The organism is Vibrio sp. Isolate23, assembly GCF_022398095.1.
Lineage (GTDB): Bacteria > Pseudomonadota > Gammaproteobacteria > Enterobacterales > Vibrionaceae > Vibrio > Vibrio coralliilyticus_A.
Genome location: NZ_JAKEUV010000004.1, coordinates 57,672 through 173,014, shown reverse-complemented (window position 1 = coordinate 173,014; position 115,343 = coordinate 57,672). Strand labels below are relative to the sequence as shown.

97 protein-coding genes, 1 other RNA gene and 1 pseudogene (2 of these 99 cut by a window edge) are annotated in these 115,343 nt (G+C 44.9%); 33 read left to right on the top strand and 66 right to left on the bottom strand.

Annotated elements, in window-relative coordinates; genetic code table 11:
* The 3 genes from dnaK to grpE all read right to left on the bottom strand — a co-directional run.
* Nucleotides 1-244, bottom strand: partial view of a molecular chaperone DnaK gene (gene dnaK / locus L1D31_RS12915; RefSeq protein ID WP_239837514.1) — the start only. Its footprint begins 1,670 nt before the window's first position; 244 of the gene's 1,914 nt are visible here — the first part of the coding sequence; its start codon is at nt 242-244; its stop codon lies beyond the left edge, outside the window.
* A gap of 239 nt (nt 245-483) precedes the next feature.
* Nucleotides 484-1,761, bottom strand: a complete 1,278-nt coding sequence (locus tag L1D31_RS12910) for a dicarboxylate/amino acid:cation symporter (RefSeq protein ID WP_239837646.1) — start codon at nt 1,759-1,761, stop codon at nt 484-486.
* 285 nt (nt 1,762-2,046) lie between these two features.
* Nucleotides 2,047-2,643 carry a nucleotide exchange factor GrpE gene (grpE, locus tag L1D31_RS12905; protein WP_239837513.1) on the bottom strand — a complete coding sequence of 199 codons (597 nt, stop codon included), beginning with the start codon at nt 2,641-2,643 and terminating at the stop codon, nt 2,047-2,049.
* A gap of 144 nt (nt 2,644-2,787) precedes the next feature.
* Here grpE and nadK point away from each other — a divergent pair, with 144 nt between their 5' ends.
* The 3 genes from nadK to bamE all read left to right on the top strand — a co-directional run bounded on the left by nadK (nt 2,788) and on the right by bamE (nt 6,126).
* Entirely contained in the window at nt 2,788-3,672 is an 885-nt protein-coding gene (nadK, locus tag L1D31_RS12900; protein ID WP_239837512.1) for an NAD(+) kinase, read from the top strand.
* A gap of 240 nt (nt 3,673-3,912) precedes the next feature.
* Complete coding sequence (gene recN, locus L1D31_RS12895; protein ID WP_239837511.1) at nt 3,913-5,577, top strand: DNA repair protein RecN; 1,665 nt, start codon at nt 3,913-3,915, stop codon at nt 5,575-5,577.
* A 189-nt stretch (nt 5,578-5,766) separates the two neighbouring features.
* On the top strand, nt 5,767-6,126 hold the full coding sequence (bamE, locus tag L1D31_RS12890; RefSeq protein WP_239837510.1) for an outer membrane protein assembly factor BamE: 360 nt from the start codon (nt 5,767-5,769) through the stop codon (nt 6,124-6,126).
* Between the two features lie 110 nt (nt 6,127-6,236).
* On the opposite strand, the gene L1D31_RS12885 is transcribed toward bamE, so the two are convergent.
* Together L1D31_RS12885 and L1D31_RS12880 are read right to left on the bottom strand one after the other, a co-directional pair.
* On the bottom strand, nt 6,237-6,590 hold the full coding sequence (locus L1D31_RS12885) for an RnfH family protein (RefSeq protein WP_239837509.1): 354 nt from the start codon (nt 6,588-6,590) through the stop codon (nt 6,237-6,239).
* Nucleotides 6,580-7,023, bottom strand: coding sequence for an SRPBCC family protein (locus L1D31_RS12880; RefSeq protein ID WP_239837508.1), 444 nt, complete (start codon nt 7,021-7,023; stop codon nt 6,580-6,582). Before L1D31_RS12880 ends, L1D31_RS12885 begins: the two co-directional genes overlap by 11 nt.
* A gap of 118 nt (nt 7,024-7,141) precedes the next feature.
* Between L1D31_RS12880 and smpB the strand changes: the two genes are divergently transcribed.
* The 3 genes from smpB to L1D31_RS12865 all read left to right on the top strand — a co-directional run bounded on the left by smpB (nt 7,142) and on the right by L1D31_RS12865 (nt 9,468).
* A complete protein-coding gene (gene smpB, locus L1D31_RS12875) occupies nt 7,142-7,627 on the top strand; it encodes an SsrA-binding protein SmpB (protein WP_008081122.1) in 486 nt (161 codons plus the stop codon).
* Between the two features lie 66 nt (nt 7,628-7,693).
* Nucleotides 7,694-8,060, top strand: a transfer-messenger RNA (tmRNA) gene (ssrA, locus tag L1D31_RS12870).
* A gap of 166 nt (nt 8,061-8,226) precedes the next feature.
* Nucleotides 8,227-9,468 (top strand): integrase domain-containing protein, encoded by a 1,242-nt coding sequence (locus L1D31_RS12865; protein WP_239837645.1) that lies wholly within the window; start codon nt 8,227-8,229, stop codon nt 9,466-9,468.
* Between the two features lie 26 nt (nt 9,469-9,494).
* On the opposite strand, the gene L1D31_RS12860 is transcribed toward L1D31_RS12865, so the two are convergent.
* The 8 genes from L1D31_RS12860 to L1D31_RS12825 form a co-directional block, all read right to left on the bottom strand.
* Complete coding sequence (locus L1D31_RS12860) at nt 9,495-10,352, bottom strand: HNH endonuclease (RefSeq protein WP_239837507.1); 858 nt, start codon at nt 10,350-10,352, stop codon at nt 9,495-9,497.
* Nucleotides 10,349-11,872, bottom strand: a complete 1,524-nt coding sequence (locus L1D31_RS12855; RefSeq protein WP_239837506.1) for an AAA family ATPase — start codon at nt 11,870-11,872, stop codon at nt 10,349-10,351. The genes L1D31_RS12860 and L1D31_RS12855 overlap by 4 nt, the downstream gene beginning before the upstream one ends.
* Entirely contained in the window at nt 11,872-14,934 is a 3,063-nt protein-coding gene (locus tag L1D31_RS12850; protein ID WP_239837505.1) for an HsdR family type I site-specific deoxyribonuclease, read from the bottom strand. The genes L1D31_RS12855 and L1D31_RS12850 overlap by 1 nt, the downstream gene beginning before the upstream one ends.
* Before the next feature lie 4 nt (nt 14,935-14,938).
* Nucleotides 14,939-16,141, bottom strand: a complete 1,203-nt coding sequence (locus L1D31_RS12845; RefSeq protein WP_239837504.1) for a restriction endonuclease subunit S — start codon at nt 16,139-16,141, stop codon at nt 14,939-14,941.
* Nucleotides 16,142-17,632, bottom strand: a complete 1,491-nt coding sequence (locus L1D31_RS12840; protein WP_239837503.1) for a class I SAM-dependent DNA methyltransferase — start codon at nt 17,630-17,632, stop codon at nt 16,142-16,144.
* Nucleotides 17,629-19,128: a class I SAM-dependent DNA methyltransferase gene (locus L1D31_RS12835; protein WP_239837502.1), complete on the bottom strand. Its 1,500-nt coding sequence runs from the start codon at nt 19,126-19,128 to the stop codon at nt 17,629-17,631. The genes L1D31_RS12840 and L1D31_RS12835 overlap by 4 nt, the downstream gene beginning before the upstream one ends.
* Entirely contained in the window at nt 19,125-19,301 is a 177-nt protein-coding gene (locus L1D31_RS12830; protein WP_009842282.1) for a helix-turn-helix domain-containing protein, read from the bottom strand. Before L1D31_RS12830 ends, L1D31_RS12835 begins: the two co-directional genes overlap by 4 nt.
* Nucleotides 19,302-19,454: 153 nt before the next feature.
* Nucleotides 19,455-21,068 carry a TIGR04141 family sporadically distributed protein gene (locus L1D31_RS12825; protein ID WP_239837501.1) on the bottom strand — a complete coding sequence of 538 codons (1,614 nt, stop codon included), beginning with the start codon at nt 21,066-21,068 and terminating at the stop codon, nt 19,455-19,457.
* Nucleotides 21,069-21,379: 311 nt separating this feature from the next.
* On the opposite strand from L1D31_RS12825, the gene radC reads away from it, so the two are divergent.
* The 7 genes from radC (at nt 21,380) to L1D31_RS12790 (ending at nt 24,497) form a co-directional block, all read left to right on the top strand.
* Entirely contained in the window at nt 21,380-21,853 is a 474-nt protein-coding gene (gene radC, locus L1D31_RS12820; RefSeq protein WP_239837500.1) for a DNA repair protein RadC, read from the top strand.
* Nucleotides 21,850-22,287, top strand: a complete 438-nt coding sequence (locus L1D31_RS12815) for a DUF2787 domain-containing protein (protein WP_239837499.1) — start codon at nt 21,850-21,852, stop codon at nt 22,285-22,287. Before radC ends, L1D31_RS12815 begins: the two co-directional genes overlap by 4 nt.
* Nucleotides 22,288-22,335: 48 nt before the next feature.
* Complete coding sequence (locus L1D31_RS12810; RefSeq protein WP_239837498.1) at nt 22,336-22,779, top strand: DUF2787 domain-containing protein; 444 nt, start codon at nt 22,336-22,338, stop codon at nt 22,777-22,779.
* A 3-nt stretch (nt 22,780-22,782) separates the two neighbouring features.
* On the top strand, nt 22,783-22,959 hold the full coding sequence (locus L1D31_RS12805) for a hypothetical protein (RefSeq protein ID WP_171354857.1): 177 nt from the start codon (nt 22,783-22,785) through the stop codon (nt 22,957-22,959).
* 139 nt (nt 22,960-23,098) lie between these two features.
* Nucleotides 23,099-23,839, top strand: a complete 741-nt coding sequence (locus L1D31_RS12800) for a WYL domain-containing protein (RefSeq protein WP_239837497.1) — start codon at nt 23,099-23,101, stop codon at nt 23,837-23,839.
* A gap of 23 nt (nt 23,840-23,862) precedes the next feature.
* A complete protein-coding gene (locus L1D31_RS12795; protein WP_239837496.1) occupies nt 23,863-24,222 on the top strand; it encodes a hypothetical protein in 360 nt (119 codons plus the stop codon).
* A 38-nt stretch (nt 24,223-24,260) separates the two neighbouring features.
* Nucleotides 24,261-24,497, top strand: coding sequence for a hypothetical protein (locus L1D31_RS12790; protein ID WP_239837495.1), 237 nt, complete (start codon nt 24,261-24,263; stop codon nt 24,495-24,497).
* Nucleotides 24,498-24,593: 96 nt separating this feature from the next.
* On the opposite strand, the gene L1D31_RS12785 is transcribed toward L1D31_RS12790, so the two are convergent.
* The 7 genes and pseudogenes from L1D31_RS12785 to L1D31_RS12755 form a co-directional block, all read right to left on the bottom strand.
* Entirely contained in the window at nt 24,594-25,214 is a 621-nt protein-coding gene (locus L1D31_RS12785; RefSeq protein ID WP_239837494.1) for a hypothetical protein, read from the bottom strand.
* Nucleotides 25,211-25,954: an AHH domain-containing protein gene (locus L1D31_RS12780; protein WP_239837493.1), complete on the bottom strand. Its 744-nt coding sequence runs from the start codon at nt 25,952-25,954 to the stop codon at nt 25,211-25,213. The genes L1D31_RS12785 and L1D31_RS12780 overlap by 4 nt, the downstream gene beginning before the upstream one ends.
* A 12-nt stretch (nt 25,955-25,966) precedes the next feature.
* Nucleotides 25,967-28,789 (bottom strand): PAAR-like domain-containing protein, encoded by a 2,823-nt coding sequence (locus L1D31_RS12775; protein ID WP_239837492.1) that lies wholly within the window; start codon nt 28,787-28,789, stop codon nt 25,967-25,969.
* A gap of 22 nt (nt 28,790-28,811) precedes the next feature.
* Nucleotides 28,812-29,270 (bottom strand): hypothetical protein, encoded by a 459-nt coding sequence (locus tag L1D31_RS12770; protein WP_239837491.1) that lies wholly within the window; start codon nt 29,268-29,270, stop codon nt 28,812-28,814.
* A gap of 365 nt (nt 29,271-29,635) precedes the next feature.
* Nucleotides 29,636-30,077 (bottom strand): annotated as a pseudogene (locus L1D31_RS12765) (RNase H family protein).
* Between the two features lie 80 nt (nt 30,078-30,157).
* Complete coding sequence (locus L1D31_RS12760; protein WP_038156507.1) at nt 30,158-30,355, bottom strand: AlpA family transcriptional regulator; 198 nt, start codon at nt 30,353-30,355, stop codon at nt 30,158-30,160.
* A gap of 355 nt (nt 30,356-30,710) precedes the next feature.
* Entirely contained in the window at nt 30,711-31,364 is a 654-nt protein-coding gene (locus L1D31_RS12755; protein WP_172854557.1) for an inovirus Gp2 family protein, read from the bottom strand.
* A gap of 653 nt (nt 31,365-32,017) precedes the next feature.
* Here L1D31_RS12755 and L1D31_RS12750 point away from each other — a divergent pair.
* Nucleotides 32,018-33,046, top strand: a complete 1,029-nt coding sequence (locus tag L1D31_RS12750; RefSeq protein ID WP_239837490.1) for a hypothetical protein — start codon at nt 32,018-32,020, stop codon at nt 33,044-33,046.
* Between the two features lie 281 nt (nt 33,047-33,327).
* Here L1D31_RS12750 and L1D31_RS12745 read toward each other — a convergent pair whose 3' ends face one another.
* From L1D31_RS12745 to L1D31_RS12730, 4 genes are all read right to left on the bottom strand, one after another.
* A complete protein-coding gene (locus tag L1D31_RS12745) occupies nt 33,328-34,338 on the bottom strand; it encodes a succinylglutamate desuccinylase/aspartoacylase family protein (RefSeq protein ID WP_239837644.1) in 1,011 nt (336 codons plus the stop codon).
* A gap of 37 nt (nt 34,339-34,375) precedes the next feature.
* Nucleotides 34,376-35,281, bottom strand: coding sequence for a 30S ribosomal protein S6--L-glutamate ligase (rimK, locus tag L1D31_RS12740; RefSeq protein WP_239837489.1), 906 nt, complete (start codon nt 35,279-35,281; stop codon nt 34,376-34,378).
* Nucleotides 35,282-35,287: 6 nt separating this feature from the next.
* A complete protein-coding gene (locus L1D31_RS12735; protein WP_239837488.1) occupies nt 35,288-35,725 on the bottom strand; it encodes an ATP-dependent zinc protease in 438 nt (145 codons plus the stop codon).
* Nucleotides 35,726-35,874: 149 nt separating this feature from the next.
* On the bottom strand, nt 35,875-37,218 hold the full coding sequence (locus L1D31_RS12730; RefSeq protein WP_239837487.1) for a magnesium transporter: 1,344 nt from the start codon (nt 37,216-37,218) through the stop codon (nt 35,875-35,877).
* A gap of 96 nt (nt 37,219-37,314) precedes the next feature.
* Here L1D31_RS12730 and L1D31_RS12725 point away from each other — a divergent pair, with 96 nt between their 5' ends.
* Entirely contained in the window at nt 37,315-38,181 is an 867-nt protein-coding gene (locus tag L1D31_RS12725; protein ID WP_239837486.1) for a universal stress protein, read from the top strand.
* A gap of 331 nt (nt 38,182-38,512) precedes the next feature.
* On the opposite strand, the gene L1D31_RS12720 is transcribed toward L1D31_RS12725, so the two are convergent.
* A complete protein-coding gene (locus L1D31_RS12720) occupies nt 38,513-39,616 on the bottom strand; it encodes a GGDEF domain-containing protein (protein WP_239837485.1) in 1,104 nt (367 codons plus the stop codon).
* A 289-nt stretch (nt 39,617-39,905) separates the two neighbouring features.
* Between L1D31_RS12720 and L1D31_RS12715 the strand changes: the two genes are divergently transcribed.
* On the top strand, nt 39,906-41,627 hold the full coding sequence (locus L1D31_RS12715; protein WP_239837484.1) for a diguanylate cyclase: 1,722 nt from the start codon (nt 39,906-39,908) through the stop codon (nt 41,625-41,627).
* Nucleotides 41,628-41,648: 21 nt separating this feature from the next.
* Here L1D31_RS12715 and L1D31_RS12710 read toward each other — a convergent pair whose 3' ends face one another.
* From L1D31_RS12710 to L1D31_RS12700, 3 genes are all read right to left on the bottom strand, one after another.
* The gene (locus L1D31_RS12710; RefSeq protein WP_239837483.1) at nt 41,649-43,058 is read right to left on the bottom strand and encodes an aspartate kinase; all 1,410 of its coding nucleotides are present in this window, start codon (nt 43,056-43,058) and stop codon (nt 41,649-41,651) included.
* A gap of 381 nt (nt 43,059-43,439) precedes the next feature.
* Nucleotides 43,440-43,784, bottom strand: coding sequence for an ATPase (locus L1D31_RS12705; RefSeq protein ID WP_239837482.1), 345 nt, complete (start codon nt 43,782-43,784; stop codon nt 43,440-43,442).
* A gap of 9 nt (nt 43,785-43,793) precedes the next feature.
* Nucleotides 43,794-46,145, bottom strand: a complete 2,352-nt coding sequence (locus tag L1D31_RS12700) for a S8 family serine peptidase (protein WP_239837481.1) — start codon at nt 46,143-46,145, stop codon at nt 43,794-43,796.
* Nucleotides 46,146-46,694: 549 nt separating this feature from the next.
* Between L1D31_RS12700 and L1D31_RS12695 the strand changes: the two genes are divergently transcribed.
* Nucleotides 46,695-47,459 carry a 1-acylglycerol-3-phosphate O-acyltransferase gene (locus tag L1D31_RS12695; RefSeq protein WP_239837480.1) on the top strand — a complete coding sequence of 255 codons (765 nt, stop codon included), beginning with the start codon at nt 46,695-46,697 and terminating at the stop codon, nt 47,457-47,459.
* Here L1D31_RS12695 and L1D31_RS12690 read toward each other — a convergent pair.
* On the bottom strand, nt 47,456-48,427 hold the full coding sequence (locus L1D31_RS12690) for a chemotaxis protein (protein ID WP_239837479.1): 972 nt from the start codon (nt 48,425-48,427) through the stop codon (nt 47,456-47,458). The two genes, L1D31_RS12695 and L1D31_RS12690, sit on opposite strands and share 4 nt — an antisense overlap.
* 595 nt (nt 48,428-49,022) lie before the next feature.
* On the opposite strand from L1D31_RS12690, the gene L1D31_RS12685 reads away from it, so the two are divergent.
* Nucleotides 49,023-49,574 carry a hypothetical protein gene (locus tag L1D31_RS12685; protein ID WP_239837478.1) on the top strand — a complete coding sequence of 184 codons (552 nt, stop codon included), beginning with the start codon at nt 49,023-49,025 and terminating at the stop codon, nt 49,572-49,574.
* On the opposite strand, the gene L1D31_RS12680 is transcribed toward L1D31_RS12685, so the two are convergent.
* Both L1D31_RS12680 and L1D31_RS12675 read right to left on the bottom strand, forming a co-directional pair.
* Entirely contained in the window at nt 49,571-50,548 is a 978-nt protein-coding gene (locus L1D31_RS12680; RefSeq protein WP_239837477.1) for an ion channel, read from the bottom strand. The two genes, L1D31_RS12685 and L1D31_RS12680, sit on opposite strands and share 4 nt — an antisense overlap.
* A gap of 93 nt (nt 50,549-50,641) precedes the next feature.
* Entirely contained in the window at nt 50,642-51,538 is an 897-nt protein-coding gene (locus L1D31_RS12675; protein ID WP_239837476.1) for a LysR substrate-binding domain-containing protein, read from the bottom strand.
* On the opposite strand from L1D31_RS12675, the gene L1D31_RS12670 reads away from it, so the two are divergent.
* Both L1D31_RS12670 and L1D31_RS12665 read left to right on the top strand, forming a co-directional pair.
* A complete protein-coding gene (locus L1D31_RS12670; RefSeq protein WP_345772840.1) occupies nt 51,498-52,895 on the top strand; it encodes a D-amino acid dehydrogenase in 1,398 nt (465 codons plus the stop codon). The two genes, L1D31_RS12675 and L1D31_RS12670, sit on opposite strands and share 41 nt — an antisense overlap.
* 282 nt (nt 52,896-53,177) lie before the next feature.
* Nucleotides 53,178-54,716, top strand: coding sequence for an alanine/glycine:cation symporter family protein (locus L1D31_RS12665; RefSeq protein WP_239837474.1), 1,539 nt, complete (start codon nt 53,178-53,180; stop codon nt 54,714-54,716).
* A 120-nt stretch (nt 54,717-54,836) separates the two neighbouring features.
* Here the strand turns inward: L1D31_RS12665 and L1D31_RS12660 are convergent, their stop codons facing one another.
* From L1D31_RS12660 to guaB, 4 genes are all read right to left on the bottom strand, one after another.
* The gene (locus tag L1D31_RS12660; RefSeq protein WP_239837473.1) at nt 54,837-55,427 is read right to left on the bottom strand and encodes an acetate uptake transporter; all 591 of its coding nucleotides are present in this window, start codon (nt 55,425-55,427) and stop codon (nt 54,837-54,839) included.
* Between the two features lie 251 nt (nt 55,428-55,678).
* Nucleotides 55,679-57,334, bottom strand: a complete 1,656-nt coding sequence (locus L1D31_RS12655) for a chitinase (RefSeq protein ID WP_239837472.1) — start codon at nt 57,332-57,334, stop codon at nt 55,679-55,681.
* A 189-nt stretch (nt 57,335-57,523) separates the two neighbouring features.
* Nucleotides 57,524-59,077, bottom strand: a complete 1,554-nt coding sequence (gene guaA / locus L1D31_RS12650; RefSeq protein WP_038513204.1) for a glutamine-hydrolyzing GMP synthase — start codon at nt 59,075-59,077, stop codon at nt 57,524-57,526.
* A gap of 125 nt (nt 59,078-59,202) precedes the next feature.
* Complete coding sequence (gene guaB, locus L1D31_RS12645; RefSeq protein ID WP_006959688.1) at nt 59,203-60,666, bottom strand: IMP dehydrogenase; 1,464 nt, start codon at nt 60,664-60,666, stop codon at nt 59,203-59,205.
* Nucleotides 60,667-60,896: 230 nt separating this feature from the next.
* On the opposite strand from guaB, the gene xseA reads away from it, so the two are divergent.
* On the top strand, nt 60,897-62,228 hold the full coding sequence (gene xseA / locus L1D31_RS12640) for an exodeoxyribonuclease VII large subunit (protein WP_239837471.1): 1,332 nt from the start codon (nt 60,897-60,899) through the stop codon (nt 62,226-62,228).
* 1 nt (nt 62,229) lies between these two features.
* Here the strand turns inward: xseA and L1D31_RS12635 are convergent, their stop codons facing one another.
* The 14 genes from L1D31_RS12635 to L1D31_RS12570 form a co-directional block, all read right to left on the bottom strand.
* Nucleotides 62,230-62,418 (bottom strand): zinc ribbon domain-containing protein, encoded by a 189-nt coding sequence (locus L1D31_RS12635; protein ID WP_239837643.1) that lies wholly within the window; start codon nt 62,416-62,418, stop codon nt 62,230-62,232.
* Nucleotides 62,331-62,594, bottom strand: a complete 264-nt coding sequence (locus tag L1D31_RS12630; RefSeq protein ID WP_239837652.1) for a hypothetical protein — start codon at nt 62,592-62,594, stop codon at nt 62,331-62,333. The genes L1D31_RS12635 and L1D31_RS12630 overlap by 88 nt, the downstream gene beginning before the upstream one ends.
* A gap of 156 nt (nt 62,595-62,750) precedes the next feature.
* Nucleotides 62,751-63,617: an alanyl-tRNA editing protein gene (locus L1D31_RS12625; RefSeq protein WP_239837470.1), complete on the bottom strand. Its 867-nt coding sequence runs from the start codon at nt 63,615-63,617 to the stop codon at nt 62,751-62,753.
* A 58-nt stretch (nt 63,618-63,675) separates the two neighbouring features.
* Complete coding sequence (gene der / locus L1D31_RS12620; RefSeq protein WP_239837469.1) at nt 63,676-65,160, bottom strand: ribosome biogenesis GTPase Der; 1,485 nt, start codon at nt 65,158-65,160, stop codon at nt 63,676-63,678.
* 165 nt (nt 65,161-65,325) lie between these two features.
* Nucleotides 65,326-66,486 (bottom strand): outer membrane protein assembly factor BamB, encoded by a 1,161-nt coding sequence (bamB, locus tag L1D31_RS12615; protein WP_239837468.1) that lies wholly within the window; start codon nt 66,484-66,486, stop codon nt 65,326-65,328.
* A gap of 11 nt (nt 66,487-66,497) precedes the next feature.
* Nucleotides 66,498-67,112, bottom strand: coding sequence for a YfgM family protein (locus L1D31_RS12610; RefSeq protein ID WP_239837467.1), 615 nt, complete (start codon nt 67,110-67,112; stop codon nt 66,498-66,500).
* Nucleotides 67,113-67,173: 61 nt separating this feature from the next.
* Nucleotides 67,174-68,442 (bottom strand): histidine--tRNA ligase, encoded by a 1,269-nt coding sequence (gene hisS / locus L1D31_RS12605; RefSeq protein ID WP_239837466.1) that lies wholly within the window; start codon nt 68,440-68,442, stop codon nt 67,174-67,176.
* A gap of 47 nt (nt 68,443-68,489) precedes the next feature.
* Nucleotides 68,490-69,608, bottom strand: coding sequence for a flavodoxin-dependent (E)-4-hydroxy-3-methylbut-2-enyl-diphosphate synthase (gene ispG, locus L1D31_RS12600; protein WP_239837465.1), 1,119 nt, complete (start codon nt 69,606-69,608; stop codon nt 68,490-68,492).
* 8 nt (nt 69,609-69,616) lie between these two features.
* Nucleotides 69,617-70,603 carry a cytoskeleton protein RodZ gene (gene rodZ / locus L1D31_RS12595; protein WP_239837464.1) on the bottom strand — a complete coding sequence of 329 codons (987 nt, stop codon included), beginning with the start codon at nt 70,601-70,603 and terminating at the stop codon, nt 69,617-69,619.
* Nucleotides 70,604-70,925: 322 nt separating this feature from the next.
* Complete coding sequence (locus L1D31_RS12590) at nt 70,926-72,050, bottom strand: bifunctional tRNA (adenosine(37)-C2)-methyltransferase TrmG/ribosomal RNA large subunit methyltransferase RlmN (protein ID WP_239837463.1); 1,125 nt, start codon at nt 72,048-72,050, stop codon at nt 70,926-70,928.
* Between the two features lie 165 nt (nt 72,051-72,215).
* Nucleotides 72,216-72,641: a cysteine desulfurase sulfur acceptor subunit CsdE gene (gene csdE, locus L1D31_RS12585; protein ID WP_239837462.1), complete on the bottom strand. Its 426-nt coding sequence runs from the start codon at nt 72,639-72,641 to the stop codon at nt 72,216-72,218.
* Nucleotides 72,642-72,658: 17 nt separating this feature from the next.
* Nucleotides 72,659-73,468 carry a tRNA cyclic N6-threonylcarbamoyladenosine(37) synthase TcdA gene (gene tcdA / locus L1D31_RS12580; RefSeq protein ID WP_239837461.1) on the bottom strand — a complete coding sequence of 270 codons (810 nt, stop codon included), beginning with the start codon at nt 73,466-73,468 and terminating at the stop codon, nt 72,659-72,661.
* Between the two features lie 93 nt (nt 73,469-73,561).
* A complete protein-coding gene (gene mltA / locus L1D31_RS12575) occupies nt 73,562-74,665 on the bottom strand; it encodes a murein transglycosylase A (RefSeq protein ID WP_239837460.1) in 1,104 nt (367 codons plus the stop codon).
* Between the two features lie 79 nt (nt 74,666-74,744).
* Nucleotides 74,745-75,125, bottom strand: a complete 381-nt coding sequence (locus tag L1D31_RS12570) for a DUF2850 domain-containing protein (RefSeq protein WP_239837459.1) — start codon at nt 75,123-75,125, stop codon at nt 74,745-74,747.
* A gap of 244 nt (nt 75,126-75,369) precedes the next feature.
* Here L1D31_RS12570 and argA point away from each other — a divergent pair, with 244 nt between their 5' ends.
* Nucleotides 75,370-76,707 carry an amino-acid N-acetyltransferase gene (gene argA, locus L1D31_RS12565; protein WP_239837458.1) on the top strand — a complete coding sequence of 446 codons (1,338 nt, stop codon included), beginning with the start codon at nt 75,370-75,372 and terminating at the stop codon, nt 76,705-76,707.
* Between the two features lie 250 nt (nt 76,708-76,957).
* Nucleotides 76,958-77,137 carry a hypothetical protein gene (locus L1D31_RS12560; RefSeq protein WP_239837457.1) on the top strand — a complete coding sequence of 60 codons (180 nt, stop codon included), beginning with the start codon at nt 76,958-76,960 and terminating at the stop codon, nt 77,135-77,137.
* A 23-nt stretch (nt 77,138-77,160) separates the two neighbouring features.
* On the opposite strand, the gene recD is transcribed toward L1D31_RS12560, so the two are convergent.
* The 4 genes from recD to L1D31_RS12540 form a co-directional block, all read right to left on the bottom strand.
* The gene (gene recD, locus L1D31_RS12555) at nt 77,161-79,266 is read right to left on the bottom strand and encodes an exodeoxyribonuclease V subunit alpha (RefSeq protein ID WP_239837456.1); all 2,106 of its coding nucleotides are present in this window, start codon (nt 79,264-79,266) and stop codon (nt 77,161-77,163) included.
* Between the two features lie 2 nt (nt 79,267-79,268).
* Nucleotides 79,269-82,889, bottom strand: coding sequence for an exodeoxyribonuclease V subunit beta (gene recB, locus L1D31_RS12550; protein ID WP_239837455.1), 3,621 nt, complete (start codon nt 82,887-82,889; stop codon nt 79,269-79,271).
* Between the two features lie 255 nt (nt 82,890-83,144).
* Nucleotides 83,145-86,606 (bottom strand): exodeoxyribonuclease V subunit gamma, encoded by a 3,462-nt coding sequence (gene recC / locus L1D31_RS12545; RefSeq protein WP_239837454.1) that lies wholly within the window; start codon nt 86,604-86,606, stop codon nt 83,145-83,147.
* 94 nt (nt 86,607-86,700) lie between these two features.
* Complete coding sequence (locus tag L1D31_RS12540; RefSeq protein WP_239837453.1) at nt 86,701-87,669, bottom strand: TDT family transporter; 969 nt, start codon at nt 87,667-87,669, stop codon at nt 86,701-86,703.
* Nucleotides 87,670-87,776: 107 nt separating this feature from the next.
* Between L1D31_RS12540 and L1D31_RS12535 the strand changes: the two genes are divergently transcribed.
* Entirely contained in the window at nt 87,777-88,664 is an 888-nt protein-coding gene (locus L1D31_RS12535) for a LysR substrate-binding domain-containing protein (RefSeq protein ID WP_239837452.1), read from the top strand.
* A gap of 56 nt (nt 88,665-88,720) precedes the next feature.
* On the opposite strand, the gene L1D31_RS12530 is transcribed toward L1D31_RS12535, so the two are convergent.
* Both L1D31_RS12530 and L1D31_RS12525 read right to left on the bottom strand, forming a co-directional pair.
* Nucleotides 88,721-91,903: a multidrug efflux RND transporter permease subunit gene (locus L1D31_RS12530; protein WP_239837451.1), complete on the bottom strand. Its 3,183-nt coding sequence runs from the start codon at nt 91,901-91,903 to the stop codon at nt 88,721-88,723.
* Between the two features lie 15 nt (nt 91,904-91,918).
* Nucleotides 91,919-93,142, bottom strand: a complete 1,224-nt coding sequence (locus L1D31_RS12525; protein WP_239837450.1) for an efflux RND transporter periplasmic adaptor subunit — start codon at nt 93,140-93,142, stop codon at nt 91,919-91,921.
* A gap of 147 nt (nt 93,143-93,289) precedes the next feature.
* Here L1D31_RS12525 and L1D31_RS12520 point away from each other — a divergent pair, with 147 nt between their 5' ends.
* The 4 genes from L1D31_RS12520 (at nt 93,290) to ppk2 (ending at nt 96,153) form a co-directional block, all read left to right on the top strand.
* The gene (locus L1D31_RS12520) at nt 93,290-93,919 is read left to right on the top strand and encodes a TetR/AcrR family transcriptional regulator (RefSeq protein WP_234425282.1); all 630 of its coding nucleotides are present in this window, start codon (nt 93,290-93,292) and stop codon (nt 93,917-93,919) included.
* 194 nt (nt 93,920-94,113) lie between these two features.
* A complete protein-coding gene (locus L1D31_RS12515; RefSeq protein WP_239837449.1) occupies nt 94,114-94,419 on the top strand; it encodes a YebG family protein in 306 nt (101 codons plus the stop codon).
* A 144-nt stretch (nt 94,420-94,563) separates the two neighbouring features.
* Nucleotides 94,564-95,313 carry a copper homeostasis protein CutC gene (locus L1D31_RS12510; RefSeq protein WP_239837448.1) on the top strand — a complete coding sequence of 250 codons (750 nt, stop codon included), beginning with the start codon at nt 94,564-94,566 and terminating at the stop codon, nt 95,311-95,313.
* 57 nt (nt 95,314-95,370) lie between these two features.
* Complete coding sequence (gene ppk2, locus L1D31_RS12505) at nt 95,371-96,153, top strand: polyphosphate kinase 2 (protein ID WP_239837447.1); 783 nt, start codon at nt 95,371-95,373, stop codon at nt 96,151-96,153.
* Nucleotides 96,154-96,186: 33 nt separating this feature from the next.
* Here ppk2 and phoU read toward each other — a convergent pair whose 3' ends face one another.
* From phoU to L1D31_RS12485, 4 genes are read right to left on the bottom strand one after another with little or no spacing between them, the layout of a single operon-like run.
* Nucleotides 96,187-96,885 carry a phosphate signaling complex protein PhoU gene (gene phoU, locus L1D31_RS12500; protein WP_045976565.1) on the bottom strand — a complete coding sequence of 233 codons (699 nt, stop codon included), beginning with the start codon at nt 96,883-96,885 and terminating at the stop codon, nt 96,187-96,189.
* 21 nt (nt 96,886-96,906) lie between these two features.
* A complete protein-coding gene (pstB, locus tag L1D31_RS12495) occupies nt 96,907-97,725 on the bottom strand; it encodes a phosphate ABC transporter ATP-binding protein PstB (RefSeq protein ID WP_239837446.1) in 819 nt (272 codons plus the stop codon).
* A gap of 3 nt (nt 97,726-97,728) precedes the next feature.
* On the bottom strand, nt 97,729-99,375 hold the full coding sequence (pstA, locus tag L1D31_RS12490; RefSeq protein ID WP_239837445.1) for a phosphate ABC transporter permease PstA: 1,647 nt from the start codon (nt 99,373-99,375) through the stop codon (nt 97,729-97,731).
* A gap of 26 nt (nt 99,376-99,401) precedes the next feature.
* A complete protein-coding gene (locus tag L1D31_RS12485; RefSeq protein ID WP_239837444.1) occupies nt 99,402-101,591 on the bottom strand; it encodes an ABC transporter permease subunit in 2,190 nt (729 codons plus the stop codon).
* Nucleotides 101,592-101,786: 195 nt separating this feature from the next.
* Between L1D31_RS12485 and ppk1 the strand changes: the two genes are divergently transcribed.
* Nucleotides 101,787-103,898, top strand: coding sequence for a polyphosphate kinase 1 (gene ppk1, locus L1D31_RS12480; RefSeq protein ID WP_239837443.1), 2,112 nt, complete (start codon nt 101,787-101,789; stop codon nt 103,896-103,898).
* On the top strand, nt 103,873-105,372 hold the full coding sequence (ppx, locus tag L1D31_RS12475; RefSeq protein WP_239837442.1) for an exopolyphosphatase: 1,500 nt from the start codon (nt 103,873-103,875) through the stop codon (nt 105,370-105,372). Before ppk1 ends, ppx begins: the two co-directional genes overlap by 26 nt.
* Nucleotides 105,373-105,431: 59 nt before the next feature.
* Here ppx and L1D31_RS12470 read toward each other — a convergent pair whose 3' ends face one another.
* Genes L1D31_RS12470 through phoB form a run of 3 tightly spaced genes read right to left on the bottom strand, consistent with a single transcriptional unit; the run spans nt 105,432 to nt 108,405 of the window.
* Complete coding sequence (locus tag L1D31_RS12470) at nt 105,432-106,391, bottom strand: phosphate ABC transporter substrate-binding protein PstS family protein (protein ID WP_239837441.1); 960 nt, start codon at nt 106,389-106,391, stop codon at nt 105,432-105,434.
* Entirely contained in the window at nt 106,391-107,689 is a 1,299-nt protein-coding gene (gene phoR / locus L1D31_RS12465; RefSeq protein ID WP_006959747.1) for a phosphate regulon sensor histidine kinase PhoR, read from the bottom strand. The genes L1D31_RS12470 and phoR overlap by 1 nt, the downstream gene beginning before the upstream one ends.
* Nucleotides 107,690-107,715: 26 nt before the next feature.
* Nucleotides 107,716-108,405, bottom strand: a complete 690-nt coding sequence (gene phoB / locus L1D31_RS12460) for a phosphate regulon transcriptional regulator PhoB (protein ID WP_006959748.1) — start codon at nt 108,403-108,405, stop codon at nt 107,716-107,718.
* A 207-nt stretch (nt 108,406-108,612) separates the two neighbouring features.
* On the opposite strand from phoB, the gene rdgC reads away from it, so the two are divergent.
* From rdgC to L1D31_RS12445, 3 genes are all read left to right on the top strand, one after another.
* The gene (rdgC, locus tag L1D31_RS12455) at nt 108,613-109,527 is read left to right on the top strand and encodes a recombination-associated protein RdgC (protein ID WP_239837440.1); all 915 of its coding nucleotides are present in this window, start codon (nt 108,613-108,615) and stop codon (nt 109,525-109,527) included.
* 163 nt (nt 109,528-109,690) lie between these two features.
* Nucleotides 109,691-111,091: a tRNA 5-hydroxyuridine modification protein YegQ gene (gene yegQ, locus L1D31_RS12450; RefSeq protein ID WP_239837439.1), complete on the top strand. Its 1,401-nt coding sequence runs from the start codon at nt 109,691-109,693 to the stop codon at nt 111,089-111,091.
* A 2-nt stretch (nt 111,092-111,093) separates the two neighbouring features.
* On the top strand, nt 111,094-111,348 hold the full coding sequence (locus L1D31_RS12445; protein ID WP_006959752.1) for a YfhL family 4Fe-4S dicluster ferredoxin: 255 nt from the start codon (nt 111,094-111,096) through the stop codon (nt 111,346-111,348).
* Nucleotides 111,349-111,401: 53 nt separating this feature from the next.
* Here L1D31_RS12445 and mepA read toward each other — a convergent pair whose 3' ends face one another.
* The 4 genes from mepA to secD all read right to left on the bottom strand — a co-directional run.
* Complete coding sequence (mepA, locus tag L1D31_RS12440; RefSeq protein WP_239837438.1) at nt 111,402-112,256, bottom strand: penicillin-insensitive murein endopeptidase; 855 nt, start codon at nt 112,254-112,256, stop codon at nt 111,402-111,404.
* Between the two features lie 23 nt (nt 112,257-112,279).
* Entirely contained in the window at nt 112,280-112,612 is a 333-nt protein-coding gene (locus L1D31_RS12435; protein WP_239837437.1) for a DUF1904 domain-containing protein, read from the bottom strand.
* A 141-nt stretch (nt 112,613-112,753) separates the two neighbouring features.
* The gene (gene secF, locus L1D31_RS12430) at nt 112,754-113,701 is read right to left on the bottom strand and encodes a protein translocase subunit SecF (protein WP_239837436.1); all 948 of its coding nucleotides are present in this window, start codon (nt 113,699-113,701) and stop codon (nt 112,754-112,756) included.
* A 14-nt stretch (nt 113,702-113,715) separates the two neighbouring features.
* Nucleotides 113,716-115,343 carry the 3' portion of a protein translocase subunit SecD gene (gene secD, locus L1D31_RS12425; RefSeq protein ID WP_345772839.1) on the bottom strand. Its footprint extends 229 nt past the window's final position, so only the last 1,628 of its 1,857 coding nucleotides appear in the window; its start codon lies off the right edge, out of view; its stop codon occupies nt 113,716-113,718.

Sequence of the window (115,343 nt, the reverse complement as noted above, 5' to 3'; positions counted from 1 at the left end):
GTACTTCTTCGTCTTCGAAACGACGACCAATAAGACGCTTAATTGCAAATAGCGTGTTTTCTGGGTTTGTAACTGCTTGACGTTTTGCTGGTTGACCTACTAGTGTCTCACCGTCTGTGTAAGCAATTACCGATGCAGTAGTACGCTCACCCTCTGCGTTTTCAATTACACGTGGTTTGTCGCCGTCTAGTACCGCAACACATGAGTTAGTAGTACCTAAGTCAATACCAATGATTTTACCCATCAGGCTATCTCCGAATAAATTTCTATTTTCGTTTTGCTATATCCCCTATGTGGGGATGGAGAGTCGGGTTTCAACCCTTGCTCACAAACAAAAATAATGATGTTTGCTTCTCTATGCCCAATAAATAAGGGCGTCAAATGACTTTTCAAGGGAAAGAGTAAAAAAAAGTGAAAAAAATTTAGGTCTTTAACAAGAAAGCGAGCCGTATGGCTCGCTTTTAATTTTCAATGCGTTAAAGATTAAGCATTTGCTTGAGCAGGTTTGCCTTCAACTTGTGCTTCTTCTTTACCGATTTCACCTTCAGTTTTTGCAACAATAGTGTTTACCGCGGTATCACCCACTACGTTAGAGGAAGTACAGAACATATCATTAATACGGTCAACCGCTGCGATGATTGCCAGACCTTCTGGTGGAAGACCTAGTTGGTGAAGAAGAACACCAACCATAACAACACCACCACCAGGAACACCACCAGCACCAATAGATAGAAGCAGGATAGTAAGACCTAGAGTGAACACGTCAGCCGTGTTGATTGGTTGACCAAATGCGTTTGCAACGAAGATAGTTGCCAGTGCGATGTAGATAGACACACCAGACATGTTCATGGTTGCACCCAGTGGTACACCGAAACCTGCAACTGACTTTGAAACTTGTAGTTTCTCCGTCAAAGTACGCATAGTTACAGGAATAGTCGCATTCGAGCTTGCTGTCGATAGAGAGAATAGGATTTGCTCACGAGTAGCACGTAAGAACGTCTTTGGAGAAGTACCTGTCGCAATACCTACTGCCATTGGGTAGAAGAAGAAGATCCAGAACACGAGCATAGCCACAACAAGCGCTACATAGCCTGCTACTGACATGAGCGTGTTAGCATCTAGTGTCGCGCCTAGTTGAATCATCAGCGCAAACACACCATATGGAGCAAGGCTCATAACAAGACCAACAAGCTTCATCATGATTTCGTTCGCCATCTTGAATGTGCGGATAGCCGGCCCACCGCGTGAATCAAGTGCCTGAATCGCTAGACCTGTTAGGATTGCCATAAAGATGATTTGTAGCATATCGCCATTAGCAAATGCCTGAACAGGGTTACTTGGTACGATGTTTACCACTAGGGAGAAGATATCAGGCGTTTCCGTTGTCGTTAGTTTTACTGTTTCTGAAATCGTACCCGCTAGGTTCGCGTCAGCACCTGGCTGGAAAATCATACCCACAGTCAGTGCCGCTGTAATCGCGATGATGGTATTAATAATGTATAGGGCGAAGGTTTTACCACCAAGACGACCAAACGCAGTGATGTCTTTCAAATCAACAATGCCACACACGATTGAAACGTATACCAAAGGAACAACAAGTAACTTGATCAGTGATACGAACATACCACCAGCACCTTCCGCAGCGCCTAGAAGGTAAGTATCAAAAATTGCAATCCCGCTAAATAAGTACTGGATCGCAGTACCGATCAGTAGACCAGCAAACAAGCCTACAAAAATCTTGCTTGAAAGCGATTTATCCATCATCCATCTCCAGAATGTTGTGTTTTTAATTTATGGTTTTATAGTTTATTCCGCCAGTTTTCCCGACAGAGTTCGCACATAATACACACAAAGGTTACAAAATAAAGACTTTGTTTACGATAATGTTACAAGTTTCAAATCAGAAATTAATTTTTTGGTTAAATTTAACACCAAGAATAATTCACCAAATCAACCATTTATTAGAAACAAACACAACCAATCTAATAAGATAAAAAAAGAGAGGCCTAAGCCTCTCTTCCGTTTAAAACACGTTCTGTATCAAGATTATTTAGCAACCATTACCATAGCGGGGCGAATCACACGGCCATTAAGCTCGTAACCTTTCTGCATGACAAACATCACTGTATTTGATTCATGGTCAGGGCTCTCTTGAATAGACATCGCTTGATGCATTTCAGGGTTAAACGCTTCGCCTTCAGGGTTAATCTCTTTTAGACCAAACTTAGCCACCGTGTCTACAAACGTTTTATGCGTCAACTCTACGCCTTCAAGCAGTGGTTTAACTACTTCCGCTTCAGTATCTGCCGCTTGAATCGCTCGCTCTAGGTTATCGATAACCGGCAGTAACTCTTCGGCAAACTTATTTAACGCGTATTTACGTGCTTTATCGATTTCTTGCTCAGTACGACGACGCATGTTTTCGACTTCGGCTTTTGCACGAAGTACGCTATCTTGCTGTTCTTGAACTTTCGCTTCGCTAGTCAGTAACGCAGCTTCTAGTTGAGCAATCTTAGCGTCTTTCTCATCACCAATGTCTTCTAGCTCAGCTTCAGCCTCTTGCGCTGCGGCTTCCACTTTCTCTGCTTCTTCGATGATTTGATCTAGCTCTTCTTCTGTAACTTTGTTTTCTTCGTTGCTCATGATATCTCCAGAATACATACCCATTGGTACCTAACGCTTCACGTTTATTGCGTTTAGATACACAAAAACTCGCATAAATAGCTAACTTGCCATTATTATGGGGATGAAGATTGTCGAATCAAGCCTATTTAGTGCGGAAAACCTATGAAAAAGCCTTTTGAAGTGATCGCCATCATTGGTAAACCTCGGGATCAGCAAGCTATTCAGACTCACAGAGAGCTTTACCTCTGGCTTCAGACGGAAGGGTATCAGGTTTTTATTGACGATAGACTAGCGGAAATTTTAGACGATGTCCCGAATGAACATTTTGCGAGCCTAATTCAGCTTGGTAAAACGGCTGACTTGGCAATTGTCGTAGGTGGTGATGGCAACATGTTGGGGGCCGCCAGAGTGCTTTCACGCTTTAATACCTCAGTGATTGGAGTGAACCGAGGAAACCTTGGGTTTCTGACCGATCTCAACCCAGAAGATTTTCAGTCGGCACTTAAAAAAGTGCTTGAAGGTGAGTTCATCGAAGAAGAACGCTTTTTGCTGGAAGCTGAAGTCCACCGCCATGGACAAGTAAAAAGTCATAATGCCGCACTCAATGAAGCCGTACTTCACCCTGGGCAAGTCGCCCATATGATTGAATTCGAAGTGTATATTGATGACAGCTTCGCCTTTTCTCTACGCGCAGACGGGCTAATTATCTCTACGCCCACGGGCTCTACAGCCTATTCATTGTCCGGTGGCGGCCCTATCCTATCGCCAAGTCTTAATGCTATTTCGCTTGTGCCTATGTTCCCACATACTTTATCCAGCCGTCCGTTAGTCGTAGACAGTAAGCGTCGTATTAAACTGGTGGTATCTCCGGATAACAGAGGGACTCAAGAAGTCGGCTGTGATGGCCAAGTCTCTCTGCCCGTTTCCCCTAGTGACGAAATCCATATTTATCAAAGCCCTAATGTACTCAAACTGATCCACCCCAAGGACTACAGCTACTATCATGTACTGCGCAATAAACTTGGTTGGTCGAGTAAACTGTTCTAGCAAATCAACTGGGGTATCGAAGGGTTGGCGTAATATGCCAACCCTTTTCTTTATCAAATCAAGGCGAAGCTTTAGCAATATAACCTTAACCCATTCACCAAGACAAAATTCCCCCTCCCGACTGACGTAAATGAAATTCGCGTTCGGTCACAAAAATTTTTACACTCTCCTTTACTGTATAAAAAAACAGTATATACTGTTTTCTTATACAGTATTGTTCATTAAAACAGGTACAACAAAATGCTGGCTCATCTAAGTGTTAATAATTTCGCTATTGTTAAATCTCTACAGCTGGAGCTATCTCATGGCATGACAACAATCACTGGGGAAACAGGGGCAGGTAAGTCTATTGCCATCGATGCCTTAGGCCTTTGCCTCGGTGGGCGCGCAGAAGCCAGCATGGTACGACAAGGAGAAGAAAAGACAGAAGTCAGTGCTGCTTTTTCTCTTGAGAACAATCTTCACGCAACGCGTTGGCTAGAAGATAATGATCTTCTCGAAGGCAGCGACTGTATATTACGTCGCATAATCAACAAAGAAGGCCGTTCAAGAGCCTTTATCAATGGCAGTCCAGTCCCCCTTTCGCAACTGAAAGCACTTGGACAACTTCTGATTAATATCCATGGTCAGCATGCACATCACCAATTGATGAAAAGTGACTATCAGATGGCTATGCTGGACCAATATGCTGGCCATACAAACCTTTTAAAAAGCACTCGTAATGCCTATCAAAATTGGCGTCAAGCCGATAACAACCTCAAGCAGTTAAAAGAAAATAGCGCTGCAAATCTCGCGCAAAAACAACTTCTTGAATATCAAATAAAAGAGCTTAATGAGCTTTCTCTTGGCGAGGATGAATATGAAGAACTCGAACAGGAACACAAAAGATTGTCTAACAGCGGAGAACTTGCAGCCACCTGCCAACAAGCCATCGAGCTTATTTACGAAGGTGAAGAAGTTAATGCGCTTGGTATTCTCCAATCAGCCAGTAGCACCTTAACCCAGCTCGCTGAACTGGATGAAATTCTCTCTGAGTTACCTAACATGTTATCAGAGGCGATTATTCAGATCGAAGAAGCTAATAATGAACTGCGTAGTTATCTTGATAATATCGATGTTGATCCTGCGCGTATGGCTTTTGTCGAGGAACGCTTTTCAAAAGTTATGTCGATGGCGCGTAAACATCATGTCCTTCCGGATGAGCTATATCAGCACCACCAAGATCTTCTCACACAGATCGAAGCTCTCGACTGCTCCGATGAAAAGTTGGAAGAATTAGAGCAAGCGGTTGAAGTAAAATATCAATCTTTCTTAACGTCCTCAGAAAAACTACATAAATCTCGTAGCCGCTATGCCAAAGAACTCAATAAATTGATTACCGCCAGCATGCATGAGCTGAGTATGGAAAAGGCCCAATTCAGTATTGAAATAGACAAACAATGCACACACCCATCACCACTCGGCATGGATAATGTCTGCTTTATGGTATCAACCAACCCTGGCCAGCCCATGCAGCCTATTGCAAAAGTCGCCTCAGGTGGTGAGCTTTCTCGTATATCGTTAGCAATACAAGTGATCACAGCACAGAAAGTCGATACTCCTAGCTTAATCTTCGACGAAGTAGATGTGGGAATCAGCGGGCCAACGGCAGCTGTTGTAGGTAAAATGCTTCGCACGCTTGGCGAGTCGACACAAGTTCTCTGTGTTACTCACTTACCTCAAGTGGCGGGTTGTGGACATCAACAGCTCTTCGTTGCTAAGCAAACCAAAGCCGGCAAAACAGAAACTCAGATGCATTTATTGAATAACGAGCAGCGCGTATCCGAGTTGGCTCGATTGCTTGGTGGAAGTGAAATTACAGAGTCGACCTTGGCGAATGCAAAAGAGTTACTGATTGCGGCTTGATAGACTCTATGGCTGATTTTCAACTTAAAAACAAAGTTCCGACTTAGGGGAATTTTGGTATGAGTTTGCAACTAAATTCAAAAATCGTGGTCTGAAACAGTTCAAAACAAGATGAGTTTTTTACATTAGCGCTCAGCTTGTTTATTATCAGCCCAATTTGAGACATATCCGTTACAAGAATTTATCCGTATGCAATTGAAAAAGTGGCTTATCGCTGTACCACTCTCTATGACACTGTTGACAGGCTGCTCTCTGGTAGAAAAGCTCGTTTACCGAATCGACATCAACCAAGGGAACTATGTTGAGCAGCAAGCCGTCGATCAGCTTAAGTTTGGTATGACAAAAGAACAGGTACGTTTTGTAATGGGCTCACCCATGCTTATTGAAAATGGTTATCCCGATACTTGGTACTACATTTATCACCACACAGAGGGTCACCAAGACTCGATTCAGAAGAACTTGATCGTGAACTTCAATGATAAAGGTCAATTGGTTGATATTAATGGTGACTTCCCGCCAAGTTCGGACTTCTTTGAAGGTATCAACTAAAGCAAAGCGTGCATTTGAGGGTTGGCGTTGTACGTCAACCCTTTTGTTTGTCCGCAGTCACAGCCCTACGCTTATCTTCAGATGACAGGCACAACCTAAGACGATTGAGTTTACTCTTCCTTCCTTAACGGATTCTTTTTACCGCCAGTGACTGGGTCAGCAGCCCCTGATTCTTTTGCTTGCTCAGCACGTTTACGACGAATTTCTTTCGGATCAGCTAAAAGTGGACGATAAATTTCGATACGGTCTTTATCTCGAACTGTGGCCTCAAGCTTGACGTTACGGCTAAAGACACCAACTTTGTTCTTTGCTAGGTCAATTTCAGGGTACTGTTCTAGAACACCAGATTGTTTAATAATCTCTTCGACTGTCATCGATTTATTCACGACTAGCGTGTAAACACGTTGCTCCTGAGGTAATGCATATACTACCTCAACGTGGATCATATCAGACTCAATACTCATAACACGGATACACCTGCTTAGCGCGCTGAGTGAACGCATTCACCATATTACTGGTCAACTCATTGAAAACTTTGCCGAAGGCCATTTCAATCATCTTGCTAGAAAACTCAAATTCTAGTTTGAGTTCAACCTTGCAAGCTTTCTCATCTAATGCGGTAAAGAACCACCCTCCTTTAAGCGTTTTGAAAGGGCCATCCACTAGATTCATGAGAATCGCTTCACCACTCACCAATTCATTCGATGTAGTGAACGTTTTACTGATCCCAGCCTTTGAGACATCAACGGAAGCTACCATTGCAGAATGACTGGACTCAATCACTCTCGATCCGGAACAACCTGGCAAAAACTCAGGATAACTGGCCACGTCATTTACCAGATCAAACATCTGTTCTGCACTGAATGATACCAACGCAGAACGGCTGACTTGCTTCATATAGACTCCTCAAAACACACGCCTAAACGACAGGCACGCACTATTTTTACTTTTATTTGCATTAAGCGCAAATAAAGGGATTTCATAACTAGATTCCTAACCGTATAATGCAACCATTATGGCAAAGAAAAAATCGAAACAAAAAGCGGGTAGCAATACCATCGCTGTCAATAAGAAAGCTCGCCACGAATATTTCATCGATGATGAAATCGAAGCAGGAATGGAGCTTCAAGGCTGGGAAGTTAAAGCCCTACGTCAAGGCAAAGCCAATATCGCAGAAAGCTACGTATTTATGCGAGATGGAGAAGCTTTTGTAAGTGGCATGACCATTACCCCTCTAAACCAAGCATCGACACACGTAGTGGCGAACCCTACTCGTGTGCGTAAACTACTTATGAGCCGCCGTGAGCTTGATAACCTATTAGGTCGAATCAATCGCGAAGGTATGACACTCGCAGCCCTTTCACTCTACTGGTCTCGTTCTTGGGTGAAAATGAAAATTGGCGTCGCGAAAGGTAAGAAACTGCACGATAAACGTACTGATCTTAAAGAAAAAGATTGGGCTCGAGAAAAAGCACGCGTAATGAAGAGTTCACTGCGCTAATATTGAGCACTTAAACGCACAAGTCTAGACAGGTTATGCTTTTCTGGTACTATGCAAAGAACACTTGGGGCTGATTTAGGATTCGACAGGAATTTTGCAGTCTAAGGTGCATGCCGTGGGGCGGTTGGCCACGTAAAAAGCCGCAAAAAAATAGTCGCAAACGACGAAAACTACGCACTAGCAGCTTAATAACCTGCTCAGAGCTCTCTCGCCCTAGCTTCCGCACGTAAGACGGGGACCAACGAGAGATCAAACCCAAACGCGCTAGCCCGGATTCTCCCGCCTGAGAGATGAACGGCGAATTTTAATTCAGGATAGTCATTTACTGGCGTGTCGGTTCGCAGGTACTTGGTGAATTTAAAGATCGACTAAGCATGTAGTACCAAAGATGAATGGTTTTTGGACGCGGGTTCAACTCCCGCCAGCTCCACCAATTCAACATCTAAAGACGTCTCAGGACGTCTTTTTTTGTATCCAAGATAACGTAAAATCAATAACTTAGCGTCTAAAAACATCCCAAGAGGTTCCAATGAATCTTTGACATTTAGGAACCAATGTAGGAACCTTTGTTTCGTGTTCCTAAAAACTGGTTCCTACACATGCCTAGACAGACTAAACCACTTACTGCTACAGAAGTTAAGAATGCTAAGCCTAAAGAGAAAGAGTACTACCTTGCAGATGGTCAAGGCCTAAAGCTACGGGTACTACCCAGTGGTTCTAAGAATTGGCTGTTAAACTATTACAGGCCAATAAGCGGTAAAAGGGCTAACTTGAGTTTAGGAAGATTTCCTGATGTTTCTCTAGTTCAGGCAAGAAAAAGTTCTATGGAAGCAAAAGAGCTGATCGCACAAGGTATCGACCCTCAGGAAGAAAAAAAAAGAAAAAAAGAAGAATCCCTAGCTGTTTATGAGCACACTCTCATCAACGTATCCAAAAACTGGTTTGAAATAAAAAAAGATTCTGTTACTCCAGGTTATGCTGTTGATATCTGGCGCTCTCTAGAGCTATATGTTTTCCCCTCTTTGAGCAATGTGCCAGTTCGCGAAATAAATGCACCGATGGTTATAGATCTTCTAAAGCCAATTGAAGCAAAGGGTAGTTTAGAAACCGTTAAGCGTTTATCTCAACGTCTGAATGAGATTATGAATTACGCTTCTAATTGTGGCTTAATCCAAGCAAATCCATTAACGGGAATAAAAGCAGCATTTAAAAAACCGAAAAAAGTAAATATGCCCGCACTTTCCCCTACAGAGTTACCAGAACTTATGGGAGCAATTGCAAATGCAAGTATCAAGAAAACCACTCGATGCTTGTTAGAATGGCAGCTACACACTATGACAAGGCCTAGTGAAGCATCCGGAGCTAGATGGGAAGAGATCGATTGGGAGAACAACCTTTGGGTAATCCCTCCAGAGAGAATGAAAAAAAGAAGAGAGCACCGCATCCCTCTCACTGAGCAAATGCTAGCGCTACTTGAAGTTATAAAGCCAATTAGTGGGTATCGAGAGTTTATCTTCCCTTCAGACAGAGATCCTAAGAAGCCCTGCAACAGCCAAACGGCTAATATGGCGTTAAAGAGAATGGGCTTTAGAGAAAGACTAGTTAGTCATGGTCTTCGCTCTCTCGCTAGTACCACGCTTAACGAGCAGGGCTTTGAATCAGATCTTATTGAAGCGGCCCTAGCCCATGTAGACGACAACCAAGTACGAAGTGCTTATAACCGTACCGACTATATAGATCGTCGCCGTCCTATGATGGTCTGGTGGAGCGGGCATATAGAAGAGGCCGCCAAAGGCAGCCTTTCTGTGACAGGAACAAAGCAGTTGAAAGTAATTAGCTAAATGTATGAATTTCTTACTAACTCAAACTATAGGTGCCCTTCTGTACAGAACCAATCACTATTCGCAAGAGCTTGACATGAAACAACTTGCCAATGATTAATGAATAGAGGTGAGTCTATATAAGATGAGAGAAATGCTTTAAATTCCTCTGCCGTACTATCCTTCATAATTGTACTTCGTATTGTCACTATAAAAGTAACCAGATTGGCAGCTTGAATACTGTACCGTTTGGATAAATCAAAGTCTATAAAGTGCTGTTCAGCTCTAAGCTTATCATTGGCTTCCCATTCTTCAGGGGGAGATACATAAAAATCCAACGCACACGGCGACCCTGGCAATACTTGTGCGAAAACCCACTGTTCCTGAAAAAAACACTCTTTGTCTAAATAAGGGTGGATTATCTGTTCATGATAAGCAGTAGCATAGTGCTCTCCCTTACCGTCCATATTACAGTCCCGGCAAGAAGGGAGAAGATTGAATGGTAAAATAGAAAACTGAGGAAAATGAGCTTTAGGTAGATAATGGTCTAGATTCTTAGGCCGTCCGATTCCGCCACAAAAAGGACAACTCTCATCGGCAGAGAGCATTAGAGCGTCATAGATCTCCCTTCCAGGCTTTTTGGTATTTCTAAAATAATACTCATATAGATTTACAAATTCCCTCTTTGAAACACCAGAATTAACAACTGACTCTTCATCGCCTTCAATAGGATCAATGGTAAAAAGTTCCCCACCCTCAGCTTTAACGCAGTAGTCTGCCGCAGACTCTCGTATTTCATCACTCCCCTGATAAATTCTGTCTTTCAGGTCCTCCTTTGACATCCCGTCAGTACATAGTTGAATCGCATCATTTATGTTGTGTTTCGGTGGTGAGAGTTTAATCATTTAATATCTGCCTTCTCTTTATGCAAGAGAAGCGCCTTCAAAATAGCTCTTGCCTCAAAACCAAGCTGATTATTGTACTGATTCAGAATCTCTTCATAGGTAAAACCGTCATCAACAGATTCAGCTAAAAGCTTGTGAAAACCTGATTTCGTCACCTCTAAGCCAAAAACTTCTTTTGTCAAAATTCCTACATTCTCACCAAAGGTTTCGATCTCAGGACGAAGTGCTTTTGTAGCTTCTCCAGATTTCAATACCTTCCATACACAAGACTTAGGAACTTCTTGCAAGACTACAGGAGAATGAGTTGCGATGACGGCGACTCCGTTCCTATCATGAAGTAGCTCGCTCAAAGCTCGAATAAATGCAGATAGCAGCGGCGGGTGTAAGTGACTTTCAGGCTCGTCTATGAGTACTAACGTCTTTTCTTCGACAGATGCCACTAGACGCGTCAATGTTTGCAAAACAACAGCATGACCAGAGCTCATTGATGACATTTCTTTCCAAATACCCTTCTTCGCAGATGAAATAGGTTCTAATTCAAACCTACGAATATTCATTTCAGCAAAATTCTCATCTGACTCCAATGTCTTTATTGCCTTGAATAATCTAGCCTTCTTGTCTTTCTCAGCTAAACACAAAGCAAATGACCTGCCAAAATCAAGGTCCATTTCATTCCGGGTTTTAAGCCTCTGCTCACCCTGTTTCTGGCTTTTTAGGCCAATATAATAATACCTAACCCCTTTACTTGGGTCTTGTTGCTCTTCTGGTGGTATAAATGTGTCAAATGCACTGAACGACACCGACACTATGCTTGAAAAGTAGTCCTGAGCAAGAAACTCGCCTGTATTTGGATCTATAAAACAACCCAAATTTTGTTCTAATCCAAGTCCTCCTTGTACCATCCCATTTAACAGCGTCGTTTTTCCAACTCCATTTCTTCCAATAACCGCATGGATATTAGTACTGGGTACAGAGCCAGCTTTAACCTCAAAGTCCAAGCTAATTTCTGAAAAAAGATCATCAATTGAACGAGAAAACTGAAAGCTATAATCAGTAAGAAGCACACCACCTTTAAGAACCCGAGTAAACTGCCCTTTAATACTCGATAAACTTACACTTGCCAAAAAATCAGATTTAAAAACTTTTTCTTGCTGCACCAACGCTAACTTGTCTGAAGAGTACACAACATCATTTAAGCTTTTTAATAGACTAAAACGAAGTGAGCTAGGTAATTGTGCCAACTTTGAGTAGTAATCAACATCTACTCCCAATGAAAAGTAGCTACCACCTAATCGTTCAAAAACAGGCGAAAGGCGCTCTGATAGATTATCTTTGACTGACTGATTTACAAACCCAATTTTGACGAGACCTATCTCTCTATATAACCCTTTATCATCATGAAGGCTTAAATTAAACATCGTACTAAAAGAAGAGCTCTCATTGTTAACTGACGTTAAATATACTGCGCTAACTCCACTAAGCGGAACGGTCTCTTGTTCGTATAAAATGTTATATTTCATCAATAATGCTCTTCTATATAACTATAAGCCTTAGCAAACAGATCTTTGTCTTTACCCAAGCCAAACTGAGCCAGTGTTAACAACAGCGCCTTTTGAATCTCTCTTGGACCACTGTTGGAGCTTTGCCAGCCTTTAAAGCGTTTGGCTTTTACAATCTTGTCTATCTGCTCTACTACATCACCGATAAGCTTCGGTGTGCTTTCAGGGCGAGTTTCTAGGAACAGTTTGGTTAGTGCTTGTTTGTTATCTTCTTGGGTTACTGGTGAGTCACCTGTTTCACGCTCGGCTTGCACAGTATCTTTTGCGGTATCGAGTAGGCCTTTTAACCAATCAATAGCTTTAATTACACCTGCTTCATAATCTTGGCGTAATTTCTCTAAGCGCTCACCGAGAGCAATGAACTTCGGATTACCGCTGCCACGCAGACGGCCCATTAGATCAATTTCAATCTGGTTTGCGCGCTTCTCTTGCTCTTTCTCAGTCAACGTGAAGATAGCGTGCTCATCCATAACCAACTCATCAATATCATCACGAATACGATTAATATCGGTATGCTCGTGAATCATCTTGATAGTTTCTGGACCTAACGCAGCCCACACGAGAGAACCTGTTTGCCCTACAGGGCGGACTGATTCATAGATTTGTACCAACCACTTATAATCAGCTCTGTAAGGCGTAAGAAACGCATCTGGGTTAATCGCAGACCATAACTTAGCTAATACACCGAAAGAGGCTGCAAATTCATCACGCTTTTCATTGGTAGGTAAACAAGATTGCGCAGCCATAATACCTTCAAAGCCATCGATAGTTCTGTCGACGTTAGGGAAGAAGCTTAAACACTTATCTAGCTGAGCTGGCAGGAGCTCTTTAAAGGCCTCAATGCCCTCCACCACACCGTCGATTTCTTCAGGATCGTATGCCAGTGCGGTACGCAAGTTCTCAAACACGCCAAGGTAATCAATGATAAGGCCCATTTGCTTGCTAACATTGTCAGTCTCGTATAAACGGTTAGTACGGCACATCGCCTGCAACAAGGTATGGTCACGTAATGGCTTATCTAAGTACATGCAGTAACAGATAGGTGCATCAAATCCTGTTAACAGTTTTGCGGTAACAATCAACAGTTGAAGTGGTTGTTTTGGATCTTTGTAATCCTCAATTAGGCTCTTCTGTTTTTGATCATTGCCGTCTATCTCTTGCCAGCGTTCAAAGTCAGACTCGATGATAGGCAGCTCAAGTTCTTGCTTCCACTTACGCCAGTCTTTATTGACCTTACCCTTTTTACTCTCATCGTCGTCTTTGATCGGTGCCTGCTCAACATTCATGACCACTTCTACCGCATCAAAGCCCAGTTTCTTACCGAGTAAATAATACATCTGAACACAGGCATCTCGGTCATAGACCACAACCATGCCTTTCATCTGCTTCGGCTTTACATGGCTTACAAAGTGATTGGCAATATCTTCGCTTACTGCCGCCATGCGTTTTGGCGCCTTCAACATAATCGCTAAGCGGCCAGCACGTTTAGACAATGCCATTTTCTCATCATCGTCCAGGTCGTTGTCTTTGACCATTTGCTCAAAGGCTTCATCAATCGCTGCACGATCTACACGAAGCTCAGCCAAACGAGGTTCGAACTTGACCGCATTGGTCGCTTTATCTCGTATGGATTGCTTATAGCTGTAGCGGTTCATATAACGCCCTTCATCCTCTTCAGCACCAAAGAGTTTGAAAGTATTGCGGTCGATACCAGAAATCGGCGTACCTGTTAAGCCATAGAAGTGAGCATGAGGCAGCGCCCAGCGCATTTTATCGCCGAGGGAGCCCTCTTGAGTTCGGTGCGCTTCATCCACCAGCACGATAATGTTGTCTCGACTGTTTAGGCCGTTTTCATTTTTTTCATCGATTTCGACATCTTTAAACTTAAAGACTGTGGTGATCAAAATGCCACGACTATCTTTTTCTATATGCTCGCCAAGCTTTTTACCGCTTTGTACTTTGATGAGGTTTTTAACATCGGCCCCACCGAAGGTTTCATTAATTTGGCTATCGAGGTCTCGACGGTCTACCACAATCAAGACGGTTGGATTTTTCAATTTGTTATCAGCACGAATCATGCGAGCCGCATAGAGCATAAGCAAGGACTTGCCTGAACCTTGGAAGTGCCAGATAAGTCCTTTTTTCGGATAACCATTTTTTACACGCTCAACAATTTGCTTTGCGGCTTCAAATTGCGGGTAACGAGGCAGGATTTTAATGCGTTTAGGTGGTGTGTCTTTACCTGTTTTCACTGTTGAGAACAGCGCAAAAGACTCTAGCATTTGCAGCAAAGTTTCTGGGTTCAATAAGCCTTCACAGCTATCAAGTACTGTGGCTAAGCTTGCTGGAATTTCATCTCGCTGATCGGTTTTATGCCATGGCCCCCAATCTTTTACTCGAGCATTAATTGCACCGTAAGCAAAGGTGCGGCCTTCAGAAGCAAAACACAAAAGGTTTGGCACAAAGAAAGGCTCAACATTTTTCCAATAGTGCTTTTGGTCCCCCATAAAATCAGCGGCACCATCTTGCCAAGTTACACTCGGGCGAGTGAGCGATTTTACTTCCCCCACCACCAGCGGGATGCCGTTTACATACAGAACGATATCGAAGAACACCTCTGTCGCGGCAATGAAGTGAACCTGCTGCGCAACAACAAAGTGGTTGTTTTTGGGTGTATCAAAGTCAATGAGTTTGATGGTGATATGATCACCATTTTCACCGAATGGCAGACTTTTCTCCGCCATCAACCATTCATGGAAATTTTCGTTGGCTTTGACCAAACCGGTATGTTTGGCTTCCAACATCAAACCACGAAGTTTGTAGATCACCTCATCAGCATAATCAGGATAGTTGCCAATATCAGGGTTTAACGAACAAAGCGCGTCTTTTAGCCAGGTATCAACGAAGATATCGTGAGTTTGCTTGGGTAAGCTCTCACCATGGCAATACTTCCACTTTACTCCGCTTAAGCCTTTTAAACGGTCAATAACTCCATTTTCTGTAACGGTTTGTTCGTTAAACATATTGCTAGTTCCTTAATAGCTTTTCTCTTACCGTAAACAGGAGTTCTTTGTTGATTGAACTTTCTAACTCTAACTTTTCTAAAGTAGTTTCAATCTCGGCCAAAACCCTATCGGCTTTTTTAACATCCTTTAAAGGCGGTAAAATAAATGGTAGTGACTTTAAACTATCGGGATTAATATTGGCCTGGCTAACACCTGGTGTAGCAAAAGCTTTTAACCGATACTGCACAACGGCAAGGTTTAAGAATCTGTTCACAAAATCCGGTGTTACAATATCCGTGTCCACGTTCAGCCTTAACATGTATGATGCAAATACATAATTCCCATCCAAGTTAAAAAGCCCTGTTTTTCCTACCCACTCCATGCTATTGGTTCTATTGAAAAGCAGATCTCCAGGATACAATTTAATAGGCTCCAATTCCTCAACCGTTAACTTTGAGTATTTCAGCTCATTATTTGTAATGCGGCCATTTTCTATGTTCATCATACGAAGAACTGGTACGCTCCCCTCCTCATGAACGGCATCAGAAGTACCGTATTGAACTCTAGTTAACACATCACCTAATTTAACCAACTTCCAGCCTTCAGGAAGAAGCGTTTTCTCCTTCCCAAATAACGTTCGGTAGTTATTACCACCCAACACAACCTCTTTAGCAATGGTTTCATATACTTGTGATACAGAGTCATATACCTGACTTGAAATACCTGAACTACGTTGTAAAGACAGCCCTATATCAATGACCTTTTTCTGTTCATGTTTCGGTGGGATACAAAATTTTTGTTCAGCTAGAACCTTCCACTTAATTGTTGGAGACAGGGAGCCTTCAGATATTTGAATAGCTCGGTCCATGAACGCTTTTGATTGCATAAAAAATGGTAAAAAATCAGGAAGAACTTTATCAGAGTTTCCTTCTAATACCATTGCATGAGCTGAACAAATACAGTCCCAATTAGCTACTGCTACTTTACGCTGATAAGCCCTGCGTTTACCGAAAATTATCTGACCTTTTTTTACCAATAGCTTTTGGCCTTTGACATCAGCTGGTACACCGTGGCGATTTATTTTTAAACAGTCTGGATCTAAATGCTCTAATCCAACATAGATATTAAGATCAGTTTGACTAGGTTCGATACGCTTGGAGATCTGCTTAGCGATATCACCAAACCTAATCACTTGCCAGCCTTCAGGTAACTCTTGTTCGCTCATTTAGTTCTCCACCTCAGTGTCAATGGTGTATCCAGTTTCAGCAAGGCTTTGGAACAATTTATTGGTTTGCATTTTCAGTTGAACTCGACTGACTTTCCAGGCTTCGATGACATGCTCTATGTCATACACTCCTTCGCTATTATTAGCCTGCACGTAAAGTGGAATAGAAAGGTTAAATTGATTTTCAACAACCGTAGCCAAATCCACCATCGCTGTAATCTCACTTCGACTATCCGGCTTGGAATATGCTTCACAAAGCACATCTAAATCATCATCAGATAAACGGCTGTGGGCACGTTCTCGGGTTACATGTTCTATTCCATTGATAAACAGAATCTTGTTTTTGCGCTCAGCAGGCTTATTACAGTTGAGCACGACCACACACGATTCCATAGGCGAGTTGTAGAACAGATTTGGTCCGAGACCTATCACCGCTTCAATGATGTCAGATTCAATCACCTGTTTACGGATCGCTTGCTCTGAGTCACGGAACAGCACCCCATGAGGCCAAAGCATCGCCGCACGGCCAGTATCCGGTTTTAAGCTTTTGATGATATGGGTATAAAAACCGTAATCAGCACAACCTTGTGGTGGCACCCCGTACATATTGCGCCCATACGGGTCAGCCGCGAACTTTTCACGGTTCCACTTTTTGATGGAGTACGGCGGGTTAGCAAAGATGACATCGAACTGTTTTAGTTGATCGTTCTCGATAAACTTTGGGTCGCCTAAGGTATCGCCGCGCATGACATCGAACTCTTCAATGTCGTGCAGGAACATGTTCATGCGTGCAATTGCAGATGTTAGCAAGTTTACTTCTTGGCCATACAAATGAACACCACGCCACTCTTCCCCTTGAGAACGCAGATCCATCACCGCATTTAGCAGCATACCGCCTGTACCACAGGTCGGATCGTACGCACTCTCACCCGGTTTAAGCTTCATGATACGGGTCATCAAATGCACAACGGTACGATTTGTGTAGAACTCTGCGGCCGTATGCCCTGAATCGTCAGCGAACTTTTTGATCAGGTACTCGTAAGCCTCACCCAAGTCATCTTGAGCAACAGACTTAATGCCTAGTGGGATTTTGCTGAAATGCTGAATAAGGTCTGACAGCAAGTGATCCGGTAGGCGTTCCTTGTTGGTCCACTGCGCATCACCAAATACACCGTGCAAACGCTCGTTCTTTGCTTCAATCAAACGCAGTGCATTTTGAATCGCTTCACCAATGTCTTTACTGGTATTACGAACTTTCTCCCAGCTTGCTTCCTCAGGAATATCGAAACGGTGGTACATCGACATCGCGGCGTATTCAGCATCACCTTCGTGCAACTCTAGCGCTTCGTTATACTCTTCCAGGTATACATCCGATAGACGCTTAAAAAACAGCAGTGGGAATACGTACTGCTTGTAATCAGACGCATCAATTTGGCCACGCAGGAACTCGGCAGCGCCCCACAGTAGGTCTTCTAGTTTGTTTTTGTTCATAGCTCAAAGCCCTCTTTGATTAATAAGGCTTCTAACTCTTGTTCAGCGACTTCTAAAGCGGCTAATTTTTGCTGGAAATCTTTCAATGCTTCTTCAACGGTAATGGTTTCTTCTTCTAGCGGCTTTTGTACATAACGAGCGATGTTCAAGTTGAAATCGTTATCTTCAATCTCGCTATGTGGCACCCAACGTGCAACACCCTCAATGTCGTCTGCCTTAGGGCCTTTGGTACGCATCTTCTGATAGATGTCGTAAATCTCATCAGCTTGAGGCTCTGACAAGGTGTTTTGCGCTCGGCCTTTAGTAAAGATCTCTTCCGCATTCACAATCAGAACATGGTCTTTATGCTCTTCTGGTCTTGCTTTACGCAATACGAGAACACAAGCAGGAATGCTTGTACCGTAGAACAGGTTCGAAGCTACGCCGATAACCGCCACGATACGGTTTTCTTTCAATAGTTTGGTTCTAATTTTACCTTCTGCACCACCACGGAAAAGCACACCATGTGGTAGCACTACCGCCATTCGCCCTTCATCATTCAATGAAGCAAACATATGCTGAACCCAAGCAAAATCCCCGTTAGTTTTTGGTGCTAGGCCAAAGCTTGCACGGCCATAAGGATCACTTGTCCAATAGTCATGGCCCCACTCCTTTAAGCTAAATGGTGGGTTTGCGATTACGCAGTCAAAGTTTTCTAGTTGGTCATTTTTCAAAAACTTAGGATCACGAAGTGTATCACCACGAATGATTTCAAAATCTTCTTGTCCGTGTAGGAACAAGTTCATTCGAGCAATCGCTTCAGTAGTCAGGTTTTTCTCTTGACCTTTGATTTTTAGAAGACGTGGTTCACCACCGTTCTCTTTAACATGGTGGATGGTTTCAAGCAGCATACCGCCTGTACCACAAGCCGGGTCATATACACTCTCGTTGGCTTGTGGGTCTAGAATATTGACCATAAGACGAACAATGGTACGCGGTGTATAGAACTCACCTGCTTTCTTGTTTGCTTTATCAGCAAAGCGCTTGATGAGGTATTCATAAGCACGGCCCATATCATCATTACGCACACTCGACACGCCAAGGTTAACCTTGTTGAAGTGATTGAGTAGTGTCGATAACAACTCGTCTGATAGGCGCTCTTTGTTGGTCCAGCTCGCGTCACCAAAAATACCATGTAGCTGTGGGTTTTCTAGCTCAATACCACGGAATGAATCTTTTAGGGCTTGGCCGATATCCTTGGTTTCTGCAAACACGTCTTTCCAGTGGCATGTAACTGGAATTTGGATTGGATGAAACATATCACCTTTTGCAAGCTCTTCGTCACCCAATTTCTTCATCGCCTCTTCGAACTCTTCATCGTAAACATCACAGATACGCTTAAAGAATAGGATTGGGAAGATGTAGGTTTTGTAGTCTGAAGCGTCGATAGGACCGGTGATTATGTGGGCCGCATGCCAGAGGTGCGCTTCTAAGTCTTTGAGATTTATTAATGTCATTGCTTGCTCTTATTCTCTTCTATCCACGCTTCAAGGTCTTCACGTTTGAAACGCCAAGAACCGCCGACTTTGAAACCAGGAAGCTTTCCTTCGCTTGCTAATCTATATGCTGTTTTTTCGGCCAACTTTAGGTAAGCAGCCACCTCTTTCAAGGTTAAAATTTGGTCTACCATTCAGAGTGTTATCTCATGTTGGTTTTATTCATCAGAATTGATGGTGAGAGAATATGGGAAAATTGGGGAATGAACAATGATAAACGTCGCATCATTCACTAGTTCGAACGTCTAATGTGCAATTACGTGGTTCTAGTATTAGAAGATTGCTCTTTACAGCTTAGGCTTGCACTTCTTCTTCACTAATAACTGCGGATTTACATCAATCTTTGCTAACGAGATCTGGTAATCAAGAGCGACTAGTGTTTTGAGCGCATTTTTCAACGTTACTTTGGAAAAAAATGGAAGTTCATCAGGAATGTTTTTTGTTGTCGCAATAGCATAGACCACATGATAGTTGCTAGGATCAGGTCTATCTTTTGGCTCTTGAAGCTTGATTGATGCTGGCAACTTAGGATTCAACCTTTCTCGATACCATTCGTCTTTGATAAACGCTTCTGCCGCAACAAAGCCTTGAGAGAAAAGATGACTCAATGTGCTTGAGCTCCTATACAGCTTCACATGAATAAACTCGTTACCATTTCTAATCAGATCACAATGTTCTAATTTGTCGTAAATACCTCCAATCTTGATATTTTTCTTGTCCATAAGACAGAAACTAGAATCATTGGCAGCCACATGCTGGTTGTAATCCTCCTCCCTATCATGATTATAAATAGGGAACTGGTAAGGATGAACATTCAAACTCGCAAGGTAATCATCTACCCTAGTAACGAAATCTTGATTAACCTTGTACCAAATGCCGTTTCGCAAAATGTACTGGCCTGAACCATAGCTAATTTCTGCGTATAAGCAACGATATACAGGCCAACTCTTCACTGACTTATATTCACTATTGTTAACATGAACAACATGTTGTTTCATTGCTTCTACGCTGGGTGAAGCTCCTTCCAAGTGAGCAAGATAATCGTTTAAAGAAAGCACTACATGGCGATCTGCTCTTTGGGACATATGGAAGGAGTAACCAATTTGAGACTCCCAATCAACCACTTCAGGTTCACCTAACCAAAACCCATCGTATTGCCCTAGCTCAAAGTGACTATCGAGTTCCATATCGAGAACTTCTACCTCATCGAGATCTCGAACTCTGTTTATGTCTTCAACCCAACTAAACTTAGCCGGTAGTTTTGCTCGATAACGCTGCATAGACTCCAACAAAATCTTAGGAAGATTAGCTAAATCGGTTTTGACAGCAATGGTTAACGCATCACGGCCAGTTACATGACTTCCAAATAGCTCGACTTTAGAAGTTCCAGTAATGGCGTAAAGCATCTCACTTTCTGAATCGAGATGAAGATTAAATATATCCACATCTCTAGTACTCTGAGTTCTAGAATTCAAAGGGTTGTGGTCATAACTTGCTTTGTCCAGGCTTCTGAGTTTGTCTGGTTCGACTGAGTTCAAGGTCACCTTCAGCCCAAAATCTCGTTCAATAGCCTCTTGTTTAATTAGGTGAAATCCCATACCAAATGACAAAACGAAAGTAGAGCCAGCGACTCTCACCACCAGTACGGCTCCGACGTTGGAAGAGGTACCAAATTCTTGAGATTCAACTTGCTTGCTATCAGTAAAGATTTTTGTCCAAGGTGGCACAGTTTTAGGAGGCTGAATTTTAATGTACAGCTCGGCCAACTCTGTATCAGGCAAATCTAGCTGAATTGGCTTTTTCACATTATCCAATCTGATGAGTTCTGATATCGGTTTATGGCTATCTCGCGCGAGATAAATTGATAGCTTTTCCTTGCGAATTTTTGTGATTCGAGCCATATCCCTAAAGCCTTATCATTAATTAGTTTTAGAACATAAAAACAATAGAGTTCAAAGGCAGTATGAAATCAAGCTCACAAATCACAGTATTAAAACTTAAGTATTAGATTTTCTCTCTCCCATCGACTCAGTAAAGGATTTATCTTTTCCTCAACATGTGTAAACAACCAATTTTCTCTCATGGTATTAAGCTCTAACGTTAAAAATAATGTGCATAATTGAGCTTATCCCCCTCCAGAGCTCAATCCAAAAATCTTCAGGTATATGTCATCACAATGAAACCCCATCATTGATTCTGACAGGAGCCTGAAATGAATCCAAAAACATCCGATTACCAAAAGCAGCAACGCTATCAAGAAAATGAAATCCTAGAGCACGCCGCTGAGATACTAGCTAACCGCTACGTGCGTGGCGATGCCCTAACCAAACCTGAAGCCACCAAAGAGTATGTGCGCTGTAAGCTAGGTAGCTATGAGCGTGAAGTGTTTGCCTTATTGTTACTGGATAACCAAAATCGACTGATTGAATTTAAAGAGCTGTTTCATGGCACCGTAGATGCGGCCAGCGTCTATCCACGAGAAGTGGTGAAAGCAGTGTTAGAAGTGAATGCCTCAGCGGTGATATTTGCGCATAACCATCCATCCGGTGACTCAACGCCGTCTCAAGCCGATAGACGCATAACAGAAAGACTCAAAGATGCTTTAGCGCTGGTGGATGTCCGTGTCCTTGACCATATCGTGACAGGCAATACTTGCACCTCATTTGCTGAAAGGGGGTGGTTATGATTGAACAACATTATGGAGAGCTTTCTATTAATGATGCTTTACATGTGTCACTGGTAGCACTTCTTAATCGGTACATTCTCCCAGAGAACGCAGAGCGACTCGTACTGAACTGCCGCCAAATGAGTTACTACCGACATCGACAAGGTTTACATCCGATAGAGGTACAACTTAAACGAGAGTCAGCCTTTAGCCCTTGGCTGGTGGTGTTCTTTGCCAGCTTCTCTTATCCCGATGACAACAGTGTATCTGTTGAGCCTGAGTTGTACTTTCACCTGGCTAATTACTGGTGCTATCAGCCTGATGTAGGGAGCACGGATTTATCCCACCCTGAAGTCCAAGAGCTGCTCTCGGTATGGATGAAAGCCTTTGCTCGTCACCTTTCCAGAAACGTCTTTGATGACGTGCAGCTGACGATGGTCGGTACGTTCGACTAAATCCTAATCTCATTTCTTATTTGAATCCTGAAACAAGGAGGACTCACTATGTCCAAATTAACCTTCACTGCATCATCACTGCCAGTATCGAAACAACTGCACACCCTGCTAAGTGAGCAACTCACCGCTTATTTACTGAGTAATGAAACACTAACCACCAGCCGTTATCTGGTATTTAACTTTCGCGATAAAAGTTACAGCGCGGATGAAGGCGGTTTTCATCCGGTTGAAATTGCGATTTGCCAAACCTCAACAGGGGAATGGGGTATTGAGTACATCACCGACTTTGCTTACATGGGGAACCATTACCCTGAACTAGAGCGCAACTTGGATTTTGATTTTCGGGCTGGGCAGTTCTTTGTGGCCTATCGTGGCTGGCTACCGATACAAGGTAGCCGTGATGCTAAAGCGCTCTATCGATTGTGGGAGTGTAACTTTCTAGCTTATGTCGACATGGACTCTTACAACGAGATAGCCGTCACCCCGCAATAGCTCATGACTTCCCTTCTCCTTAATACCATTAAGCTTGTCACTGCTCTTATTACTTTGTTTACCTTCTCTCCTTTCTTTGGCGCTATTGGAACTCTAACGACGTTAGGGTTTCTGGTGGTGCTGTTGATTGGATTATTGGCAGTAATTGCAGAGCTCAGTGATAAGCATAAGCCTCGTTAATGTTAATCGGCTCACGCTTTAGTATTACCGATTGATGCAGTTTTCACCGTTGGACATTATGTGTCTGACTCACCTCTACTCTCCCGACATTAAATGTCCACCTCCGGTCTTGGAGCTTTGATGTATTGAGAGTGTAGTCATGAGCAATAAAACCAGCATTGAAGGGTTATCCGCTTTGCTGCACACGCTGATGCTTATTCCTCAACATCGTTGGATTACCGTTAGGGAGTTGCAGCAGCAGTTAGCCCTACTCGATATCCACCGCACCACGCGCAGCATTAAACGCTACCTTGATGAAGTCATTGTGGAGGTGTTTAACGTGGAGTGTGATTCGATGAGCATGCCCCATGTCTATCGGAAAACCTCTGAGCAATTATGGAAGCTCAACAAACAGGAAATGCTCTATTGGCAACTGACCAACAAGTACTTACTGCCGCTTGTTCCTGATGCACTGAATTATGGGCAAGGCCACTCCTCGGAGAGAGACAAACCCTTACTACACAAGGGTTCAGCTCATTCAAAAGAGCAAGCATGGTTAGCCAAAGTCCATGTGGCATTGCCCACTATTCGTGAGTGGAGTCATGAGCAGCGGCAAGTATTGAATGCAGTACACACTGCATTACTCAACAACCGTATGCTCAAGATATCGAGTCAAGTTTTGCAGCAAGAGAAAGCGCTCATCGAACCACTGGGACTCTCGGTTCAATGTGACGCGCTCTTGCTGCTTTTTCGATTATCCGGTCAACCCACGATACGCACCCTAGCTTTACCTTTGATTAATGAGGCCAGTGTATCGACGTTTTCTTTTATCTATCCCACTGATTTCGACTTAGAGCAGTTCATGCGTGAACACGCTGAAATCCGTGCATCCCAAATTTAACTCACCACTACGGAGAGATACCTATGAATACCTTAACTCGAACCATCATGATGTGCATGCTGATTCTCGGAGTCACCGCTTGTAGCGAACAGGAAGAAGCGAAAACCCTCACCGTCGACATCGAAGTGTCAACATCCACTAATCCACATTGGGGAACACTGACCTTTGATATTCAAGCTATCACTGACAGCACAGTAATAAGCAATGTCGTTATCAATCGAGGCAATTGCCGTCTACCCGCTGGTACAGCCTCAGAGCTCTCTAGAAACGTTTCATTGAAATTCGGTGAAACCTACACCGGATACAGCAACAACTGCACCGTAGACAGCTTGAAAGAAATCGAAGTCACCTCAAGTGCAGGCACCTTTGTTTACACCTTCTAACTCTCAACAAATCCGACTTTACCCAATAAGGAAACACTATGAGTCACACTACAACGAACATTCTCGTTCTACTCGCAACCCTAATCACACCTTTTGTTTTCGCTCAGGGAGGAGGAGCATTAGGAGGCAATCCATCCATAGAAACAGGTGCAGTCAACGTCAGCGTTGGAAAATGCACTCAATACAAGATGGAGGTCATAGCGGCACAGCAAGCAGGTAAAGACACATCGACCATTACGATTCCTGAAGGGTGTGAAGCTATCACTAAAAAGTAATACCACTAACAACGGCAAAAAAGACAATGGGGAGCAGTTACGCTCCCCACTATTTTTTTGATACTTAGAGTCAAGAGAACACCCTCAACTGTATAATCAAGACTCTACAAACTGAAGGCCCATAACCCAATCAGACACTTTGACAAAATTAAGCGTATCCACGTCGTGTTTCTTGAATGCTTTCACCACTTTCTCATGAACAATAATATGAGGGTAATCGCTGAATTTTGGCATAAAGACCAAACGCTCTTTCTCTGGTATCGCTGACAGCTTGTCATCATCCAAGCAATATTGGTCAATTGTGTGTCTGGTATCTTCCGGGTCATAATCATCAATCTGACACTTTTCTAAATTCAAAACATCCATCTTTTGGAATAAGTTAAATGCCCAATAACTGTCATGATACTTACCGTGGTCATCAACAATGATAGCTGGATACAGCTGAAAACAATCATTGCTAATATCACCTAAAGACTGTTTAACTTCATCCGCAATCACTGGGTAAGTAGAATCCAAGTGTGCTTTTGTAATCGGCCTAGATATTCCTCTCGCCAAGTCTTCCTCACGATAACCATTTTCAAAAAACATAGGTTCATTACCACTTAGCTTCGTAAACTCATAGTCACGATGGTCGGACCTATCATGTGTCGTGAGGTACAAAGTATTTTCATCATAGCTTTTAAAAACAATATAGTATTGGTCGTTATATTGGCTCATTGTCCTACCTTTGGTTTCCATCTGGTGCTTTGGTACGTGATCGTTTTGGTATTCCATGGAGAACTACTGGTTTGATAGCGCTTGTCTTTGCCATCTCTATTGGCCCCTTTATAGTGGAGTCGATCATTTGCGCAGTAAGTATCTTGTTGGCTCTCCGCTTCGTTGATATCGAATTGACAGGCACACCCTGGGCCCCCTGGAATAAAGTAATGGGAAATTTTGGTCAACGGCAGTGAAAAAAATTGCCCTTTTTCAATTTTATTAATTTTCTTTAGCACTTTACGGCTAATCGGGTCTAGCAGCTTATGTATTTCTGACTCGGTTTCTGTTTCTTTAGTCTTACCGTAACACTTTTTTATACTTTTTCTTATTTCTGGGTCTTTTAGCTCTCCAGAAACATAATCATGGTATGGTTCTTCCCTAGGACGACTAAAGGTATGATCGCCACGATGCAGTTGGCAATGAAGCTGACACGCCCCCGGCAGTGTGGCAGGAAGCCCAACCAAGTTTGAAAGCTGATTGATATCATAGCCCTTATTGACTAGATTTTTTCCCAATTTGCTTATCTTCACCGCTTCTGCCGAAATCAGATGATGGGTATCCATATGGATACCATTGTTAAAAGGGTGCTCAGATAACTTTTTTACGTTGTTTACCCAGCGCTTACGATAGCCTTTTTTTTCAATTATGCCGTTAACAAAATCGGACTCGGCCGCTTCCTGACTCATCAGTGTGCCCATAGATAACTCATCCTATACGTAATCAATTTCACCCCGGTACAGCCGAGGTGTGTTATGTTCTTCACTCTTACACAGTCGACATTTACCGTTTCTAGGCTCATGCTCCTCTTCCACTTGAGCGGTATCATTAACCCGTTTGTCTGGTATGGCTGATTTACGGCGCAATGCCAAATGGCCCGCTAACTTGTCGTAATCTGGTAAGATATCGACTAAGCCATCGACGGTGCTGGTAAAGGTTTTTAGTGCTTGTGCGGCGTGAGAGACTGCCCCAACCTTTTTAACACCCATGGTAAATTTCGCTGTGACCGTCGCAATTCTGGCGGCTGCCCCTGCTGGCCCCGTTAGTAAGCCAATCACTATGGTTAACACCACTTCAATGGCAATGTACGCTGCCGCTTTACCCACGTAGTAGAAATAGAAGTTAGGTGGGATAGCTTCAATAATGAGATTGAGGTAAGTAAAGAAAGGCAAGATGCTGTTGTCATCATTAATCAACGCCAAAGCTTTAGGGAAAAACTCACTCTCCTTGATTTCCATTGCCCACTCAGGGTCAAACTCCATCACGACAGTGTCAACGAACTTTTCTACGCCTTTTACATCGTTGTTGGTAAAGAGCGTAGGCAAATTCCAAATCGCTTCTCTGTGTCTTGCAATACACTTAATCTTGCGTGCAATATCATCTGAGCCTTCATTCCACCAAAGCTGCACATCATCAATAGCCTCATCAATGCTCTCGTACGCATCCACACTGGCTGCAATGAGCAGGTTAGGCGCTATACTGGAAATATAAGCCGCCTGTTTTACCCAGCTTGGTAAATCGCTTTGAGCTAACTGAGCCTCCGTTCCTTTCATCGCATCGGCGGTGTACTTTTCCAATGCACTGTATTTTTGATTGGCGTAAATATAGAGCTTATCAAAACCATCGGTGGTGGCATTGGCTAGAGTATGGCCCATCTCGCCCCAGACTTGGGGAGAGAAAAGTTCCACCACATCAGCTCCCCAAGCTTTCGCCCCTTCAAGCACACCATCACCCAAACAGAGTACGCCTTCTTCGTCCCATTGTTTCTGGAAACCTGACATATCCTGAGCAACGGTGTTTAAAAGGCCATCCAAATAGGTCTCTATCGCTTCTTGTTGCTTTGCAATCTTATCTTCAATGCCCGGCTCACCTTCATACTCGATAGTGACAGAATTAGTGTTAGGCTTGAGGTCGTCGACCACCACCACTCCTCCTTCTGTCTTCTGAGTCTCCAACGCCAGACCCATCGTTTCTGATACTGTACTTCTTTGTGGCGATGGGTTGAGCTCTAACTTGTCTTTATGGGGAACGGAGCCATTGGCTATCACTTTGAGGTTTTGGGCGTAAACAGGCGTTCCCCACAGGTCATCGTGAACGGCACGGATCTTAATCCACTTCTGCTCCTCTAAATCTATCTTCGGTATCGCATTCACCACCACTTCAATCGTTCCTGCTTCGGCAGAATAAACATGGTCAGGCGCTTGAATGACCGAGACATCCGACACATCTCTCATAAGTTGGCTAGCTTTCTTCTCCATACGCTTGAAAGCTTGGCTGAGGTTATCAGACAGCTTTTTAGCATAAGTATCAATGGTACTGACATGCTTCTCATAGATATCAGAAGACAAGTAAACGTAATTCAACCGACTGGCTTCTGACTTCAGGGATTCGACACGCCCCTTTATCTTACTAAGCAGACCTTCAAGCTCAGAGTTAAGTGTCTTCTTCGCCTTATCCCAAGGGTAGCTGTTGATGAAAACCTGTGGATTACCTTTGCCACGAGCGCGCATGTAAGCCAGCATACGGTCAGCCGTTTCATGCTTAGGTAAACGAAATAAGACAGAGAGTATTTCCCCTTCTTCCATCACCATAGGTAGGCCGTTCGCCAGTACACTGTCAAAACTGGTATCAGAGAGACTATCAATTCCCGCGATTAGCGATTCTGCCAATACGCTGAACTGAAAATCAGGGTGTCTAAATTCAAAGTGGGCTTTCGTTTCTGCTTTCACAATATCGGCAAAATACCGGTCAGCGGTGAGGCTAGGCCCCATGGTTCCCCAGCCTTCTACTGGCGGGGCAATACGGTTCGGGTGCCAGAAGGTTTGCTGTCCCTGAGCAGACCTATCAAAAAAGTCATAGTCATTGTAATCCGGCAAGTAGTGCGGGTTGGTGATACGAACAGGGGTCGTGACAAACTCATCCGTACTTTCTTTAGCCAGAATTTTGATTTGACCGGGCTTTAAGCCTGATACTTTGCTTTTGCCAGAGTCATCAAAATGACCGGGAGACAGAGCTCCACCAGAGACATCGGTAATATCAAAGTCGGCGTTCATGAGAAGCACGCCATCCGGGTATCTGGCCTTAACGTAGACGGTGTAAGTCCCTTCTTCATCTTCATTGACCGTTACGGCTGGGTTTTGAACCCCGCCGAGGCACATGGTGTTGGCCTTATTCATGGTCATTTGGTCAGAAAGCCTTGCCACACCTTTCCCTTCGATAATGACATTCGGTGACGCGGATATAAATTCAGCCTCGGATTCAATCGTGCCCGATGCCACGCCTTTTTTGTCCCCGCCCGCATCGCCTGTGCTCTTAGCAAACTTACTGCCCTTTAAGGCAATACTGTTGCCGCCATCTGCGGTGACGGTCGTCGTGCCTTCCACTAGATCCGCTGACTTGGCGTTGTTTCCATAAGGGATAGGGACTACTGCGTTGCCGACGGTTGTAAGACACACATCAGGTAAAGTGGCATTAGCCTCGCCGCCAGAGCCTTTGTGAACGATGCTCAAGCCGTTCGCATTGATGGTGACTGACATATTTACTCCTTATTAAGCTCGGTCAGTTCAGTGTGATTTTTGAACCTTGGATTTTGTGGACTTTTTCAGCACGACTTGAGATGTGTGTAGCCTTCGTCGTAATGCGACCATCATTGCCACTGAACTTAGTTGCGACCTCGCCAGATCTAATCGTGACTTCTTCTTTGCCTTCCAGAACCACACGTTTGGCTTTGATGACGAGCTCTTGTTGTTCCGCTAACGAAAGGTAAATGTCCGTGAGAATAGGCACATCCAAATCCTCACCAACGAACTCAATACGGCAATCAAGCTGGTTGTCTATTGCCAAATAAATCTCTGAACGAGTGAAACCACGACCTAAAGCAGCCCAGACGGGTTGCCCGTAGGCATTCCCATAAAAATCCACTTTCACACGATGGTTTTCAGGGTGGATTTCTTTTACCCATCCGATACGGGCTTGTTTTTTTGAAGTCTGTTCAGCAGAGTTAGACAAGGTGTTCAATATAGAGCGCTCCCAGTACATTTGGAGAGGAAATATAACATCGCATTGGCATGCGCCCCACTGACGGAATTGCTGCGATATCAGGGGAATCAACGGTAAATACCCACCAATAAGCCTGACCATTTACTAAAGAATTAGTGATTACACATTAAACACCTTTACTTTCGTCAGCCCACTCTCTTGGGCGGTGTGTTTCTAACGTGATAAGACTCACATTAAATTTGCAGTGCTCCAACTGTACTCATTCTCTTCTCAGGTCTTTCGTCGCAATTCATCGATATTGAGTTATATGTTATCGATAAAAAAACAGAATAAGAGTGCGCGGAGTGATAATGACAATACTCCGCTTTTTAACCCAGAACTTTCTATTCAGTAGCGGCTTCAACCGCTAACAAGTCCGCTCTTTCATTCCTTTCAATACCAGAGTGCGCTTTGACCTTAAAACTTTCTAGAACTCAACTCATCCACTTGTTGCCACAGTTGGCGGTTTTTGACGGATTTCTTATCCGCACGACACCAACCTCGGTCTTTCCAATCGTCCATCCAGATACTGAAACCTTTCACACAGTAATCACAGTCCGAATAGATAACATCCTCATCCTCTGCGCATTCCAAGGCTTCGATTAAGGCCAGTAGATTAAGCTCAGAATTGTCGGTTTGTCGGTTTGTCGGTTTGTCGATTGATGGTGAAGCTCTCTTCATGAACAATCTCATTGTCTTAATCTATGACCACCAGCCCAATGCCTCCTCGCGTACATCCGTGTTGGTTTTTGGTGCTGCGCCGTCTACGTAAATTGAATAACTCATTTTTTTATCTCTCTAATTGAAGAAGGGCGCATGACTTTACTTAGCCAGCGCCCTATAGATGGTGTGATTTGATGTTTGTATTACTGAAAAGATTCTTGGTTATCTCGCTTACTGAGACATAATTCCATCCATTCCTCGATTTCACTTTCTACCCATGCAACAGCTCTATCACCTAAGCTAATCGTTGTAGGGAAATCTTCGTCCTTCATTTTGCGATAGATAGCTGAACGGCTAAGGGCTGTTTTCTCCATTACTTCTTTTAGTCTTAAAAATCTCATGGGAAATCTCCTATCTGTATATACCCATGAGAAAAGCCGTCACAGTAAAAAAGTAAGTTTTCGCGCCACCACTGCTTTATGCGTGGTACTTAAAACACAATAGACTTACTTAGATTTATTCATATCTTCACCGCCTCGCCTTAGGTTGTTGCTATAAAAGTGAAAGGCCGTCCCGTAGAGTTAGCAAAACCCTAATTAACAAAGAGTTCGGACAATTTTAGGACGACTTTCACCATAAACTCATACTTTGTTTCTAATACATTTCTCAGGGGGGCCTAAGCTACTCACACGATAGTCAACCTTCTCTTTTCAATCTAAATCCGATACCAGATATACGTTATTGATGAAAAGCCGTTTACCTTCGGCTGGTCCCAAAGTTCTTCTTCCTATTGCCATATTCTTTAGTTCTTACTTTCGCAAAATAGCTAATCCTGTAAAACAGCCTTTCTAACTCCCTATCGAACTGCTCAGAACCTCGCTTCAAGTAATAAGTAGGGTTTTCGGGAAAGTGAACTAAAAATGAAGACTCTTCCACATCTACATCAAGGGCTGTTGCCCATGCTTTTTTAATCATGTGGGAAAGGTTACCGCTGCTTTGATAATTCCCAAGAAAGGCATAGCTATCTTTGTTGAAAAACAAAACCATATGGTAGTGTTGATTCAACGCAGTATCTTTTTCTTTTACCCATGCATAACGAACCCTGCATTGATGAACTCGCTTACCGCTTCGCTTTTTTCGCTTGGTATCAGCTTCTATTTGGGAGATCAGTGATGCAATAAACTCAGATATCACTAGTGAGTTAGGTCCAGCTAAATATGAACCAATTCTTAAGTCAACTCGTACTGCTGTTGTCCTAGGGTGGTCTTCTAGTGCCTTGTCTATGGTTTCGTACATTCTAGATAGATAGTTAACGATAACGCCTTCGTCGCATTGCATTATTCGCAATCCATTAAAGCTTCTTCTATGCGTTATTCCTAGGTTTCGATTTCGTTTATGTCTCTTGTTCATTGTCTATACCTCTTTTGTTGTTTTCGCATAGGTATTGGTGACAATGTAATTTTTAATGGTGTTACTAAAGCTTATACATACTAGACAAACCGACATCAGAGATTTATGAATCGACTGAGCCTATCAAGTCCCAGAGAACTTTCAATCGAACTGCTGCTTACCAAGCATAAAAGTACCTTACAAAACACAAAAACTGATGATAATGGCAAAACACTCAACTCTGACATAAAATGAACTTTGCATAATTTTTCATTTCTGATATAACTACCCATATGAAATAACGGCTACCGTTATTTTTTACAGGGTGATACATAGAGCATTGCTAAGAGTACTGGTTCTTTCTATACGATTGAAGTTCGAACAAAGATAAATTCTTCCATTAGCACCTTCACCACGAACGCCAGCTTTCGAAGTTAATTTTTGAGAAGAATCACCATAGAACAAAAGACAGCTGCCATATCACCGACACAATTCCGACACTACCCCTACTTATTTCAGTCACAAAACATACTAATTTCCGTCGTAAAACCGATAGTTTCTTGATAACTTAACTTCACTATTTTAATAATGGTATTTAGATAGAAATGAGTTACTCTAGCTTCAAAACATACTCTAACGACACCGAGAGAAACCTTAGGACATACATAAGATATTTGAATAAAAATTCAGATAAAGGTGATGTTACGGCAGTCGAAAATTTACATAATCTGGATAAGAAAAAACTCAAGAATATTTTCACAGAAGAAGTTTCTAAAAGGCTAGACATCACGAGTGATGACTTGAAGGAAGGAAGACTCGACTATGACGTTGAGGCTGAACTTGGGCAAATATTAATAGATTTATATGATTTAAAGACCGAGACATCTTATGTCGAAAGCAAGCTGACTTGGGTTACAGAAAGCGAAAATACTAGGGCCGCTTATTTTTTCTTGTCTGTGTTTAAGATGATGGTTAAGAATAACGAACGCTATTTTTCTTATCCTGCTATCTACCTATCTACTTGTGAGAATACCAAAGGAGATACTGATGAAGATGGGCCGCATAAAGAAGGCTCTAGAGATAGCTCTTCAGGTTCTCTAAACCGTATTAGGAACATTCGTAAAAGTAAGTATTTTCAGCTCACCAGAAACATAGATACGGACTTTGAAGCCATAAATAGCATACTCAAAATTTGTCCTAACAAAAGTGACAGTTTTAGGGGGGAGTTAATGGAGTGCCTCGAGAATTATAGTACTCATCGTGATTTTATCGGGGAACGAGGTTTTACTGAGATAGTTGATTCTATTGAAACAGTTTATGACAGAATGGTTAGAGAACTATCTACAATAAACTGGGATATACTGAAAGAGAAAGATGAAAGGATGGTCGATTGGTTATATGCGATATTGACCAAAAAATATGAATACATACCTCTTAGCCCAACTGAGGATCTAGAGAAGAAAAAGTCAAGCATTCGAAATATCATTGATATCCTCTATGTGACTAATGAAAAAGAAGACTTCGAAAAAATAACCAAATATATTAGAGATAGTTTTTCCAGAAAGAAAAATTCTCTAGCTGTTTGTACGATTGAGCTGGATCAAGAACGCCTAGATAAACTAGTTAAACTAGCTGGTGGGTCTAAGGGTAAGGTCAAGATTCAGAAAACGCTATTCAAGTTAATTGATTCAGCTTGTAAGTAAAGCCTATCATTTTTCCTATTACCAGATTTCTTAGGAACCAAAGTAGGAACCGAAATAAAAATCAAACCATAATTTATTATTAATAATCAAACAACTAAACTACAAGATCAACTTACGCCAGCCCACCAAACGTTTGGAAAGGCGCTAGCTCAGAGAGCTAGCGCCTTTTTTATTATCCCGCGACGATATCAATGCGAAGCCTAATCGATCCCCAAAAACAGAGTGCAAGATATAAATCAAAAGCCATCGTCAACCTAGCTATGTGCAAGGCACACTAGTATTCACATTTTTCCAATACCGTACTTAATTTCATTGCCAAGGTCATCAAGCACATCCCCTAGGTAATTTTCCACTTTTTCCTCAACAAGCTCATCTGACTCCTCAAAGTAAGCAAGGTGATAAATTGCATCTCCTTGATTGACGAGAGGTAAGGTTTGTTGACCAATGATTATCCCTCCTTGAGCGGCTTTCACGGCCACTTCATCATTTCCAAGCGGATCACTAATAATGGCTAACACCTGCCCTTTGTCCACTTTTTGCCCAAGTGCGACATGAGAACGTAAGATTCCATCAAATTCAGCTCTCACCCAGCGTGTAGCTCTTGCAACGACCGGGGAGCGCGCGTGAGATAACTTCCCATGGGGTAACATAGAAAGGTGCCGCATAACTCTCTGTACCCCCCGAATCCCCGCTGTTATCGCAAAAGGTTCAAACCTCAGCGCCTCACCCGCTTCATAAGTAATGACAGAAATACCTGCCTTTTCTGCCTCTGCACGTAAAGAACCATCACGAAGTGAGGCATCTATGACAACCGGCGTACCGAATGCCATCGCCATTTCTGCAGACACAGCATGATTCATGTTGACTCTTATCTGAGGTAAATTTGTTCTATGGATAGCAGCGGTATGTAAATCGATGATGTGAGTAGATTTTTTTACGATATCGTTAAAGAAATAGTGAGCAATCCTTCCCGCAATTGAGCCTCGCGGAGAGCCGGGAAACATCCGATTTAGATCTCTTCTGTCTGGTAAGTATCTCGACTTTTGAACAAACCCAAACACATTGACCACTGGCACCGCGACTAGCGTACCTTTCAATTTCTTAGGGTCGGTCTTAGCAATCAGCTGTCTGACAATTTCAACACCATTGAGTTCATCACCATGAATCGCCGCACTAACCAAGAGCGTAGGGCCTGCAAGGCGACCATTGACAATTTCAACCGTAACAGAGAGAGTGGAATGTGTATATAAACGTGCCACTTCGAAGTCGATAGTTTGAGTTTCGCCGGGCATAACTACAGCATCGCCGCAATGAAATGGCTGATTTTTACTAACCTTTGCCACGAGTTTTTGTCCTATGTGGGCTGGCATTTTTCTCAATGTACTGAATGATCATCCCCGCAACATCTTTCCCCGTAGCGGTTTCTATACCTTCCAAACCAGGAGAAGAGTTCACTTCCATGACCAGAGGACCACGCTCAGAACGTAAAAGGTCGACACCAGCAACATTGAGCCCCATAACTTTAGCTGCATCAACAGCCGTTTTTCTCTCTGCGGGCGTGATTTTAATGAGGGATGCATTGCCTCCCCGATGTAAATTCGATCTAAACTCTCCGGGTTGGGCTTGACGTTTCATCGCAGCGATCACTTTGTCACCAATCACAAAGCAGCGGATATCTGCTCCTCCGGACTCTTTTATGTACTCTTGTACCATGATATTGGCTTTAAGCCCCATAAAAGCCTCAATAACACTTTCTGCCGCTTTTTGAGTTTCCGCGAGCACAACACCAATCCCTTGTGTCCCCTCTAAGAGCTTGATGACAAGTGGCGCCCCTCCAACCATTTTTATTAGATCTTTAATATCGCTTGGTTTACTGGCAAAACCTGTAATAGGCATACCTATATTCTTCCGAGAGAGTAATTGCAACGAACGTAATTTATCCCTTGATCTAGTTATCGCGACGGACTCATTAACGGGAAATACTCCCATCATTTCGAATTGCCGTAGAACCGCACAGCCATAAAAGGTAACAGATGAACCAATGCGAGGAATAATCGCATCCAAACCGGCTAGCTCTTCTCCTTTGAGGTGGATAGATGGAGAATGAGAATTTATGTTCATGTAACACCTAAGTGCATCAATCACTTTAGGGTCATGGCCTCGTTCTCTACATGCTTCGATTAACCTCTTCGTTGAATAAAGGTTCTTATTCCTAGATAAAATTCCTATTTTCACAATGCACTACTCCTTAGAAAGCAAAAAAGAGCTGGCAGGATCCACAAGTATGTTGGTAGCTAAGGAAGTTCTTCCTAGAAGCATCCTAAATTTCATGTCATCCCTAGGGGTCAGTGTCATTTCAATAGGGAATGAAAGCTCGCCTGCAACCAGTAATGTTTCAATAACATAACGCTGCGTTTGGTGCCCACCAGAGTCTCGGACTAAGCGCTGGTCAACGACTGGCGATTCACACTGCACCACTGTCTGTTCATCAGCTTGATGGGGATGAACCCAGAAACGCACCCAAGCTTGATGACTTTTCCTGAATTCCTCAATGGAAAACGTATGGAGGCAAGATGTACGAGCCCCTGTATCGACTTTGGCTTTGATTCTTTCTATACCTAACTGTGGCAGGCTAACCCATTCTCTCCAGCCCACAACCACCTTGTTCCCATCCAACAAACCATACTCCTTACCAGTAATTAACCCGCTTAAACACACTCGATTAAGTATAGTTTACTGATGGAATCCATCTTCTTTACTTTCAATCTATAGTGACGACACTCACCGATAGCAGCTCTGCTGTCAGACAAGTAGCGAATATCATTTTCTTAAATCAGTAAAAGTGAGCCTAAGCCTAAGAAAACTAAAAAACCTACAACATCGGTAACGGTTGTTAGAATAACGGAACCGGCTACTGCTGGGTCTATGTTTAGCTTTTTGAGTAGAAATGGGATCAGTGTTGCCGAGCCTGCAGCCGCTAAACTATTGACGACAATGGCACAAAAAATAATGATAGCTAAAGCGATACTTGAGAAAACAAAATAAACCACAACGGCAATCAGTACCCCAAGAGCGACACCATTTATAGCGGCGATGCGACACTCTTTATTCAGCAGTAGCTTCAAGTTACTTTGGTGTAGGTGATTTAGGGCGATACCCCTTAGGGCAACCGCTAATGTCTGACTTCCTGCAATCCCCCCCATGCTTGCAACAACAGGCATCAATATCGCTAAAGCGACGACTTGCTCAATAACGTTATCAAACAGCCCAATGATGGCAGAAGCAAGAAAGGCCGTTAACAAGTTGATGACCAACCAAAGCGCCCTTAATCTTGCAGCAACTTTCAAGGGGGTAAACAAGTCTTCTTCACTTTTCACATTGTCTGCCACTACCGCCTTTAAGTTCAGTTCCCTTAGCGCGCTCACCAAGTTATACATGGAGAGGACTCCCGTGACTTTTCCATTCGTTAAAACAGGAAACCACTGGAGCGTACCATCAATAGCGAGCTGTTGACTGACCTCATTAATATCCTGATGGCTATCCAATAATGGTGTTGGGGAAACCAGAGCCCCTAACAAAATATGCCCTTCTTGAACCAGTAAACTGTCGGGGCTAATCGCACCTAGAATGCCTTTCGAGTCTCTTACAATTATCAGCCGAATCGGGGTCTCAAACTTCTTAACCATTTCTTCCTTTAGAGCTTTTACGCTATTTCGCGCATTAGCCACAAGAAATTGAGGTGTGGTGTAGCGTCCTACTAAATTATCCGAAAATGAAAGCGCCTGCTGCAAATAACTGGCTGTGTCTTCACTCTGCTCTAAGAGGAAATCATCAACAAATTCTCGGGGAAGCAGCTCATCAAACGTGAGTACATCTGCTTCCTTCGCCTGAGTAAGACAAAATTGAAGTTGCTCAGGTGAAAGGGATTGGTGAATGTGTTTTGCGGTCTCATATTGTACGAGGTGCAATGTTCCCCAGTATTTTTCAACAGGAATATGAGCAATGATTTTTTTCCTCAAAGCATTGCTCACAGATTCTAAAATACTGGCAATCTCATCTTCTTGTAAGCTCTCTAGGTAACTCAAGTCCTCATTTGTTTCTATCGTTTTAAGAAACTCAGACAACCTTGCTGTTCTATTTTCAGGAGTTTCCATTTCTTTCACATTGTCCATTTGTCTTAACACCTATACTAGTTGTAGTAGTAACTTCATAGAATTTCTGAAAATTGTCCAGTCGTCTTTGAAATGACGCTATCAAAAGGGTGTGATATGGGCTCAACTTACTTCTTGACACATCAACGCAAAATTCCGTCAAAAAAAGTGCTAGCGAAATTACTAGTGCTTGCTAAAAATCAAAAAATCACTGTGCTGATTCAAGATCACCGTAGAGGGGACGATCATTTATTCTCAGACTTTTTACGCAGTGATCCTGAGCAAATCGAACAGAGAATCAAGGAAATACAGCTTTGGATTACCGCCACTAAAGACAAAATTGCCGAATACTGCGCTGATGAAGACATTACGGTACCAGAGATTGAATTTGAGCCTATAGAAGGCAACAACTGGATAAACTTATTAGTGTCTTTCATTCGTCATCGTACTGATTTACTCATCGTCGATGCCACCATGAATGTTCGCAAGCTCTTACCAGAAATGTCAAAAATCTCGTGCGATATACTCTTGCTCGGCCATCAATACTGGGCAAGCAACATAAAAACCTTGTGCGCCATTGACCCTCTCCATCGAGAAGATCAAGAGTGCGAAATAGATATGACGGTGACGGCAAGAGGGAATTGGTTGTCAGAGCACTATGGCGCGAGAGTATCACTTATTTACTGTTGTTACGTGGCACCATATTTAATGAGGTATAAAGCTCAAATTTTAGCGAATCAAAAGAAAGGGTTGGAAGAATTCATTGGGAAGAAGTACTTACAGTCCCTTCCCATACATATGCCTGATGGTAACCCGGAGGAAGCACTTCCCAAGGCGATCTCTCAAATGAAGGCCAATATACTCATTATGGGCGCCTGCCAACGTAGCGCGACATCTCGCTTTTTGTCCGGCAGCACAACCGATGCATTACTGGAAAGTCTTCCTTGCGATCTGCTTTTAGTCAATAAAAATAGACATGACTGAGTGCTCTTACACATAAGATATGAACTTGATTTAATAAAAATACTCACCTAGTGTTGAAGTAAGTAACAAAAAATAAATGTAAGACACACGAATTTGCTGGTACTAGATTTACTTTCTTACTTCCTCCTTTCTGTAAGATTGTAAATATGAGTCCCAGCTATTTTTTTGTCGCGACTCATTAAGCAAAAAAACGATATAGGAGAGTACAATGAACAGGCCAATTTAGCCTATCGTTATACCAAGTGAAAGCCATAAATTTTTCTTGGCGGGTGCGATACTCACTCGCCAGTGGTCAAAACCAACTTATATTTCACCAAAAATCAGACAGGCCTCATTTTTTAGCGACCACACACTTCAGTGGCTGTTTATCCGACTCTTCAGTATGCCTTTTTTTCTTTAAATACATGTCCTTATCTGCACGAATAAGTGTATCAGTGTTTGAAATATAATGCTTGGGACCAGATTGTGCGACCCCAATACTTAAAGAGATATCGTTACGTATGGTGTGCAAGTTTTCCATTAACCTAGGAATATAATTCAGGTTTGCATCATCTTTAGTACAGTTAGGCATGACAACAACAAATTCATCTCCCCCCATACGAAAACACAAATCAACGCTCCTTGATACCCCTCGCATACTATCAGATAGTGCAACTAACACACTGTCACCATCTTCATGGCCATGCTCATCATTAAACTCTTTGAAATCATCAACATCAATATAGAGCAGCGAAATCGGCTCATCCCTCTGTTGTGCATCCGAAAACAACCTGCTTGAAAACTCATCAAATGCTCTTTTATTGTACAAGTTGGTTAGCGGGTCTAGGCGAGTCATTTTTTTAAGGCTTTTGGTTCTTTCTTGAACCAATGACTCTAGATCATTGACGTACATATTGGATTTGTTCTTTTCAATTTCGATTTCATTCATCATGCTTCGAATGTAAGTATCGAAAACATAAGATACGTCAAACTCTATCAATCGCTCTAGGATGTCACTCAGCTCATCAGCGTAGCTTTGATCATTAATGTTCTTTTTAATGGTTTCTGCAAGCGTGACTTTCAAATAATTAACGGCGGATAGATACAGTTTAGGATCGACACCAATTCGCTTATGCACGAGCCCAATGCGCAAACGATGTTCAACATAGTCTAAGTCGATCTCTTTGTTAAAAAGGTCTGTAATATACTGTCTCAACGCTGACATCAGGCGCTGTAAGGTACCAGAATCACCAATCAAGTTTTGTACATCAGGCGTGTGCGTTTGATGCTCATAAAATTGGTTCACAATTTTATCCAACTCTCTGCCAATCATGTTTTTTATTGTTCTAATCTCATTGAGATCATCCGAAGTAAGTCGAAAAAGCTGAAGCCTTTGACTGAGCTCTGTTTCAGATATCTTTTGCTGCTCAACTAGCGATTTGTCCGTTATTCTCATCGTTCTTCCCTTAAATGTTTCACCTAGCCTCTTCAATTATGAACTCGATTTCACATTTTTTCCTCACAAGTATCGATCATTTCTCATTTACAAAAAGGTAGGTATACGGAAGACATTAGGAGAACGACCAAAGAAGCATAAAACTTTCTTGAGAGTACGACTCACTCAAATACGCACCAAGTTACTTATTCCATTAAATTCATAAACTAACAGGTATTGATTAATTTGTTAATAGCAAACACAACTTCTAAGCTTAATTGATATGCAGTAGAAGCTTGAGAATGACACTATGCCTATCAATAAAACGTATAAGCCCACTGGTATTGGCATCAGGCAAAAAATCACCGTTATTTTACTAAGTATTATTATGCTTTCTTTGATCATTACCGGATCGGTTTATCACTATAAAAGCCAAGAATCGATTGAAATGGTTGTCGTTAACCACCTTAAGACCGTTGCGAATAATAAAAGGAATGCGGTTTTTCAAATTATCAAAAAATACCAAGATCGCATTGCATTAGTAAGCTCAAGGACACAACTGAGAATCGCACTAAGTAAATTTAAGCAATCTGAAACGAGTGAGGAGAGCACAGCACATGTCCATAAAATATATACAATCATCACGGATGCCAAAGCATCGGTCAAAAATATTCAGAACATCATAGTGACCAACGCAGATGCTCAAGTAGTCACTTCCTCTGCTAACATTAACGCCAACGGAGAAATCAAACGGCAGTTGCTTCCCGCCAAAGACAAACGATACGCCATCTTATTTGATCTGAACAAAGAAACCGATGTGACGACTTTGTTTATTTCACAGAGATTGCAGCTTGATGGGCACCTTATTGGTTATGTCATACTCGAAATGAATTTAAGTGATTTTTCTGTGGTCACTGATACCCAGTTTGGGCTTGGCAGCTCAGAAGAAACAACACTGGTTTACCAAGACCCAAATACGGGTAGTATTACCCCTATTTATCCAGAGGCTCTGACTTTAGGATATGAACAGAGCTCGTGGGTTGACCCTTTCACCCTAGTTAGGCAGAAAGATGATGATATAACCACCTACATAGATCACAAAGGTCATGATGTACTTGCCGTCGCTTATGCATTCAAAGAGCTGAACCTAGGACTTGTGTACAAAATAGATCATGCCGATGCGCTTGGGATAATCAGTGAACAAAGGCAGTTTCTGATCATCTCTTCTCTGGCAACTGCACTCGTAGGGGGCATTGTTGTGCTCATCCTCTCTCGAACGATCACTAAACCCATCATTGATTTAACTTACGTGGCATCCATGATTGCCAATGGTGATTTATCCCAAAGAATTCAGTACTTTACGAAAGATGAACTTGGAATGCTTGCTCAAGCTTTTAACCAAATGGCAGACAAACTCATTGATGCTAATCAAGTGCTGGAACAAAGAGTCAGTGAAAAAACCTTAGAACTCTTCCAAGCCAATGAAAGCCTAGCTCGACTCAACAGGGATTTAGAATTACTGTCGCTAAAAGATGCTTTAACAGGTATTAGTAATCGAAGAGCGTTTGATGATTTACTCGAAGAAGAGTGGAAAAGGTGCCATCGAGACAGTACTTCCCTTGGCTTGATCATGATCGATATCGATTTTTTCAAAAAGTACAACGATAGCTTAGGTCATAGTGCTGGTGATGCTTGCCTCAAACAGGTCGCGAATCTCATTGATCAAGCCGTTCATCGAAACGGCGACATGGTCGCTCGGTATGGGGGAGAAGAGTTCGTCGTCTTACTGCCTAACACCCCTCTCGATGATGCGCTCTCTGTGGCACACCGAATTCAAGAAGCAATGGCCAAAGGAAAAATATTACACCCAGACTCTCCTATTTCTTCACATGTCACATTAAGTATTGGACTGGGAGCCATCGTCCCTGAAAGAAACACATCACCTCAAACATTTTTAGAAGCCGTAGACGCGACTCTTTATCTTTCAAAGGACCAAGGACGTAATACGATTTCAACAATACAGGATATCTAATACTGGGGCTTAAGCTAAAAATTAGTGATTGCGATCTGCGGTAGTATTTAAAAATACATCATGCAAAGCACATAGAGCCGCTCTGAACTGAACACTGGCCACCGCAAACTTTACGCTATTATCCCCTTCAGAGTAATGAATATTATCAGGTAATATCCCTTGCATCTCTAGTGCTTGGCAGCCTAGGCGTAAAGTCTGCTCACCTAATATTTTCGCCCCCAAAACGGACAGTAAAGCCACTCGTTGAACGGTTAATTCAGCGTTAGGTAAGCACTTTTTGGCTTGAGTCAATATCTTACCAAAATTAGACACCGAGCAATCAAAGTAATAACAGAGTGTTTCTCTCCGCTCATCATGGTGCAGAAGGTTAACATTGGGTAAGGAGAAAAGCTGATGTTTTAGATCAGCCAAATCCGAATTACCCTCGGTAAGAATTATTTTTAACACACAAACATCGTCTCTCCCTGTCACAACGTCCACTTTCTGCTCTGTTGAGCAATGGTCATGGCTAATAACAGTCCCCGGATGTTCAGGTTCAAAGGTGCATTTCACCTGCAAGTCAATATTCTCTTGGGAAAGCTCTTCAATGGCATCAGGATGAACAAGATTGTGAGACAAGGCTGACAGTTCATTGGCCACTTGATAGCTTGATTGCCCAATCGGGTTTACCTGCTCAGTACCAATTAAATCGGGATCGCCCGAACTCAGATGAGAACATTGATGTATCACCGCCTGTTTAGCTTCAGTTAATGCCGCTATTCTACTCAAGGTTAAATCACCGTAACGGCGATCATCATGACAAGTGTCACTCCTTTCACAAGATGCATAAGCGGTAACAACTGGAAGTTCGCAGTTTAAGTCTACCCCCTCTAAACGATTCCAAACTTGGCTATCAAGAGATTCACGCGGCTCATTAGGAGGGCCAGCTAAGTCGATGAACCGAGTTTGAACACCATGGCGCTTTGCCTTCAAGGCAGTATTGTAAGCACTATGAGCCTCACCTATTGATGCCAGCCGCTCTCGAATCGGCTGCCAATAGTATTGATGAGATGCATCATCTATCGGCTTCCTAGTAGATAAATAGTGGCGGATCCACTGACGAGTACAAGATACACGTTCCAAAATGAATTCATCCGCTTTTCTGCGTAATATGGGATCAGCGAATACACTCTCATTCACTAGTAATAACCTTTGAATAACACTATCTAACTGACTTTCCCATTCCTCCCCTCCAGACAAAATATACTGATAAACCCCAGGCTCAAACGTACGATGATTTTCTAGAAGGGCGTCTGTAATGCCTTGGTAGGCAGGCACAACAAAAATACGGTTATATCTTGCTCTAGGCTCAGGTTTCAGAATGATATTATCCAAAACTGCATCAAACGCAGACATTGATGAACCACTCACTTTCTCTACCGTGTGGGACATAGCTTTCTCTCTTTATCTAAATCACACCCCTAAATACTTAGAGGTCTAATCATTTATTATAACCAAAAACTACAAATTAACAAAACAAAGCCTATTTAAAACGTGCTTAAAGCCGGGCTTTATAATTTGAACTATAAACAAAAAGAATAAAAACCAAGGTTGAAAAGTAAAATAAGTCAGAGTCACTGACTATCACTCTTAGGATATGAAAATTTGATGAGTAATAGGATGCGATGGAGAAAGAAGAGCAGCAACTCAGTCACCAAACGGTGAACTGACAAACGCTTCATAAGAATGCCAAGCCAGCTACACAATTGTAACCACTTTATTGTGTAAACAACGCCAGTAAAGCATAAAAAAGCGCCCCGTAGGGCGCATTGATTATTGTGAGTAAAGACGTCGGATAGGCTCTGGCTCTGTATAATCAATCAGCTCATTATCGTTTAGCTCATCGATTTGTTCCTGAGTCGCAGATACCACCAGCACCTGCTGATTATCTAAAACATCAACCACTACAATATCATGAGAACGAAGAAGCTCTCTGGCCTGCTGCTCTTTGCCTTCATGATACTTCACAAAGAACCTTGGTTGCTCAGCAGCCTGTGCTGGTCTCTTTTCCACTGGGGGAAACGCCGGATTTCCTGCCATTGCATTGGTGGAGAAAGTCGCGGCCAGTAGGCTGAGAGCGCCAACATAGGAAAATGATTTTAATCTCTGCTTCTTCATACTCATTCCTTACTGAAAAGATAGAGTCCAGCTGTTGATGCTGCCCGTATCTTGACTGGCATTGTCTACAGCACTCAGCTTCCATGTACCTTTCGACTCATACCCACTAAAGTTAGCCTGATAAGTGTTGGCAATGTTGTTGGCTGAACCACCCGCATTGTCATGCAAAACCACTTCATGGCCCGTTGGAGATGTCAAAGTAACACGCAAATCACCAATGTAAGTATGGCTGATGTCAAGTTCAACAGAAACGGTATCAGCATCACCAGAACGCTGTACGTCGAGTGTGCTCGTTACACCAGCGCTGCTGTTATCTGGAATGGCGACTGCATCAGAGTTTGTGTAGCTAGATGGTGCCTGGCTACTAGAATCATTACCATTATGAGAAGCAACGAGTGAAGCGCCTGAGTAAGCGGAATAACCATAAACTAGAACTTCATAAGTACCAGCAGAAGTGACATTGAGAGAACAACTCTCACCGTTACCCTGCTCCCATGAACGGCAATCGTAAACACCGGTGCTAGGTGTACCATTGAAGCGAACATACATGTCTGCATCGCCTGTGCCACCACTTAGAGTAAACGTCGCTTGGCTGGCATCGGCAGGAACATCGAAAGTGTAAATCGTGCTTGATTTACTTCCGCCAGACAGTGACGTTTTCGCGACACCATTCTCCAGGACTTTACTAAGGTCAACAGGGCCATTACAGCCTACATCCAAGTATGCCTTCGCGGCATCCGCATTCACTAGACCATAGCCAGTACGGTTATCACGGCCTTCTGAGTCGATGTCAGTTGCTGTCGCGGTCAGTGCCTTACGTACTTGTTGTGCCGTACACGTTGGGTGGTAACTCCATACTAAGCCTGCAACACCAGTGACATGAGGTGTCGCCATGGAGGTACCATTGTAGTACTCGTAATCTTCACCCTTGGTGGTTTTGACTGTGACGGTCTGACCAAGCTGATTCGCCAGTTCTAGGCCGAACTCGCGGTCAACTGTAACGGAAACCATACGATAGTCGTTGTTGTCATCCAGTACGAATGGGTTCTGTAAGCCTGACAGCTCCTGATTACTGTATACAATCGCAGCTTTGGCACCTGCGTTGTAACATGCCTTAACTGGGTTAATTTCTGGGCGAACGCCTGTTGCCTGATTATCAATACGCTCAGTCAGACAGATCTTGTCCGACATGTCGCCACAGTTATAGCTGCCTGACGAGATATCACAAGCAGCAAGAGGGGCGGTAAACGTACCGGCAATCGGATCTGAGATGTAATCGCCTGACTGAAGAATTTTACGATTGTGTGGAACGACACCACGATCGAAGTTACTCACTCCGTTAATCGTAATATCGGACAGTACACCCTCGCCGACGGTCACAGTTGACAGTACCGCCACACCTGGTGCTGCAATATCTACCTGATCTGTTGCTTGAGAGAAAGCTGCATGATGATTTTTGTTGTCCACTGCTGCAACGGACATCACAGCGTCATAAGAGGCAGGATAGCTGTGTGCAGTATTGCCTGAGTTACCTGCCGCTGCAATAAGTAGAACACCATCATCATAAATCGACTGAAGGGCATTTTGCTCAGTTCGGCTCGCTTGGCTACCACCGAGACTCATATTGACTACATCTGCACCGTTATCCGCACAGGTCTGGATCGCCTTCACTAAACTCGATGAATACCCCCACCCTGATTCATTGAACACTTTAACAATATGCAAATTCACGTTCTGGTTTGGCATCACGCCTTTGACGCCTTCGTTGTTAGCAATCGCTGCAATAGTACCCGCAACGTGAGTACCGTGAGCATTATTGTTACCCGGAGAACTCCATGATCCCGTACCACTGTCGTTAGTACCTTGTACACGGTTGCCGCTCAGGTCGTTATGACTGATGTCGTAACCTGAATCAATAATACACACTGTACGGTTGCCCGCATTGGAGTCACTTAATAATTGGGCATTCACCGCATTGAAGCCCCAAGGGGTGGTTTCACTTAATAAGTAACGTGGAGGATCCACCTCGACATATTCAACTTGGCTGTTTTCACGTAGTGCCGACAACTCACTGTCGTCTACTTCCACACTGTAAAGTGCTTGGTTACCCAATTTTTCAACTTTGCGCGCTTTCACTTCATCTAATACCGCTTCACGCGCTTTCGATGGTGCCACTGCTGAGCTCGCCATTGAGAAAGGTGCAGGTGACTCTTCTTTAAACTTGACTATATATTTAGTCGGCAAATCAGCCTCGTTAAAGCCAGTTGGCAACGCTGCGAACGCAGACGTAGCACCAGCCATAGCCACGGTAATTGACGATAGGACGAATATTCCTTTGGTTTTATTTATCATGTTGTGCATTTGCTCTGATCCTTTTTGAGCTATTTTTATTCACTTTATCTCCATGAACAGTCATCTTTTATAACTACTCAAGAGAGCCCTAGCTATAAATCACGCTTATAAAACATCCAACATTTTATAAAACAAAACCTTCATAAACAGGCAACAAATCAATTAAACAACAGTATTGGTAAACATACTTTGGTTAATAAAAAACCTTAAAAAGCAATTAGTTAATAACAGGAAGTGCATTTAAAATTGGTTTTAATGATTGATTATTTACCAACAAGCAGAAGTGATAGTTTTAACATTTGTTAAAAAACAAAACATCAGAAAAACAGACAACTTTAATTTTGATAATTTAATCATTATAAGGAGTTCGGAAATTGGTATCTGGCAACCGTTGTCCACAGGAATGGACTGAGCTTTCAGAGAAGGTAACTTTTACACTTGATAGAAGCTTTTACGTATTTTTTGTTGCAATTGAGTTAAATAGAATGAAAACTCTAGATTAAACTGAATGATTTACATCGGTTTGATAACGCATGTGCATTTAAAGAGGGAAGTATTTTGCTTGGTATTATTCGTCTGACCTTGGCTGCAATTTTTATTGTCTTTACCACACTATTTGCTTTGATCTATTGCTTATTCAGCCCAAGAAACCCAAGGCATGTTTATTTCTTCTGCCGCTGGTTTAATCAGCTACATAAACTTGTCGGCCTCAAACTGATACAACGTGGCTTAGATAGAGCTCCAACACCTGCCAATAGCGTTTATATCTCTAATCATCAAAGTGTGTACGACTTTGTCACAGCGCCGGGGATGCTTCGCCCAAGAACCGTCACTCTTGGCAAAAGAGACCTGCTCTGGCTCCCTTTCTTCGGTCAACTTTATTGGATCACTGGCAACATACTGATTAACAGAGAGAACAAATCTCAAGCACGCGATACGATCAAACAAGTCGCAGAAGCGATTCATCAACGCGATCTGTCTGTTTGGATTTACCCCGAGGGAACAAGAAGCAAAGGAAGAGGGCTGCTACCGTTTAAAACTGGTGCATTCCGTATGGCCATTGAAGCGGGAGTCCCCATCACGCCAATGTGTGTCAGCACTACCCATAACAAGATTGACTTAAATCGTCGTAACAATGGTGTGGTGATTTCTGAAATGCTCGAGCCCATTGATGTCTCTGGGTATAAAATCGAAGATGCACGAAAGCTGGCGGAGCATTGCCATACATTAATGGCGGCAAAAATAAAAGAGCTGGACAACGAAGTCGCCCAGCTTGAAATACAAAAGGATAAAGCGCTTTCAGAACAACAGCATAGTCATTAGAAAATGTATTGGTCCATCATTGCGACCATACGACCAATCTCTGGCTTAGTAATAGTGTCATTTGCACCTAAAGCCAGAGCTTTGGCACGGTTATCATCACTCATCAGCGAAGAGAACATAACTATCGGTAGCTCTTTGTAAGCATCGGATTCACGTAAACGCTTCACCAAGTGCATACCGTCCATACGTGGCATCTCCACATCCGTCACTACCGCATCAACCAGTTCAGTCACAGGTAAATTTTCCTTCTTCGCGACTTCGGCAATTTCCATTAACTTCTCATGTGCCTCACCACCATCTTTACATGCGATGATGTTATAACCCGCCGAGCTTAATGTGTCCTGGATCAAGCTGCGGATAAAGGCCGAATCATCCACCACCATGACAGTCTTCGAATTACGCTTAGAAACCATTTTCTGGTTGAGATCGACACTTTTATCCACTTTGACATCGTATTTTTCCATACTCAGTTCTGGGTTGATGTCAGCGATGATCTTCTCAAAATCAAGGATCATTATCAGATTGCCATCTTTGCGCACGACCGCTACTACACAGTCTTGTTCGCCAGCTTCAAGAAATTGGCTTGGAGATTCGACATCATTCCATGAAATACGATGAATACGGCTAATGCTGTCAATCAAGAATCCATTGGTCATGCGGTTAAAGTCCGTCACAATAACAAACTTTTTCTCAAGCTCTTGGTTTGTCGGTACGCCCAACCAGCCAGCTAAGTCAACGAGAGGCGTCAAAATGTCTCGTGATGAAAAAACGCCCACCATATGAGGCTGAGCATTGGGATAATCGGTAGTTTCCGGCACCTGAATGACTTCACGTACTTTGGCGACGTTGATGCCGTAATAACAGGTTTTTTTAGAGCCATCGGGCATCTGTTTAACTAAGTGAAATTCAATAATTTCAAGTTCATTTGTGCCACTTTCTGTAAGAATTGTACTGCTTGAAACGCTCATAGTTGATTTTACTCATTCCCGGTATCATTCACACTTACGTAGAGTGTTTCTCATCTACGTAACTACCTAATCTGCCGCCTCGGGATTTGTATTTTTCGTTAACGCGTGAGGCGAAAGTAAAACTATCTCATTTATCAATATAAATGCCAGAAGAATTCATCAATCTCATTGCAAGCTCTTGTGTGGCTCACACTATGATGAAGCATTGGTTACTCTCCTAGTATAAGCCCCGAGTAGTGAACTTTCCTTAAACTAGAAAGAATTGCTCTTCTAAGCCTGTAGTTACTCAGGCAAAATACTCATAAGCCTCTGTATCGACATATAAACTCAATGTCTACATCACTATAGCGGCAATGTGATGCCAGAGTTGAATTAAATATCACGAAAGGGAACACATTCTTCTACTGGTATATGAGATGTCCAAGATGTAGTGATTGCTCAGTTTTAAAACTAAAGTCAATTGATTAGGTTTCATCTTTCATATACCTTCCTTGAGCTAGTGAATAAGTGTGGAGTAGTCTTTTATCAACAGCTCTACTTTGTACTCGATACACCATCAGAATGTAGATGCAATCATATTACCCCCTTAAAAGCGATGAATGATAAAATCTTACTCAATACCCCTCTTTACACTTTCTGCCACCAGCTTGATAGTGCAAACCTAAGTGACCTAGATCTAATAAAGGCCGATGCGAAGCAAACATGGCTAAGGAAAATTTCACTGCTGCAAACCCAGTTGAAAACCTTGCCTCATCTGGCTGGACAAGTGCTACTACGCCTGCCCATGGGAGCAAACCTTGAAGATATAGAGTCAATAGTGCTCTATCGTGGGATCATATTTGTTATTCAGATGGACATGGACGGCGATAATTACCAGCCAAGCTCTATCGCTCAGGTTCATCTGGCAGCTCGCCAGCTTAAAGACCTCAACCAAGCCAACAAAGACAAGTATATGGTTCCTGTATTATTGGCTGCAAAAGCACAGCCACAATCGGGGGCATTAGCGGCAACAGAAGACAGACTGTTTGACACTATGTGTGACAGCGGGGAGTACTTATCTGCAATGATCGAACATTTCGCCAACCAGTTTAAAGCGGATGAGATCGATGCTGAAAACTGGTTGGTACAACATTATCTCAGCCTCTAACGCGTCATTTTCTTCACGAAGACCACCACAAACAGCGCCATGGTAAAGCTGCCGAGAAAGGCTTCGAAGGCAGCAATAAACCTAGCGATTCCGACTGGGGAAATATCCCCATAACCGAGAGTAGTAAAGGTCACTACGCTAAAGTAAAGCGAGTTAAGAAATTCAAATAGATAGAATTGCCAGCCACTAAGATCTTCATATATCGGGTGTGCGCCCGTAGTATCCAAAAAGAAATACGCCATGGCACAGACTAATATCAGAAAGATAGAAAAGCCGACCACCCGCATCGGATCTTCGCCATAACCGCAGAATAGATCGACCACCTTAGACACCACTCTACGGACACTCAACTTCGGCATTTGATATCGACGAAAACGCATCTCGCGCTTGAAGAAATCTCCCGCCATTTCGAACAAACCCTGCTTCTCACATTGCTTGCGAATATTTCGACACACTTCCTCGGCTTCCTGATACAAGGATGCGACTTCTTTGTACTGACGCTTCTTGCGTGCCTGCTTAGCTTGTTGTTCTTGCTTGAGGTAGGTTCCCCACTCAACATTTTCCAGTTTCGCTCGGCCAAGATCTGCTCCCAGTAAATTGCAGTCATCAAGCTTGGCACAATGCAGATTCGCACCTAACATCTTTGATTTCATTAACGACGAACCACGTAAATCAAGACCGAAAAAGTGCGCATCGGTCAGATCCGCTCGGTAAAAATCCACATTGCGACATGAATAGCCTTCTTTACACCCTCGGTTAACCAAATTGATGTCTACCAAGTTTGTTCTTGCCAACTGAAATCCGTCTAAAGGTTTACCCGCTGCGGCCCATTGTTCAACCTTGTCTTTTATATCATCTTTGCTTTTATCGACTTTGGGATCATGCCAGTAACACAGTCCTGACTCACCACACGGTTGATCGCAGCACCAGCCATCAGGATTTTGATAGCTGCATTGGCCTTGTGTCGATTTCATATGCGCTGCCCCGTAAGCACGCCAGCAAGTGGAAACTTGCTGGCATTATTAAGTGTAGTGGGTGCATATACACTCGCAAACGCTATTTACAATTTAACTAATAACACTTTGTTGTTTCAGCCAACTTTTAAACAGCCGAGTATGCGGGTTGTCGACGTGAGTAATAATGAAATACCCCGCTCTGGCACGGATAGCTGGAAATGGTGCCACTAACCTGTGCTGTTTTAACTCATCCCCCAATAGTGCCATGCGCGCCAACGCCACACCGACTCCGGCTTCAGCTGCAGACATAGCCATGTCGGTACGATTAAAGAAATGCCCCTGATGGGTGTCAAACTCAAGCGAGTGCTCTTGGGCCCAAAATTGCCATTCATGATCTTTGGTCGAGCCTTTCCATGGCATCGCATCATGGAGCAAGGTCACCTGTTGCCAGCTCTCTGCACTCCCTGACACACTAAGATGAGCAAAGTGACGAAAATATCCTGGGCTCATTACTGGCAGCAAAGATTCCTCCATCAATAGCTCAGCGTCAGGCAACTTATAGGGTAACGGCCCGTAATCAATCGCGATATCGTAATCTCGGTTGTCACTATCAACCAAGGCTCCCTCAGCAAACGTGTGGATCTGTATTTCAGGATGTTGTTTCTGGAAATCTTCTAAGCGAGGCACCAACCACTTAAAAGCCAGTGAAGGGGTCAGCTTAAGTCGGATCTGCTTACTATCCGTCACATGCGTAAGTTGGTAGATAGTATCTTCAATAGCCGCTAAATGCGGTGAAACTGACTCAACTAATTTTTGACCTTGATCTGTCAAGCGAATACCTCTCGCATGACGCTCAAACACGTCAAAACCTAGACGTTCTTCCGCCGACTGAAGCTGTTGGCTGACGGCACCTGTAGTGAGGTTAAGCTCACTGGCCGCACTGGTCAGGCTGTGGTGTCTGGCGACAATGCACACCAGATTGATTCCATTGAGCAGAGCTGATTTCATAAAGCTTTTAGTTTTTCTAAACAGTGATATTAATTCTTATCGATTGTTAACCAGATGTAAATCCAACATTCTTGAAAAAATTCCCCGTTTATGGAGTTGGAGTGTGAAAGTCGTCATTTTAGGCAGCGGAGTGGTCGGATTAACCAGCGCTTGGTATTTACAGCAAGCGGGGTGTCAAGTTACGGTGATTGATCGCCAACCACGCTCCGCAGAAGAAACCAGTTTTGCCAATGCAGGCCAGATCTCTTATGGCTACTCTTCACCATGGGCGGCTCCTGGCGTGCCCATGAAAGCCATAAAATGGTTATTAGAAGAGCATGCACCGCTAAAGATTAAGCCTAGCCTTAGCCCAGAACTCCTCCGTTGGGCTAGCCAAATGTTAAAAAATTGCCAGCTGGACAGGTATCGGATTAACAAAGCCCGTATGTTGGCGATTGCCAATCGTAGCCGAGAGTGTTTAGCGCAGTTAAACCAGCAATACGACCTCAACTATCAAGGGCGTACTCGAGGGACGTTACAAATTTTCCGTAACCGCAAGCAATTACTTGCAGTAGAAAAAGATATTGCACTGCTAGAAGAAAGTGGCACTCGATACCAGTTGCTGAATGCTCAAGAGTGTTTAGTGCAAGAGCCTGGGCTCGCCCACATTCAAGGAACACTTACCGGAGGTCTCTATTTACCAGATGATGAGACTGGAGACTGCTATTTGTTCTGCCAACAACTGCAAGCAATGGCAGAAAAAGCGGGGGTTGAGTTCATCTTCAATACCGAGATACATAGCCTCAACACACAAGGTAATCAGGTACTCTCAGTCAACACATCGCAAGGGGAAATTGCCGCAGACAAAGTTGTGGTAGCCATGGGCAGCTATTCAAAATCGCTTTTAGAGCAAGTTGGTATAGACATCCCACTCTACCCCGTCAAAGGTTACTCACTCACCTTGCCTATCATTGACGAAGCATTCTCACCTCAATCAACCATTATGGATGAGACCTACAAAGTGGCCGTGACTCGCTTCGAAAATCAAATTCGCGTCGCGGGCACCGCCGAGCTGGCTGGTTTTGATACCGCCCTGCCAGATAAAAGACTCGCTACGTTGAATCATGTTGTGTCTAACTTATTTCCGGATGGGACAGATTTATCTCGCGCAGATTATTGGACAGGCTTCCGTCCAATGACCCCCGACGGCACGCCGATCATCGGAAGCACATCAATAAAGAACCTCTTTACTAATACTGGGCACGGCACCTTAGGTTGGACTATGGCCTGTGGCTCAGCAGATATCCTGACAGAGGTGATCACACAGTCAAATTATCACCAATATAAGGAGCTCAGCACGCATCGATACAACGAATAGTGTAAATATCTACAATCGATGATATTGACAGTACAAAAAACGAGCCACATAACTATAGCGCACATTGTTAGTGCGCTATGGATTGGGTCATATCAATTCATTTTTCAAGCATTTTGAAACTCCTCGCTACGATAACACTACTCGTTAACATTTATTTAGCATTTTGTGCCTAAGCTCACGCAAATAAATTTTAAAGTACAAATCGGTTAACATCAGCGTTACAAAAAGGTTAATATTCTGTTCGCAAAACAACCACTATAAAACTAAACAGGGAAAATACTTATGCAGTCATTAGTTGATTTTCTGAATGGAATCATCTGGAGTCCGGCACTGATTTATTTGTGTCTTGGCGCTGGCTTGTTCTACTCAATCATGACGCGATTCGTGCAGATTCGTCACTTCGGTGAAATGTGGCGTCTGCTTCTTTCAGGTAAAAGCTCGTCCAAAGGCATCTCTTCTTTTCAGGCACTCGCCGTTTCACTTTCAGGACGTGTAGGTACAGGTAACATTGCTGGTGTTGCCGCTGCTATCGGCTTTGGTGGCCCGGGCGCGGTATTTTGGATGTGGGTGGTAGCATTCTTTGGTGCTGCGACAGCCTATGCGGAATCCACGCTTGCACAAATTTACAAAGAAGAAGACAACGGTGAGTTCCGTGGTGGTCCTGCTTACTACATTGAGAAAGCAATGGGCCAGACGTGGTACGCGTGGATCTTCGCTATTGCGACCATTTTTGCATGTGGTTTCCTACTGCCGGGTGTTCAGTCAAACAGTATTGGTAATGCAGTTGAAGCCGCATTTGGCTCAGGCGCTATGATCGAGACAGCGATCGGCACATTCAGCTTTGCGAAAATCTTCACAGGTACTGTTATCTCCGTCATTCTAGCCTTCATTATCTTCGGTGGTGTTAAGCGTATCGCGAACTTCACACAAATCGTGGTTCCTTTCATGGCGCTGGCTTACATCGTAACGGCCTTCATCATCATCCTTCTAAACATCGGTGAAGTACCACGCGTATTCTCAATGATCATTGGTGATGCGTTCACACCTATGGCAGGTGTTGGTGCGGCCATCGGCTGGGGTGTTAAACGTGGTGTTTACTCAAACGAAGCGGGTCAAGGTACAGGTCCTCACGCAGCTGCAGCAGCAAGTGTTGACCACCCAGCTCAGCAAGGTCTGGTACAGTCGTTTTCTATCTACATCGATACGCTGCTAGTATGTTCGGCGACAGCGTTTATGATTATCATCACGGGTGCTTACAACGTACACGGTGCAGAAGGCTTCTTAGTTCAGAACGTAGCAGCGGACATTGCAGCGAATGGCCCTGTCTTCACTCAGATGGCAATTGAAAGTGCATTACCGGGTATTGGTAAGCCGTTCATTGCGATTGCATTGTTCTTCTTTGCTTTCACAACCATCCTTGCTTACTACTACATCGCAGAAACAAATGTGGCCTATATCCGTCGTCACATCAAAGTTAACGGCTTGATGTTCGTACTGAAATTGGCACTTATTGCCGTTGTGTTCTACGGTACAGTTAAGACTGCAAACCTTGCGTGGGCAATGGGTGACGTGGGTGTTGGCCTGATGGCATGGCTAAACATCGTCGGTATTCTGATTATCTTCTTCATGGCGAAGCCTGCACTTAAGGCTCTAAATGATTATGAAGAGCAGCAGAAACAAGGCGTGAAAGAGTACACGTTCAACCCTGTAAAACTAGGCATCAAAGGTGCAGATTACTGGGAAGATAAATACCGTCGTAAGACAGGCAAAGAGCCTACAGCAGAAGAAGAGTCCAAACCTGTTGAGCAACCTTCAACCTAATTTGGATATCTAAGATAAAAAGCAGTGGTAAAAAAAGGGGTTAGCCTATGGCTAACCCCTTTCATCTTATGTTCCCAAATATATTTCTAACACGGCCATTAGCCATGCAAGCAATATTCTTTACGCTGCAACAGCTTCTGTTGCAACCGATGCATTTTTCTCACCAATAGGCAGAATAGTACGGCCATATTCGTTGTTCAGTACTTGAGCCATCGCGAAATAGATTGCACTTGCGCCACAGAAAATACCTTCAAAACCTGCAATTGTGCCAATCAGCTCACTCCCGGTGAAATCACGTGCGGCAAGTAGGAAAAACAAAATAGTTAGCGAGCCGAAAACCACTTGCTTCGCTGTTGGGTAGCAAAGAGATCCGATAAACATGAAACCCGTGAAGATGCCCCACAGAGCTAGGTACCAACCCATAAAGTGTGCAGGGCTTGCCGGTAACCCCATGTAAGGCATAACAATCAAGCCAACCAGTGTTAGCCAGAACAAGCCATAAGAAGTAAATGCGGTAGTACCAAACGTATCACCACGTTTAAAGCACATCATGCCGACAATCACTTGGCTCAGACCACCATAGAAAATACCCATTGCCAAAATCATTGAATCAACTGGGAAGAAGCCTGCGTTATGAATATTTAGCAGGATGGTTGTCATACCGAAACCCATCAGACCAAGTGGAGCTGGGTTAGCCAGTTTTGTTGACATTTCGCACACCTTTCAAAAAAAATAATAAAATTTACGCGCGAAGTTTAATTCCGTTCAATAAAAAAGATAGATCTGGAATGTGCAATCTAAGATTACAAAAACCGTTCCATAAAGTCAGAAGCAATAACAGCGATCCATCATTAATTGAACAATCAACGGCTTAAAGCCACCGTTCATTGCTCTCAGTGGCCGAAAATAAAAAGCTCCTACTTATTGCAGGAGCTTAGTTAATGAGTCATGAACCTTTTACATTACTGGCAAGAGATTTCATCCCAGAACCAGTTCGACTGGGTTGGCGTATCCCAAACGCCCGGGCCATTTTTAGCGACAAAGCATTTACCTTCATGTGTCACTTTATCGCCGTTGGCAACCTGAGTGACACCCGCTTGCCACTGAATAAAGGTATCAGGCGCTGGTGTTGGGTCAGGATTCGGGGTTGGATCTGGTGTAGGCTCCGGTGTTGGTTCCGTTGGCGTCCCGGAAACCAGTTCCCATGGCCCACCAGCACTCGGATTATCACCCTGTGTCCACCATTTCGCTTTATAGTTCGCCCCTTCATGGGTGACTTCATCACCTGTGTTGTAGACCTTAGTGGCACTCCAGGTCTTTCCTGTGCCTGGATCAGGGTCAACCGGGTCTAGCTGATCAACGACACGCACTTCAGGCCAACTCGCGTGAGAGCCGTACAAATTAGTCACACATTTTTCGTAGTCACCCGGAACCAGCGCAGAATAAGCGGTCTGGAATCCAACCAATTCACACTCAAATGAATAACCACCCGGACGATCAGCATAGTACTTCCAATTGCCATCCCAGTTGGTGTACAACACATCCGTCGCACCATTTAGGTTAAGGCTACCGTATGGAGTCTGTTGCCAGCAGGTGTTCTTTTCATCGGCTTCGATTGGAATCTGGTAATGAGACGACAGTCCTTCCCAATATCTTATGCGGTTAACGGGTTGCCCTTTATTCTTATTCTGCTCTCCACACTCAATGCCCCCATTGATGATATTAATCGTGGTGCCAAAGCCATAACCAATCCCCGCTTCAATTTCACGTTGAGAAGGCGACCACGTTTTATCAATCACATGCAACATCGCTGGTTTCGGTGCTTGTGGCGTTAAGAAGAACCAAATGGCAGACGCTAAATTCAGCCAAGAGTCAGCAACTAAGCCTGGGTTGTTGAGCAAGACGGACGCATCACCATCAAACATTGCTTCGGAGAACGCACCGTAATTAAAGTGGTAAGAAAGCTGCTTAGCACCGCGTCCAAAATAGCCCTGCCCTGCCGCACACGGCCATTTTTTGTTTTGCCAATCATTCTGACCACAACCAGTGGTATAGCCCTCCTGACCTTCAGACCAACCCATTTCACGTACATGCACTAACGCCTGTTGCCACTCTTCAAGACCTAATGGATTATCCGACACATTATCTTTGGCAATATGCCCCCCAGTTTCCTGCGCGAAGTGGGCAAATGCCGTCACGATCGAGCGTTTACAGATCGCATCGGAATCTCGCCCATCAGTATACTCGGCACAAAAGGCGGGAAACTTACCAATCGCCCGTAGGAAACGTGTATAAGTGTACTCAGGCGCAGCCATATTGGTCAGAAAATCCCACTCTACCTGAGGAAACACACGCTCAGCGCGCTTAACGTTATCCGGATTAGTGACAAGGCTAGGCTCAATCGCTTCAACAACGCTATTTGGTGCGGTGGTAAGTGCCTGAGACCATATCTGGTACATAGGGTCGGAAGTTTGTGCTTGCTCTGCCGCCTGTATGTCAGCGCGGGCAACCACATAACCGTTAGGATTCTGCGGGTCAGGCTGAATATTAGTCATAGCCCAACTGGACGAAACGACCGCCAAAGATACAGCAGCGGCCAAATAGGTTATTTTTCTCATCACACTTTCCCTTGTTTTATAAAACTTAGGGAATGTTAGAAAAAGACAAATCAAGAATCACGGTGAATGAATGAGCCTATTGTTAAGTTGCGAGCCACTTTGGAGTTACAACGCAATAAGGAGTAATTTCGACCATTAAAAAAGCCAGCCCGAAGGCTGGCTCTTAACGTTTTGCATCAACGAACAGGATTATTCCCACTCAATCGTCGCTGGTGGTTTACCCGAAATGTCGTAAACCACACGCGAAATACCGTCAACTTCGTTGATAATACGGTTAGATACTTTACCAAGGAAATCGTATGGTAGGTGCGCCCAATGTGCCGTCATGAAGTCGATCGTTTCAACTGCACGTAGAGAAACGACCCAGTCGTATTTACGGCCATCGCCCATAACGCCAACAGAGCGTACAGGTAGGAATACCGTGAAGGCTTGCGATACTTTGTTGTAAAGATCCGCTGCATGTAGCTCTTCAATGAAGATAGCATCTGCACGACGTAGCAAGTCACAGTACTCTTTCTTGATTTCGCCAAGAACACGAACACCTAGACCAGGACCTGGGAATGGATGGCGGTAAAGCATGTTGTAAGGCAAACCTAGCTCTAGGCCAATCTTACGAACTTCATCTTTGAACAGCTCACGTAGTGGCTCAACAAGCCCCATCTCCATATCGTCTGGCAGACCGCCAACATTATGGTGAGATTTGATTACGTGTGCTTTACCTGTCTTAGATGCCGCTGACTCGATGACGTCTGGGTAGATAGTACCCTGAGCAAGCCACTTCGCATTTTTCAGCTTCTTAGATTCTTCATCGAATACGTCGACAAATACGTGACCGATAGTCTTACGCTTCTCTTCTGGATCCGACTTACCTTCAAGAGCTGCAAGGAAACGCTCTTCTGCATCAACTTTGATGATGTTCAGACCGAATTGGTCGCCAAACATATCCATCACTTGCTGACCTTCATTTAGACGAAGCAGGCCGTTATCAACGAATACACAAGTTAGTTTGTCACCGATTGCACGGTGAACCAGCATCGCAACGACAGATGAATCCACACCGCCCGACAGGCCTAGGATGACTTCATCGTCACCTACCTGCTCTTTGATACGCGCAACAGCATCTTCAATGATTGATTCAGAAGTCCAAAGCCCTTCACAACCACATACGCCAAGGACAAAGTTCTCAAGCATTTGCTTGCCTTGCTTAGTGTGCGTTACTTCAGGGTGGAACTGAACACCGTAGTATTTCTTCTCTTCATTGGCCATTGCCGCATAAGGACAAGTGTCGGTCTCGCCGACTTTTACGAAGTCCGCTGGAATTTCTACCACTTTGTCACCGTGGCTCATCCAAACATCTTGAGTTGCTTCAAGATCTTTAAACAGTGCCGATTCACCAGAAACTTTGACTTGTGCGTAGCCGAATTCACGTTCGGTTGAACCAGCAACTTTACCACCTAGCTGCTCAGCCATAGTCTGCATGCCGTAACATACACCTAGTACTGGCACACCAGAGTCAAATACATATTGAGGCGCGCGTGGAGAGTTATCTTCCGTTACGCTTTCTGGACCACCAGATAGGATGATACCGTCTGGATTGAATTCACGAATATCCGCTTCTTCAACGTCCCAGCTCCACAGTTCACAGTACACACCGATTTCACGTACACGGCGTGCCACTAGCTGAGTGTACTGAGAACCGAAGTCCAAGATCAGAATACGTTGGTCATGAATATTTTTAGTCATTTTGAGCAGTCTTATAAGCTAGGTTATTAAAACGGAGGCGAGTGTACTCGCCTCTTATTAATGCTTCAAGGAAAAAGCAAACGTTTACGTCGGGTATGTAGGTTTTATTTTTACAACAGTAAAAATTAACCTAGACGGTAGTTTGGTGCTTCCTTGGTAATTTGAACGTCGTGTACATGAGACTCTTTCATGCCAGCGCCCGAAATACGTACAAATTCAGCTTTAGTACGCATATCTTCAACGGTTGCACTGCCAGTAAGACCCATGCTTGAACGTAGACCACCCATTTGTTGGTGAACGATCTCTTTTAGACGGCCTTTGTATGCGATACGGCCTTCGATACCTTCAGGAACAAGTTTGTCGGCAGCATTATCAGACTGGAAGTAACGGTCAGATGAGCCTTGAGACATCGCGCCTAGAGAGCCCATACCACGGTAAGCTTTGTAAGAACGGCCGTTGTATAGAATTACTTCACCTGGTGCTTCTTCTGTACCAGCGAACATTGAGCCAACCATCACACATGATGCGCCAGCAACGATAGCTTTACAGATATCACCGGAGAAACGGATACCGCCATCCGCAATAACTGGAATGCCGTATTCGTTCGCAACTTCTGCCGCATCTGCAATAGCAGTAACCTGAGGAACACCTACGCCTGTTACGATACGAGTGGTACAGATAGAGCCTGGGCCGATACCAACCTTCACAGCACTGACACCCGCTTCAATCAGCGCTTTAGCGCCTGCACTCGTTGCAACGTTACCACCAATGATGTCTAGATCTGGGTAAGCCGCACGAGTTTCACGAATACGGTTTAGTACGCCTTCAGAATGGCCATGAGAAGAGTCGATAAGTAGAACGTCAACACCCGCTTCAACCAGGGCTGCAACACGCTCTTCGTTACCTGCACCAGCACCAACTGCTGCACCGACGCGTAGACGACCTTGCGCATCTTTACATGCGTTTGGTTTACGTTCTGCTTTATGGAAATCTTTTGCTGTAATCATACCGGTTAGTTGGAACTCATCGTTCACGACCAGTACTTTCTCAACACGTGCTTCATGCATTTTCTCTTGCACTTCTTCACGAGTTGCACCTTCTTTTACTGCCGCCAGACGCTCCTTAGGTGTCATAACGACTTCAACTTTCTTAGAAAGGTCAGTTACGAAACGAACGTCACGGCCAGTGATGATACCAACTAACTCATTGTTATCAGTTACGACAGGGAAACCTGCAAAACCATGCTTTTCTGTTAGAGCGACAACGTCTGCAATTGTTGCATCAGGGTTTACAGTAACCGGATGGGAAACCACGCCAGCTTCGTAAATCTTAACCTGATGAACCATTTCAGCTTGTTGCTCAATCGACATGTTTTTGTGGATAAAGCCAATGCCACCTTCCTGCGCTAGAGCGATAGCCAGACGAGCTTCCGTCACGGTATCCATAGAGGCAGAAATCATCGGAATGTTAAGGGTGATGTTTTTCGTCAGCTGAGTGCGAAGATCAGCTGTGTTTGGGAGAACGGTGGAGTGTGCTGGCACTAGTAGAACATCGTCGAATGTCAGCGCTTCTTTGGCAATTCTTAGCATTTGCAATATCTCACAATTAGAGGAGTAAAAGAACAATCCGGTCTCATCGTTTCGCATAATGAGGGCAGTTAGCGGAGAAGCTAGGCTGCATTTGGATTAGATATTGCGGACGGATTATACGGCTAACGCAATCGCTTGACCACAAGTTTTTTAATTTTTTTCTTGCAATTACCCCCTTGCTATGTATTATATTGCCGCTAATTTCCATACTCACGCCTATGAGATTAGCTGTGTCATCTCTGACCAATCAAAACATCTTCACTGTATCTCGTCTTAATTCTGAAGTTCGCCTATTACTAGAAAATGAAATGGGTATTGTGTGGTTGGTCGGCGAAATCTCAAACTTCTCTGCGCCCGTTTCAGGCCATTGGTATTTTACCCTCAAAGACTCCCGTGCTCAGGTTAAGTGCGCCATGTTCCGTGGTAACAATCGACGAGTCACATTCAAGCCACAGAGCGGTAATCAAGTCTTAGTTAAAGCTCGTTTATCCTTGTATGAACCGCGCGGCGATTATCAGTTGATTATTGAGAGTATGCAGCCAGAGGGTGATGGTAGGCTTCAGCAACAATTTGATGAATTGAAGATGAAACTTGCCGGAGAAGGACTATTTGCCCAGAGCAATAAAAAGCCTTTACCTGAGCATCCTAAGTGTGTCGGTGTCATCACATCCAAAACGGGCGCAGCACTATTTGATATTATAGATGTTCTTAAAAGACGTGATCCTTCATTACCTGTCGTGGTTTACCCGACATTGGTGCAAGGAGAAGATGCGGCGATTCAGATCGCACAGGCGATAGGGTGTGCAAATAGCCGCAACGAATGTGACGTGTTGATTGTAGGCCGTGGTGGTGGCTCTTTAGAAGATCTTTGGTGCTTCAACAACGAAATTGTTGCACGTACAATTGCAGCCAGCCAAATACCTATTATCAGTGCTGTTGGTCACGAAATTGATGTGACTATCGCGGATTTTGTTGCGGACATGCGCGTGCCTACTCCATCTGCCGCTGCCGAAATAGTCAGTCGAGATAATAGCCACAAAGCAGAGGCCATCAATTCACGTAAGCACAAATTGCAAAGTGCGATTCGATACTACTTGACGCAGCAAAGGCAAACGACTGCAACGTTATTGCATAGGCTGGAACGTCAGCACCCAACTCACCAGTTACAACGTCAAAGCCAACAGCTTGATGATTTGTCACTGCGCCTTCAACGATCAATGGAAAACAACCTATCCTCATGCAGACAAAACATAGAACGCCAACAGTACAAACTGCAGCTTCACTCTCCTGTCACAAAACTTCGCGAGCAAAAACTTGCGTTACAAAGGCTTGAACAAAAGCTTACGGATGCCTTGGACAGAAAGCTGTTAAAATCACGCCATCAGCTGGCGCTCGCGGCTGAAAAGCTCGATACCGTCAGTCCACTTGCCACATTAAAACGTGGATACTCTATTACTCAGGATATATCTGGAAAGATTCTAACCAGCGCCACAGAAACAAGATCGGGCGACACCTTGGTCACCCGTGTATCTGACGGCGAAATACGCTCAACCGTTATCTAAGCTAACTCTGTTTGATAAATTCAATCCGCACTTTTGACTTGGATTTTAATTCATTGCAGGAATGGCAAAAATAGCTCGCTGATCCACACGCTTGGATTTTCTCTAGTTGCTTATTACAATCCGGACAGTAACCAACTTTGGTGTAATTACTTGCACAATCACTACAGCGATAGTGACCTTGCCATTCCAGTTCTCGTTGACATATTGGGCACTGATCCATTTTGACTCTCGTAATCGTTTTATTTTCTCGACCAACAGCTTATATTTGTTGGTATCGAGAACACAATGATCCACATCACGCCCAATGGCAAGTTTCGCTCTGTATGATGGGCTAAAGATCTTAACAAGATCATCGGCTAAATCCATTTTGATCAGCGATCACCCCCTAAAAGAATATTTATATCACCACACACCGAAAGCATAAGTTACATGTGCTGTTTTTGAACTTTAAACGACACAAAAAACCAAATAAAGTTAAAAATAACCAATAGATAAAAATTTAATAAAAAGATCCACTCTAACTCATGCTGCTATTACATTGGTACGCATTTCGATATTTTGTGTATCAAGTTGAGTAAAACTCACCCTAATAGCTTTGTATTCATTAAGACTTTTAGCATGCGTGCCGCCACATGGAATTTCAGCTACGCTCCCTTCCCCAAGATCACATTGCCAATAGCGTGAGTCTGTTAAAGACTCTCCGCAGCACTTTATACTGATTTTTGCCTCTAAGGATAACCATTGTTCTATTTGTTGATTAACCAACACCTGTATCTGTACAAGGTCTTTTACCACATCTGCGCTGTTCAAACCTCGTTTGCGCAAAGTTTTTCCTAAGCGGTAGGTATCAACACACTGATCTTCACTCACATAACTGGTTTCCTGAGCATAGCTATTAAAGTCATAGTTACCGTGAGGGTCCTTGCGATCGGCATCTTTACGCCAATATCCATGCGCTACTAAGACCTTATTGAGCGCCAAAAATGCGATATGTCCTGCGCTATGTCCCCTGCTCAATGCTTGCTGATAAGCTTTATCTACAACTAATGTGACTTCCTGACCGAGGCGAAGGTTTATTGCAGGCTCTTCCAAACAATGCACTACGACAAATACCCAGCCCTGTGTGTCTCGCTTGACTGGAATGTCCTTATCCACGTAGAGCTCACCGCTGCTCAACTCAACCGCTCCCACTACACAATCTTTAACCTCGTATCCCTCTATCCTTCCCTTATCTGCTGGGTGATCAGGCCATATATGACTCACGGGATGAAACGGTGTCACCTCTGTGATGACATAGAGTGCATTTTCTCCCTGCTTAACAAGTTGAATAGAAGATGTAAGTTGCCAGCTCTGATGGCAAAAACGTGTAATCGTCGGTGTCACTGACATTTTATGTATCCTATATAAAAAAAGCGCCCTTCTTAGAGGCGCTTTCATACAATCATTATTATTTTTTGCGATTTTTCATCATACTCATCAAGCGCTTACGTTTGCGCTCCTGAGAAAGGGTCATCTTGTTCGATTTACCTTCAAATGGGTTCTCACTACTCTGGAACTGAATACGAATCGGCGTCCCCATGATTTCCAATGACTTACGGTAATAGTTCATCAAGTAACGCTTGTAAGAGTCTGGTAGCTCATTAACTTGGTTGCCATGAATGACTACGATTGGCGGGTTGTAACCACCAGCGTGTGCATACTTAAGTTTCACACGACGACCACGAACCAAAGGCGGCTGGTGATCTTCAGTCGCCATCTTCATTATACGGGTCAGGACAGATGTACCCACTCGGGTTGTCGCCGATTTATAGGCTTCTTGTACTGATTCAAACAAATGACCAACACCTGTACCATGAAGTGCAGAAATAAAGTGGATACGAGCAAAGTCAACAAAGCCAAGACGACGGTCTAACTCTTTCTTCACGTGCTCTTTTACGTCCATATCCAGACCATCCCACTTATTGACCGCAATCACAATCGAGCGACCAGCGTTCAATGCAAAACCAAGCAAGCTTAAGTCTTGATCAGAGATATTTTCACGCGCATCAATCACAAGAAGTACAACATTCGCGTCTTCTACGGCTTTGAGCGTTTTAACAACCGAAAACTTCTCTACTGTTTCGTTGATACGCTTACGGCGACGAACACCTGCGGTATCAATCAGTACGTATTCACGGCCATCACGTTCCATTGGAATATAGATAGAATCACGCGTTGTGCCCGGCATGTCGTACACGACTACGCGCTCTTCACCAAGAATACGGTTTGTTAACGTCGATTTCCCCACATTTGGACGACCGATGATAGCCAGCTTGATAGGTTGATCCTGTAAGCGCTGGAATTCAGCTTCAGCTTCTTCTTCGGTGTAATCGAGCTTCTCTTCTTCATCGATGAAGTCGGTCAGATCTTCAATTTCACCCTGCGCTTCCTCGGCCATTTTCTCTGCAAAAGGATTGAGTGCACGATCAATCAGAGCACCAACACCACGGCCATGCGCTGCAGCGATTTGGTACATGTTTTCCACACCTAGCTGCCAGAAATCAGCCGATGCTGCATCTGCATCAATACCATCAACCTTGTTCACAACCAACATTGAAGGCTTTTCAATTTTGCGCAGGTGGTTAGAAATGGCAATATCAGCAGGAGTCAGGCCGGCACGGCCATCCACCATAAACAGAACTACGTCTGCTTCATCAATCGCGGCCAGTGACTGCTCTGCCATTTTGGTTTCAACGCCTTCTTCAGTACCGTCGATACCGCCAGTGTCAATCACAATAAATTCGTGTTCACCAAGCTTAGCTTGGCCATATTTACGGTCACGAGTTAAGCCAGGGAAGTCCGCGACTAATGCGTCACGCGTGCGAGTCAGTCGATTAAACAACGTTGATTTACCAACGTTTGGACGCCCTACCAGAGCAACAACAGGTACCATAATAACCTCTACAATATGCTTTCTTTATGTAGTTATAGGTAACAACTCAGTAGAGTTCACTAATGAGCGCTTTACCTATAACCACATTACCTATGAGTATCTAAAACAAACAAACGGCTCCCAACTGTTACCAGCTAGGAGCCGAATGTGAATTATATCACACGATTACTTGGTAATGGTCAGTTTCTTTACATCGCCATCACGAGTAACAGTGATGTAGCCCTCTGGGACAACCACAGGTGACACAGCAAAACCACTGCTGCTGAGTTGCTGCTGAGCAACAAATTCGCCAGTATCACGATCTAACCAGTGAAGATAACCTTCACCGTCACCAACAACCACATAACCATCAATCAGTACGGGCGCTGTCAGCAAGCGGTGTTCAAGCTGTTCATTACTCCACAGCTCTGTGCCACTGCGTGCATCTACCGCAACCAGATAATCTTTATCTGTCACCATATACAAACGACCACCATCGCTGGCAAGATCGGTTGACGAAGAATACTTACGCTTCCAAACCGACTTTCCTGAACGCAAGTCTATTGCTGTTAACTGACCATTGTAGCCAACAATATATAGAGTACTACCTAGAACGAGTGGAGATGCATCAACATCAACCAAGCGATCAATTTCGGTTGCCCCTTGCGGTGTCGCAATCGGCTGTTGCCAGATCAACTGACCACGTTCTGCAATCGCAGCAGCCAAGCGGCCATTTGCCGTTCCCCAGAACACGCCACCCGATACGGTGATGGGCGCACTATTACCTCGCAAAGTTAGGCTCGGTACTTCGGTACTAATGGTCCACTTACTATCGCCCGTCGCCTGATCCAGCGCAACCAACATACCTGTTGCAATGTGGACAATAACCAGATTGCTTTCCGTTGCAGGCGCCGCTAACACTTCACCTTCCACATCAACGCGCCAGTTGACCTCACCAGTCTCTTCATTCAGGGCAATCACTTGACCGTTTTCACTACCAATAAATATTTGGCTGTAACCTGCAGTGATACCGCCAGATAAACGGGCTGAAACATTTTGCTCAAGGTCTTGTTGCCATAATGTATGGCCATTTTCAGGATTGAGCGCCTTAACAACACCATCACGGCTTGCCACAAAGATTTTGTCGTAAGCGTATTCAGGAGAAAGTTTAGAGAAGTAGTTGGATACCCCATCTCCAACACTGGTACTCCATTCGATAGCCGGAGTAAATTCACTTTCAACCTGAGGTACTGGTGCCATGATAATGGTGTCTTCTTCACTGGCACAGCCAGCTAAAACACCCAATATCGCAGCAGCAGTCAGTGCTTTTTTCAGCATTTTTTTCATGCATCGCACCCTTATTTAGCTAGATCGTCCAGCTTCATTTGTAGAGTCTGGCTCGCATCATCTGCTTGTTGCGCTTCAGTATACGCAGCATACGCACCTTCAGTATCTCCCTTACGTAGGAGAATATCACCTTTAAGTTCAGCCACTCGGCCAACCCAACCTTCATCTGTGATCGTTGCTAGCTCAGACACGGCTGAATCAAACTCACCTTGTTCTGCTTTCAAGCGCGCTAGGCGGAAAGCAATCACAGAAGTCAAAGCAGGATCATCCGTCGCTGTTTTCGCCCACTCTAACTGTGCCAGTGCTTCATCTAAGTTGCCTGCTTCAACCTGAGCTTTAGCCAGTTGTAGCGCAGCTAGCACTGCGTATTGCGTCTCTTTGTTAGCATCGATGAAGCTCTGAAGAGCCGCTTCACCTTCGATACCTTTCGCTGCCAATTCCTGAACAGCTTTGGTATAGCTTTCAGATGCGGCTTCTTGAGCTGCTGTCACTGAATCTTGATAATAGCGCCAACCGAATAGACCGCCTAAACCGATAACCGCGCCAAAAATGACGGCCTTACCGTTTTCTTTCCACCAATCTTTGATCGCTTCTACTTGTTGTTCTTCAGTATCGTAGAGTTCCACTTCCTGTCCTCTTAAATCTAAAAAGTGGCGAATAGATTCGCCACTTCAAATTTGAATGCGTTTAAACCAACTCAGCTAGCTTAACGGCAACATCCGCTTGGCTATAAGTTTCTTGAGTACCACCAACTAGGTCTTTCAGTACTACAGTGTTATCAGCCACCTCGTTCTCACCAAGAACCAGTGCCACTGCAGATCCTACCTTATCAGCACGCTTGAATTGTTTCTTAAAGTTGCCACCACCAAAGTGGTTCATGACTCGAATCCCCGGAACCTGTTCACGTAATTGTTCAGCCAACTTCAGGCCCGCCATCATGGTACCTTCACCAGCTGTCACCATATAGACATCAACAGAACGACGAACATCCGTCAGCTCTAACGTTTCTAGCATAAGAACTAGACGCTCAAGCCCCATCGCAAAGCCCACAGCAGGTGTCGATTTGCCACCAAGTTGTTCAACCAGGCCATCGTAGCGACCACCACCACATACAGTGCCCTGAGCACCTAAGCTTTCGGTAATCCACTCAAACACAGTGCGATTGTAGTAATCTAGGCCGCGAACCAAACGCTCATTGACTGTGTATTCGATACCTGCGGCGTCAAGAAGTTCACAAAGACCAGCAAAATGTTCTTTTGACTCTTCGCCCAAGTAATCTGATAGACGTGGCGCATCACCTAGAATAGCCTGAACGTCTGGATTTTTAGAGTCCAGTACACGCAGTGGATTGGTATGCATGCGGCGTTTACAGTCGTCATCCAGTACATCAATATGCTGTTCAAGGAAAGTAATCAACGCGGTGCGATAGTTAGCACGATCTGCCTGTGAACCAATAGAATTCAACTCAAGGCGAACGTGTTTATCAATCCCCAACTCACGCCACAAACGTGCCGTCATCATGATCAGTTCAGCATCTACGTCTGGACCATTAAGCCCGAATACTTCCACACCACATTGGTGAAATTGACGGTAACGGCCTTTTTGCGGACGTTCGTGACGGAACATAGGGCCCATGTACCATAGACGCTGCTCAGAACGATCAATCAGGCTGTTCTCAATACATGAACGAACACAGCCAGCAGTGCCTTCTGGACGAAGAGTTAAACTGTCACCGTTACGATCTGCAAAGGTGTACATTTCCTTTTCAACCACATCAGTCACTTCACCGATAGCACGGCTAAACAGATGGGTCATCTCAACGATTGGCATGCGCACTTCGCTGTAACCGTATGCGCTGATTACATTCTTCACTGCGTTTTCAAGTTTCTGCCACAGTGGTGATTGAGTTGGAAGGCAGTCGTTCATGCCTCGAATTGCTTGGATTTTCTTTGCCACAGTTTTTTACCGTAAGAATGGTTACCGTAATCTAAATTACGTTGAGATTAATCGTTTACTTTTACGTCAATGCGGTTTTGCTTGTCCATCACTGAAGCTTTAGCACGAATTTTGGCTTCCAGCTGGCTAACCAGATCATCATTATCAAAGCGCTCTTTCTGGCGTTTGCCATCTTCATAGAAAGCGCTTTTCTTATTGCTGCCGGCAAGACCAAGATGAGAAACTTCTGCTTCACCTGGGCCATTGACAACACAGCCGATAATGGAGACATCCATTGGAGTGATAATATCTTCTAGACGTTCTTCAAGCGCATTCACTGTTCCAATCACATCAAACTCTTGACGCGAGCAGCTTGGACAAGCGATGAAGTTGATACCACGAGAGCGAATACGTAGAGATTTAAGAATATCAAAACCGACTTTGATCTCTTCAACAGGGTTCGCAGCCAATGAAATACGCAGCGTGTCTCCGATACCTTCCGCCAATAGCATTCCCAGACCGACAGAAGACTTCACTGAGCCAGCACGCGCCCCACCTGCCTCTGTAATACCTAAATGAAGCGGCTGATCGATTTTTTTCGCTAGCAAGCGATAGGAGTCAACCGCCAGAAAGACATCTGATGCTTTAACGCTGACCTTAAATTGATCGAAGTTAAGACGATCAAGAATATCAACGTGGCGCATCGCAGATTCGACTAACGCTTCAGGTGTGGGTTCGCCGTACTTCATCTGGATATCTTTTTCCAAAGATCCGCCGTTCACCCCAATACGAATCGGGATGTTTTTATCACGAGCACAATCAACCACCGCACGAATGCGATCTTCTTTACCAATGTTGCCCGGATTGATACGTAAACAATCCACACCGTATTCCGCGACTTTTAACGCAATACGGTAATCAAAGTGAATATCAGCCACTAACGGGATATTCACCTGCTGTTTGATTTGTTTGAATGCTTCAGCCGCATCCATGGTTGGTACAGACACGCGAACGATGTCCGCACCGACATTTTCCAGTGATTTAATTTGTGCAACAGTCGCTTCGACGTCTGTTGTTCTGGTATTCGTCATCGACTGCACAGCAATCGGAGCGCCGTCACCAATGGGCACATCGCCCACGTAAATACGAGTCGATGGGCGACGTTTGATAGGAGATTCGTGTTGCATATTTAATTCTAAGGTAAGGTGAATCTTGCTACTTTGCCTGAAGTATACCCAGAAAGGTCAACAGGTTCACTTGATAATGTCATTGAAACGTTTTCAGGGGCTCCCAAAATCACTTTATAAGGTGTTTCGCCACTGACTTGCAAATCATGACCCGCTTTCTTAATGCCTGTAGCCAGCGTTTTCCCCGTCGCATCTTTTACTTGAATCCAGCAATCATCGCTGAATGACATTTCAAGCAAATTCTGATTGGTAGCGGGTTCTGGGGCAGACGCTTGCAATTTACTTTCTTCTGCCACCAATGGTTCCGGTTCTGCTTCTACAGCTAGAGTTTCTTCAGGCGGCTCAGCTGTTTCCGCAGGAGTGGCAGCTTTCAGTGGTTCAATCACTTCAAGCTCATTGCCTTGAGCGGCAACCGAAGTCGTCACCTCTTCCAATGGCTGCTCAACCAATTGCTGAGCTTCTGGCGACTCATTGATCAAACTCGGTTCAATAGCAGCAAAGTCGAGTTGGTTATTCTCCGCCAGTTCTTGCTCAATTTTCATTTCCTGCTCAGTTGCCGTCGTCAACTCAACAACGCTGTTTTCCTGGTTCTGCCACCACCACACAGAAGAAATACCCACAATAACGGCAAAAATACCCCAAGTGAGGGTCATAATGCGGCTATCGTGTTTTTCTTTATTGGTCTTCTGCGAGAAGCTCTGCATCTTGTGCTCTTCATGTTGCGCTTCTCCGCAATCATCAAGCGCACACAGCACGACAGATTCTTTAATCCCCACGACACGAGCATAAGAGCGCAAATACCCACGAGTGAAGGTGGCAACCTGCTCACTCTCAAATTGGTTAGATTCGATGTTTTCAATGATAGAACGACGAAGACGCAGCCTATCAGCCACTTGCTGCTGTGTCAGACCAAGTTCTTCTCGTTTTTGCTTTAAAATCGTACCCGCTTCGATTTTGTTCTCTTCTTGTACCGCAGTTTGCTGTTCTGCACTCATTTTTATAACGTCTCTTTTCAAGGGGATTCCAGCCAATCGCACATTTATTATTTTTCGTTAGTGGTGCTGGTTTTGTTCAGAATCCAGAATTTTTGAGGACATCGCCTCACCAAATTGCTTAAAAGTGCTTCACTAAAATCGCAGAGGAATAACCTCTAAAGCACTAAAGTTTAATTCTAATAGATATCAGAGATGAAACAACATAGAAAAGGCGCATAAATTACAAGCAGCTCAAGGTTTTTCCTGATTTTGACATAATTTAGCAATACCAATTTACAAAAAAGCCAGAGTTGAACTCTGGCTTTTCCATCAAAACTCTCAATTAAACGGCTTTGACTTCAATTGTGTCGCCCTTCGCTGCACGAAGCATCGCTGTACGTTTAGTGCGATCGATAACATCTCCGACCAATTGACCACAAGCAGCATCAATATCATCACCACGCGTTTTACGCACTGTCACTGTATGCTCATATTGCATCAATGTTTTCTGGAACCGGTCAATACGTGAATTACTTGGCTTCTTGTAAGGTGAACCTGGGTAAGGGTTAAATGGAATCAGGTTGATCTTACATGGTGTATCTTTGAGTAACTCAGCCAACTCACGGGCATGGTCCATGTCGTCATTGACATGATCCAGCAGCACATACTCTACCGTCACTTTTCCGCGGTTGGCATTTGATGACGCGATGTAACGACGAACTGAAGCGAGGAAGTCTTCGATATCCCAGCGATCATTAATTGGCATAATCTCACTGCGTAGTTTGTCGTTTGGTGCGTGTAGAGAAATTGCCAGCGCGACATCAATTTGCCCAGTCATCTGGTCCAAGCCAGAAACGACCCCTGATGTTGATACGGTAACACGACGCTTTGAAAGACCAAAGCCAAGATCATCCAGCATTAATTCAAGCGCAGGGATCAGGTTTTTCATGTTCAGCAAAGGCTCACCCATCCCCATCATTACAACATTAGTGATGGGGCGACGCCCTGTCTCTTTTTCCAAACCAATTTCGCGTGCAGCACGCCAAACCTGACCGATAATCTCAGAAACTTTCAAGTTGCGGTTAAAGCCTTGCTGAGCCGTTGAACAGAACTTACATTCCAATGCACAACCAACCTGAGAGGACACACATAACGTCGCGCGATCATCTTCTGGAATATACACCGTTTCGACATCCTGATCGCCAACCTTCATCGCCCACTTAATCGTGCCATCAGAGGAATGCTGAGCCTCAGCAACCACTGGCGCTTTGATTTCACAACGACGCATCAGTTTTTCACGTAGTTTCTTGTTAATGTTGGTCATCTTTTCGAAGTCATCGACACCGAAATGATAGATCCACTTCATTACTTGCTCAGCACGAAATGCTTTTTCACCCAGTTCTTCTGCAAAAAACTGGCGCATCCCTTTGCGATCAAAGTCGAGTAGATTGATTTTTTCAGTGGTCATGTGGCCTCACGAAACGACGTAACATTAATTAAGGGCGCGAATTGTACAGCCTTTATTCAGCGACAACAAGAGGTCTAACACCCTGTATTTTTTAAGGCATTAATATCTCAGTGATTAAATTTCATACAGATATAATCCCCCCGCCAAACCAGAGGAATGCGGTTATCAGGTGACTTGCTTTATTTGCTCAACAATGGCTTTTAGGCCGTTGCCTCTCGACGGGCTGAGATGGGCAATAAGGCCCAATTTTTCAAAGTACTCATCTATATTAAATGTCTGAATTTCTGTACTGGTTTTGCCGTCATAAGCCGCCATGACCAGTGCAATAAGGCCACGAACAATACGTGCGTCAGAATCAGCGCAAAAATGCCACGCACCATCTATATTTTCACTCACCAGCCAAACTTGGCTTTCACAACCTGAAACCGTGACTTGTTCAGACTTCAGCTCTTCAGGCATCATAGGAAGCTTCTTTCCCCACTGAATAACTTGACGGTAACGATCTTCCCAACCTTTAAAGCCTTGCATAGTCGTAACGATGTCTTCTGCTTGAATATCAGTGCCAAAAGGTGACGGTGGGAATGAGGACATAAGAATCTCCAAACGAACTATTTACGGTATTTCTGAATCAGCTTCTCGACAATGCGCGATACCGCCACAAAGCCAAATGTTGCGGTCACGACAGTTGCCGCACCAAAACCACTAGCACAGTCCATACGCTTAGGCCCTTCCGCTGTCGACTTCACACCACATACACTGCCATCTGGCTGAGGGTATTTAAGCTGTTCCGTTGAGAACACACATTCAATCCCAAACTTACGCTGCGGATTCTTGGGAAAGTTGTGGTGACGGCGCAAAGTGTCTTTGATTTTTTTCGCCAATGGGTCTTGGATGGTTTTGGTCAAGTCAGCAACCTGAATCTGGGTTGGATCGACTTGCCCACCCGCGCCGCCGGTAGTGATCACTTTAATCTTGTTGCTACGACAATACGCTAGCAGTGATGCTTTCGCTTTCACACTGTCAATTGCATCAAGCACGTAATCAAACTCTTTTGACAGATACTCGTGTTGGTTGTCAGGGGTAATAAAGTCATCTATCAGGTTCACTTTACACTCTGGATTAATAAGCTTTACACGCTCAGCCATCACTTCAATTTTACTCTGTCCCACTGTACCGCTCATTGCATGGATCTGACGGTTGATGTTAGTGACACACACGTCATCCATATCAATCAAGGTCAACTCACCGATACCTGTACGAGCTAATGCTTCGACTGCCCAAGAGCCCACGCCACCAATACCAATAACACAAACATGTCCCGCACGAAGGATTTCCACTTCGCTATTACCGTAGAGACGTCGAGTGCCGCCAAAACGTTGGTTGTAGCTGTCTGAAGCCGGAGTATCAAGTTCGCGCATAGTGCTGTTCTTCCGCCGAGTAATAGTACAAAAATAAAGAGTGCGATTTATACGCACTCTTTATTAAAAAGTCTAGGTTGAGTTAAGCTCAAGCTATTGTAACTTCTCCGGCGGCAATGCCCAAGGTGCTTGAGTAGCGGAGTTTTCTAAACCCAATTTCCAAACTCGGCCAAAATGTTTGTAATGGCCAGCTTCTGTCCCTGCCCTTGGTCCCATTCCATGATAGAGATCGAGGTGATTCTGTTTCACCGCCCCGCCAGTATCAAGAACAATCAGTAAACGCAATTGATGCGCACCACTCCATGTACCGTCCGCATTAAGTAAAGGTACCTCAGCGAGAATAGGCGTCCCCATTGGGAAAATAGATCGGTCACCGGCAACAGAAGCCATTGGCAGCAGCGGGATCCCTGCCGTCCCAGTCACAGGCGCATCAGCTCTTGGCTCAAAAAAGACGAACGATGGGTTCTGTTCAAGTAGCTCGCGCACTGTTGCATCATCATTAGCCAACACCCACTCTTTGATGGCTTTTAAAGACATTTTTTCCCGCGGTACTTGATCACGTTCAATCAGTATTTTTCCGATACTGATATAAGCCTTGTTATTCTTGCCTCCATAAGCGAAATATTCCAGCGTGTCGTCATCTTCAAAATGGACAAACCCGCTCCCCTGAACTTCCATCAAAAATGGGTCTATCATGTTCGCGGCATAGCCAAGTTCTAAGCCCTGACCTTCCAGCGCACCATCATAAATCTGTGCGCGTGTCGGGCAATCAATATCACATTCCGGCTTGCCATAAACCGGATACTTGTACGTTTCATTCGGCTCGTGACGCAATTCCATCACTGGCGAGAAATAACCAGTGAACAAGACGTTACCTTGCTTATCACCGCCTCCTAGCTGAGCCGTTTGAATGCCAAAGTCGCCTAACTGTGCTGGATCACCACTCTGTAACACCCATTCATTGAGTTTTTCATACAGTGATTGATAAATGCGTGCCATTGAGGGCGACTTATTGATCACCTGCTGTGACTGTTTGGTGAACTCAGTAAAATCCCGTGGCTTATCTGATTCGACCACAGCTGTTTTATTCAGAATCGAATTAAATTCACCATCAAGATATTGTTGAGCACGATCGTGCGGTTGCGCGCAGCCAAACAAAATGCTAGCCGCCAAAATTGGAAGATATTTTTTGAACACAGGTTTTATTCCTTTCAAGCCCGAAACAAAGGATGACAAACTCAAAGGCTTAGCGCAATCGGATAGACGTTAACGGATGTTATTTTTGAGCTTTTCTGACAATTGAATAGACAGGCTGGTAGCGAGGCTCAGAAATCAGCCTCATTTGACTGAAATCCTGATTGAGGATCAGATAACGACGCTCTATTTCGCCTACCCGAAACTCAACATAGGTACCGTTGAAACGAAAGCGGGTATCGACAACACCACCATCAATAACCACTCCGGTTTCATTCAGTACAAAACGATCCGCTGAGTACGGTGCAACTCCCTGTTCAACCCATGTTCCATATATCATTGAATTGGGGTGCTGAATATCTTGGTAGTGCTCATACAATGCCTTCGCCACAAATATCGAAGCAATCGCCAACGCAATAGCAAAGATGAGCACCGCTCGCTCTAACAGTTTCTTTTTCGTCAACTTGATACGCCTAATTTGACTTCACGCCACAACAACTGACAAGTTTAATGATTGCATTAAGTGTTAACCTAATTACTTCACTTTGCTAGAAATACTTATCAAACCAGACCAATCTATAAGCCCTTAAAATAATCCCATTGTTCCATCTAATCGAAATTTAATGCCTATAACCAAAAAAAACTTGCCGACAACGGAATAAAAAAGCAATATATTTACATATAAATTCACACCAATTGGATAAATAGTGAAGATTCGTAATACCGCTTTAGTCAAAGGATTCCGACAATCCGCGCCCTATGTGAACGCTCACCGCGGTAAAACCATGGTGATCATGCTGGGGGGAGAAGCGGTAGCAGATGGTAATTTTGCTAATATTATTAGCGATCTGGCTCTACTTCACAGCCTTGGCGTAAAAATCGTGCTGGTTCATGGTGCCCGGCCACAAATCAATCGAATTCTTCAACAATGCCAACATGATACGCCCTACCACAAAGGTATACGGGTGACCGATGAGGTCAGTCTCGACTTTGTGATGCAAGCAGCTGGACAACTCCAATTAGCCATTACCGCTCAACTTTCGATGAGTCTTGGTAATACACCAATGGCAGGGACTCAGCTTAATGTCGTCAGCGGCAACTTCGTCATCGCACAACCTTTAGGCATCGACGATGGGGTTGATTACTACCACAGTGGTCGCATTCGCCGAATCGATGTGGAGGGTATTAATCGCACACTCGATCAAGGCTCCATCGTTCTACTTGGCCCGATTGCCAGCTCAGTCACAGGCGAATCCTTTAATTTGTTATCAGAAGAAGTTGCCACTCAAGTCGCAATAAAGCTTCGTGCTGATAAGCTGATTGGTTTCTGTTCTGAGCAAGGGGTTATTGATCATAATGGCAATGCTGTTGCAGAGCTCTTTCCTAGAGAAGCGGAACAATTTCTGGAAAAGCTGGAACAAGACAGTGACACTAGTGGCGATAACGCCTCTGGCACACTCAGGTTTCTTCGCGCTGCTACGACCGCTTGTCGCGCTGGCGTACCACGCAGCCATTTGGTGAGTTATAAAGTGGATGGCGCCTTAATTCAGGAGTTGTTCTCCTTAGATGGCATCGGTACCCAAATCGTCAGAGCCAGTGCTGAGCAAGTTCGCCAGGCAAACATTGATGACATTGGGGGCATCTTAGATCTGATTCGCCCACTTGAAGAACAGGGAGTCTTAGTCAGACGCTCCCGAGAGCAACTAGAGCAGGAAATCCATCAGTTCACGATAATCGAGAAAGATGGTTTGATCATTGGCTGCGCTGCGCTGTATCCCTACACACAAGAAAAAATGGCAGAAATGGCATGCGTCGCGATTCACCCTGAATACCGTGATGGCAATCGTGGAGTTCTGCTGCTCAATCACATCAAACTGCAATCAAAATCCCAAGGAATTAAACATATTTTTGTTCTCACAACCCGAAGCTTGCATTGGTTCCGTGAACAGGGGTTTGGTGAAATGTCCGTCGACTTTCTTCCTTCGCAAAAACAAAACCTCTACAACTATCAGAGAAAATCGAAGATCTTAGCTATTGAACTGTAATGCATAGTAATAAGACAAGGAGTTAGTCAGTTTCTCAATCTCGTCTCACAGATGAAACACCTTTCTTTCCATTGTGATCCATTTTTCCACTTTATTTTGTCACATTAACTGGTTAAAATTCGAGCTCCCTAATTCCCCTTAGCGGAAGAGGGAGCCCTATTGGACATGTCTTCAACTTACAGGTGAATACTCCTGTAAGTCGCACGGATTGCTTGAGGTAGATAACAACGTCACTAAGAGCAAATAACCGATGAAAACCATCATCTGTAACTCCATCCAGAGCTTCTGGGATATGGCTGATAACGAACTTCTGGAAGGGTTGGACGTCCACTGCGTCTTCCCTGTCAGCAAGGGGTTAAAAGCATTCATATTGAATTACCAAGAGAAATATCGTATTCGTAGCATCTCTTTTAGTCGATCCATTCGATAAATTTTATCAATAGCCATGGATGGTCATTGTTGCAAACGACTTACCAAACCACTTGCCCTTTCTGTTCTGATTTTTACCCCTCGCGACATTACCCTTTCATCGGTATACAAACTCAATCTTTGCTTGGCACGCGTAATTCCAGTGTAAATGAGTTCACGTGTCAAAATTGGGGTAAAGTCTGGTGGTAATATCATTAGGGTGTGTTCAAATTCACTGCCCTGAGATTTATGAATCGTCATCGCAAAAGCCGTTTCATGCTCCGGCACTCGGCTTGGAAGCACCGCTTTGACAGAACCATCTGGTAATTCAAAAAACACTTTGAGTCGCTCTCCCCCTTCCGAGTTATCACGCAGACAAAGGCCGATATCACCATTGTACAAGCCCAACGTATGGTCGTTACGCACCACCATGACAGGTCGGCCGTGATACCAAAGCTCATCCTGAGTTTGGATCAGTTTACGAGCTTTGAGCGCACGTTCTACTCGGACGTTAAGCCCGGTAATGCCAAAGTCACCTTCTCGCACAGCACACAACAAACGACATTTAGAGAACAGCTGCAGCGCGGCCTTTGCCCTTTGATGAGTGGTTTCAGCCAGTTCGGTATCGGGATCTATCACGGTTTGCCCGATACGCTGCAAGTAATGGCTGTATTCCTGCACCAAGGTCTGAATCATCTGGCTGTAGCTCTCGCCATTGATAGGAAATTTAGCAATATCTTTAAAATCTCGCTGCCACACCCAATCAACTTTTTGTGTTGAACCAGAGTTAACCGCTTTCGCTAGTTGGCCGATTCCTGATCGCGCATCGAATCGGTAGCTCTTTTGCAACATACATAAGCTATCAGCAATGCTCACAGCGGTATTCGCTGTGTGAGCTAATGTCTGGTATCCCGTAAGCTGGGCAATCATGTTAGCTTGACTCGCGCTATAGCCTTGCTGGTGAAAAGCGCAAATATCACCCAACACCGCACCGGCTTCAACAGAAGCAAGTTGGTCTTTATCTCCAAGTAATACCAAACGAGCATGCTTTGGCAAGGCGTCCACCAATTTATACATCATAGGCAAATCGACCATGGAAGCTTCATCCACGACTAAGATATCGAGATGAAGTGGGTTGTGCTGGTTGTGACGAAATTCTACGCTATTTGGCACCGCACCGAGTAAACGATGCAAAGTGCTAGCATCGGTTGGAATTTGATCTTTAAGCGCAGGTTCAACAGGAAGTTCGGCTACGGCTTTACCGATAGATTCCGTCAAACGCGCGGCGGCTTTCCCCGTTGGCGCAACGAGCTTAATCACAGGTTCTTCGCCAGCTTGGTTCGCCTGAGTGATTAACGCAGCAAGCAACTTTGTCACTGTGGTGGTTTTTCCAGTTCCCGGCCCACCAGAAATCACCGCAAAGCGGCGCGTCAACGCTACCGCAGCAGCGACCTTCTGCCAGTTGACGCACACCGACAAAGGCACCAACTGATCCAACACATTCAATTGCTCGATTTTGGTCACATGAAGGAGCTTTTGGTCTATGGTAGGCCAATCGAGCAGCTCACTGCCCACAACATCAAGATGATCGCAGACTAACTGCTGTCTGAGTACGGGGGTCGAACTCCCTTCAGATTGCGCGGAGGCCAGAGCAGTAAAGAGATAATGATAGTTTCTGGCAAACAGATGATTGAGCAATTCTGTTAGCTTTTGAACCTCTATAGGCTTTAAGATCATTAGTGACCCAAAGCTATTCAAACGACTCGCCAATACGACTTCATAATGCCAGTACCGATGCAGGTAAAGTCGCTCGCCGTCAAAAGTCATCGGAGCTGACTGCCCTTGCTTGCCAACTAGGGAGGAAGACTCAAGTCGTGATGGCCAATTCACCTTCTGCAACCATTGATTCAGCTCAATTGCCGCCTCGCCAAACAACCCTAATTTGGCAGCCAAGTCCACAGCCTGCCCATAATGGTCAAACAGTGGTAAGCAAATATGCCCTTTACCTAACTCACAACTGAGTACCGCCGCCATAAACGCAATATATTCATCGTTACTTTGGGCGAGAACAAAACGAGCAAACTGATAATCAATTTGTCGGATTGAGCCTTTGCTCGCCAGAGACTGCAGACACGAAAAGAGAACTTGCATGATTAGAGTAACTCCATCTGACCAGAGCTGGACTGTTTCGGTTCGATAGGACGCCCATCAATCAGGCTGTCCATGTCTTCAAGAAATTCAAGCGTCGGACGCGCTGAGAAAATGCCGTGGCCACTTGCCCCATCCATACCGCGTAAAAACAGGTAATAGACTCCGCCGAAGTGGGTCTGGTAATTGTAATTTGGCACACGAGATCGCAGGAAGCGGTGCAAAGCCAACACATAGATTTGATATTGCAGATCATAGCGGTGATCCGCCATTGCCGATTTCAGGGCCTCGCCGTGGTAATCTGCGACATCACCTCCAAGGTAATTGGACTTCCAGTCAAGCACGTAATACTTGCCTTGATGTTCAAACACCAAGTCGATAAACCCTTTCAGCATACCTTGTGTGGAATGAAAGCCCAGATCGCCCGCTTTGGCAGACAGAGGGTCATGACGCTGAATAACTCGATTCAATGCCGGTGCTGTCAGTATTTCAATCGGCAACAAGAACTCCATTTCCACTAAACGCTGAGCCGGCTGCTTTTGATTGAGTTTCAGTTGCTTACCATCCAGAGGGGTAGCCAGTACCGTGTCGACAAGCTGCTGCAAAGCTGGTAGCCAAGCGGAGTCTAACTGCTCACTCTCCATTAGACTCACAATAATTTCACTATTATTGTCTGACGTGGCAGGTTCGGTAAACTCTACTTCTTCAAACAGGGTATGAAGGAAGGTACCGGGTCTAGCGCCTTTGGGGAAAGTAAAAATACTCTTCTCAGGTTCCAGCGCCTCTTCGTCCTGCAGCTCATCAGAGGAATCGACATCCAACAACAAAATATCCGTCACGGCATCCTCAAAATGGTGACTTGTGCCTTGCTTTACCAAACCTGAATAGCTGGTTATGCGCCAATTACGGTCGATTTCATTGTTCAACTCATTGGCGTGTAGTGCTTGCTGTTCTGCTTCTCGAACCACCAGCTTTTCATTGACGCTTTCCGGCAATCCTTCCACTCGAACACAACTCAGTTGCTGAACCTGTTGGTGCAGCGCTGCTGTTAAATCTGCGATGCCACCTTGTTCGCCGTTTTGTAATAAGTACCCCATCGCACTGCGATGTACACCTGTCGGTTCTTTGGTCGAGCGTCCATTACGCAACGGAGCCGTACCAATGAAACAACCATAAACAGCTCGGGTAAGAGCAACATAGATCAAGCGCAAATCTTCCGCCAAACGCTCTTTATCAGCTTGCTGTAATGACGCATCCTGCTTAGTGATATCAAGAATGGTTTTGTCCAAAGCACTATCGTAGTACTTGGCTTCACTCGCCTCTCGATAACTGAATACGAACGGCAGGAACACCAATTCGTATTCCAATCCTTTTGATTTGTGAATGGTTACTATCTGGACTAAATTGCGTTCCGATTCCAAGCGCTGGATTTGATCGTCACTGCCTCCTAATCCATTACGGGCATCGCTGATCGATTGTGCCAACCAGCGCAACAAACCGTGATCGCTGTCTAGCTCTTGGCTGGCTTGCTGGAGCAGCTCTCCGATGTGCATAAAGTCAGTCAGAGATCGCTCACCGTTTTCTTCTTCGAGCAGTCTCTCAGTGATGTGCCTTTTACTCATTACGCTACGCAGCATCGGCAGTACGCCACGCTGGCTCCACAAACGACGATATTCTTTAAACTCATTAATGGCGTTTTCCCATTCGTTTTCATCGTTATTGAGTTTGTCGAGGCTTCCTGCATCAAGGGAAAGTAACTCCGACGCGAGGCTAGCCCTTAAAGCTCGATCGTTTTCTGGTGTGAGCACAGCTTGGAGCAAGCGCTGTAAATCTTCGGCCACTTGTGAGACAAACACACTATCTCGATTGGACAGATAGACGCTGGCAATCCCCTTCTCAGCCAAGGCTTGTTTGATCATTCGACCTTCTCTGCCCGTTCGAACTAACACCGCAATGTCTCCAGCCTGAATGGCGTGTTGCGACTTTCCGTCATCAAAACATGCTTGATCATTCTGCGCGGCCGACAAAATATGATGGATCTTATTCGCACAGGCTTGTGACATGGCTTGGTGATAGTCACCTTTCGCTAAAGGCTTCTCTTCCGCTTCTTGTAACCAGTAAGTCATTGCTGGTTGAGGTTGCCCGTCGATCATCCATCGACGTTTATCTGCATTCGGGCTCGAGTTAACCGGAACAAACGGAATATCCTCATCGTAGATAAAAGGACTATCTGGCGTTTGAAACATCTGATTCACCGCAGCAACCATCTCTGAGCTAGAACGCCAGTTAGTCCCTAGGGTGAAGTGTGAGGAAACCTGATTACGTGCTTTAATGTAAGTAAAAATGTCCGCACCGCGAAAGCCGTAAATGGCCTGTTTGGGATCGCCAATCATAAACAAGCCACATTGAGGGTTATCGAGATAGATACGGCTGAATATGCTGTATTGAAGCGGATCAGTATCCTGGAATTCATCAATCATGGCGACCGGATAGAGAGAGCGAATCCGCTGAGCCAGTTGTTCACTGTCATCTCCATCAATCGCGGCAGAAAGTTGCGTGAGTAGATCATCAAACGACAACCACTGTTTCTGCTGCTTTGCTTTCGCTAACATATCACGGCACTGCTCTATAGCATGTGCCAGCAATGGTGCTTCCAAGCTGATAGGCTGTGCGAGAAACTGCTCAATCGCCAAAAAAGTGGGGTGGCTTGGAGCCTGCCCTTTGGGTGTTTTCTCTTGTAAAACATTCTGGGCAAACTTTTCCAGTTTATCCGGATAGTCATAGCCCGTAGTTTCACTCTCTGCCCACATATCGACCACTTCAAGCCAGGCAGGCAATGATTTTTTGGTGTAGCTTCGTTTATTGACATCTGATTCATTGATCAGAGCAAGGTAGTCTTGCTGACCTTGACGCCAAATCGTTTTGAGATCGTCAATTTGCTTAAGATTCTTGGCATGTAACTCAGCCATACTGCCCTGCATCGCGGGCACTGATAGCTGTAATGGCGCTCCTGTTAAGTATGGAGAGATCTTTGTTAGTAATGCAGCAGGAGAGTCCCATATTCGCCGCACTTCACCAGCAAGCTGAAAAGGTAACGGGTAAAAATTGCGTCGCCAGTAATCTGCCACAACCTGAGCTTTGAGGTGACTTTCATCCGTGACGAATTCATTATTAAACCGACAACCTGACTCAAACGCATTTTGAGTCAGCATACGCTGACAAAAGCCATGAATCGTGTATACCGCCGCTTCATCCATCTGCCTTTCGGCTTGGAGTAAAATATCAGCCGCTTGAGAATGATCGTCAATGTCTTCAAGCAAAGGCTGAATAACAGGATCATGACTTTGCCCACGTGAAAAGGCCAACCTTGCATCATGAATTCGGGCTCGAATTCGGGCTCTCAACTCGGCAGTTGCCGCCTCGGTAAAGGTGACCACCAGTATTTGGTCGACCGTTAATGGCTGTTGATGTTTGCTCTCTGAGCAGCCGTGGCCCAGCAATAGCCTAAGGTACAAACCTGCGATAGTGAAGGTTTTACCGGTTCCAGCCGACGCCTCAATTAAGCGCGCGCCATGAAGTGGAAAAGTCATGGTATTCAGTGACGGTACCATTGACGTGGATGTCATAAAATTCGAGCCCTTGATGCATTAATTCCAGATCCAAGTGTGACCTAGATTTTAAAATGATATTTATCAATAACAATCCTATTCAAGATAGGATTTTATGAGACCTTTCTCACGACAAGCGAGTGGACTTACCGATAGTATGCGCAGCACGACTTACGTTGGTCATGCCTGACGCTAAGCAACCAAATCATGGTCCCTCTGACCTGTGGCCGTACAGAAAACACCCTACACAAATAATGATTTCCTGGCGGCCACCTATTTATCTATCTCTTGATTGTTTTTCACTGTAAGCCTCGGCGCTTGTAATACTAACGTCGTCAAAAGCCTAACTTGCATCGCCAACTCTTCACTCCATTGAGGCCAGATACGGGCAATATAACAATTCGCACCTTCCCCTGGACTCAAGTAACTGTCGTTAAATGTGTCTGCCATTTTCTTTAGCGCTTTTTCTTCATCATCAACCCAATTGCCACGATTGAAGCCAGCTTCGACACAGGCTAAAGCTGTATTAGGAAAATACGCTAAAGGCGTTGTCATTCCTTGATAGAACAAACGAACCAGCTCTCCCAGTGTCGATTGAGCAACCGCTGCATTCTCTAACGCTGGATACGTTAGGTGTACAACGCCTTCTTTACGATCATAACCAACCATGTGCGAGCATTGATAATGCCCCATCGCATTCATGGCTAAATGATCGATCCAGACAGCAAGGTAATCCTGAGCGCGAATACGTCCACTACGAAAGCGGACTAATCCCGATTGATAGCTCTGAGTGAGCCACCCCGTTAACTTAACAGGTTTACCTTCTCCCAATACATCAAAGGCCAGTTTCACTTCAAGATCGTCGTTAGGTGAACCACATAGCCAAGCAAGTTTTTCTACCAGTTCTTCGGCTTGAACCCGATTAGTTTCAAATTCGATATCACCAAATGCGCCTACCGGTAGCTTACCTTGTGCACGCTGGTGAGCAATGAAATCATTAATAATGGCTTGCTGGTCCCCTTCTCCACTGAGCTGGTGCTCAAGCAACAGCTCCAGCAGGCTATCACGCATTTGATAGCTTTCTAAACCATTCAGCACAAATGGCTCATCATCTTGCATCACAGGTAATGGGGGTTCAAACACCACTTTTAGACGGCGATTAAAGAAATACTGTACAGGTAAACGCCAGAAACGTTGTAACTCAACCAAGTCCAGTTCAAGCGGATACACAGCATCCAACAAATAATCACTTAACTGGCGATTGAACTGTCCACCGACTTGACCTTGTCGACTTGCGGCAGGTAACCATTCTTTGGCGTAACTAGCACTATTTTCAACAAACGCACTTGGACTAAATGGCACCATTGGGTGACTGGCTCGGATACAACTCAGTAAACGCTGACCCGATTCATCCACCGCTAAGTTTTCATCTCCTACCAAGCAATAATTTTGTTGGCAATACTCCATTAATTCAGACACTAATACCGATGGCACTCGCTCAGTATTGTCCTGAATCGAGCGACCTACATAGCTGATGTAAAGTGTGTGCTGTGCTGATAATAAGGCTTCCAAAAATAGATATCTGTCATCATCCCGACGAGAGCGATCACCGGGCTTCGCTCGGCCATTCATTAGATCAAACCCTTCCGGTGGAACCGTTCGAGGGTAAATACCATCGTTCATCCCAAGTAGGCAGACGGTACGAAATGGAATTGAGCGCATCGGCATCAAAGTACAAAAGTTCACTTGGCCAGCGAGGAAGCGCTGGCTGACTCGAGTTCCAGACAGTTTGTTATGCAAATATTGCGAGACTATACTTGGCGTCAACGCTTGTTTATACGCAGCATCTTGAAGCTGATCTTTTAAAGATGTGAGCGTATCTCGAATCGACTTGAGCGCGGCTTCGCCCTCCAAATCAACACGAAAGAAGTCATCCAATGCTAGCGTTAATGTCTCACGCCACTGCTCAATAGGCTGGGTTTTGGATAGTTGGCTGCGGTAATGACTGACGGTTTCGATAAAGTGGGCCAGTTTCCCCGCTAACTCAGCGCCCATGCCTTGAACCTGATTATAGGGTGACAACAAACCACTTTCGGTTTCGAGTAAACCTGCAGACTCTGGCATCGCATACCCAAGTAACATACGCTGAATACCAAACTGCCAAGTATTTTGCGATATTTCAGGTAAATCAAATTCTTCACCAGTGTGGTGATTAAGTCCCCAACGAATGCCCGACTCTTCAACCCATTGCTTCGCTTGAATGAATTCATCTTCATTTAAACCAAATCGCGCCAAAATAGCAGGTGTTTCTAGCAATTCGAGTAACTCAGAAGCAAGACAGCGGGTATTCGGCAAGTTAACAACCTGCATAAACGCATGCAAAATCGGGCTTTCCTGATCAGCCGTTCGGTCAGAAATAGAATAAGGGATGAAGCGCTCACCCGGTGCATTGCCAAACACAGCCTGAATAGCCGGACTGTAGGCATTAATATCTGCGACCATAACAATGATATCGCGTGGTTTAAGGCTTGGATCTGCATCAAACATCGCCAGCAATTGATCATGCAGTACTTCCACTTCACGCATCGGGCTATGGCAAACATGCAATGTGACCGAGCGATCCTGTGCATCGATCACCTGTTTGTGATAGCTATCATCAAGTTTTTTATCATCCTGATGCTCTTCAAGATTAAGAATGTCTGCCTGTAGGTGATGCAGCAAAGAATCACGATCAATATCCACGAACGCTTCAATTTCGTGAGCCTCTAGTTGAGACAGTAAATACATATTATCTCGACCTAACTTGCCCATCGAAGCAAGTAAACTGTTACCGACCACATTGGTATGCAGTTCATCATCAAGGTTTTGCTCGATATCACCTTTCAGTTGCTGAGATTCGCCCTCCAGCTCAGAGTGGTCTTGTTTCCATACCAAATGCTGTCGATGCCGAGCCGCCAAACGGGCAAGGTATTTACGATCGCGCACCTCTCCCCAATAGTAACGACAAGGGTTAGTAAACATCAGATGGACATCAATATGCTCACCGATGGCTTTCAGTGCGTCCATGTAACGAGGGGGTAGCGAAGTGATACCAAAAACAAACAATCGCTTCGGTAAATATTCAAAGTGACCACTGCTGTTTTCCAGCGTATCAATGAAATGCTCGTAAAGGTTGGCGCGATGATAAGGTGACTGCCCAAGCGCCACAGTATGGTCGTATAATGCCTGCCACAAAATAGGCTGCCAGCAATGTTCTTCACCCAGTTCCGCCACAGTTTTTCCAGCTTCCCAGCTGGCAATCCACTCAGGGCGATAAACCAGATAACCATCGAAAATATCAGCGATTTTTTCAGCCAGTTGATACAGCTTACTCTGATCTTCATCATCCACCAGATAGTGCTTAAGTGCTTCGAACTCGACTTGCTCGAGAAGCTCAGGAAGAATAAACATCAGCTTCCATGTCATGGCTTCTTTGTTGAATGCACTTCGCTGAGGCACATCTGGTAATACCTGAGTGAACATATTCCAGATGAAAGTAGCAGGGAGTGGGAACTCAATGTTTGCAGCGACACCAAATTCTTTAGCTAACTCGATTTTCAGCCATTGAGACATTCCCGGGCTCTGAACCAGAATTTGCTCTTTTTCGAACGGGTTATCCAGTGGGTTAAGCCGAACCAATTCGACGAGTAAAGATTTTAAAACGTCAACTTGGTTGGAATGGTAGACAGTAAACAAAATGCACTCACACTATTCTTGCCACAATTGGGTTGAGATTAGCATAAGTGCATCACTTTCTTGATCATTATACGCCTATCAATGCATCAAAAGGCTACGCATTACGCACTATGACTTTGTGAGGCTGATAGAAGCTGAAGTAACGCCATGCGACATATCCCACAACCCCGGTCGCGACTATCAGCTCAAAGCTCGCTAACATTTGCACTTGATCGACATAATGAGCCTCAACACCGATCTGTTGCATCCATCCTGCCAACTTAAATAATGCTGTTGAACCAATGACCATTGGGAAAGTAAACGCGGCGTAACCTGGACTAAACTGTAGCCGTAATAGTCTGAAAAACGAGAGATAAATGATCGCAGTCATCAAAACACCGATGCCAAACAACAAGCCAACAATCACAGGCGAGGGCTGCGCTGACACCGTCAGATAACCAGCTAAGGATAAACTCGCGGGGGCCGCCATAATCGCCAAGGTTGGTTTCGCCGCATCAGGCACCTGGCGGGTAAACATAAAACGATAAAGCATCATTGGTAGCATAACGGCATACGCCAGCATGCCAAAAACTAATGCACCATGTGCTATCATCGCAAGATCCGGATTACCCGAAAACGACACATCCGCGACAATAATCCCCACTGGCGGCACAAACCAGCTTGGTACCATATGATGAAGTTCAAATTCCTGAGCGCGGTGATAAACAAAGCTAACAAGAAAAATAATATGCAGCCCGACCGCCCCTAACCAAAGCGCATCTCCCATCACTGGGGAAAAATGGCCGAGTGAGTGAGACACCACCATGGTGCCCATTGCAAATGTCGGAACCACACTGCCCACCACAGGATGGGCAAGATCTTGAATCAATAGATGTCGATGAAATAAAAACTTTACTGCCAAAACGATAAGCAACACACTGGCTAGCGCAGCTCCACCCCATTGGCCGTAACCATGCAAAGGCGCAAAGTTTTCCCAACACCAGCCTAAACTGGCAATCCCCAGCGCTAATCCTGCCATAGGTGTCGGTGCACCCATCACTTTTGCTTTTGTCGCTTGAATCATGATTGCCTCACACTCTTTCTTTTACAGAGGCAATATTACGCTTGCTAAACGTTCGGATATATCTAATTATTTAAAACACTTGTTCAGAATAGTTAAACGTTATAATTATGGCTGCCAATATTTCTCTCAAACAGTTAAAAGTGTTCATTGCCATTACTCAGCACGACACATTGACTGCCGCCTCGGAAGCGCTGTTTTTATCCAAAGCTGCGGTCAGTATGGCGTTATCAGAACTTGAGAAACAGCTCGGTCATTCATTATTTGATCGGGTCAATAATCGCCTTGTTCTCAATCAGGAAGGACAAAAACTGCTGCCGTTGGCAGATGAACTACTGCATAGAGCTCAAGATATCGACCAACTGTTTGACGGAGACCAACCCCTTAGGGGGCTACTCAGAATCGGTGCTAGTGATACGATCGGTAATCAAGTCGCACCTTACATGCTCAGTACATTTCGCCAGCAAACCAGTCATAAAGCTCAGAGTTTATTCATTGCGAACTCTGCGTTGATCTGCGAGAAACTGGTCGACTATGAACTCGATCTGGCAATGATTGAGGGGAAAACCTTACACCCTCAGCTAATTTCTACTCAGTTTGGCCAAGATGAAATGTGTGTCATCTGCGCACCGAATTCACCATTTGCTAAGTCACCTCAGCACCCAATTGGTCAACTCGAAAATAGCGAATGGATTCTACGCGAGCCCGGTTCAGGCTCACGGGAGTTTTTCTTACGCGTGATTGCACCCCGCCTTGAACACTGGCAAGAAGCGTTTCAGCTCAACACCACTGAAGCACTGATCAACAGCGTTTCTGCAGGCCTCGGTCTTGGCTGTCTATCGCGCTTGTCGGCGGAATCTGCGATTCGTAGTGGTCGAGTGGTCGAACTGACGTTACCGCTGGATATGAAAAGGCGCTTCTGGTTGCTGGTACACAAAGAAAAGTATCAAAGCCCGCTACTCAAATCCTTCATCGACTTCTGTCATAACTGGCAATAAAAAAAGGGCAGCCCCAATCACTAGGGCTGCCCTTCTAATCACTCAAATTAGAGAGATCAGACAGTGGATTCATTTGCTGGCTCAAGCACCAATTTTTGTTCCTCTTGGTTCTGCTTCGCTGGGCTACGTTTTGCCAGTACGTAATAGAACAGTGGCGTGAGTAGCAGGCCAAATACCGTGACACCAATCATGCCAGAGAACACTGCGATCCCCATGGCTTGTCGCATTTCAGCACCCGCACCGGTAGAGAACACCATAGGTACAACCCCCATAATGAAAGCGATCGATGTCATCAGAATCGGGCGTAAACGCAGACGCGATGCCTCTAGAACCGCCTCCATGACAGTACGACCTTTGTCCTGCAGCTCCTTGGCAAATTCAACAATCAGGATAGCGTTCTTCGTCGCCAAACCAACCAGTACAATCAGACCAATCTGGGTAAAGATGTTGTTATCGCTACCCCACATGATCACACCACTGATCGCCGACAGCAGTGTCATCGGGATAATCAATATGATCGCCATCGGTAAACGAACACTTTCATATTGAGCCGCCAACACTAGGAACACCAACAAGATCACCAGAGGGTAAACCAGCGTAGCAGTATCACCAGCCAACTTCTGCTGGTAGGTCAACTCTGTCCACTCATACGTCATGCCGATAGGTAAAGTCTCAGCAAGTATCTGCTCAATCGCAGCCTGCGCCTCACCTGAACTAAAGCCAGGCATTGGGCTACCGTTCACTTCAGCCGTCGTATACGCGTTGTAATGCATCACACGATCTGGACCTGCGCTGTAGTTAACGTCAACAAAGGCCCCCAGAGGAATCATGTCGCCATCGGCATTGCGAACCTTAAGCTGACGGATTTGCTCTGGTGTCTGACGGAACTCTTCATCAGCCTGAACATTGACCTGATAAGTTCGGCCAAAACGGTTAATGTCGTTGACATAGGTACTACCCATGTAGGATTGAAGTGTAGAGAACACATCGTCAAGAGACAGATCCTGCTTGAGTGCTTTGGTACGATCTACGTCCAGATCAAGCTGAGGCACATTAACCTGATAGCTTGAGAATACGCCCGTCAGTGCTGGATGCGCCCAAGCTTTCATGATCACTTGTTGAGTGACACCATACAAAGCTTCATAGCCATGGTTTGTTCTGTCCTGAATTTGGAGACGGAAACCACCAATAGTTCCCAGCCCCTGTACAGGCGGCGGTGGGAAAATAGCGATAAAGGCATCTGGAATCGAAGCGAACTTCTGGTTGAGCTGCATCGCAATCGCGTTGGCACTCAAGCTTGGATCTTGACGTTCATCGAAGTCGGCCAATGGTGTGAACACAATGCCGCTATTCGGGCTATTGGTGAAACCATTGATGCTCAGCCCTGGGAAAGCCACAGAATGTTCAACACCCGGTTGCGCCAGTGCGATTTCCGACATTTCACGAATCACCGCTTCAGTTCGATCCAGTGATGCTGCATCTGGTAATTGTGCAAACGCCACCAGATATTGCTTATCCTGCCCCGGTACGTAGCCCGTAGGAGTCTGATCAAACTGATAAGCTGTCAAGCCAAGCAAGCCAACATACATCAAACCAATCAAGACACCTAAACGGATGGTCTTGGTCACCGCGTAGCCGTATACCATAGCACCACGATTAAATAGCTTATTGAACGGCGCAAAGATAAAGCGGCCAAACAATCTGTCCATAGCGCGGGTTAACCAGTCTTTCGGCTGATCGTGGCCACGTAGCAATAGCGCTGATAACGCAGGGCTTAAAGTCAGCGAGTTAATCGCTGAAATAAAGGTTGAGATAGTAATCGTCAAAGCGAACTGTTTATAGAATTGCCCGGTTAGGCCAGACATAAACGCCGTCGGGATAAATACCGCCGCCAAGACTAAAGTCGTTGCAACGATTGGCCCCGTTACTTCTCGCATCGCTTTTTCAGTTGCGGCAATCGGTGCTAAACCTTCTTCAATGTTCCGCTCAACGTTTTCGACGACAACAATGGCGTCATCGACGACAATACCAATAGCCAATACCAAACCAAACAGGGACAAGGCATTGAGCGAGAACCCCATCAGATACATAAAGGCAAACGTACCTACCAGTGATACAGGTACTGCTACCAATGGAATGATCGAAGCGCGCCAAGTCTGCAAGAATAGAACGACAACCAGTACCACCAGCAAGACAGCTTCGAGCAATGTCTGAACGACTGCTTCAATTGAGCCACGCACGAACACTGTTGGGTCATAAACGATCTCGTAACTCACACCTTGTGGGAAGGTTTGCGACAACTCCTCCATCTTCGCTCGTACATCATCAGAAATCTGAATCGCGTTAGAGCCAGAAGCTTGGAAAATAGGAATAGCAACCGCATCCTGATTATCCAACATTGAGCGAAGAGAATATGTTTCTGCGCCTAACTCAATACGCGCTACGTCTCTGAGTCGGTTAACCTGACCATCTTCACCTACTTTAATGATGATGTTTTCAAACTCTTCAACTTCGCTTAGACGACCTTTCACATTGATCAATAGCTGGAAATCAGAGTCACCACTTGGTTGCGCGCCCAGGCTACCTGCCGCAGCTTGTTGGTTCTGTTCCTGAATCGCGGCAATCACTTCGCTTGGATTCATGTCCAGAGCGGCGACCTTGTTTGGATCCAGCCAGATACGCATGCTGTATTCACCGCCACCAAACAGTCGAACCGCACCAACACCTTCGATACGAGCCAACTCATCTTTGACATTCAGTGCCGCATAGTTCGCTAGGTATAGCAGGTCATAACGCTCATCAGGTGAAATTAGGTGAACGACCATCGTCAGATCCGGTGAGGACTTTTCTGTCACCACACCTAAACGCTGCACAGTTTCTGGCAAGCGAGGTAAAGCGCGATCCACTCGGCTTTGAACCAGTGTTTGTGCCTTGTCCACATCGGTACCGATGGCAAACGTCACGGTTAAGGTCATTACACCATCTGATGTCGCCTGCGAAGACATATACAACATGTCTTCCACACCATTAATCTCTTCTTCGAGTGGAGAGGCAACGGTATCGGCAATAACTTTAGGGTTTGCTCCCGGGTAGGTCGCCGTCACGACAACGGTCGGCGGCACCACTTCCGGATACTCAGTGATAGGCAACTGCCACACTGAGATCGCACCGCCGATAAAAATCAATATCGACAATACGGAAGCGAAAATCGGCCGACGTATAAAAAACTGAGAAAACATTGCAATGATTCCTTCTTAGTTCACTTGCAAAGTCAGAAGCTCATTGCGCTGCTGATCAAGTAGCGCCTGTTGCTGGCGAATGCTCGCAAGAGTATTTTCATCCACCATAGAGACTTCATTCGGCGTCACTGGCATATTGGCACGTACACGCTGCAGGCCATTGACGACAATCTTATCGCCCGCGTTCAGACCAGAAGCGATAATACGCAAGCCGTTAACACCTTCACCAAGTGAGATAGCGCGATACTGAACAACGTTGCCGTCGCCAAGCACCAATACATACTTGTTATTCAGATCAGTACCAATCGCTTTGTTATCGATCAGAACGCCCTGATAGCTTGCAGAACCCGCAATACGTAACTTGGCAAACATACCCGGAAGTAAGTTTTGCTTTTCGTTATCAAACACGGCGCGGACTCGAATCGTACCCGTAGTTTCGTCAATCGCGTTATCAACGAAGTCGATGTAACCCACATGCGGATAACCGGTGTCGTTCGCTAGCGCCATCTGCACCACATTTTCCGCTTCACCATTCGCAGGAAGAAGGTTGTTCAGCTGTTGATATTTAAGGTAGCTACGTTCATCAACATCAAAATAGGCGTACATATGAGAAGTCGAAACTAAAGAGGTCAGCACCGTTTGACCGGTCGTCACATAGTTACCTTTGGTGATTTCAGCATTAGAAACTTTACCGTCGATAGGTGCGCGAACCAGAGTGAACTCCAGATCCAACTCGGCTTGAGCTAATGCGGCTTTTAATGCGGAAACACTGGCAATACTACGCTGCTTATCTGCAAATCGGGCATCTACGGTTTCCTGAGAAATTGCTTTGGTTTTGCTCAGACGCTGAGCACGCTCGTAGTCTTTAATCGCCTGATTAAGGCTAGTTTGAGCACTGCTGAGTTCCGCTTTAAGGCGTGTCACTTCAGCCGCGAACAGACGATTGTCGATGGAGAACAATACATCTCCCGCTTCAACCACACTGCCTTCTTGGAAGTGAACTTTATCGACATAACCTGAAACTCGAGGCATCACAGTAACTGTCTGAGGTGACTCCAGACGACCTGAGTACTCATCTAACTCGGTGACTTTTTCAATTAATACCTGAGCCACTTCAACCCCAGGCGGTGGTGGCGCTGTCGCAGCTGATTCCGCGTGTGAATCCTGACATCCCGACAACACCAAAGGTGCTGCAATTGAGATTAGTAGAAGAGGATTTCTAAGGTGTTTACCTACCATCTCGCTATCCTTACCGTTATTTTTGTACCGATCGGTATAATAATCTCAAGTTTTGAGTTAGATCAAGATAAATTTATAAAATGAATGATTACTGCATATAGACAACGTATGACAGCCGCATTACCATTTAAGGGAGTTCAGGAATAAGTGACAGATAGATTTATGACAGGCGGAACTTCTGGCCGACCACGCTGTTTTGACCAAGAGACAGCGTTAGAAGAGGCATTAAAAGTTTTTTGGAATCAAGGGTATGAGGGTGCTTCACTCACAGACCTAACGAAGGCTATGGGGATTAATAAACCCAGCATGTATGCGACTTTCGGTAACAAAGAGCAGCTCTTCCTGCAGGCCGTTGATATGTATAAGAGACGCGAAAGCGAGTTCTTCTATCAAGCGCTTGAACAGCAAAGTATCTGCGACGTCATTACTGGCATCCTATCTGGCTCTGCTCAAGCACACTGCTGCAATGAAAAACCCAAAGGCTGCCTAATGATACAGGGCGCACTGGCTTGCAGTTCAGAAGCCAGTACCATCAAGCAAACCCTGATGGCTAGCCGCAATGAGATGGGAGAGACTCTCCACCAAAGGTTTGAAAAAGCCCAACAAGAAGGTCAATTGATCGAAGGCGCCAACCCGAGAGTAATGAGCCACTACCTCGCAACTGTGCTTAATGGTTTATCCGTCCACTCGGTGGATGATATTTCAGAAGAAATGATCCATGCCGTGGCTAACATGGCGATGAACAATTTGCTTTCATGCTGCATTCAGCCTGACTGATCACTCTCCCAATCGCACAAGAGTTCACGCTTCTTCTGCCCTAAGTTTGTTTAGATAATCAACCAATTGCTCATACTATCAGCAAACGCATTGCCCAGCTCTCAGAGTTGAGCTCGCTATCTGGACTTAATTGGTTAAAAACTGTATAAACAGACAGTAATGAATTCCATTAATTTTGAGTTAGAGGACCAACCATGGCTGTAATCGTCAAGTACGTGGTAGAACGCAACGGAGAAGAGAAAATGACTTTTACCTCTAAAGCGGAAGCTGACGCCTATGACAAAATGCTTGATATGGCTGATGAGCTTTTTGAGCTACTAGGTAAAAGTGAGTTGCTGGAAGATGAAGGCAAGCAAGAAGACTTGGCTATGTTCCTGGCACAAAACAAAGAAGAAGTACTTTTCGCCCTTGGTGCTAAACGTAAACCTGCGCCAAAGAAAAAGAAAATTGAAGCGGTTGAAGACGCTGAGGAAAATTCAGCTCAAGAAGACGCAGCATAACAACACGCTAAACAGATGTATAAAACCTCAGCAATGGCTGAGGTTTTTTGTTTTAGGGGAAACTAATCGCCTCACGTTTACCCTAATTCCCTACTCATCTCTGAGTTACTATTTCTACCGTCTAGTCGTCATGAGAAAATTGAGATGAGTTATATTGTCGAAGTATGTATCGATAACATTGAATCCCTTCACCGTGCAATTGAAGGTGGTGCAGGCCGCATTGAACTTTGTTCATCACTGGCACTAGGTGGCCTAACACCAAGCTTTGGTTTGATGAAACAAGCGGGCAAACTCTCATCCATACCTGTGTATGCCATGATTCGTCCTCGTCAGGGCGACTTTCTCTACACCGAGGAAGAGCTCGAAAGCATGTTGATTGATATCGAAGCGGCTGCCGATGCTGGTTTACATGGTGTGGTTCTTGGCACTTTGAGTGCGGATGGTCATATTGATATGAACGCCGCTAAACGTCTGATCAACAAAGCCAAATCCCTCAATCTAGGCGTCACTTTCCATCGCGCGATTGACCAATGCGCCGATTATCAGAGATCTATTGAAGATATTGCCGAACTTGGTTGCGAACGTGTTCTTACATCGGGACTTGCTACTAACGTCGAACAAGGCATCGATATTCTTCGTCATATGGTAGAACTGGCTGACGATCGATTCTCAATTATGGCAGGTGCTGGCCTAAACGCCGAAAATGTCTGCAAGATCGTTTCTGAATCTGCTGTTCAGGAAGTGCATTTATCGGGTAAATCCACACGGCCAAGCAAAATGAAGCTCATCGCGGAGCAAGCCAAAATGGGCAATCAGAATATTGATGACTTTGTTGTTCCGGTCACGGATCCACAAGCGATTGAAAAGGTAGTAAAAGCTCTCACTTCTTCGTGATACTTCTCTCAAGCTTGGCTTTGAAATGCTAACCTTTTGATAGCAAAAGGAGGGTCTATGAGTAAAGGCAAACTGAATAAGAAGTTTTATGAAAAGGAACTTGCACGGCTGCAGATTGAACTGGTCAAGCTACAACAGTGGGTTAAGCAAGAAGGCCTTAAGGTCGTTGTTATCTTTGAAGGCCGTGATGCTGCCGGAAAAGGTGGTGTGATTAAACGCATCACAGAAAAGCTCAACCCTCGTATCTGTCGCATTGCCGCTCTTCCCGCCCCAACAGAGAAAGAAAAGACCCAATGGTACTTCCAGCGTTACGTTGCACACCTACCTGCCGCTGGTGAAATCGTGCTTTTCGACCGTAGTTGGTATAACCGAGCTGGGGTCGAGAAAGTCATGAACTTCTGCACCCAAGAAGAGTATGATGAATTTCTGCGATCTTGCCCTGAATTTGAGCGTATGTTGCAGCGTTCTGGAATTATCTTGCTCAAATATTGGTTTTCTGTCTCTGATGAAGAGCAAGAAAAGCGCTTCCTAGAGCGAATCAATACACCAATTAAACGTTGGAAGTTTAGCCCAATGGATTTGGAATCACGCAATCGCTGGGCGGAATATTCTGAAGCGAAAGATAAAATGTTTGCCTACACAGACACCAAACAGTGCCCATGGTGGGTCGTGCCCTCAGATGACAAAAAACGCGCCCGCTTAAACTGTATCAGTCACTTACTCGAGCAAATTGATTATCAGGAAATTACTTATCCAGAAATCTCGCTGCCTGAACTGAGCAAAGAAGGCTACATCCGAGCTCCAATTGAAGAACAAACGTTTGTCCCTGACAAATACTAAAACCCGCCCAGTAATCTACGCATCACCACAGATTTAACGCAGCGCATCATCTATGCTTTGTTCGCCCAAGTGGCGAACATCTTTGCCTTTAACAAAGTAGATGATGTATTCACAGATATTTTGGCAGCGATCCCCTACTCGCTCGATCGCTCGAGCAGACCACATCACTTGCAGGATATGGGGAATGTTCTTCGGGTCTTCCATCATATACGTCATCAACTGGCGGATCACCGCTTCGTATTCTGCATCAATTTTGTCATCCAGCTTGTATACTTCCGCCGCTGAATCGACATCCATACGTGCAAACGCATCTAAAACCTGATGCAACATACCGATTGCCTGACGACAAAGTGGTTCAAGAGAGACTTGGAACATCTGCTCTTTGGATGATGGGCTTTCAATCGCCACATAAGCCATTTTGGTGGCGACATCTCCAATGCGCTCAAGGTCAGTGATGGTCTTAATGATCGCCATGATCAAACGTAAGTCTTTCGCAGTTGGCTGACGTTTGGCAATGATTCTCGTACAAGCTTCATCGATAGAGACTTCCATCGCATTCACTTTGTGATCGTCACGCACGACTTTACGCGCTAGCTCAATGTCCTCTTTGTGCAGTGCCTGCATAGCAAAAGATAACTGCTGCTCAACCAAGCCTCCCATCGTCAGCACGTGGGTTCGGATGGATTCTAATTCGACATTAAACTGTCCGGATATGTGACGTCCAAAGTTCATGAAATATCTGTATCTCCCTTATTAGCCGTATCTACCTGTGATGTAGTCTTCCGTTTGTTTTTTCATTGGCGAAGTGAAAATCGAATCCGTATCTGAGTATTCGATCAACTTACCCATATGGATAAATGCCGTGTGATCGCTGACCCGTGCAGCCTGCTGCATGTTATGTGTCACAATAACTACAGTATATTTGGTTTTAAGATCATTGATCAGTTCTTCAATGGTCAGAGTGGAAATCGGGTCTAGTGCCGAGGTCGGTTCATCAAGAAGTAATACTTCAGGTTCAATCGCAATCGCACGAGCAATGACCAAACGCTGCTGCTGACCACCAGACAAACCAAACGCATTCTCATGTAGCCTGTCTTTCACCTCTTCCCATAGCGCCGCGGCACGCAGGGAGTGCTCAACAGCATCATCAAGAACTCGGCTGTTGCGAATACCCTGCAAGCGCAGACCATATACGACGTTTTCATAAATTGATTTAGGGAAAGGATTCGGACGCTGAAACACCATCCCGACCCGGCGACGTAGTGTTGCTACATCAACCTGTGGGTGGTAGATATTTTTACTATGCAGTTTGACTTTGCCCTCGACACGGCACCCTTCCACCAGATCATTCATTCGGTTGATGCAACGTAAAAGCGTTGATTTACCACACCCTGAAGGCCCGATAAACGCCGTAACCTGGCCTTTAGGAATGCGCATGGAAATATCGCTCAGTGCCTGAGTATTCTGGTAGAACAGATTCAGATCTTCAATAGCAATCGCGGTCTGTTCTTCACTCAGGTTGTTCACGTCTAATGGCGCCTGATAGCCCAATGTCTGATTAACTGAAAACATCTCTTAATCTTGCCCCAGAGTTCGATATTTCTCGCGTAGGTTATTGCGAATACTGATCGCCGTCAGGTTCAGCCCGACGATGACACTCACCAGCAAGAACGACGTGGCGTAAACTAACGGCCTTGCACTTTCAATATTAGTGGTTTGGAAACCAACATCATAGATGTGGAAACCTAAATGCATGAATTTTCTATCCAGATGCAAAAATGGGAATTGGCTATCAACCGGCAAGCTAGATGCCAATTTGACTGCCCCCACCAGCATTAAAGGCGCTACTTCGCCTGCTGCACGGGCAACAGCCAGAATCAGTCCGGTAATGATCGCTGGGCTTGCCATTGGTAATACAATTCGCCACATCGTCTCAAACTGAGTCGCTCCAAGCGCTAATGAACCATGGCGGACGGAACTTGGGATGCGGGTCAAACCTTCTTCGGTAGCCACAATTACAACGGGCAGTGTCAGTACCGCCAGTGTCAGCGCAGACCAAAGCAAACCCGGCGTACCAAATGTCGGCGTTGGCAACTTCTCCTCATAAAACAAGGCATCAATTGACCCGCCTAAGGTATAGACAAAAAAACCTAAGCCAAACACACCGTAAACGATCGAAGGGACACCAGCGAGATTAATAACCGCGACTCGAATCAAACGTGTAAAGGCATTATTTTTGGCATATTCATGGAGATAAATCGCCGCAATCACGCCCAGAGGCATGACGATAATCGACATGATCAGCACCAGTAAAACAGTACCAAACATGGCAGGGAATACACCGCCTTCAGAATTTGATTCTCGCGGATCGTCGGATAAGAACTTCCATGCTTGATGTGCCCACTGAGCGACTTTTTCTAGCAACGTCATTTGGTTTGGATACCAAACATCCAAAATTTGGCTGAGAGGGATTCGGTATTGATTGCCTTTCATATCTTCGACAATCAGGCCCTGCTGAGCCAATTCTAATCTCAGTGCATCCAGCTGTGATTCCATTTCCGCAAGCTGCTGGCTAAACATGCTCGATTGAGCGTCGTAACGTTTGATGAATTCTGCATCTAAGCGACCATTCAGTTCACGTCTTTTCTTCTCTAAACGCAACCTGTCAGCCTGAGCACTGATCACTTTGATCTGCTTCTCTACCAAACGGTCAATTTTAGTACGTTGCTTATCGGCAAATACCAGCGCGCGTTCAACATCGGTTTTAGCCTGCTCGCTTACCTTACCATCAGCGGTAAAATATCCTTTCGGTTGACCGTAAAAATCCCCACCTCGGGTCCGTTCAACCACTGCCCAACCTTCAGGCTTTGAACGTTCAAGCAAGTCGACTTCCAGAATAGAAACAAAGTCAGCAGGGTAAATATCACGATTGGCAATCTTAATACTCAGTCGCTGAACTAAGCCTTTCTCCTCGACTTCAGGAGTGAGCGCAATGTCCATTTCGCGTAAGTGGCTGATCGGCACATATTCTTCGGCGTAAAGCTGACCAATCAAGACATCACCCTGTTCGGTTTTCCACTGGTAAAGGGGGGCAGGCCAAAAATAGGACAAACCTTTCCAACCGATAAGCAGTAGCAAACCAAGCACTGACAGCAAACTAATGCTGACAGCTCCGCCTGTTAGCCAGACCCATGGTGAACCGGACTTTAGCCACTTAAACACGCTCAATGCCCCTCGGATAACTTCGATTACAGCGCACGATATTTATCCCTTAACCTTTGACGAACCCATTCCGCGAGCGAGTTAACCGCGAAAGTAAACACCAGCAAAATCAGCGCCGCCAAAAATAGAATTCGATAGTGAGAACTGCCCACTTCAGACTCAGGCATTTCAACTGCAATGGTGGCAGATAGGGTGCGCATACCTTCTAGAATATTCCAGTCCATGATTGGCGTATTTCCCGTGGCCATCAGCACTATCATGGTTTCCCCTACCGCTCGGCCAAGGCCCATCATAATGGCTGAAAAAATACCTGGACTTGCGGTGAGCAGCACAACATGAATCAGGGTTTGCCACGGCGTCGCACCTAACGCCAAAGATCCATCAGACAGGTGCTTAGGCACAGAAAAAATCGCATCTTCCGCAATAGTGAAAATGGTTGGGATAACAGCAAATCCCATCGCAAACCCCACCACTAGAGCGTTGCGTTGATCAAAGCCAATTCCCTGCTCAGCCAAATATGCTCGAACATCGCCATTGAACAACCATTGTTCAATATTGCCACTCTGGCTCAGAATCACCGCTGTAAATACCACCATTGCAGGCATCAAAATCACCGCATGCAGGCCGTTCGGTAAACGACCACTCCACCTGCGTGGTAATTTGTGCCATATGGCGCCGATGACGATGGTCGAAATGGGTAAAAATAACATCAAAGAAACCACTGCTGCCAAATGGCTTTCCACAAGTGGGGCGAACCATAACCCAGCGAGAAATCCGATAATCACAGTTGGTAATGCTTCCATCAGTTCGATTGAAGGTTTCACCACTCGTCGCATTGATGGCGTCATGAAATAGGCGGTGTAAATAGCGCCAAGAACCGCAATTGGCACGGCAAACATCATGGCAAACGCCGCCGCTTTTAGCGTACCAAACGCAATCGGTACAAGACTAAATTTGGCTTCGAACTGATCATTTGCCGATGTGGTTTGCCAAACAAATTCAGGTTCTGGGTAACTCTCATACCAAACTTTCTGCCAAAGCGACGACAAGGATATTTCTGGGAATGGATTATCCACATAAGCAACACTGAGCTGAGAATCAGAGAGTGCCAACAAGTATTTTTCATTGTTAGACATTGCCGCCAGTTGCGGTGCTTTGTCGTAGGCACGTTTAAAAATTACCAGCTTTTCACTTGTCGTATAGTGACTCTGTACCGTGCCATTAAGATAAAAGCTGTAAAAGCCTTTACGGTAAGTATCAGGCAGTAAGAATTGCAGCTGTGAAGCCAGTTTAAAGTCACGAATTTGAGTGAGGTTTCTTTGCCCATCACTCAACACATCAAACCACTGTGAGACTAGCCCATCTTGGTGACTGACCAATAAAGAGTAGGCTCCGGACAACAGCTTTATGTCCGTGACCGCATGCTTGCTCTCTCCTTGGCTCAAATCAACGACTTCACGGACAACAAAGTTCGCTAAGCCTTTTTGAGCAACCACCAGTTCAGAGCCAGTTCTTAAATAAAGAGTCTTTCCATCAGGCGTGAGAATAATCTGTTCTAAGTCGGGAAAAGGGGTTGCAAACTCAAACTGCTGTAGAGCTTGTTTACCATCACGCCAGCGGATTTGGACAGTATCATCATCGTAATGGCCGACCAAGGTCACCTGTTCAGCTTTAGAAAATGCAAACGATGTTAGCTGTGAACCCGAGTCCGTCTGAAGGTCAAACTCCAATGGCCACTGATTCACTTCTGGAGAGAAAGTACGTTTATCATCTTGTAAAGAGCTCGACATCTCAGGTCGATACAACAAAACCTCACCTGCGGGTGTCGCAGCTCCCAGCCAGCCTTGAGCTGGACTGCCATTGGTATAAATCGTGTATTGTGAGCCGAGATCTACCGACAAACTGGATTGTGATGACTGGTGAGTCAGCGACCAAAAATCGACATAACCAGCTTTTGAGACCACATAGGCGTGCTCACCATAGTCATCGATTCCGGCGGCCACTGGAGTAGCCGTTGTAATAGGTTGGATGGCAACATTGGGGGTTAGCTTAGCATCAGAAAAAAGAGGCAGGACCATCATTGCTAGATAAACGAAGATCAATACCAGTGCAGCCAAAACACCGACACCACCTATCGATACCGCTAGCTGAACTAAACGATCTTTGATTAGTCGCTTTCGATCACGTTCTCGCAATGAAAATTCGGCTTTAGCCATTTCTCTCACTTACCTGCATTTACCCAGATGTATAATATGTCGATTAGGTGACAATTATATTACAGATCGCAATAAACAACTGAAAATAATGCAATAAGAACATGCAATAAAAGTGTCATACAAACCCCTTAATTTCTAAACCAGTTCCATTTTTCCCAGTGCAATTTAGTTAGGTTCGTCAATAAAGGTCAGGGTATGAGTGCAGAAAAGCTTTACATTGAAAAAGAATTAAGTTGGTTGTCTTTCAATGAGCGAGTGCTCCAAGAGGCCGCAGATAAAACAGTGCCACTTATTGAAAGGATTCGATTTTTAGGCATTTTTTCCAACAATTTAGACGAGTTCTACAAAGTACGATTTTCCGATGTGAAGCGTCGTATTCTCATCAACCAAGAGCGGGGAGGAAATGATAACTCCAAGCACTTACTGACCAAAATGCAAACCAAAGCACTCAGGCTCAATGAACGGTTTGATGAGCTATACGCAGAGCTAATCCGTGATATGGCACGCCGGAGAATTTTTCTGGTGAATGAAACCCAGCTCAATGAATCTCAGGAAAAGTGGATCAAAAAATACTTCCACAACCAAGTTTTACCACACGTCACACCTTTATTAATGAGAGACGACATTGATGTTCTGCAGTTTCTCAAAGATGAATACGCCTATATCGCAGTTGAGCTACGGAAGCAGGATCAAAATCAATATGCACTGATCGAGATACCAACTGATCACTTACCTCGCTTCGTTATGGTACCAGAACAAAAAGGCAAGCGACGTAAGACCATTATTCTACTCGACAATATCATTCGTTATTGTCTTGATGAGTTATTCAGTGGTTTCTTCGATTACGACGAACTGAACGGTTACGCGATGAAAATGACTCGCGACGCGGAATATGACCTCAGTCATGAGGTGGAGCATAGCCTACTAGAACAAATGTCCGAGGGGGTAAGTCAGCGCCTGACCGCCATGCCTGTCCGTTTTGTTTATGAGCGTAACATGCCAGAAGAGATGCTGGCATTCCTATGTGACAAGCTGCAAATTTCCAACTATGACAGTCTGATTCCCGGTGGGCGCTACCATAACTTCAAAGACTTCATCGGTTTTCCAAATGTCGGCCGAGAATACTTGGAGAACAAACCTCTCCCCCCCATAAAGTGCGCTGACTTTGATGGCTACGCCAACAAATTTGATGCGATCAAGAACCAAGACATTCTACTTTATTACCCTTACCATACTTTTGAGCACATCACAGAGCTGGTTCGTCAGGCATCTTTTGACCCTAAAGTACTGAGTATCAAAATCAATATCTACCGAGTGGCGAAAGACTCACGGTTAATGAATTCATTGATCGATGCTGTTCATAACGGCAAACAAGTTACGGTAGTGGTCGAATTACAAGCTCGATTCGATGAAGAAGCCAACATCGAATGGTCAAAGGTGCTCACTGAAGCGGGGGTACAAGTCATCTTTGGCACTCCGGGGCTAAAGATCCACTCTAAGTTGCTGCTAATTAGCCGCCGAGAAGAAGAGGAAATCGTTCGTTACGCCCATATTGGGACTGGGAACTTCCACGAGAAAACAGCTCGTATTTACACCGATTTCTCTCTACTCACTGCAGATCCCGAAATCACTAATGAAGTGCGTAATGTCTTTGGGTACATCGAAAACCCATACCGACCAGCGAGATTTGAGCATCTAATGGTTTCACCGCGTAACTCGCGCAAGCAGCTCTATCGCCTAATAGATGGTGAAATTGCTAATGCGAAGTTGGGCAAAAAAGCCGCCATCACGCTAAAAGTCAACAATTTGGTCGATAAAGGGCTTGTTAACAAGCTTTACGGTGCCAGTACTGCCGGAGTTGAGATCAAAATGATCATTCGTGGTATGTGTTCATTGGTCCCAGGTGTAGAGGGAGTGAGCGACAATATCCAGATCATCAGTATTGTTGATCGCTTCCTTGAGCACCCACGCGTCATCATTACTCATAATGATGGTGATCCTCAAGTGTACATTTCTTCAGCCGACTGGATGACGCGTAACATCGATTATCGTATTGAAGTCACTGCTCCAGTCCGTGACCAACGTCTTAAACAGCGAATTATTGATATCATTAACATCCAGTTTACCGATACAGTAAAAGCCCGTTGGATAGACAAAGAAATGAGCAATACTTATGTTCCGCGAGGTAACCGCAAGAAAGTTCGCTCACAGGTTGCCATTTATGACTATCTTAAACATGTAGAAAAACAAACTAAGAAACGTAAAGAACTGTCCCTAACTCATGACTCAGTCTCCGGAAATTCGTGATGTTGCCGCGATTGATCTTGGCTCTAACAGCTTCCACATGGTGGTCGCACGCGTAGTAGATCAAGATTTGCAACTGGTCAGCCGCCATAAGCAGCGAGTACGTCTTGCTGCTGGTTTAGATGCTCAAAAGAACCTAGATAACGCCTCAATCGAACGAGGGTTAGAATGCTTAGCCATGTTTGCTGAGCGCCTACAAGGTTTTGAAGAAAGCAACGTTCGTATTGCGGCAACGCATACGCTACGTCAGGCAAACAATGCACATATTTTCCTTCAACGCGCGCGAGAAGTGTTGCCATTTCCGATTGAAATCATCCCCGGCGTCGAAGAAGCACGCCTAATTTACCTCGGAGTGGCACACACTCAACCAGAATCAGACTCAAAGTTAGTGGTCGATATTGGTGGTGGTAGTACTGAGATGATCATAGGCAAAGGTTTCGAAGCAGAACTGATCAACAGCAAACAAATGGGCTGCGTCAGCTTCACCAAGCTCTACTTTGCCAACGGTAAACTTTCACGCAAAAACTTTGCTAATGCCACACTCGCCGCCGAACAGCGAATCGAGTCCATCGCACACCGCTATCGAAAGCAAGGTTGGGAAGTCGCATTCGGCTCTTCGGGGACCATCAAAGCTATTCGCGAAGTATTGCTGAGTATGGGGTTTGAAGATGGCATCATCACTGCAAAGCGTCTCGACAAGCTGATCGAGAAACTCTGCGAATGGTCCGTGATTGATGAAATCGAATTGAGTGGCTTAACTCCAGAGAGAAAACCGGTTTTCGCTGCTGGGGTGGCTATTCTGGCTGCCATATTCAAAGATCTTAAAATAGATGAAATGCATTTTTCAGAAGGTGCATTGCGTGAAGGCCTGTTGTTTGAGATGGAAGACGGCTTTAAACGCTCTGACATCCGGATGAGAACCACAGAAAACTTGGCGAATAAGCATCTGGTTGATCTTGAGCATGCGGCTAAGATTAAACATCAAGCGCAATCTTTCCTACAACAAGTTCACCAACAACTTGGTATCAAAAAAAGCTCTGAGCTGTTTGATCTACTTGACTGGAGTGCGCTACTTCATGAAGTCGGACTCAGTATCAGTTTGCAGGCCTTTCATCGCCACTCTGCTTACATTCTGCGCCACACCTACATGCCTGGTTTTAACCGCGAACAACAAACCGTACTCGCCATGTTGGTTCGCTTTCAACGTAAAGCACTAAAGCTGCACGAAATGGCAGAATTCGCCTTATTTAAGAAAAAACACATCATAGGTCTGATTCGTATTCTGCGGCTAGCTATTTTACTCAATGGACAACGTAGCGAAGATGCCTTACCAGAATTAGCACTGACCATTGATGGCGAGAAATGGACATTGAACTCAGATGACGCACAGTGGTTAGAGAACAATAAATTACTTCATGCTGATTTGATCACTGAGCAAGAGTACTGGTTGGCGGCAGGCTGGGAACTTAGCTTTTAGCCATGACTCCCGCTAGCAATGAGTAACTATTGGGGCGTTCTCAGTTTATCAACATCGACTCAGTCGACGATACCGACCTTGGCTAAGTCTTGACGCGCAATGTCGGCGGACATAGGTACATAACCATCTTTCTCAACTAGCTTTTGTCCTTGCTGAGAATAGATAAAGCGAATAAATTCTCTCTCGATTGGAGGAAGGGGCTTATGCGGATTCTTATTCACATAAACATAAAGGTAGCGTGATAGTGGGTACTTACCTGTAAGAATGTTTTCTTGACTGGCTTCCACATACTCTCCGCCTTGTTTAGCAATAGGCAGCAGTTTCACACCAGAGACCTGATAGCCAACACCTGAGTACCCAATGGTGTTAATTGCCGACGCTACAGACTGAACGACGGACGCCGATCCCGGCTGTTCATTGACATTACTTTTAAAGTCCCCACCACACAGCGCATTATTCTTAAAGTATCCGTAAGTCCCCGAGACCGAGTTACGACCAAATAGCTGTATACTGCGTTTAGCCCAGTGATAATCTAGCCCTAAATCCGCCCAAGTCAGTACAGGCTGGGTGCTACCGCAACGCAGAGTGGCAGAAAAAATAGCATCAAGTTGGGTGAAGTTGAGCCCTTTAAGTGGGTTATCACGGTGGACAAAGATACCGATCGCGTCAATCGCAATACGTAGCTCAGTGGGTTTGTAGCCATGTTCACGCTCAAAGGCTTCAATTTCCCGATTTCGCATCGGTCGACTCATTGGGCCAAATTGCGCAGTACCTTCAGTTAACGCTGGAGGAGCCGTTGAAGAGCCAGAGGCTTGCACCTGACCATTCACGCTCGGGTAAAGCTGCTTAAACTCTTCTACCCACAAGGTTGTCATGCCGGCTAATGTGTCAGAACCAACACTGGTTAAACTGCCAGTAATACCGGGCACTTTTTGATATTCAGATAGGCTCGTTGAAGCCGCTTGGACACCAAAGGAGAAGCTGGCAGAAAGAATAAGAGTAGTGAGCGCTAACTTCATTAATTCACCACCAAACGAGGTGGTAGCACGAATGAGAATTTACTGCCGACACCGACTTCAGACTGTATTTCTAGATGCGAGTCGTGATGCGTCAACGCATGTTTGACGATCGCTAAACCAAGACCACTGCCACCAGTATCTCTTGAACGCGCTTTATCCACTCGATAGAAACGCTCAGTGAGTCGGTGTAAATGTTGAGGCTCAATGCCTTCACCACCATCTTCCACCTCTAAACATGCGCCTTGCGCAGTCTGATACCAACGAACTCGGACATCGGCTCCTGCTGGTGTGTATTTCACTGCGTTATAAACCAAGTTTGAAATGGCACTGCGTAGTTGGTCTTCATCACCAAGTACACGCAGGCTGTTATCAATATCAAAGTTCAGCTTATGCTGCTGATCGCCACTCAAACTCGCCGCTTCTTTCTCCAACACATCTAGCATTGCTGGGACATTCACTACGTCTTCCAGTTCATGCATTGGCGCCGCTTCAATCTTAGATAATGTGAGCAGTTGATTAACCAAGCTGTTCATACGATTGAGCTGCTCGGTCATCACGCCATGGGCTTTAGTCCACATCGGGCCGACAACCATATCCGGGTCTTCGGTCATTTCAAGATAGCCTTGCAACACCGTCATTGGCGTACGCAGCTCGTGAGAAACATTGGCAAAGAAATTACGACGCATGCCTTCCAATTGCTTAAGCTGAGACACATCACGCACCACCATCAGATGCTCACCTTCAGTGTACGGCACAATACGCAGCTCAAGCATACGCTCGACATTAAGTGGAGAGCGCATCTCTAGAGGCTCAGAGAAATCTTGTTTATTAAGATACTTAATGAAATCTGGAGTGCGGATAAGATTAGAAATCGGCTGACCTGAATCGTCCGGCCAACGGAAGCCGAGTAAGTGTTGGGCGAGCTTGTTGCACCAAACAATGTTGCCTTCACTACGGAACACAACAACCGCATCCGGTAAGGATTCAGCACCATTACGGAATCGGCGAATCAGATTGGTCAGCTCTTTGCGCTTTTTGCGCTGGCGCTGCTGCAAGCGATAGATGCCGTTAAATAACGACTCCCAGTTTCCACTTCCCGATGGCGGTGTCAAGCGCTTTTCATCCCACAACCACGCCGAAAGGCGCATCTGATTATGCAGATGCCATACAAGCTGCAAAACCGTGGCCGCTAAAAGCAACCACGGCATATGACCGAAAATCCATCCGACAATCACCCAAGGGGTGTAAAAAAAAGCCAGCTCCCAGGCTAGCTTTTTCCAAGTTAACCGCTCTACCACTTACCTCTCCAGATGGTTAATTTAAATTATGCCTTGGTTGAGAAACGGTAACCTGCACCACGTACCGTCTGAATCAGCTTGTCATGGCCTGCCGCTTCTAATGCTTTGCGCAGACGACGAATGTGTACATCTACAGTACGGTCTTCAACATACACGTTGGTTCCCCATACGTTGTTCAGCAGTTGCTCTCGGCTGTAAACGCGCTCTTGGTGCGTCATAAAGAAGTGCAGCATCTTGAACTCAGTTGGACCCATATCCAGTGGCTGATCGTTCGCGGTTACGCGATGCGAAACAGGATCCAGCTTCAAGCCCTGCACATCAATCACATCTTCAAGTGCAGTTGGCGTCACACGGCGAATTACCGCTTTAAGACGCGCCACCAGCTCTTTTGGCGAGAATGGCTTAGTAATGTAGTCATCTGCGCCGACTTCCAGACCACGAACCTTGTCTTCTTCTTCACCACGTGCTGTTAACATCACAACTGGAATGTTGCGTGTCAGCTCTTCACGCTTCATGTGTTTGATGAAGTTGATGCCGCTGCCACCAGGTAGCATCCAATCTAGTAGGACTAGATCTGGGAAGGGTTCAGCTAGCTTAGTCACCGCACTATCGTAGTCTTCAGCTTCGACCGCTTGGTAACCTTTTTGCTCAAGAACAAAGCAAAGCATTTCACGAATTGGTGCTTCGTCTTCAACAACCAGAATCCTTCTAGACATAATTGAATAACCTTTGAGTTAGTTGAATTTAATCGGGCATTTACCCTTTGCAACGATAGGCATTATTACCATCAATTATGACACTTTTGTGACCTTTGAAAACAAATTTTCATATAACTTTCATCCCACTATTGCGCTGTTGCAATAGGACAAGCACGGCAAAAGTCTTTATGATTGGCCCCTTAACTTCAGGTATAGAGAAAGTGTATGTGGTTTAAAAACTGTCTGGTTTACCGTTTTAACCGAGATATTGAATTCAAAGCAGACGAGCTGGAAAAGCAGCTTGAAGAGTTTCGTTTTACGCCTTGTGGCAGTCAGGACAAACAAAAGTTTGGCTGGGTGACAGCAATGGGTAAACATGGCGACATGATGACTCACGTGTCTGAAAACCGCATTCTGATCTGCGCGAAGAAAGAAGAGAAAATGCTGCCAGCGTCTGTGATCAAAGAATCACTCAATGCAAAAGTTGAGGCGATGGAAGCACAAGAAGGCCGACCTCTGAAGAAAAAAGAGAAAGACAACCTCAAAGATGACATTGTCATGGATTTGCTACCGCGCGCATTCAGCCGCAGCAACCATACCTTTGTTGTTATTCTGCCTAAAGAAGGCTTTATTCTGGTCGATGCCAGCAGCTATAAGAAAGCGGAAGATGTGCTCGCCCTTCTACGTAAAACCATGGGTAGCCTACCTGTCGTGCCAGCCATTACAGAAAAAGCCGTTGAAACCACATTAACTGAATGGGTCAAAACAGGCGACACTCCGGTTGGGATACAGATGTTGGACGAAGCTGAGCTCAAGTCGGTTCTCGAAGAAGGCGGCGTGATCCGCTGTAAGAAACAAGAACTGACTGCAGACGAAATTCGCAGCCACATCGATGCCGATAAGGTAGTGACTAAACTGGCTCTTTGGTGGCAAGAGCGTATTGAGTTCATTCTGGCAGAAGATGGCAGTATCAAGCGCCTTAAATTCTCTGATGAGCTGAAAGATCAGAATGATGACATTCCTCGTGAAGATCAGGCTGCACGATTTGACGCTGACTTCTCACTCATGTGCGGCGAGTTAAGCGCGTTCCTGCCAAACTTATACGAGTGCTTAGGCGGCTTACCTCACCCTAACGCTTAACCTCCTCTCTAGGTGCTCGACGTGTTCGAGCGCCTATCTGTAATCTCCTCACCTAAATTATGGACTTTTTTCTAGTCACTGGTCACGTTTTGGCGTAAAATTTGCGCCCCAATTCCATAAGGTGGAATGGACCTGACTTGAGATCAGACTAAGAGAATTACACATGACTACTGAGAAAGCATTCGTACCTGAGCTACTGTCACCAGCGGGTAGCCTGAAAAATATGCGTTACGCCTTTGCCTATGGTGCAGACGCGGTATACGCAGGCCAGCCTCGTTACAGCCTTCGCGTACGTAACAACGAGTTCAACCACGAGAACCTAAAAATTGGTATCGACGAAGCGCACGCCCAAGGCAAAAAGCTTTACGTGGTATGTAACATCCAGCCACACAACTCCAAGCTGAAGACCTTCATCCGTGATCTTAAGCCTGTGGTTGAAATGGGCCCTGATGCGCTCATCATGTCGGATCCGGGTCTGATTATGATGGTTCGTGAAGCATTCCCAGAGATGCCAATTCACCTGTCCGTTCAAGCCAACGCCGTCAACTGGGCAACAGTTAAATTCTGGGCAGCCAATGCCGTTGAACGTGTGATTGTTTCTCGTGAGCTTTCTCTGGAAGAGATTGAAGAAATTCGCGAGCACTGTCCTGAAACCGAACTTGAAGTGTTCGTTCACGGTGCTCTATGTATGGCTTACTCTGGTCGTTGTCTACTTTCTGGCTACATCAACAAGCGTGACCCTAACCAAGGTACGTGCACCAATGCATGTCGTTGGGAATACAACGTCGAAAAAGGCAAAGAGAACGACTCTGGCGATATCGTTGAAGCCTTCGACCCTAACGAAGCGCAAGCCGTTGAAGTGCAAGATGAACGCCCTGAGGCAACACTTGGTCTAGGTAAACCAACCGACGAAGTGGTACTGCTTTCTGAAAGCCACCGCCCAGAAGAAAAGATGGCGGCGTTTGAAGATGAGCACGGCACTTACATCATGAACTCGAAAGATCTGCGCGCCATTCAGCACGTTGAGCGTTTGACTAAAATGGGTGTTCACTCACTCAAGATTGAAGGTCGTACTAAGTCATTCTACTACTGTGCGCGTACCGCTCAGGTTTATCGTAAAGCGATCGACGATGCTGTCGCTGGCAAGCCATTCGATGAAAGCCTAATGACCACACTTGAGAGCCTAGCTCACCGTGGCTATACAGAGGGCTTCCTGCGCCGTCATACGCACGATACTTACCAAAATTACGACTACGGTTATTCCGTATCTGATGCACAGCAATTTGTTGGTGAATTCACAGGTAAACGTCGTGGTGACCTAGCTGAAGTTGAAGTAAAGAACAAATTCGTGGTTGGTGACAGCCTTGAGCTTATGACACCAAAAGGCAACGTTGTCTTTACCCTCGAAGCGATGGAAAACCGTAAATCACAATCCGTTGATGACGCAAAAGGAAACGGCCACTTTGTTTTCATTCCTGTACCTCAGGACATGGACTTAGAGTACGGTCTTTTAATGCGCAATCTTAATAATGGTCAGGATACCCGTAACCCAACAGGTAAATAACCATGGCGTTGTTGATCACGGATAAGTGCATTAACTGTGATATGTGTGACCCAGAGTGCCCAAACGGCGCGATTACCATGGGTGACACTATCTTTGAGATCGACCCCGATCTTTGCACTGAATGTAAAGGCCACTATGAGAAGCCGACCTGTCAGTCGGTGTGCCCAATCACCAAGTGCATCATCACTGACCCAAATCATGTCGAGACTGAAGAAGAGTTGTTAGAAAAGTTCGTCATCATCCAAGGGTTAGCCTAAACAGAAAATGCCGCTCCACTGAGCGGCATTTTTATTCAATTGAGCAATCCTGCTTAAATACTTTCCAGCAGTAGATGGCATTCCATCGGCATCACTCTCATTTTTTTCTTCTTCGGTTTACTTACTACGACTTTTGGCGCGGCAGGTTTAGGCTGTGGTTTCCAACTGGCCAACTCAGCGCCACATCCGTCGCCTTTCGGCGGCGCAGCCTGTGGTTTGCACGCGCTGCTACCCTCTGGGCACTTGAGCCTGACATGCATATGATAATGGTGCCCCCACCACGGCCGTACTTTTCTCAACCAGCCCCGCTCTGCTGGTACTTCCTGTGTGCACAGTTTTTCTTTGATGATAGGGTGAACGAAAATGCGTGCAACTTCCTCATCACTTGCCGCCATTTTGATCAATTCGAAGTGGCGCTGGTCCCAGTTTCGTTTGACTAACTGATACTGCTGGAGATTGACCACGCTCATTGGTTCAGGCTTACTCAGTTGCTGAGAAGAAAGCTTGTCATCAGCCAGCTTGAGCCAAATATCGATATCCAACCCCGTCTGATGGCTTGAATGCCCAGAAGAGAAGCGCCCCCCCTGAGGTAATGAGATATCACCAATCAAAATACGAGTATTAAGGCGATGCGCAGCCAGAGCGGCTAAACGCTGAACAAAACTAACAGCCTGCGGGTGAGCATAGTAACGTTGTCGCTGGCTGCGTAATACTTGATAGCCCTCTCCTTGAAGAGGCAGTGCCGCCGCACCTGCAAGACAACCGTTGGCATAGCTACCAATCGCTTGAGGAGATTGCGTCGAAGGAGATTGAATCTTCTCCCAGGGACTGGCCTGAAGTGAAGATGTGAAAAGGAGAAGTACAATAAATCCAGCTTGCTTCAACCATCCTTTGATTGCCAATCCCATGTACTATCTCCTAACGTTTCTGTTTAGTAATGCTCACCATTGTCGTAGTAGGCTTTGGCATCCAGAGCGGTAAAAATCACCGCGACATCCACATCTTCGCCAATCATCCCACGCACTTGCTGAGTAATAATCGCTGCGACAGCGTCCTGAGTTTGCTGTCCACGATAAAACCACAATACCTCAACAAACGGATACGCCTGACTCACCTCACCTTCATGATAAAACGTAGTGTAGATGTACTCGAATGTGAAATCTTCACGAGGGCAATCCATGTGTGGCTGCAGCTCATCAATCAGAGATTTCGATAAGGTTTGAACCGTTTGCGGCTCGACAGCACGAAAACGTAAATGTGGCATAGCTTGCTTCCTTAATTGTATTTTTATCTATCATAACAACTCCGATGACAATGTCTTGTACCGAACGGGGTCTTAGTATTGCTCTATAAAACAAAAGGCCGCTGAACAATCAGCGGCCTTTCTCATAGCATACGTTTTGCCTTATGGCATTTCGTCAAATTCTGCGCCTTCTTTCTCAACTTGAGGAGGCATCAGGTGTTCTTTGGTGATACCCAGTTTCAATGCCAGTGCCGAAGCCACATAGATTGAAGAGTATGTACCCACAGTGATACCCAATAGAAGTGCGGTAGCGAAGCCATGAATCATAGCACCACCTTGCGTAAACAGGGCAATCACCACAAACAAGGTAGTACCGGATGTAATCAAGGTACGGCTCAACGTTTGCGTGATTGAGCTGTTCATGATTTCAGCAGGTTCGCCTTTGCGCATCTTACGGAAGTTTTCACGGATACGGTCAAATACAACAATGGTATCGTTAAGCGAGTAACCCACTACCGTCAGCAAGGCTGCCACAATCGTCAGGTCAACCTCGATTTGCATCAATGAAAACACACCTAGCGTAATGATAACGTCGTGTGCCAGAGCAAGTACCGCACCAGCCGCTAAACGCCATTCGAATCGCACCGAAACGTAGATCAAGATACAGATCAGAGAAACTAGGATCGCTAAACCACCGGCTTCCGTTAGCTCGTCACCCACATTCGGGCCAACGAACTCGATACGACGCATTTCTACATTTTCACCCGTACCGTCTTTGATTGCACTTAAGATCTGGTTTCCTAGTGTTTCACCTGCCACATTATCACGAGGACGCAAGCGAACCATCACATCACGGGCACTACCAAAGTTCTGTACCGTGGCGTCGCCAAAGCCTTTCGCATCGAGGGCACTACGGATCTCTTCCAAATCAGCAGGTTGCTCAAAGCCAACTTCAATCAGCGTACCGCCTGTAAAGTCTAACCCCCAGTTCAACCAATTGGTAGACAGAGTAAAAATCGATGCACCAATCATCAGCACCGACAATAGAAACGCAAACTTAGACCAACGCATAAAGTCGATCATTTTGTCTGCTTTTAGAACCTGAAACATAATAATTCCTAGCCTTAGATCGACAGTTTGTTGATGCGTTTACCACCGTACATCAGGTTCACGATACAGCGCGTACCAATGATGGCAGTAAACATAGACGTTAAGATACCGATAGACAACGTCACTGCGAAGCCTTTGATTGCACCCGTACCTACTGCAAACAGAATGATGGCAGTTATCAAGGTAGTAATGTTGGCATCGGCGATAGTACTAAATGCGTTCGCGTACCCCTGATGAATCGCTTGCTGAGGACTACGTCCATCACGCAGCTCTTCGCGTATCCGCTCGAAGATCAGCACATTGGCATCGACCGCCATACCGACCGTCAGAACAATACCGGCAATACCAGGCAAGGTCATCGTCGCGCCCGGAATCATCGACATCACACCGATAATCAACACAAGGTTAGCCATTAGCGCTACGTTGGCAATCAAACCAAACTTACGGTAGTACATTAGTGTAAACAGCATGACCGCTACCATACCCCAAATCATCGCCTGAATACCCATATCGATATTCTGTTGCCCCATAGAAGGACCAATGGTTCTTTCTTCAACGATAGAAATTGGGGCAATCAGAGCACCTGCGCGAAGCAATAACGCTAAGTTGTGTGCTTCAGCAGCGGAATCAATACCTGTGATACGGAAGTTACGCCCCAAGGCAGATTGAATTGTCGCTTGGTTAATTACTTCTTCATGCTTAGTAAGAATGACTTTGCCTTCTGGAGTACGACGACCACTGTCTTTGTACTCGGCAAATACCGTTGCCATCAACTTGCCAATGTTCTTCTTCGAGAACGCAGACATCTTGTTACCACCTTCGCTATCTAGCGAGATGTTAACTTGAGGGCGGCCATATTCATCAACGCTTGAGCTCGCATCTGTGATGCTAGAACCACCTAGGATTACACGTTTTTTAAGCACAACTGGACGACCATCGCGGTCTTGCTTGATTTCACTGCCCGCTGGCGCTCGGCCTCTTGCTGCAGCTGCGAGATCCGCTTTATCATCGACTTCGCGAAATTCAAGTGTTGCTGTCGCACCCAGAATTTCTTTCGCACGTGCCGTATCCTGAACACCTGGCAGTTCAACAACAATACGGCTTGCACCCTGACGCTGAACAAGTGGCTCAGCCACACCCAGTTCGTTTACACGGTTACGCAGAATAGTAATGTTCTGCTCAACAGCGTAGTTACGAATCTCAGTAAGGCGTTGCTCTGTAAAAGTAGCAGTCAAGGTGAAACGGCCATCTGCATCTGAATCAACAAACGTCATATCAGGATGATTTTGTTGCATTATGCGTTTAGCGTCCGCAAGCTGAGTTTCGTTGCGTAAGCGAATTTCCACCGCATCTTTACCCAAAGTGCGAATCGTACGGTAGCGAATATCCGCTTCACGTAGTTCACTACGGAAAGCTTCTTCCTGTTGGCCGACCAGTTTCTCCATCGCAGCGTCCATATCTACTTCCATCAGGAAGTGAACACCACCGCGCAGGTCAAGGCCGAGCTTCATTGGCGCAGCGCCAACCGCTTCTAACCAATCAGGGGTAGCAGGAGCTAGGTTGAGAGCAACAATTTTGTCTTTACCCAGAGCTTCATTGATGACATCACGAGCACTGATCTGAGTGTCGGTATCGTTGAAGC

Bases quoted from the DNA above. Each gene is read 5' to 3' on its own strand.
- L1D31_RS12825 (WP_239837501.1), bottom strand. From the start codon at position 21,068: ATGGCTCGAATCACAAAAATTCGCAAGGAAAAGCTATCAATTTATCTC.
- L1D31_RS12675 (WP_239837476.1), bottom strand. From the start codon at position 51,538: ATGAAATCAGCTCTGCTCAATGGAATCAATCTGGTGTGCATTGTCGCC.
- L1D31_RS12880 (WP_239837508.1), bottom strand. From the start codon at position 7,023: ATGAAGCAAGTCAGCCGTTCTGCGTTGGTATCATTCAGTGCAGAACAG.
- L1D31_RS12865 (WP_239837645.1), top strand. From the start codon at position 8,227: ATGCCTAGACAGACTAAACCACTTACTGCTACAGAAGTTAAGAATGCT.
- smpB (WP_008081122.1), top strand. From the start codon at position 7,142: ATGGCAAAGAAAAAATCGAAACAAAAAGCGGGTAGCAATACCATCGCT.
- L1D31_RS12690 (WP_239837479.1), bottom strand. From the start codon at position 48,427: ATGAGCGTTTCAAGCAGTACAATTCTTACAGAAAGTGGCACAAATGAA.
- L1D31_RS12715 (WP_239837484.1), top strand. From the start codon at position 39,906: ATGCCTATCAATAAAACGTATAAGCCCACTGGTATTGGCATCAGGCAA.
- L1D31_RS12850 (WP_239837505.1), bottom strand. From the start codon at position 14,934: ATGTTTAACGAACAAACCGTTACAGAAAATGGAGTTATTGACCGTTTA.
- ppk2 (WP_239837447.1), top strand. From the start codon at position 95,371: ATGAGTAAAGGCAAACTGAATAAGAAGTTTTATGAAAAGGAACTTGCA.
- L1D31_RS12835 (WP_239837502.1), bottom strand. From the start codon at position 19,128: ATGACATTAATAAATCTCAAAGACTTAGAAGCGCACCTCTGGCATGCG.
- L1D31_RS12705 (WP_239837482.1), bottom strand. From the start codon at position 43,784: ATGAAGAAGCAGAGATTAAAATCATTTTCCTATGTTGGCGCTCTCAGC.
- secF (WP_239837436.1), bottom strand. From the start codon at position 113,701: ATGTTTCAGGTTCTAAAAGCAGACAAAATGATCGACTTTATGCGTTGG.
- rdgC (WP_239837440.1), top strand. From the start codon at position 108,613: ATGTGGTTTAAAAACTGTCTGGTTTACCGTTTTAACCGAGATATTGAA.
- L1D31_RS12755 (WP_172854557.1), bottom strand. From the start codon at position 31,364: ATGAACAAGAGACATAAACGAAATCGAAACCTAGGAATAACGCATAGA.
- mepA (WP_239837438.1), bottom strand. From the start codon at position 112,256: ATGGGATTGGCAATCAAAGGATGGTTGAAGCAAGCTGGATTTATTGTA.
- L1D31_RS12630 (WP_239837652.1), bottom strand. From the start codon at position 62,594: ATGGATTTAGCCGATGATCTTGTTAAGATCTTTAGCCCATCATACAGA.
- L1D31_RS12830 (WP_009842282.1), bottom strand. From the start codon at position 19,301: ATGGTAGACCAAATTTTAACCTTGAAAGAGGTGGCTGCTTACCTAAAG.
- pstB (WP_239837446.1), bottom strand. From the start codon at position 97,725: ATGTTTTCAGTTAATCAGACATTGGGCTATCAGGCGCCATTAGACGTG.
- L1D31_RS12885 (WP_239837509.1), bottom strand. From the start codon at position 6,590: ATGAGTATTGAGTCTGATATGATCCACGTTGAGGTAGTATATGCATTA.
- L1D31_RS12535 (WP_239837452.1), top strand. From the start codon at position 87,777: ATGGCTGCCAATATTTCTCTCAAACAGTTAAAAGTGTTCATTGCCATT.
- phoU (WP_045976565.1), bottom strand. From the start codon at position 96,885: ATGAACTTTGGACGTCACATATCCGGACAGTTTAATGTCGAATTAGAA.
- L1D31_RS12435 (WP_239837437.1), bottom strand. From the start codon at position 112,612: ATGCCACATTTACGTTTTCGTGCTGTCGAGCCGCAAACGGTTCAAACC.
- L1D31_RS12530 (WP_239837451.1), bottom strand. From the start codon at position 91,903: ATGTTTTCTCAGTTTTTTATACGTCGGCCGATTTTCGCTTCCGTATTG.
- L1D31_RS12625 (WP_239837470.1), bottom strand. From the start codon at position 63,617: ATGTCAGTGACACCGACGATTACACGTTTTTGCCATCAGAGCTGGCAA.
- ppk1 (WP_239837443.1), top strand. From the start codon at position 101,787: ATGAGTGCAGAAAAGCTTTACATTGAAAAAGAATTAAGTTGGTTGTCT.
- L1D31_RS12790 (WP_239837495.1), top strand. From the start codon at position 24,261: ATGAGTCACACTACAACGAACATTCTCGTTCTACTCGCAACCCTAATC.
- L1D31_RS12860 (WP_239837507.1), bottom strand. From the start codon at position 10,352: ATGATTAAACTCTCACCACCGAAACACAACATAAATGATGCGATTCAA.
- L1D31_RS12700 (WP_239837481.1), bottom strand. From the start codon at position 46,145: ATGCACAACATGATAAATAAAACCAAAGGAATATTCGTCCTATCGTCA.
- L1D31_RS12805 (WP_171354857.1), top strand. From the start codon at position 22,783: ATGACTTCCCTTCTCCTTAATACCATTAAGCTTGTCACTGCTCTTATT.
- L1D31_RS12725 (WP_239837486.1), top strand. From the start codon at position 37,315: ATGGGCTCAACTTACTTCTTGACACATCAACGCAAAATTCCGTCAAAA.
- L1D31_RS12845 (WP_239837504.1), bottom strand. From the start codon at position 16,141: ATGAGCGAACAAGAGTTACCTGAAGGCTGGCAAGTGATTAGGTTTGGT.
- L1D31_RS12730 (WP_239837487.1), bottom strand. From the start codon at position 37,218: ATGGACAATGTGAAAGAAATGGAAACTCCTGAAAATAGAACAGCAAGG.
- rodZ (WP_239837464.1), bottom strand. From the start codon at position 70,603: ATGAGTGCAGAACAGCAAACTGCGGTACAAGAAGAGAACAAAATCGAA.
- guaB (WP_006959688.1), bottom strand. From the start codon at position 60,666: ATGCTAAGAATTGCCAAAGAAGCGCTGACATTCGACGATGTTCTACTA.
- L1D31_RS12910 (WP_239837646.1), bottom strand. From the start codon at position 1,761: ATGGATAAATCGCTTTCAAGCAAGATTTTTGTAGGCTTGTTTGCTGGT.
- L1D31_RS12680 (WP_239837477.1), bottom strand. From the start codon at position 50,548: ATGAAATCGACACAAGGCCAATGCAGCTATCAAAATCCTGATGGCTGG.
- L1D31_RS12815 (WP_239837499.1), top strand. From the start codon at position 21,850: ATGATTGAACAACATTATGGAGAGCTTTCTATTAATGATGCTTTACAT.
- recB (WP_239837455.1), bottom strand. From the start codon at position 82,889: ATGACATCCACGTCAATGGTACCGTCACTGAATACCATGACTTTTCCA.
- nadK (WP_239837512.1), top strand. From the start codon at position 2,788: ATGAAAAAGCCTTTTGAAGTGATCGCCATCATTGGTAAACCTCGGGAT.
- L1D31_RS12840 (WP_239837503.1), bottom strand. From the start codon at position 17,632: ATGAACAAAAACAAACTAGAAGACCTACTGTGGGGCGCTGCCGAGTTC.
- tcdA (WP_239837461.1), bottom strand. From the start codon at position 73,468: ATGCGCGAACTTGATACTCCGGCTTCAGACAGCTACAACCAACGTTTT.
- L1D31_RS12745 (WP_239837644.1), bottom strand. From the start codon at position 34,338: ATGCCCGGCGAAACTCAAACTATCGACTTCGAAGTGGCACGTTTATAT.
- L1D31_RS12515 (WP_239837449.1), top strand. From the start codon at position 94,114: ATGGCTGTAATCGTCAAGTACGTGGTAGAACGCAACGGAGAAGAGAAA.
- L1D31_RS12760 (WP_038156507.1), bottom strand. From the start codon at position 30,355: ATGAGATTTTTAAGACTAAAAGAAGTAATGGAGAAAACAGCCCTTAGC.
- grpE (WP_239837513.1), bottom strand. From the start codon at position 2,643: ATGAGCAACGAAGAAAACAAAGTTACAGAAGAAGAGCTAGATCAAATC.
- L1D31_RS12560 (WP_239837457.1), top strand. From the start codon at position 76,958: ATGAAAACCATCATCTGTAACTCCATCCAGAGCTTCTGGGATATGGCT.
- L1D31_RS12855 (WP_239837506.1), bottom strand. From the start codon at position 11,872: ATGAAATATAACATTTTATACGAACAAGAGACCGTTCCGCTTAGTGGA.
- bamB (WP_239837468.1), bottom strand. From the start codon at position 66,486: ATGAAAAAAATGCTGAAAAAAGCACTGACTGCTGCTGCGATATTGGGT.
- yegQ (WP_239837439.1), top strand. From the start codon at position 109,691: ATGACTACTGAGAAAGCATTCGTACCTGAGCTACTGTCACCAGCGGGT.
- L1D31_RS12780 (WP_239837493.1), bottom strand. From the start codon at position 25,954: ATGGGCACACTGATGAGTCAGGAAGCGGCCGAGTCCGATTTTGTTAAC.
- phoB (WP_006959748.1), bottom strand. From the start codon at position 108,405: ATGTCTAGAAGGATTCTGGTTGTTGAAGACGAAGCACCAATTCGTGAA.
- L1D31_RS12775 (WP_239837492.1), bottom strand. From the start codon at position 28,789: ATGTCAGTCACCATCAATGCGAACGGCTTGAGCATCGTTCACAAAGGC.
- L1D31_RS12785 (WP_239837494.1), bottom strand. From the start codon at position 25,214: ATGAGCCAATATAACGACCAATACTATATTGTTTTTAAAAGCTATGAT.
- L1D31_RS12445 (WP_006959752.1), top strand. From the start codon at position 111,094: ATGGCGTTGTTGATCACGGATAAGTGCATTAACTGTGATATGTGTGAC.
- ispG (WP_239837465.1), bottom strand. From the start codon at position 69,608: ATGCAACACGAATCTCCTATCAAACGTCGCCCATCGACTCGTATTTAC.
- L1D31_RS12665 (WP_239837474.1), top strand. From the start codon at position 53,178: ATGCAGTCATTAGTTGATTTTCTGAATGGAATCATCTGGAGTCCGGCA.
- guaA (WP_038513204.1), bottom strand. From the start codon at position 59,077: ATGACTAAAAATATTCATGACCAACGTATTCTGATCTTGGACTTCGGT.
- L1D31_RS12720 (WP_239837485.1), bottom strand. From the start codon at position 39,616: ATGAGAATAACGGACAAATCGCTAGTTGAGCAGCAAAAGATATCTGAA.
- ppx (WP_239837442.1), top strand. From the start codon at position 103,873: ATGACTCAGTCTCCGGAAATTCGTGATGTTGCCGCGATTGATCTTGGC.
- L1D31_RS12590 (WP_239837463.1), bottom strand. From the start codon at position 72,050: ATGACCACTGAAAAAATCAATCTACTCGACTTTGATCGCAAAGGGATG.
- radC (WP_239837500.1), top strand. From the start codon at position 21,380: ATGAATCCAAAAACATCCGATTACCAAAAGCAGCAACGCTATCAAGAA.
- L1D31_RS12485 (WP_239837444.1), bottom strand. From the start codon at position 101,591: ATGGCTAAAGCCGAATTTTCATTGCGAGAACGTGATCGAAAGCGACTA.
- L1D31_RS12470 (WP_239837441.1), bottom strand. From the start codon at position 106,391: ATGAAGTTAGCGCTCACTACTCTTATTCTTTCTGCCAGCTTCTCCTTT.
- recD (WP_239837456.1), bottom strand. From the start codon at position 79,266: ATGCAAGTTCTCTTTTCGTGTCTGCAGTCTCTGGCGAGCAAAGGCTCA.
- L1D31_RS12655 (WP_239837472.1), bottom strand. From the start codon at position 57,334: ATGAGAAAAATAACCTATTTGGCCGCTGCTGTATCTTTGGCGGTCGTT.
- L1D31_RS12670 (WP_345772840.1), top strand. From the start codon at position 51,498: ATGCACACCAGATTGATTCCATTGAGCAGAGCTGATTTCATAAAGCTT.
- L1D31_RS12795 (WP_239837496.1), top strand. From the start codon at position 23,863: ATGAATACCTTAACTCGAACCATCATGATGTGCATGCTGATTCTCGGA.
- L1D31_RS12800 (WP_239837497.1), top strand. From the start codon at position 23,099: ATGAGCAATAAAACCAGCATTGAAGGGTTATCCGCTTTGCTGCACACG.
- L1D31_RS12710 (WP_239837483.1), bottom strand. From the start codon at position 43,058: ATGTCCCACACGGTAGAGAAAGTGAGTGGTTCATCAATGTCTGCGTTT.
- L1D31_RS12660 (WP_239837473.1), bottom strand. From the start codon at position 55,427: ATGTCAACAAAACTGGCTAACCCAGCTCCACTTGGTCTGATGGGTTTC.
- L1D31_RS12540 (WP_239837453.1), bottom strand. From the start codon at position 87,669: ATGATTCAAGCGACAAAAGCAAAAGTGATGGGTGCACCGACACCTATG.
- L1D31_RS12510 (WP_239837448.1), top strand. From the start codon at position 94,564: ATGAGTTATATTGTCGAAGTATGTATCGATAACATTGAATCCCTTCAC.
- csdE (WP_239837462.1), bottom strand. From the start codon at position 72,641: ATGTCCTCATTCCCACCGTCACCTTTTGGCACTGATATTCAAGCAGAA.
- bamE (WP_239837510.1), top strand. From the start codon at position 5,767: ATGCAATTGAAAAAGTGGCTTATCGCTGTACCACTCTCTATGACACTG.
- der (WP_239837469.1), bottom strand. From the start codon at position 65,160: ATGGTACCTGTTGTTGCTCTGGTAGGGCGTCCAAACGTTGGTAAATCA.
- recN (WP_239837511.1), top strand. From the start codon at position 3,913: ATGCTGGCTCATCTAAGTGTTAATAATTTCGCTATTGTTAAATCTCTA.
- L1D31_RS12525 (WP_239837450.1), bottom strand. From the start codon at position 93,142: ATGGTAGGTAAACACCTTAGAAATCCTCTTCTACTAATCTCAATTGCA.
- L1D31_RS12685 (WP_239837478.1), top strand. From the start codon at position 49,023: ATGAATGATAAAATCTTACTCAATACCCCTCTTTACACTTTCTGCCAC.
- L1D31_RS12810 (WP_239837498.1), top strand. From the start codon at position 22,336: ATGTCCAAATTAACCTTCACTGCATCATCACTGCCAGTATCGAAACAA.